The organism is Lysinibacillus sp. GbtcB16, from assembly GCF_019091145.1.
Classification (GTDB): domain Bacteria; phylum Bacillota; class Bacilli; order Bacillales_A; family Planococcaceae; genus Lysinibacillus; species Lysinibacillus fusiformis.
Map to the genome: position 1 here is coordinate 346,029 of NZ_JAGXJV010000001.1, position 115,343 is coordinate 461,371.

At 38.4% G+C, this 115,343-nt stretch carries 105 protein-coding genes, 1 pseudogene and 1 other annotated feature (2 of these 107 cut by a window edge); of the genes and pseudogenes, 95 read left to right on the top strand and 11 right to left on the bottom strand.

Annotated elements, in window-relative coordinates; genetic code table 11:
* The 25 genes from bshC to ileS form a co-directional block, all read left to right on the top strand.
* Nucleotides 1-621 carry the 3' end of a bacillithiol biosynthesis cysteine-adding enzyme BshC gene (gene bshC, locus KVT27_RS01715; RefSeq protein WP_036123770.1) on the top strand. 996 nt of this gene lie to the left of the window's left edge, so the window shows 621 of its 1,617 coding nt (coding positions 997-1,617); its start codon lies beyond the left edge, outside the window; it ends in the stop codon at nt 619-621.
* A gap of 254 nt (nt 622-875) precedes the next feature.
* On the top strand, nt 876-1,307 hold the full coding sequence (gene mraZ / locus KVT27_RS01720) for a division/cell wall cluster transcriptional repressor MraZ (protein WP_008173894.1): 432 nt from the start codon (nt 876-878) through the stop codon (nt 1,305-1,307).
* A gap of 62 nt (nt 1,308-1,369) precedes the next feature.
* A complete protein-coding gene (gene rsmH / locus KVT27_RS01725) occupies nt 1,370-2,320 on the top strand; it encodes a 16S rRNA (cytosine(1402)-N(4))-methyltransferase RsmH (RefSeq protein WP_036123772.1) in 951 nt (316 codons plus the stop codon).
* On the top strand, nt 2,321-2,692 hold the full coding sequence (gene ftsL2, locus KVT27_RS01730; protein ID WP_008173890.1) for a cell division protein FtsL: 372 nt from the start codon (nt 2,321-2,323) through the stop codon (nt 2,690-2,692).
* Entirely contained in the window at nt 2,689-4,917 is a 2,229-nt protein-coding gene (locus tag KVT27_RS01735) for a penicillin-binding protein (RefSeq protein ID WP_217580561.1), read from the top strand. Before ftsL2 ends, KVT27_RS01735 begins: the two co-directional genes overlap by 4 nt.
* Before the next feature lie 57 nt (nt 4,918-4,974).
* A complete protein-coding gene (locus KVT27_RS01740; RefSeq protein ID WP_036147364.1) occupies nt 4,975-6,891 on the top strand; it encodes a stage V sporulation protein D in 1,917 nt (638 codons plus the stop codon).
* Between the two features lie 125 nt (nt 6,892-7,016).
* On the top strand, nt 7,017-7,988 hold the full coding sequence (gene mraY, locus KVT27_RS01745) for a phospho-N-acetylmuramoyl-pentapeptide-transferase (protein ID WP_036123778.1): 972 nt from the start codon (nt 7,017-7,019) through the stop codon (nt 7,986-7,988).
* Nucleotides 7,988-9,337: a UDP-N-acetylmuramoyl-L-alanine--D-glutamate ligase gene (gene murD, locus KVT27_RS01750; protein WP_150908050.1), complete on the top strand. Its 1,350-nt coding sequence runs from the start codon at nt 7,988-7,990 to the stop codon at nt 9,335-9,337. Before mraY ends, murD begins: the two co-directional genes overlap by 1 nt.
* 40 nt (nt 9,338-9,377) lie before the next feature.
* Nucleotides 9,378-10,457 carry a putative lipid II flippase FtsW gene (ftsW, locus tag KVT27_RS01755; protein ID WP_008173880.1) on the top strand — a complete coding sequence of 360 codons (1,080 nt, stop codon included), beginning with the start codon at nt 9,378-9,380 and terminating at the stop codon, nt 10,455-10,457.
* 20 nt (nt 10,458-10,477) lie between these two features.
* On the top strand, nt 10,478-11,308 hold the full coding sequence (locus KVT27_RS01760) for a cell division protein FtsQ/DivIB (RefSeq protein ID WP_008173878.1): 831 nt from the start codon (nt 10,478-10,480) through the stop codon (nt 11,306-11,308).
* Nucleotides 11,289-12,014 carry a DUF881 domain-containing protein gene (locus KVT27_RS01765; protein WP_036123782.1) on the top strand — a complete coding sequence of 242 codons (726 nt, stop codon included), beginning with the start codon at nt 11,289-11,291 and terminating at the stop codon, nt 12,012-12,014. Before KVT27_RS01760 ends, KVT27_RS01765 begins: the two co-directional genes overlap by 20 nt.
* Nucleotides 12,015-12,112: 98 nt before the next feature.
* Nucleotides 12,113-12,832 (top strand): DUF881 domain-containing protein, encoded by a 720-nt coding sequence (locus KVT27_RS01770; RefSeq protein WP_254636033.1) that lies wholly within the window; start codon nt 12,113-12,115, stop codon nt 12,830-12,832.
* A gap of 3 nt (nt 12,833-12,835) precedes the next feature.
* A complete protein-coding gene (locus KVT27_RS01775) occupies nt 12,836-13,207 on the top strand; it encodes a small basic family protein (protein WP_008173872.1) in 372 nt (123 codons plus the stop codon).
* Nucleotides 13,208-13,302: 95 nt separating this feature from the next.
* Complete coding sequence (gene ftsA / locus KVT27_RS01780) at nt 13,303-14,586, top strand: cell division protein FtsA (protein WP_036123788.1); 1,284 nt, start codon at nt 13,303-13,305, stop codon at nt 14,584-14,586.
* Nucleotides 14,587-14,639: 53 nt separating this feature from the next.
* The gene (gene ftsZ, locus KVT27_RS01785; protein WP_025113849.1) at nt 14,640-15,797 is read left to right on the top strand and encodes a cell division protein FtsZ; all 1,158 of its coding nucleotides are present in this window, start codon (nt 14,640-14,642) and stop codon (nt 15,795-15,797) included.
* A 192-nt stretch (nt 15,798-15,989) separates the two neighbouring features.
* Complete coding sequence (locus KVT27_RS01790; RefSeq protein WP_036123791.1) at nt 15,990-16,823, top strand: sigma-E processing peptidase SpoIIGA; 834 nt, start codon at nt 15,990-15,992, stop codon at nt 16,821-16,823.
* Between the two features lie 13 nt (nt 16,824-16,836).
* Nucleotides 16,837-17,544: an RNA polymerase sporulation sigma factor SigE gene (gene sigE, locus KVT27_RS01795; RefSeq protein WP_025113851.1), complete on the top strand. Its 708-nt coding sequence runs from the start codon at nt 16,837-16,839 to the stop codon at nt 17,542-17,544.
* A 114-nt stretch (nt 17,545-17,658) separates the two neighbouring features.
* Nucleotides 17,659-18,432, top strand: coding sequence for an RNA polymerase sporulation sigma factor SigG (gene sigG / locus KVT27_RS01800; RefSeq protein ID WP_025113852.1), 774 nt, complete (start codon nt 17,659-17,661; stop codon nt 18,430-18,432).
* A gap of 141 nt (nt 18,433-18,573) precedes the next feature.
* A complete protein-coding gene (locus KVT27_RS01805) occupies nt 18,574-18,810 on the top strand; it encodes a PRC-barrel domain-containing protein (RefSeq protein ID WP_025113853.1) in 237 nt (78 codons plus the stop codon).
* Between the two features lie 89 nt (nt 18,811-18,899).
* On the top strand, nt 18,900-19,604 hold the full coding sequence (locus tag KVT27_RS01810) for a YggS family pyridoxal phosphate-dependent enzyme (RefSeq protein ID WP_036127677.1): 705 nt from the start codon (nt 18,900-18,902) through the stop codon (nt 19,602-19,604).
* On the top strand, nt 19,588-20,085 hold the full coding sequence (locus KVT27_RS01815; RefSeq protein ID WP_031418927.1) for a cell division protein SepF: 498 nt from the start codon (nt 19,588-19,590) through the stop codon (nt 20,083-20,085). The genes KVT27_RS01810 and KVT27_RS01815 overlap by 17 nt, the downstream gene beginning before the upstream one ends.
* Before the next feature lie 20 nt (nt 20,086-20,105).
* Complete coding sequence (locus tag KVT27_RS01820) at nt 20,106-20,387, top strand: YggT family protein (RefSeq protein ID WP_008173852.1); 282 nt, start codon at nt 20,106-20,108, stop codon at nt 20,385-20,387.
* A 201-nt stretch (nt 20,388-20,588) separates the two neighbouring features.
* Entirely contained in the window at nt 20,589-21,377 is a 789-nt protein-coding gene (locus tag KVT27_RS01825) for a YlmH family RNA-binding protein (RefSeq protein ID WP_217580563.1), read from the top strand.
* Nucleotides 21,378-21,472: 95 nt separating this feature from the next.
* On the top strand, nt 21,473-21,997 hold the full coding sequence (locus KVT27_RS01830) for a DivIVA domain-containing protein (RefSeq protein WP_036123797.1): 525 nt from the start codon (nt 21,473-21,475) through the stop codon (nt 21,995-21,997).
* Between the two features lie 100 nt (nt 21,998-22,097).
* Nucleotides 22,098-22,325: a binding site (T-box leader), on the top strand.
* A gap of 112 nt (nt 22,326-22,437) precedes the next feature.
* Nucleotides 22,438-25,206: an isoleucine--tRNA ligase gene (ileS, locus tag KVT27_RS01835; protein ID WP_254636034.1), complete on the top strand. Its 2,769-nt coding sequence runs from the start codon at nt 22,438-22,440 to the stop codon at nt 25,204-25,206.
* A gap of 111 nt (nt 25,207-25,317) precedes the next feature.
* Here ileS and KVT27_RS01840 read toward each other — a convergent pair whose 3' ends face one another.
* Complete coding sequence (locus KVT27_RS01840) at nt 25,318-26,523, bottom strand: AraC family transcriptional regulator (RefSeq protein ID WP_036147372.1); 1,206 nt, start codon at nt 26,521-26,523, stop codon at nt 25,318-25,320.
* Nucleotides 26,524-26,726: 203 nt separating this feature from the next.
* Here KVT27_RS01840 and KVT27_RS01845 point away from each other — a divergent pair, with 203 nt between their 5' ends.
* From KVT27_RS01845 to pyrE, 14 genes are all read left to right on the top strand, one after another.
* A complete protein-coding gene (locus KVT27_RS01845) occupies nt 26,727-27,062 on the top strand; it encodes a hypothetical protein (protein WP_036123805.1) in 336 nt (111 codons plus the stop codon).
* A gap of 23 nt (nt 27,063-27,085) precedes the next feature.
* Complete coding sequence (locus tag KVT27_RS01850) at nt 27,086-28,654, top strand: sodium/solute symporter (protein ID WP_036123808.1); 1,569 nt, start codon at nt 27,086-27,088, stop codon at nt 28,652-28,654.
* A 163-nt stretch (nt 28,655-28,817) separates the two neighbouring features.
* Nucleotides 28,818-29,297 carry a signal peptidase II gene (gene lspA, locus KVT27_RS01855; protein WP_309140215.1) on the top strand — a complete coding sequence of 160 codons (480 nt, stop codon included), beginning with the start codon at nt 28,818-28,820 and terminating at the stop codon, nt 29,295-29,297.
* Nucleotides 29,294-30,205 (top strand): RluA family pseudouridine synthase, encoded by a 912-nt coding sequence (locus KVT27_RS01860; protein WP_008173836.1) that lies wholly within the window; start codon nt 29,294-29,296, stop codon nt 30,203-30,205. The genes lspA and KVT27_RS01860 overlap by 4 nt, the downstream gene beginning before the upstream one ends.
* Nucleotides 30,206-30,444: 239 nt before the next feature.
* On the top strand, nt 30,445-30,993 hold the full coding sequence (gene pyrR, locus KVT27_RS01865) for a bifunctional pyr operon transcriptional regulator/uracil phosphoribosyltransferase PyrR (RefSeq protein ID WP_025113865.1): 549 nt from the start codon (nt 30,445-30,447) through the stop codon (nt 30,991-30,993).
* 14 nt (nt 30,994-31,007) lie between these two features.
* Complete coding sequence (locus KVT27_RS01870; protein ID WP_031418932.1) at nt 31,008-32,318, top strand: uracil-xanthine permease family protein; 1,311 nt, start codon at nt 31,008-31,010, stop codon at nt 32,316-32,318.
* A 192-nt stretch (nt 32,319-32,510) separates the two neighbouring features.
* Complete coding sequence (locus KVT27_RS01875; RefSeq protein WP_036123812.1) at nt 32,511-33,389, top strand: aspartate carbamoyltransferase catalytic subunit; 879 nt, start codon at nt 32,511-32,513, stop codon at nt 33,387-33,389.
* Between the two features lies 1 nt (nt 33,390).
* Nucleotides 33,391-34,668: a dihydroorotase gene (locus KVT27_RS01880; RefSeq protein WP_217580567.1), complete on the top strand. Its 1,278-nt coding sequence runs from the start codon at nt 33,391-33,393 to the stop codon at nt 34,666-34,668.
* Nucleotides 34,668-35,768, top strand: a complete 1,101-nt coding sequence (locus KVT27_RS01885; RefSeq protein ID WP_217580569.1) for a carbamoyl phosphate synthase small subunit — start codon at nt 34,668-34,670, stop codon at nt 35,766-35,768. The genes KVT27_RS01880 and KVT27_RS01885 overlap by 1 nt, the downstream gene beginning before the upstream one ends.
* The gene (gene carB, locus KVT27_RS01890; protein WP_036123818.1) at nt 35,761-38,958 is read left to right on the top strand and encodes a carbamoyl-phosphate synthase large subunit; all 3,198 of its coding nucleotides are present in this window, start codon (nt 35,761-35,763) and stop codon (nt 38,956-38,958) included. The genes KVT27_RS01885 and carB overlap by 8 nt, the downstream gene beginning before the upstream one ends.
* Nucleotide 38,959: 1 nt before the next feature.
* Nucleotides 38,960-39,733 carry a dihydroorotate dehydrogenase electron transfer subunit gene (locus KVT27_RS01895; protein ID WP_036123821.1) on the top strand — a complete coding sequence of 258 codons (774 nt, stop codon included), beginning with the start codon at nt 38,960-38,962 and terminating at the stop codon, nt 39,731-39,733.
* Nucleotides 39,730-40,641 (top strand): dihydroorotate dehydrogenase, encoded by a 912-nt coding sequence (locus KVT27_RS01900; protein WP_217580571.1) that lies wholly within the window; start codon nt 39,730-39,732, stop codon nt 40,639-40,641. Before KVT27_RS01895 ends, KVT27_RS01900 begins: the two co-directional genes overlap by 4 nt.
* Nucleotides 40,641-41,345 carry an orotidine-5'-phosphate decarboxylase gene (pyrF, locus tag KVT27_RS01905; protein WP_036123826.1) on the top strand — a complete coding sequence of 235 codons (705 nt, stop codon included), beginning with the start codon at nt 40,641-40,643 and terminating at the stop codon, nt 41,343-41,345. The genes KVT27_RS01900 and pyrF overlap by 1 nt, the downstream gene beginning before the upstream one ends.
* A gap of 3 nt (nt 41,346-41,348) precedes the next feature.
* Complete coding sequence (gene pyrE, locus KVT27_RS01910) at nt 41,349-41,978, top strand: orotate phosphoribosyltransferase (protein ID WP_150908042.1); 630 nt, start codon at nt 41,349-41,351, stop codon at nt 41,976-41,978.
* 73 nt (nt 41,979-42,051) lie between these two features.
* Here the strand turns inward: pyrE and KVT27_RS01915 are convergent.
* Nucleotides 42,052-42,839, bottom strand: a pseudogene (locus KVT27_RS01915) (MBL fold metallo-hydrolase).
* Nucleotides 42,840-43,583: 744 nt separating this feature from the next.
* Here KVT27_RS01915 and KVT27_RS01920 point away from each other — a divergent pair.
* From KVT27_RS01920 to KVT27_RS01940, 5 genes are read left to right on the top strand one after another with little or no spacing between them, the layout of a single operon-like run.
* Nucleotides 43,584-44,597, top strand: a complete 1,014-nt coding sequence (locus tag KVT27_RS01920) for an ABC transporter ATP-binding protein (RefSeq protein ID WP_217580573.1) — start codon at nt 43,584-43,586, stop codon at nt 44,595-44,597.
* Nucleotides 44,594-45,529 carry an ATP-binding cassette domain-containing protein gene (locus KVT27_RS01925; protein ID WP_036123838.1) on the top strand — a complete coding sequence of 312 codons (936 nt, stop codon included), beginning with the start codon at nt 44,594-44,596 and terminating at the stop codon, nt 45,527-45,529. The genes KVT27_RS01920 and KVT27_RS01925 overlap by 4 nt, the downstream gene beginning before the upstream one ends.
* A 1-nt stretch (nt 45,530) precedes the next feature.
* Nucleotides 45,531-46,493 carry an oligopeptide ABC transporter permease gene (gene opp4B / locus KVT27_RS01930; protein WP_008173810.1) on the top strand — a complete coding sequence of 321 codons (963 nt, stop codon included), beginning with the start codon at nt 45,531-45,533 and terminating at the stop codon, nt 46,491-46,493.
* A gap of 35 nt (nt 46,494-46,528) precedes the next feature.
* On the top strand, nt 46,529-47,428 hold the full coding sequence (locus tag KVT27_RS01935) for an ABC transporter permease (RefSeq protein WP_036123841.1): 900 nt from the start codon (nt 46,529-46,531) through the stop codon (nt 47,426-47,428).
* 16 nt (nt 47,429-47,444) lie between these two features.
* Nucleotides 47,445-49,268: an oligopeptide ABC transporter substrate-binding protein gene (locus KVT27_RS01940; RefSeq protein WP_036147385.1), complete on the top strand. Its 1,824-nt coding sequence runs from the start codon at nt 47,445-47,447 to the stop codon at nt 49,266-49,268.
* 162 nt (nt 49,269-49,430) lie between these two features.
* Here KVT27_RS01940 and KVT27_RS01945 read toward each other — a convergent pair whose 3' ends face one another.
* From KVT27_RS01945 to KVT27_RS01975, 7 genes are all read right to left on the bottom strand, one after another.
* A complete protein-coding gene (locus KVT27_RS01945) occupies nt 49,431-50,357 on the bottom strand; it encodes an ABC transporter ATP-binding protein (RefSeq protein ID WP_036123846.1) in 927 nt (308 codons plus the stop codon).
* Nucleotides 50,350-51,405 (bottom strand): ABC transporter ATP-binding protein, encoded by a 1,056-nt coding sequence (locus KVT27_RS01950; RefSeq protein ID WP_036123858.1) that lies wholly within the window; start codon nt 51,403-51,405, stop codon nt 50,350-50,352. Before KVT27_RS01950 ends, KVT27_RS01945 begins: the two co-directional genes overlap by 8 nt.
* 14 nt (nt 51,406-51,419) lie before the next feature.
* The gene (locus KVT27_RS01955; RefSeq protein ID WP_036123860.1) at nt 51,420-52,340 is read right to left on the bottom strand and encodes an ABC transporter permease; all 921 of its coding nucleotides are present in this window, start codon (nt 52,338-52,340) and stop codon (nt 51,420-51,422) included.
* Nucleotides 52,340-53,269 carry an ABC transporter permease gene (locus KVT27_RS01960; RefSeq protein WP_031418948.1) on the bottom strand — a complete coding sequence of 310 codons (930 nt, stop codon included), beginning with the start codon at nt 53,267-53,269 and terminating at the stop codon, nt 52,340-52,342. Before KVT27_RS01960 ends, KVT27_RS01955 begins: the two co-directional genes overlap by 1 nt.
* A 132-nt stretch (nt 53,270-53,401) precedes the next feature.
* Entirely contained in the window at nt 53,402-55,063 is a 1,662-nt protein-coding gene (locus KVT27_RS01965) for a peptide ABC transporter substrate-binding protein (protein ID WP_036123861.1), read from the bottom strand.
* Between the two features lie 912 nt (nt 55,064-55,975).
* Nucleotides 55,976-57,661, bottom strand: a complete 1,686-nt coding sequence (locus KVT27_RS01970; RefSeq protein WP_036123864.1) for a methyl-accepting chemotaxis protein — start codon at nt 57,659-57,661, stop codon at nt 55,976-55,978.
* A 252-nt stretch (nt 57,662-57,913) separates the two neighbouring features.
* Nucleotides 57,914-59,608: an Rqc2 family fibronectin-binding protein gene (locus KVT27_RS01975; protein ID WP_036123867.1), complete on the bottom strand. Its 1,695-nt coding sequence runs from the start codon at nt 59,606-59,608 to the stop codon at nt 57,914-57,916.
* Nucleotides 59,609-59,867: 259 nt separating this feature from the next.
* Between KVT27_RS01975 and KVT27_RS01980 the strand changes: the two genes are divergently transcribed.
* The 15 genes from KVT27_RS01980 to spoVM all read left to right on the top strand — a co-directional run bounded on the left by KVT27_RS01980 (nt 59,868) and on the right by spoVM (nt 74,264).
* The gene (locus KVT27_RS01980) at nt 59,868-60,743 is read left to right on the top strand and encodes a YicC/YloC family endoribonuclease (RefSeq protein WP_036123871.1); all 876 of its coding nucleotides are present in this window, start codon (nt 59,868-59,870) and stop codon (nt 60,741-60,743) included.
* Between the two features lie 43 nt (nt 60,744-60,786).
* Nucleotides 60,787-61,404: a guanylate kinase gene (gene gmk, locus KVT27_RS01985; RefSeq protein ID WP_036123874.1), complete on the top strand. Its 618-nt coding sequence runs from the start codon at nt 60,787-60,789 to the stop codon at nt 61,402-61,404.
* A gap of 3 nt (nt 61,405-61,407) precedes the next feature.
* Nucleotides 61,408-61,635, top strand: a complete 228-nt coding sequence (gene rpoZ, locus KVT27_RS01990) for a DNA-directed RNA polymerase subunit omega (RefSeq protein ID WP_008173785.1) — start codon at nt 61,408-61,410, stop codon at nt 61,633-61,635.
* Between the two features lie 99 nt (nt 61,636-61,734).
* On the top strand, nt 61,735-62,745 hold the full coding sequence (gene coaBC, locus KVT27_RS01995) for a bifunctional phosphopantothenoylcysteine decarboxylase/phosphopantothenate--cysteine ligase CoaBC (protein WP_217580577.1): 1,011 nt from the start codon (nt 61,735-61,737) through the stop codon (nt 62,743-62,745).
* Complete coding sequence (priA, locus tag KVT27_RS02000) at nt 62,742-65,153, top strand: primosomal protein N' (protein ID WP_036123881.1); 2,412 nt, start codon at nt 62,742-62,744, stop codon at nt 65,151-65,153. Before coaBC ends, priA begins: the two co-directional genes overlap by 4 nt.
* 89 nt (nt 65,154-65,242) lie before the next feature.
* Nucleotides 65,243-65,737: a peptide deformylase gene (def, locus tag KVT27_RS02005; protein WP_025113892.1), complete on the top strand. Its 495-nt coding sequence runs from the start codon at nt 65,243-65,245 to the stop codon at nt 65,735-65,737.
* Between the two features lies 1 nt (nt 65,738).
* Nucleotides 65,739-66,680, top strand: a complete 942-nt coding sequence (gene fmt / locus KVT27_RS02010; RefSeq protein ID WP_036147394.1) for a methionyl-tRNA formyltransferase — start codon at nt 65,739-65,741, stop codon at nt 66,678-66,680.
* Nucleotides 66,677-68,038, top strand: coding sequence for a 16S rRNA (cytosine(967)-C(5))-methyltransferase RsmB (gene rsmB / locus KVT27_RS02015; protein WP_150908039.1), 1,362 nt, complete (start codon nt 66,677-66,679; stop codon nt 68,036-68,038). Before fmt ends, rsmB begins: the two co-directional genes overlap by 4 nt.
* Nucleotides 68,038-69,180 (top strand): dual-specificity RNA methyltransferase RlmN, encoded by a 1,143-nt coding sequence (gene rlmN, locus KVT27_RS02020; RefSeq protein ID WP_042737477.1) that lies wholly within the window; start codon nt 68,038-68,040, stop codon nt 69,178-69,180. The genes rsmB and rlmN overlap by 1 nt, the downstream gene beginning before the upstream one ends.
* 6 nt (nt 69,181-69,186) lie before the next feature.
* Entirely contained in the window at nt 69,187-69,936 is a 750-nt protein-coding gene (locus tag KVT27_RS02025) for a Stp1/IreP family PP2C-type Ser/Thr phosphatase (RefSeq protein WP_036123889.1), read from the top strand.
* Nucleotides 69,937-69,938: 2 nt separating this feature from the next.
* Nucleotides 69,939-71,927, top strand: coding sequence for a Stk1 family PASTA domain-containing Ser/Thr kinase (gene pknB, locus KVT27_RS02030; protein ID WP_150908038.1), 1,989 nt, complete (start codon nt 69,939-69,941; stop codon nt 71,925-71,927).
* An 11-nt stretch (nt 71,928-71,938) separates the two neighbouring features.
* The gene (gene rsgA, locus KVT27_RS02035) at nt 71,939-72,823 is read left to right on the top strand and encodes a ribosome small subunit-dependent GTPase A (RefSeq protein ID WP_036123895.1); all 885 of its coding nucleotides are present in this window, start codon (nt 71,939-71,941) and stop codon (nt 72,821-72,823) included.
* A 2-nt stretch (nt 72,824-72,825) separates the two neighbouring features.
* On the top strand, nt 72,826-73,494 hold the full coding sequence (rpe, locus tag KVT27_RS02040; RefSeq protein ID WP_036123898.1) for a ribulose-phosphate 3-epimerase: 669 nt from the start codon (nt 72,826-72,828) through the stop codon (nt 73,492-73,494).
* A complete protein-coding gene (locus tag KVT27_RS02045) occupies nt 73,491-74,144 on the top strand; it encodes a thiamine diphosphokinase (RefSeq protein WP_217580579.1) in 654 nt (217 codons plus the stop codon). The genes rpe and KVT27_RS02045 overlap by 4 nt, the downstream gene beginning before the upstream one ends.
* 18 nt (nt 74,145-74,162) lie before the next feature.
* Nucleotides 74,163-74,264: a stage V sporulation protein SpoVM gene (gene spoVM, locus KVT27_RS02050; RefSeq protein ID WP_099805045.1), complete on the top strand. Its 102-nt coding sequence runs from the start codon at nt 74,163-74,165 to the stop codon at nt 74,262-74,264.
* Nucleotides 74,265-74,383: 119 nt separating this feature from the next.
* Here spoVM and rpmB read toward each other — a convergent pair whose 3' ends face one another.
* Both rpmB and KVT27_RS02060 read right to left on the bottom strand, forming a co-directional pair.
* A complete protein-coding gene (gene rpmB / locus KVT27_RS02055) occupies nt 74,384-74,572 on the bottom strand; it encodes a 50S ribosomal protein L28 (RefSeq protein ID WP_004227417.1) in 189 nt (62 codons plus the stop codon).
* Between the two features lie 187 nt (nt 74,573-74,759).
* A complete protein-coding gene (locus KVT27_RS02060; RefSeq protein WP_036123904.1) occupies nt 74,760-75,503 on the bottom strand; it encodes an IclR family transcriptional regulator in 744 nt (247 codons plus the stop codon).
* A gap of 282 nt (nt 75,504-75,785) precedes the next feature.
* On the opposite strand from KVT27_RS02060, the gene KVT27_RS02065 reads away from it, so the two are divergent.
* The 36 genes from KVT27_RS02065 to xerC form a co-directional block, all read left to right on the top strand.
* Nucleotides 75,786-76,658: a dimethylarginine dimethylaminohydrolase family protein gene (locus KVT27_RS02065; protein ID WP_036123906.1), complete on the top strand. Its 873-nt coding sequence runs from the start codon at nt 75,786-75,788 to the stop codon at nt 76,656-76,658.
* Nucleotides 76,659-76,674: 16 nt separating this feature from the next.
* Nucleotides 76,675-77,436 (top strand): dimethylarginine dimethylaminohydrolase family protein, encoded by a 762-nt coding sequence (locus KVT27_RS02070; protein ID WP_036147407.1) that lies wholly within the window; start codon nt 76,675-76,677, stop codon nt 77,434-77,436.
* Between the two features lie 111 nt (nt 77,437-77,547).
* The gene (locus KVT27_RS02075; RefSeq protein ID WP_036147410.1) at nt 77,548-78,975 is read left to right on the top strand and encodes an amino acid permease; all 1,428 of its coding nucleotides are present in this window, start codon (nt 77,548-77,550) and stop codon (nt 78,973-78,975) included.
* Nucleotides 78,976-79,011: 36 nt separating this feature from the next.
* Complete coding sequence (locus KVT27_RS02080) at nt 79,012-80,616, top strand: M20/M25/M40 family metallo-hydrolase (RefSeq protein ID WP_217580581.1); 1,605 nt, start codon at nt 79,012-79,014, stop codon at nt 80,614-80,616.
* 351 nt (nt 80,617-80,967) lie between these two features.
* The gene (locus KVT27_RS02085) at nt 80,968-81,327 is read left to right on the top strand and encodes an Asp23/Gls24 family envelope stress response protein (RefSeq protein ID WP_008173742.1); all 360 of its coding nucleotides are present in this window, start codon (nt 80,968-80,970) and stop codon (nt 81,325-81,327) included.
* Nucleotides 81,328-81,345: 18 nt separating this feature from the next.
* On the top strand, nt 81,346-82,995 hold the full coding sequence (locus KVT27_RS02090) for a DAK2 domain-containing protein (protein ID WP_217580583.1): 1,650 nt from the start codon (nt 81,346-81,348) through the stop codon (nt 82,993-82,995).
* A 352-nt stretch (nt 82,996-83,347) separates the two neighbouring features.
* Nucleotides 83,348-84,010 (top strand): L-serine ammonia-lyase, iron-sulfur-dependent subunit beta, encoded by a 663-nt coding sequence (sdaAB, locus tag KVT27_RS02095; protein WP_036123920.1) that lies wholly within the window; start codon nt 83,348-83,350, stop codon nt 84,008-84,010.
* A gap of 14 nt (nt 84,011-84,024) precedes the next feature.
* Complete coding sequence (gene sdaAA, locus KVT27_RS02100; protein WP_217580585.1) at nt 84,025-84,933, top strand: L-serine ammonia-lyase, iron-sulfur-dependent, subunit alpha; 909 nt, start codon at nt 84,025-84,027, stop codon at nt 84,931-84,933.
* Nucleotides 84,934-85,068: 135 nt separating this feature from the next.
* Nucleotides 85,069-86,217, top strand: a complete 1,149-nt coding sequence (locus tag KVT27_RS02105) for a M20 metallopeptidase family protein (RefSeq protein ID WP_217580587.1) — start codon at nt 85,069-85,071, stop codon at nt 86,215-86,217.
* Nucleotides 86,218-86,384: 167 nt separating this feature from the next.
* The gene (gene recG, locus KVT27_RS02110) at nt 86,385-88,430 is read left to right on the top strand and encodes an ATP-dependent DNA helicase RecG (RefSeq protein WP_036123926.1); all 2,046 of its coding nucleotides are present in this window, start codon (nt 86,385-86,387) and stop codon (nt 88,428-88,430) included.
* Between the two features lie 130 nt (nt 88,431-88,560).
* Nucleotides 88,561-89,133: a transcription factor FapR gene (fapR, locus tag KVT27_RS02115; protein ID WP_025113910.1), complete on the top strand. Its 573-nt coding sequence runs from the start codon at nt 88,561-88,563 to the stop codon at nt 89,131-89,133.
* Nucleotides 89,134-89,135: 2 nt separating this feature from the next.
* Nucleotides 89,136-90,128 carry a phosphate acyltransferase PlsX gene (plsX, locus tag KVT27_RS02120; protein WP_036123928.1) on the top strand — a complete coding sequence of 331 codons (993 nt, stop codon included), beginning with the start codon at nt 89,136-89,138 and terminating at the stop codon, nt 90,126-90,128.
* 18 nt (nt 90,129-90,146) lie between these two features.
* Nucleotides 90,147-91,100, top strand: a complete 954-nt coding sequence (fabD, locus tag KVT27_RS02125) for an ACP S-malonyltransferase (RefSeq protein WP_217580589.1) — start codon at nt 90,147-90,149, stop codon at nt 91,098-91,100.
* Nucleotides 91,093-91,839 carry a 3-oxoacyl-[acyl-carrier-protein] reductase gene (gene fabG / locus KVT27_RS02130; protein ID WP_036123934.1) on the top strand — a complete coding sequence of 249 codons (747 nt, stop codon included), beginning with the start codon at nt 91,093-91,095 and terminating at the stop codon, nt 91,837-91,839. The genes fabD and fabG overlap by 8 nt, the downstream gene beginning before the upstream one ends.
* A gap of 58 nt (nt 91,840-91,897) precedes the next feature.
* Complete coding sequence (gene acpP / locus KVT27_RS02135; RefSeq protein ID WP_008181678.1) at nt 91,898-92,134, top strand: acyl carrier protein; 237 nt, start codon at nt 91,898-91,900, stop codon at nt 92,132-92,134.
* Between the two features lie 396 nt (nt 92,135-92,530).
* Nucleotides 92,531-93,295 (top strand): ribonuclease III, encoded by a 765-nt coding sequence (gene rnc, locus KVT27_RS02140; protein ID WP_012293239.1) that lies wholly within the window; start codon nt 92,531-92,533, stop codon nt 93,293-93,295.
* Between the two features lie 3 nt (nt 93,296-93,298).
* Nucleotides 93,299-96,874: a chromosome segregation protein SMC gene (gene smc, locus KVT27_RS02145; protein ID WP_036123937.1), complete on the top strand. Its 3,576-nt coding sequence runs from the start codon at nt 93,299-93,301 to the stop codon at nt 96,872-96,874.
* A 2-nt stretch (nt 96,875-96,876) separates the two neighbouring features.
* Nucleotides 96,877-98,151: a signal recognition particle-docking protein FtsY gene (gene ftsY, locus KVT27_RS02150; RefSeq protein ID WP_036123942.1), complete on the top strand. Its 1,275-nt coding sequence runs from the start codon at nt 96,877-96,879 to the stop codon at nt 98,149-98,151.
* 340 nt (nt 98,152-98,491) lie between these two features.
* The gene (locus KVT27_RS02155) at nt 98,492-98,827 is read left to right on the top strand and encodes a putative DNA-binding protein (RefSeq protein WP_012293242.1); all 336 of its coding nucleotides are present in this window, start codon (nt 98,492-98,494) and stop codon (nt 98,825-98,827) included.
* 12 nt (nt 98,828-98,839) lie between these two features.
* Entirely contained in the window at nt 98,840-100,198 is a 1,359-nt protein-coding gene (gene ffh / locus KVT27_RS02160) for a signal recognition particle protein (RefSeq protein WP_036123945.1), read from the top strand.
* Nucleotides 100,199-100,292: 94 nt separating this feature from the next.
* On the top strand, nt 100,293-100,565 hold the full coding sequence (gene rpsP / locus KVT27_RS02165; protein WP_004269411.1) for a 30S ribosomal protein S16: 273 nt from the start codon (nt 100,293-100,295) through the stop codon (nt 100,563-100,565).
* Nucleotides 100,566-100,580: 15 nt separating this feature from the next.
* Nucleotides 100,581-100,814, top strand: a complete 234-nt coding sequence (locus KVT27_RS02170) for a KH domain-containing protein (RefSeq protein ID WP_004269410.1) — start codon at nt 100,581-100,583, stop codon at nt 100,812-100,814.
* Between the two features lie 356 nt (nt 100,815-101,170).
* A complete protein-coding gene (rimM, locus tag KVT27_RS02175; protein WP_036123948.1) occupies nt 101,171-101,686 on the top strand; it encodes a ribosome maturation factor RimM in 516 nt (171 codons plus the stop codon).
* On the top strand, nt 101,686-102,423 hold the full coding sequence (gene trmD, locus KVT27_RS02180) for a tRNA (guanosine(37)-N1)-methyltransferase TrmD (RefSeq protein ID WP_036127685.1): 738 nt from the start codon (nt 101,686-101,688) through the stop codon (nt 102,421-102,423). Before rimM ends, trmD begins: the two co-directional genes overlap by 1 nt.
* A 116-nt stretch (nt 102,424-102,539) precedes the next feature.
* The gene (gene rplS, locus KVT27_RS02185; protein ID WP_008181294.1) at nt 102,540-102,884 is read left to right on the top strand and encodes a 50S ribosomal protein L19; all 345 of its coding nucleotides are present in this window, start codon (nt 102,540-102,542) and stop codon (nt 102,882-102,884) included.
* Nucleotides 102,885-102,989: 105 nt separating this feature from the next.
* A complete protein-coding gene (gene lepB, locus KVT27_RS02190; RefSeq protein WP_036123951.1) occupies nt 102,990-103,553 on the top strand; it encodes a signal peptidase I in 564 nt (187 codons plus the stop codon).
* 57 nt (nt 103,554-103,610) lie between these two features.
* Nucleotides 103,611-104,483, top strand: coding sequence for a ribosome biogenesis GTPase YlqF (gene ylqF / locus KVT27_RS02195; RefSeq protein ID WP_036123953.1), 873 nt, complete (start codon nt 103,611-103,613; stop codon nt 104,481-104,483).
* 154 nt (nt 104,484-104,637) lie between these two features.
* The gene (locus KVT27_RS02200; protein WP_150908032.1) at nt 104,638-105,399 is read left to right on the top strand and encodes a ribonuclease HII; all 762 of its coding nucleotides are present in this window, start codon (nt 104,638-104,640) and stop codon (nt 105,397-105,399) included.
* On the top strand, nt 105,392-107,338 hold the full coding sequence (locus KVT27_RS02205; protein WP_254636035.1) for a hypothetical protein: 1,947 nt from the start codon (nt 105,392-105,394) through the stop codon (nt 107,336-107,338). The genes KVT27_RS02200 and KVT27_RS02205 overlap by 8 nt, the downstream gene beginning before the upstream one ends.
* Nucleotides 107,335-107,637: an EscU/YscU/HrcU family type III secretion system export apparatus switch protein gene (locus KVT27_RS02210; protein WP_012293250.1), complete on the top strand. Its 303-nt coding sequence runs from the start codon at nt 107,335-107,337 to the stop codon at nt 107,635-107,637. Before KVT27_RS02205 ends, KVT27_RS02210 begins: the two co-directional genes overlap by 4 nt.
* 162 nt (nt 107,638-107,799) lie before the next feature.
* The gene (gene sucC, locus KVT27_RS02215; RefSeq protein ID WP_036123960.1) at nt 107,800-108,960 is read left to right on the top strand and encodes an ADP-forming succinate--CoA ligase subunit beta; all 1,161 of its coding nucleotides are present in this window, start codon (nt 107,800-107,802) and stop codon (nt 108,958-108,960) included.
* 17 nt (nt 108,961-108,977) lie between these two features.
* Nucleotides 108,978-109,880: a succinate--CoA ligase subunit alpha gene (gene sucD / locus KVT27_RS02220; protein ID WP_008181281.1), complete on the top strand. Its 903-nt coding sequence runs from the start codon at nt 108,978-108,980 to the stop codon at nt 109,878-109,880.
* Nucleotides 109,881-110,049: 169 nt separating this feature from the next.
* Nucleotides 110,050-110,946, top strand: a complete 897-nt coding sequence (gene dprA / locus KVT27_RS02225) for a DNA-processing protein DprA (protein ID WP_036123964.1) — start codon at nt 110,050-110,052, stop codon at nt 110,944-110,946.
* A 91-nt stretch (nt 110,947-111,037) separates the two neighbouring features.
* The gene (topA, locus tag KVT27_RS02230) at nt 111,038-113,116 is read left to right on the top strand and encodes a type I DNA topoisomerase (RefSeq protein ID WP_036123967.1); all 2,079 of its coding nucleotides are present in this window, start codon (nt 111,038-111,040) and stop codon (nt 113,114-113,116) included.
* A gap of 18 nt (nt 113,117-113,134) precedes the next feature.
* On the top strand, nt 113,135-114,448 hold the full coding sequence (gene trmFO / locus KVT27_RS02235) for an FADH(2)-oxidizing methylenetetrahydrofolate--tRNA-(uracil(54)-C(5))-methyltransferase TrmFO (protein ID WP_036123970.1): 1,314 nt from the start codon (nt 113,135-113,137) through the stop codon (nt 114,446-114,448).
* A gap of 285 nt (nt 114,449-114,733) precedes the next feature.
* Nucleotides 114,734-115,343 carry the 5' portion of a tyrosine recombinase XerC gene (xerC, locus tag KVT27_RS02240; RefSeq protein WP_008181273.1) on the top strand. 290 nt of this gene lie beyond the right edge of the window, so the window shows 610 of its 900 coding nt (coding positions 1-610); it begins with the start codon at nt 114,734-114,736; its stop codon lies beyond the right edge, outside the window.

The window sequence follows — 115,343 nt, forward strand, 5'->3', positions numbered from 1 at the left end:
CGTCCATTAATGCAGGAGATGACGTTCCCTGTACTGGCATTCGTCGGTGGCCCTGGTGAATTAGCTTATTGGGCAACATTAAAAAGTGCATTTTCTGTACTAGACCTACAAATGCCTATTTTTGCCCCTCGCCTTCATATGACGATTGTGACACGTCATGTAGAGCAATTATTGTGTGAACATCAATTGACTGTTACGGATGTTTGGAATGGCAAAGCTTTAGAAATGAAAGAGCGTTTTATTGATGATGTGCAGGATAGTGAGGCTAAACGTCAAATTCAGGCTATGGAGCAGTTGTTAGCAGAAAAGTACAGTGAGCTTGCATCGTATTTAGAGGAACAGCATTTAACTTTAGATAAAATCCTTGTGAAAAATCAAGAAAATCATGCAAAACAATTTGACTACCTTCAGCAAAAAATCGAGCAAACTGTACTTGACAAGCATGAAACTACTATCCGCAAATTTACGACGCTACAAAATGAGTTGTATCCAAACGAAGGTTTCCAGGAAAGAACTTATAATCCATATCAATATTTTAATGAGTTTGGACCTATGTTGATTGCTGAAATGTTAAAGCAAAACTATAGTATTGGCAAACACCACTATTTACTTTATTTATAAACCTATCTGACAGGTTCTTTATACCTAAGTGTTTTTTTGATACAATAGGGATTTGATGAATTTTGTCTATAAAAATAGTATTTAGAGAGCTATCCTCCTAAGGGTAGCTCTTTCTTTATGTCATTTAGCATATATCAAAAATTCCCATCAAGGTCTAATTGCACATTAAGAGATAAAATGTCAAGTTTTTTTTAAAAAAAGTGGAGGAAAGTGGGGGGATGTGGTACATTATTTAATAAAGTGGGGTGAGTAGTATGTTCATGGGAGAATATCAACACTCCGTTGATGCGAAAGGGCGATTAATCGTGCCGGCAAAATTTCGTGAAGCTTTAGGCGAAGCGTTTGTTGTCACAAGAGGTCTCGATAACTGTCTATTTGGCTATCCTATGAATGAATGGCGAAAACTCGAAGAAAAGTTAAAAGATTTACCGATGACCAAAAAGGATACACGTGCATTTGCAAGGTTTTTCTTTTCTGGCGCAACAGAGGTAGAAATAGACAAGCAGGGGCGAATTAATATTCCAGCTACTCTTATGCAACATGCACATCTTGTAAAGGAATGTGTAGTGTTGGGGGTTTCAAATCGAATTGAGATTTGGGCTAAAGATGCATGGGAAGCTTACTTCAGCGAGTCTGAACAATCTTTTAATGAAATTGCAGAAAATATGATTGGCTTTGATTTTTAACTTTTGATAAGCATGTCCATTCAAAGATGACATGAGGTTAAGGCCTGAAAGGAGCGAGTGGTATGTTCGATCATACAACCGTGTTATTAAAAGAAACTGTTGATGGGTTGAACATCGATCCTGATGGTGTATATGTGGACTGTACGTTAGGTGGTGCAGGCCATAGTGAATATTTAGTGCAACAATTATCTGATAAAGGCCGTTTAATTTGTTTCGATCAAGATATGACGGCTATCGAAAATGCGAAAATTCGATTAGCGCCTTATATTGAGCGCGTCACGTTTATTCATTCGAATTTCCGGTATTTAAAAGAAGAATTATTAGCTCATGGTTTTGAACAAGTGGATGGTATTTTATATGACTTAGGCGTATCTTCACCTCAGTTAGATACACCTGAGCGAGGCTTTAGCTATCACCATGATGCACCACTTGATATGCGCATGGATCAAACGGCAACACTTACAGCTTTTGAAGTTGTCAATCAATGGGCATATGAAGATTTAGTACGTATTTTTTTCCGTTATGGAGAAGAAAAGTTTTCAAAGCAAGTTGCTCGTAAAATTGAAGAGGCGCGTAAGTCAGCACCAATTGAAACAACTGGACAACTTGTAGAGCTTATTAAAGAGGGTATTCCAGCAGCGGCACGCCGAAAAGGTGGGCATCCAGCAAAGCGCATTTTCCAAGCAATAAGAATTGCTGTCAATGACGAGTTAGGCGCGGCAGAGGATTCATTAGTCGATGCGATTGATATGATAAACGTAGGTGGACGCATTAGTGTCATTACGTTCCATTCATTGGAGGACCGCCTATGCAAGACAATCTTTAAGGAAGCGTCATCATTACCGGAATTACCACCAAATTTACCAGTAATTCCAGATGACATGAAGCCAACTTTAAAGCTTATTTCACGAAAGCCAATTCTTCCTTCAGATGAAGAATTAGAAGTGAATAATCGGGCTCGTTCAGCAAAGCTTAGAGTGGTGGAGAAAATTAACGACAAAGGGCGTGAGTAAATGGCAGCCGTACGTGTAAGGCAACAGCACCAACATCAACAAGTGCAACAACCGATAACACCACCCAGTCCACAACCCACTATCATACGTCGTAAAAAAACGAACCAGAAGTTTGAGAAGACAATGCTAATTGTTTTAGTTAGCATTATTGCTGTATTAGGAGTCCTAGTATTAAATAAACAAGCAGCTATTCAAACGACAAGCATGGACATTCAAAAGATCGAATCAGAAGCAGATGAGATTGCAAAACAGAATGTTGACTTAACGGTTCGTGTAAGTGAACTTTCTACATACGATAACATATGGAAAAAAGCGAAAGAACTCGGTTTAACTCAAAATGAGAAAAATGTAAAGGTAGTGCCGGGAGAATGAAAAAAAAGAGATTTCGATTCCAATGGGGAGCCTTTCTATTAATGATTTTTTATGGAGGGCTCTTTTTTCTATTATTCACAAGAATGGTGAACATTCAGGCGACAGGGCAAGTAGAAGGACAGGAGCTTGCAGCAAGAGCAGCTGCTAAGTATGGTAAGGAAAGTGTTATCACAGCAAACCGAGGAAAGATTTATGACCAAAACGGTCAAGTGATTGCAGAAGATACGTTAAGCTATCGTCTAGTTGTTGTCGTAAGTGAAGCAGCTACAACAGATCCAAAGAAACCTAGGCATGTTGTAGATGCTGAAAAAACGGCTCAAGTTTTAGCAAAGTATATTCCGGCAATGCAAGGAAAAGAAGATGAAGTTCTTAAAAAGCTAAATAATCGCTATAGAAGCGATGGTAAACCATTATATCAAGTGGAGTTTGGGAGTTCTGGACGCGGTATTAGTCACGAGGTTATGAGTAAAATAAAGGAAGAAAAATTACCAGGGGTTCTATTTGTTAGTGATTTAAAACGTTATTATCCAAATGGTGTCTTTGCCTCCCATTTAATTGGCTATGCACTGAAAAAGGATAATGCGGACGGAACTGTTACTACAAAAGGCGAAATGGGCCTAGAGTATACGTATGATAAAGAACTGACAGGTGTTAACGGTAAAATTAAATACGAAACAGATGCTTTCAGTTATTTATTACCGAACAGCGAGAAAATGGTGACACCTGCTAAAGATGGGGACGACATTTATTTAACGCTCGATAAAACCATCCAAAGCTTTTTAGAGGAAGCAATGACAAAGGTTGAACAGGAATATAATCCTGAGTCCATGACGGCAGTTGTAGCAGATCCAAAGACTGGGAAAATATTAGCGATGTCTCAGCGTCCTACATTTAACCCAGAAACACGTGATAGTCAAAATATGAAATGGCTGAACGAGGTAATTGAAGAAACGATTGAGCCTGGTTCAACGATGAAAACATTTACACTTGCTTCGGCTATTGATACAAATACTTGGCCACCAAATGCTAAATTTCAGTCGGGTTCTTATACTATACTTGACCGTACTATTCGAGATCATAATCAAGTTGGTTGGGGGCGTATTACCTATTTAGAAGGATTTCAACGATCTTCGAATACAGCAATGGCAAACTTATTAAAAATAATTGGTGAAGATGTCTTTATTGAGTATTTAGATCGCTTTGGTTTCGGCCACAAAACCGGAATTGATTTACCGAATGAAGCGGCAGGTACAATATTATCTAAATACCCGATCCAACGAGTGACAACAACATATGGACAAGGGTCAACCGTAACACCAATCCAAATGATTCAAGCCATGACTGCTATTGCGAATGATGGTAAGATGATGCAGCCTTATGTGATTGATCGTATTGTTGATTCATCAACAGGGAAGGTTATTCAAAACCATGAACCTGTTGAAAAAGGACAACCAATTAAAGCGGATACAGCGAAACAAGTACGAGAAATCCTTGCCTCTACACTGACATCAGAATTTGGTACTGCTAAGGATTTTATTTTGGAGGATTATGAGGTTGCAGGGAAGACAGGGACAGCACAAATTCCGAGAGCAGATGGTACGTATGCTTGGGGTGCTAACCAATTCCTCTATTCATTTTTAGGAATGGCTCCTGTCGATGATCCTCAGCTCATCATGTATGTCTCAGTGAAAAAACCTAAGTTAAATAATGAGCTTGGATCAGTCCCAGTATCTAAAGTGTTTAATCCTGTTATGTTAAATAGCTTAAAGCACCTTAATATTAATCCAGGTGATGTACAGTATGTGGACAAGGTAGATATTAAGGATTATACAGGTAAAAATGCTGAGGCGATTGAGGTAGAGCTAGGGAATGATGGCTTAAAGCCTGTTATTGTTGGAAGCGGGGGCAAAATCATAGATCAATATCCGAAAGATACAAAACAATTAGTTAAAGGTAGTTATGTATTTTTGAAGACGGATGGAGATATCATATTGCCAGACTTTACAAATTGGTCATTGAGAAATTTACTTGTTTTCAAATCTATGACAGGGGTAGAGATGGAGATTTTCGGTGAAGGCTTTGTAGCGAGTCAAAGTGTGTCTCCAGGGACTACTATAACGGATAATTCACCGATTGTTGTTAAGCTCAAAACACCTGCTGAAAGCTTTGTACAAGATGTCGAGGCAGCTTCTGAGGGTGAAATTGAACAAGTAGAAGATGAATAATACTGAATAGAAGTCCACTTTATTTCATACGTTGTAAAAAACAAGGTGTGATGTCGAATGAAGTGGATTTCTATCCATTCTAAAAAGCGTTTACGTATTTTATATGTGTTGTTTATGTGTGCGGCAGTGGCGATAGTGATTAGGCTTTTCTTTTTGCAAGTGTTGGATCAGAAGGAACTGACAACGAAGGCAGAAGAGAACTGGGACCGAGAAATACCATTTGCTAATGAACGAGGGCATATTACTGATCGAGATGGTGAGAGTATTGTAACCAATAAGCTAGCACCAACATTATATTTTATGCCTTCCCAGAGTAAAGATATTGAAGGGGCGGCTGAAAAAATTGCGCAAGTTCTAGAAGTGGATAAAGAGAAACTTTTAGAGAAGATGAAGAAAAAAGCCTATTTAGTAAAGCTAGCGCCTGAGGGGAAAAATATTCCCTATGAAAAAGCGGTGGAATTACAAGGCTTACAAATTGAAGGACTATATAGTGGTGTCGACTACTCAAGAGACTATCCATATGGGACACTTTTATCTCGATTTTTAGGCTTTACAGGGTATGATGCACAAGGCTTAGCTGGTATCGAATATGAATATGATAAGTTTTTGCAGGCTAATTCATCTGCAATTCGCCTATTTACCGATGCAAAGGGCAATAATTTACCGAATGTCGCGAGTGCTTGGAAGGCTGGCGAAGATGGGGCAACTATTGAGCTAACGATCGATGTCGATGTCCAACAGGTCGTTGAACGTGAATTGTCACAGGCTATGGACCGCTATGAAGCGGACCAAGCATTGGCTATTGCTATGAATCCAAATAATGGAGAAATCTTAGCGTTAGCCTCCTATCCAACCTTTAATCCAGCTGAGTATCAATTAGTCGAGCCTGCGATTTATAATCGAAATTTACCTGTGTGGATGACATATGAGCCAGGTTCTACTTTTAAAATTATTACTCTTAGCGCTGCATTGGAAGAAAACTTAGTGGATTTAGAGCATGATACATTTTATGATCCAGGGTATACGATGGTCGCTGGAGCAAGACTTCGTTGTTGGAAGCGTGAAGGGCATGGACATGAAACTTTTTTAGAAGTTGTGGAGAATTCCTGTAACCCAGGCTTTATTGAATTAGGGCAGCGGTTAGGTAATGAGCGACTATTGCAATATATTAAAGATTTTGGCTTTGGTCAAAAGACTGGTTCCAATATTGCTGGTGAAGCTTCAGGAATATTATTTTCTAAGGAAGCCTTCGGACCTGTTGAACAGGCAACAACCTCATTTGGGCAAGGGGTAGCGGTAACTCCAATTCAGCAAGTTCAAGCGGTAGCAGCAGCAATAAATGGAGGCAAGCTTTATACGCCTTATGTTGTGAAAAAAGTATTTAATCCTAATACAGGGGAAGTCATACAGGAAACTAAACCAGTTGTCAAAAATCAGGTGATTCGTGAGGAGACTTCTGCAAAGGTTCGAGGCGCATTGGAGTCTGTTGTAGCGAATGGTTCAGGTCGACAAGCCTTCCGGGATGGTTTACGAATTGGCGGTAAAACAGGAACAGCACAAAAGGTTGAAAACGGCCGTTACAAAAGTGGTGAATATATCGTTTCATTTATTGGCTTTGCGCCAGCTGACAATCCGCAAATTGTCGTCTATGTAGCAGTCGACAACCCTAAAAAGACGACGCAGTTTGGTGGCGTTGTAGCAGCTCCTATTGTTGGGCAAATTATTGAGGATGTTGCACCGTTTATAGGTATTGAAAAATCGAAGGAACAGCTCGAGAAGGATTATCGTTATGGGGATCCAATTACTGTGAAGGTACCGAATTTTATCGGGCAAACAAAGGATGATATTGCCAAGCAGTTTTATCCATTCCGTATAGAATGGCATGGAGAAGGGACTAAAATTGGTAACCAGTTACCTGAAGTGGATAGTGTTATCAAACAAGATGGTACCATTCATTTATATTTGGAGAACTGAAATAACTTTACCTTTAAAAAATGGGAAAGAACCACTATTATTATGAAGGGTAGTAATAAATAAATGAAAGTTTATGCTTTTTTCCTAACGAAGAAAGTGAAACAAGATTTAAAGGAGATTTTTCAATGAAACTCGCAACAACACTTACCATTTTAGCTCTTGCTTTTATAGTAACAGTTATCCTGGCACCAATTAGTATTCCACTTCTTCGACGCCTAAAGTTTGGGCAAAGTATTCGTGAAGAGGGACCAAAATCACATATGAAAAAAGCTGGTACACCAACAATGGGCGGTATAATTTTCTTAATTTCTATCGTCCTAACAACTGTTGGTGTAGGAAGCTTTTTAGATTTATTAACGACACAGACCGTAGTACTTTTACTAGTATTAGCAGGATTTGGCTTAATAGGTTTACTGGATGATGGTTTGAAGGTTGTATTTAAAAGGAATTTAGGGTTAACCTCTCTTCAAAAATTAATTGGTCAAATAGTTATCGCCATCCTTGCATATTTTCTACTGCATGTTGGATCGTTTGATACAACACTTGCTATTCCATTTACAAATTGGACAGTTGATCTTGGTGTCTTCTATGTTGCCTTTTTAATTTTTTGGTTAGTAGGCTTCTCCAATGCGGTGAATTTAACAGATGGTTTAGATGGACTAGTGGCAGGAACTGCATCGATTGCTTTTGCGGCATTTGGCGTTATTGCACTTTTCCAAAGCCAAGCTGATATTGCTTTATTTGCCTTTGCTGTTACAGGAGCATTATTAGGGTTTTTATTATTTAATGCGAATCCAGCAAAAGTATTTATGGGTGATACGGGTTCATTAGCATTAGGTGGGGCGTTAGCTATGGTATCGGTATTAGTAAAAGAAGAGTTTTTACTTTTACTAGTTGGTTTGGTATTTGTCATCGAAACATTATCCGTTATTTTACAGGTAGGAAGCTTTAAACTGCGTAAAAAGCGTATTTTTAAGATGAGTCCAATCCATCACCATTTTGAATTATCAGGTTGGTCAGAGTGGAAAGTAGTGCTTGTCTTCTGGTCAACTGCCCTAGCAGTAGCATTGATTGCAGTCTTATCGGAGGCGTTTTAATGAAAAACTATACAGATTTACAACATAAAAAAGTACTTGTGTTAGGCCTAGCAAAAAGTGGTGTGGCCGCTGCAGAAATTTTACATGAGCTTGGCGCCTTTGTCACAGTCAATGATTCCAAACCATTTGATGAAAGCCCGGATGCTCAGGGCCTATTACAAAAGGGGATTACCGTGATTTGTGGCCGTCATCCTGAGGATTTACTGGATGAAGGTTTTGAATTAGTCGTTAAAAACCCAGGTATTCCTTATAGTAATCGCATTGTAGAGGATGCTCTACATCGCGATATTCCTGTGTGGACGGAGATTGAACTTGCTTATTTAATCAGTGATGCACCATTTATAGGTATTACCGGTTCGAATGGTAAAACAACGACGACTACTTTAATATTCGATATGTTGAACAACGGAAGTAAAAATCCTTTAATTGCAGGGAATATCGGTACAGTTGCTTGTGGGGTCGCTAAAGAAGCTAATGAAGATGACATTATTGTAACGGAGCTGTCATCGTTCCAATTGATGGGGACTAAAACATTTAAGCCTAAAATCTCTATTTTAACAAACCTTTATGATGCCCATCTTGACTATCATGGAACATTTGATAATTATGCGGAAGCGAAGTTTGCTGTGACGCGTAATCAAGATGAAAGTGATTACTTTATTTATAATGCTGATCAACCAATTGTAGTTGGATATGCAGCGCAATCGAATGCGCAAAAAATTCCATTCAGTTCAAATGGACGTACTGTCAATGGAATCAGCGCAGATGATACAACGATATATTGGCAAGGGGAACCTTATATGGACCGGGCGAATATCGCGCTGCCTGGTAAGCATAATTTAGAGAACATCCTAGCAGCAGTGGCAGCCTGTATTTTAGTTGGCTGTGACAAAGAGAAAATGGAAGAGGTTTTAGCAACATTTGGTGGTGTGAGACACCGTACTCAATTCGTACGCGAATGGAATGGTCGGAAGATTTATAATGACTCCAAAGCAACAAACTGTTTAGCAACAAAAAGTGCTTTAGACGCATTCCAAGCGCCGGTTATTTTGCTAGCAGGTGGTTTAGATCGAGGACACTCTTTTGAGGAGCTTCGATCAAGTATGAATCATGTGAAAGGTGTTGTCGCATTCGGAGAAACTGGACTACGTTTTGTTGAATTTGCAAAATCATGTGGTGTCCAACAAACAGTTATCGCTCAAAATGTGGAAGACGCTGTACACTATGCAGCACCGATGTCAGCGGAGGGAGATATTATTTTATTATCTCCAGCATGTGCAAGCTGGGATCAATATGACAGCTTTGAAATACGCGGAGATGTTTTTATTGATGCTGTAATGAAGCTGTAATGAGCCTGTAACTATTTTAGAATATACTTGACTTGGAAGGATGGCATTACTGAGAGGGAAAGAAAGTTACTTATTGCTCGTCACAACTTTGATGCTATCAGTAATCGGCATTATTTTCGTCTATTCTGCGGGGACTTATTGGAGTGCCATTCATTATAGTGGAAAAATGCCGTTTTATATGAAGCAAAGCGTATACTTTGTGGTAGCTATAATTGTATTTTTAATCACGATTCGATTAAATATTTTGAGAGAGCAGTCCTTTTGGAAAATGGCCTATATATTTTCGTTAATTTTACTTGTCCTAGTGTTAATACCTGGTATTGGGCTAGTGCGAAATGGTTCGCAAAGCTGGATAGGGGTTGGTCCATTGACAATCCAGCCAGCGGAGCTAACGAAAATAACTGTCATTGTTTACCTGAGTCATATTTTAGCGCAGCATAAAACAGGGACGCCCGTTGTTAATTGGCGCCATGCTTTAATCCTATTAATCCCTGTTGCATTGATTATGTTGCAGCCTGACTTCGGTTCAGTATTTATTCTTGTTGTTGCTGTATTTTTATTGTTTTTTGTCGCTGGGTACCCGTTAAAACTATATGCCATGATTATGTTGGTTGGTATAGCGGGACTAGTAGGATTAATTGCAACTGCACCATATCGACTAAAGCGAATAGAAGCATTCCTCGATCCATGGGCTGATCCCTTAGTAAGTGGGTTCCAAGCTGTGCAATCACTAATGGCGATTGGTCCTGCCGGAATTTTTGGTCATGGTTTTGGACAAAGTCGGCAAAAGTTTCTATATTTGCCTGAGCCACAAAATGACTTTATTTACGCTATTATTTTGGAAGAAGTCGGCTTGATTGGTGGTCTCTTTATTTTAGCACTATTCGTACTGACAATTTATGCGGGCTATAGATTTGCTGTACAGGCTAAAAACCGAACATCCTATTATGCGATTATAGGGCTAGTCACAATGCTGATGGTGCAAGCGTTTCTTAATATAGCTGTAGTAATAGGTTTAGTACCTGTAACCGGTGTTACATTGCCTTTTATTAGCTATGGAGGAACATCTTTAGTCACAATGTGGTTAATAATAGGTATTATTTATCAATTAGCGAAATAAATATAAAGGAGGAGTACTTTTTGGAGAAAGTAATTGATATAGAAGATCGTATACCTACGCTAAAAAAGCGACGAAAAAAGCGTACAAATCGTAAATTTATCGTGCTAATATTACTTTTCTTTATTGTGTTAGCGGTACTCCTTTATTTTCAATCTCCTTACAGTAACATCAATAAAATAACAGTCAATGGTGCGAAGCTGGTAGATAATGAACATTATGTGGAGACAAGTACCCTTGCGCTAGGTAAATCAATGTGGGGGTTTAAAATAGAAGACGTGGAGAATCTTCTGTTAAAGGATAAATGGGTAAAAGAAGCACATGTTAAACGTAACTGGCTTCGAGGCGTAACGATAGATGTGAAAGAATGGAAAAAAGTTGCGTATTTGGCTGGGGACGGAACCTATTATCCGTTGCTTGAAAATGGTGAACGTTTTGAGCAAAAGGGCAATGATACTCCAATTGATGCACCTGTTTTTATTGGTATTACTGGTGAAAAAACAATTAAAAAACTAGTTGCACAGTTAGCACAATTAAAACCAGAAGTATTAGCTTTAATTTCTCAGGTTAACACGAATAGTAATGATACAAATCCGAACGCGGTAAAGCTTTATATGAATGATGGCTATGAGGTACGAGCTATTATTCAGACGCTTGCGGATAAGTTAAATTATTACCCCTCTATTGTTGCACAAATTGCAAATTTAGAAAAAGGTGTGATTGATTTAGAGGTCGGTTCCTATTATCGTCCTTTTAACGAGGAGTACAACAAAATAAGCATCGACATGGAAGCTAATGAAGATGGGGAAATGGTTGACCAGGAAGTGACAGAAGATGAACAACAAGAAGAATAGCAAAGGGAGTTTTTTTTCTAGAAAACAATTTGAATTATTGATTGTTTGTGTGACAACAGGGTTTATCATCGGCTATTCATATAATCAGGCAAAAGATAACCGCGAAGCAGGTACAATTAGTTCAGAGCTTTTTGAGCAAGAAGATTCTTATCGTGAGGAATTGATCACTCAGCAAGAACGCAATAAAGAGCTAACGGAAGAGTTAAATAGCCTACAGGAACAAATTCGGAAGTATGAGAAATCATTTGCTTCTGATGAGAAGGACTATAAGAAGCTTGTTGAACAAGCGGAGGATTTACGGCTCTTACTTGGTGAGTTGAAGAGTGATGGAAAAGGAATACGGATTACTCTCCAAGATGGTGATTATGATCCAAAATCTTTGAATCCGAATGATTATATCGTTCATGAAAGCCATGTTTTTAAATTGTTGAATGAATTGAAAATTTCAGGTGCCCAAGCCATCGCTATTAATGGGCAACGTGTCTTGGCCAATTCCTATATCCGATGTAATGGTCCCGTCATAACTATTGATGGCACACAGCATCCCGCTCCTTTTGTCATAGAAGCTGTAGGAGATTCTGATACTTTAATGGCTTCTTTAAATTTAAATGGCGGTGTCGTTGATCAATTATTAAATGACAATATTGTGGTGTCTTTAGAAGAACATCAAAAACTTACAATGCCAAGAGTAAAAGTAGAAAGTTAAGGACAAGTCCTAGTTCATGTTTAAAGTCTAATTTCAGCCTCCATAGAAGTTTTACATTGACTTCTGAGGGGCATACGATACGTCTAGGAGGGGCTATTTTGCGAAGAAATATGTACACCCGAATAACGATCGTGCTATTTATTATCGGTTTGATGATAGCGGTACAATACAATACCATACAAAAACCAGCAGAGCGAGATACACGAGATATTTGGGCAATAAGAGAGGAATTAGCACAAGAAAAGCAAAGGCATTCCGCATTACTGGCAGAAATTCGCTCACTTCATGAAGTAGTGGATCGCTATGAGCAATCTGAAAAGGTAAATCAGCAAGCAGCTTTACATGAAACATTGAATCGTTTAAAGCAACAGGCTGGACTAACAGAAGTGATAGGGCCTGGTGTCATACTTCGGATTGAACCAGCACCTGAATTAATGGAGATGGGCTATGACATTAAAGAAATATCGCCCGATTTATTAACTCAATTATTAAATACGCTGTTTAAAAACGATGCAACAAGTGTTTCAATAGATGGCAATCGTGTTGTTCAAACAACAGCCATTCGGGACATTAATGGGAAGACAACGGTGAATAGTGTACCATTGTCGTCACCTAAATTTGATATATATGTTGGGACAAGCGATTATAAAGCAGCTCAAAAAATGTATAATTCGCTTCAAGCCTCGACGTTTATAGATTCATTTTATTTAGATAATTATAATTTAGTAATTGAAGAGCCAATAGATCAATTACAAATTCCAGCATTTGATCAGCCATTGACAAATGATTACTTAACAGAGGTAAAAAAAGGAGATTAATTTATGTGGCTACCATTTTTAGGTTTGATATTTGGACTTGCCCTTGGCTTGTTAACAAATATACAAATCCCCTCTATGTATGAAAATTATCTGTCAATAGCAGTTTTAGCAGCTTTAGATACATTATTTGGTGGTATCCGTGCTCAATTACAGCAAGTGTACGACGATAAAGTTTTTGTATCAGGATTCTTTTTTAATATAGTTCTCGCAGCAGGGTTAGCGTTTATAGGTGTGAATTTAGGAATAGATTTGTATTTAGCGGCCATTTTCGCTTTCGGAGTACGTTTATTCCAAAATATTGCAATAATTAGGCGTATATTACTAACTCGCTTGGATGAGAAACGTCACAAGAAAGAAAAAACTTCCATAGATTAAGAGAAAAATTGACCAAAATACTCGATTTGCTTAGACATTATGCCAAATTTACAATAGAATGAAAATAAGAGCATTTTTCAAGGAGGTGCAGCGAATTGAATCAGCAAGATTTATACATTTCACTTGATATTGGTTCCTCCTCTATCAAGGTATTAATAGGTGAAATGAGTGACGGACAATTACATGTAATTGGCGTCGGAAATGTAAAATCGAATGGGGTTCGAAAAGGAGCAATTGTTGACATTGATGCAACAGTTCAATCTATTCGAAAAGCAATAGAACAAGCCGAACGAATGACAGGTTATCAAATTCACGAAGTCGTTCTAGGCGTTCCTGCTAACCAAACGATGTTACAGCTAGTTAAAGGTGTTGTCGCTGTAAATAGTGAAAACAGAGAAATTACAGATGATGATTTAGACAGAGTGGTAGAATCTGCACAAGTCATGTCAATACCTCCTGAACGTGAATTAGTTAACATCATTCCAAGACAGTTTATTGTGGACAATCTTGATGAAATTAAAGATCCTCGTGGTATGATTGGCATCCGTTTAGAAATGGATGCAACAATGATAACGACATCCAAAACGCTTTTACACAATGTTCTTCGCTGTGTTGAGCGTGCAGGTTTAAGTATACGAGAAATATATTTGCAACCATTAGCATCAGGCTACTTTGCATTAACTGAAGATGAGAAAAACCAAGGAACTGCCTTTGTAGACATAGGAGGCGGCTCTACTACAATCGCGGTATTTGAAGAGGGATTGTTAACGCATACAGGCGTCCTACCAGTTGGTGGTGATCATATAACGAAAGATATTTCCATCGTTTTAAAGACACCAACAGAACAGGCTGAAAATATCAAACACCAATTTGGACATGCCTTTTATGATGATGCATCTGACGATGAAATCTTTGAAGTACCGATTGTAGGAACAGATTCTACTGATCAATATAGCCAACGCTATATCTCAGAAATTATTGGCGCTCGCCTAGAAGAATTACTAGAATTAGTGATTGACGAGTTAGCACGTCTAGGTGTTAGAGATTTACCTGGTGGCGTTGTTTTAACTGGTGGTGTTGCTAAACTTGAAGGTATTGCCCAGTTAGCACGTCAAATTCTACAAACGCGTGTAAGAATTTATACACCCGATTATATTGGCGTTAGAGAGCCTTCATTTGCAACGGCGGTTGGACTAATTCGTTACGCCTATTTAGAAGATGATTTTTACGGTAAAAGTACGAATACGCAACCTATTGAATATGCAGCTGTAGGAGCTCAAGCAGCTATGCCTAAAAAGCAAGAGTATTCTGCACCTTCAGAACCAAAAGAAAGCGTAATCGGGAGAGCAAAAAAATTATTTGATAAGTTTTTTGATTAACTAGAATGCGTAATGATTGATACAGAGTCGAGTTACCGTGGGAGGAAAAAGAGATGTTAGAATTTGATACAAATGTAGATGAACTTGCAGTAATAAAGGTCATAGGTGTTGGTGGCGGCGGTAACAACGCTGTCAATCGAATGATAGAACATGGTGTACAAGGTGTTGACTTTATCGCAGTTAACACAGATTCACAAGCATTGAATTTATCAAAGGCGGAGGTTAGGCTTCAAATTGGTGCTAAACTGACGCGTGGATTAGGTGCAGGTGCTAATCCAGAAGTAGGAAAAAAAGCGGCTGAAGAAAGTCGTGAGCAATTAGAAGAAGTTCTACGTGGCGCAGACATGGTATTCGTCACTGCCGGTATGGGTGGAGGAACTGGTACTGGTGCAGCGCCAGTAATTGCACAAATTGCTCGTGAGTTAGGAGCACTAACAGTAGGTGTTGTGACACGTCCATTTACGTTTGAAGGACGTAAACGTCAAACACAGGCTATCGGCGGAATTGGTGGTATGAAAGAAGCCGTGGATACGCTAATTGTTATCCCGAACGACAAGCTATTACAAATTGTCGATAAATCAACACCAATGTTAGAAGCTTTCAGAGAAGCGGATAACGTACTTCGTCAAGGTGTCCAAGGTATTTCTGATTTAATCGCAACGCCTGGTCTTATTAACTTAGACTTTGCAGACGTGAAAACAATTATGTCAAACAAAGGCTCAGCATTAATGGGTATCGGTATTGCTACTGGTGAAAACCGTGCTTCAGAAGCAGCAAAGAAAGCCATTTCGAGTCCTTTACTAGAATCATCTATCGATGGTGCTAAAGGTGTTCTTATGAATATTACAGGTGGCTCTAATCTTAGCTTATTTGAAGTACAAGAAGCAGCAGATATTGTAGCTTCTGCATCTGATGAAGAAGTAAATATGATTTTCGGTTCTGTCATTAATGAAAACCTAAAAGATGAAATCATTGTGACAGTTATCGCAACAGGCTTCTCGGAAGAAGCTTTACAACAACAACGTCATACAGTTAAACCGTCACTTAATATGAATAGACAATCTGCTCCACAACAACAAGCACCAATTCGTGAACAACGACAAGAAATGCATGTTCAACAAGAGCAGCCACGTCAAAATCAGCAACATTATGCACAGGATGACATGCTTGAGGTCCCAGCATTTTTACGTAATCGCAAAAATCGTGGTTAATTGAAATAAAACAACTTCTAAAAAGCTCGTATTTTACATATGTAAAATACGAGCTTTTTATATTTGTTGTCGAGATGTTCATTTGTGTAAGGAAACCATGTATTTTGTCAAAACATTTTAAGGAAATGATGCGATTGTTTGACAATATTTGTGGGTGTAACGTGCTAACTTTGTAAGTAGGAGGCGGCTGTTATGTATGGAGAATGGCTGGTGCTCATTAATACGCTTTTCAATCTAGCGATACTCACGTTTACGGCAAGAGTAACAGGGGTTTTGGTCAAGAATTCAAGATTATTAATGAGTTCGTTTTGTAGTAGTTTAGTAGCTGTAATTGGCGGTCAAATGCTGTGGACAACGGTTCTTAGTTTTATATTACTCATAGGTATAGCTTTTCGCTTTAAGATTCGGAGCTTCCAAAAGCAAGGACCGATCGTTTTAACAGCAACGATCGTTATCGGCGGATTGTTAACAGCACTACAACCTTTTTTTAAAAATCTTTCTGCCACCCATTTTATAATGATTTGTTTTGTACTCGCAGTTTTAAATCTCGTTGCATTCTATAAGCAATGGGGGTTTGTGAAGCTAGAGCGTTTAAGTGGACAATTTGTATTTGAAACAACTTTAAAAATCTTTGGTTCTCTAATACCACTTTCAGCTTTTGTGGATACAGGCAACCAAGCAATTGAGCCACTTTCAGGTAAGCCCGTTCATTTCGTCTCATATACAGCTTTAAGTCCACATTTACCTGCGGATTTCCGCAAATCATTAGTAGAATGGCAAGAAACAGATCCGTACAATGTATCTATGTTTTCAGAAGATTATCAGCGTTATATACGATTTATTCATATCAATACTGTACAGCAACAAACTGTTGTATTAGGTTTTCGCTTTGATGAATGGCTTATAAAGGGGGAGCCTTCACAGGTGAAATCGAATGAATATATCGTTTTAACAAAAAAAGCTAAAAATTTTCCACATAGCACAGCAGCAATTTTACATTTTTCAGCGCTTTCAAATAACTCATAGAGGGGGAGAACTATTGCTTCTTAGGCTACTTGCTAGCTTGAAAAAATTTTGGAGTAAGTTTCGTAGTCGTGAAACGTACTATATAGGGGGAAATGATTCATTGCCAGTGCCACTAAGTCGAGAAGAAGAAGTTACAGTCATTGCATCCTTTATGAAAGGTGATTTACGTGCTAGAGACACACTAATTGAACGTAATTTACGTCTTGTTGTTTATATTGCTAGACGTTTCGACAATACGGGGACGCCAATTGAAGATTTAATCAGCATTGGTTCTATCGGGTTAATAAAGGCGATTGAAACGTTCAATACAGATAAAAATATTAAGCTTGCAACTTACGCATCACGATGCATTGAAAATGAAATTTTAATGCACTTACGAAAAACTAGTCGTATGAAGGGTGAAGTGTCATTAGATGAACCATTAAACTCTGATGCAGATGGAAATGAATTATTACTATCAGATATTTTAGGTACAGAAGAGCACATTATTCTTGATAATGTGGAGAAAAAAATTGAACGTCAGCATATGTTCCATGCCATTAATTTATTAGGTGCACGTGAACGATATATTATGGAATGCCGTTTTGGTCTCAATGGGAAAGTGGAAATGACGCAAAAAGAAGTGGCAGATCATTTAGGGATATCACAATCCTATATTTCCCGCTTAGAAAAGAAAATTATTCAAGATTTACGTGAAAATTTAAATCAACCAATTTCTTAGAAAGGGAAAATTAACCTACCTAAAATTGGTCATAGCTTTTGTGCATATTCTTGTTTCTCTCGGACAAACTGATGTCACGGTTTAGTCAGAGAATAACATCCGGAGGAATCGAATATGCGAACAAAAGTAGATCTTTGCGGCTTAGATACATCGACTTTGCCAATTTTAAAGCACGAGGAAATGAAGGAACTCTTCATTCGTTTACAAGCTGGTGAAACTGAAATCAGAGAAGAGCTTGTCATGTGCAATTTAAGGTTAGTGCTAAGTATTGTTGGTAGATTTGCCTATAGAGGTGAACAGGCAGATGATTTATTTCAAGTAGGCTGTATTGGCCTCATGAAAGCCATAGATCATTTTGATTTAAAGCATAATGTAAGATTTTCAACATATGCTGTCCCAATGATCATTGGTGAAATTCGTCGCCATCTGCGTGATCATCATGCATTACGCGTATCTCGTTCTTTAAGAGATATTGCGTATAAGGCAATGCAAGCAAAAGAACAGTGGATAACCGAAAATTTGCGCGAACCAACGATTGAAGAAATTGCTGACATGATCGAGATGAAAAAAGAAGATGTTTTATTTGCTTTAGATGCCATTCAAGACCCTATGTCATTACAAGAGCCTATATATTCAGATGGAGGGGACGCTGTCTATATGATGGACCAATTACGTGATGATGATGTATCAGAAGATCAATGGGTTGCCTATGTGTCGGTAAAGGAAAGCTTGCAAAAACTAGATGAACGTCAGCAAATGATCGTGGCAAAACGTTTTTATTATGGTGAAACACAAACTGAGATTGCTAAGGAATTAGGGATTTCACAAGCACAAATTTCACGTCTTGAAAAAAATGCAATTGAAACAATGCAAAAAGATTACAAATAAAAAAATGCGCATCGAATTATTCGGTGCGCATTTTATCTTCATTCAATGAACGATTGATACATAAATATAAAGAGACAGCAAAGTTTGATGATAGAGAAAAATAATTTAGATGAAAGAGTAATGGATAGAGGAGGTTTTTCATTGCGGTTCTCATTATTACAACAAAAAGAAGTAATTGAAGCAGGAAATGGACGATTTATAGGATTTGTGGTAGATGCTGAGGTATCAAAAGAAACGGGCTATGTAACAGCATTTTTAATTGCCGAGCCCCGAAAATATCTTGGTTTTTTTAAAGGAGAAGAATCTGTAAGAAAAGTGTATATGAAGGATGTGCTTGTCGTTGGCAAGGATGTCATTTTGGTAAAGGCACTTTCCTAAAAGGCTGACATAGGTCAGGCTATTCATTGATAAATCAAGCATTGCTTGTTACAATAAGAGAAACTAATGTTGTAAAGTTGGGAAAAACAGTGACAAAAATTTTAGCAAATTTAAACAAACTAAATGATTTAATAGCAGCAGCAGAAACAAGAGTCAATCGTGAAGCCAATAATGTTCAAATAATAGCTGTGACGAAAGAGGTTTCTGTAGAAAGAACCCAAGAAGCAATCGCAGCTGGATTGACTCATTTAGGAGAAAACCGACCTGAAGGTTTAAATCGTAAACTATCTGCGATTCAAGCTCATGTCAATTGGCATTATATCGGGTCCCTACAAACACGTAAAGTAAAACAAGTGATTAACAGCATTGATTATTTACATTCATTAGATCGTTTGAGTTTAGCAGAAGAAATTGAAAAAAGAGCAGTAAAACCTGTAAAATGTTTTATACAAGTAAATGTTTCAGGGGAAGAATCAAAACATGGTTTAAGCATGGAAGAAGTTTTACCTTTTGTAGAATCATTGAAAAGTTTTACAAAAGTCGAAGTTGTCGGTTTGATGACAATGGCACCAAACACAGAAGACGAAGCACTTATTCGTACTGTATTTAAGCAATTAAAACAATGTCAACAGCAAATAGCCGAGCAAGGATTCGCACACGCACCTTGTACCGAGTTATCAATGGGCATGTCTAATGACTTTGAAATTGCGGTAGAGGAAGGGGCTACTTTTGTTCGAGTCGGAACGGCTCTTGTTGGAAATGAAAGAGGGGAACAGGATGAGCATGAAAAATAAAATTAAAAACTTCTTTTACCTTGAAGAAGAACTAGAAGAAGAAATCACGCAAGCTCCTATTCAGCAGCAACAACCCGTACAACAACAGCAACCGATTCATTCAGTAAAGCCTAAAAAAACAATTAAAGAACGTAAGGCATCGATCCATGAAATTGTGCCACAAAGTACAGCTACTCCTAATAATATTGTCAGCCTACAAGCTGCGATGAGTTCCAAAGGTGCAAAAGTTGTCTTAATAGAGCCTAGAGTCTATGCAGAAGCACAAGATATCGCGGAACATTTAAAAAATAAACGTGCAGCTATCGTCAATTTACAACGTATTGAGCGAGAGCAAGGTAAACGCATTATTGATTTTTTAAGTGGCACAGTTTATGCTCTTGCAGGGGATATACAACGTATCGGAAAAGATATTTTCCTTTGCACTCCAGACAATGTAGAAGTGACTGGTGAAATTACAAACTTTATTTTAGACGATAATTAATAGCGAGGATTGTAGTTTATATGACTTTTTTTATAATACTTGGTTATGTATCATTAGCATTTAGGATTTATTCATTTATGCTAATTGCATATATCTTAATGTCTTGGGTGCCTGCCGCTCAAAATTCAGCCATTGGACGAATGCTTGAAAAAGTGTGTGAGCCTTATTTGGGGATATTCCGAAAGTTTATCCCACCGCTTGGTATGATTGATATTTCACCAATTGTGGCAATCTTTATGCTGAATTTTATTGAAAGAGGACTTGTGATAGTCATTCAGAAATTATTTCTTATGTTCGTATAAATATAAAATCCTCACGTTTTAGTGGGGGTTTTTTATTTATATAGAAAATAGAAGAAAAGCAGACGTCGCGAATTTTATAGTGACTATTCGAGTGAACTCGAAAAAAATTTAATGCCATGATGTCAAAGTACCAATGATTGGGAATACTATGTTTATCCAATCATTGAAGTAAATAGGAACGATGAAAGAGGAGACAACGAGATGGAGCACTTGATTCAGCATTTTCGGAAAGATGAGCAACCTTTTATTGAACAGGTAATAAGCTGGCAGCGGGAGGTAGAGGATCGCTATGCACCTAAGCTGACTGATTTTCTTGATCCAAGACAGCGCTTTATAGTGACATCTATTATTGGACAGGATGACTCAATGAATACATTATGTGCGGGACTATTTAATGAGGCGGAGAGACAACGTATGCTCATTTATCCAGCCTACTATGAGCCTACTGATAAAGACTTTCAACTGACAGCTTTTACACTTCAGTATCCCGTTAAATTTGTACAATTACGCCATCCAGATGTTTTAGGAGCCTTGTTATCGTTAGGGTTAAATCGAAATAAATTCGGTGATATTCGCGTGAGTGAGCATCAAATCCAATTTGTCGTTGCACGAGAAGTGGCAGAATATGTCCGTTTACATTTAACGGGCATTGGTAAAGTAAAGGTACATGTCGAATCCCTTAAAGAACAGGAGCCTCTTCTTATTAATGAAGATGAATGGCTGGAGGAAGCTCACACGGTTACCTCCATGCGATTAGATGTTATTATGGCAACCGTTTTAAAAGTGTCTCGTCAAAAAGCACAGGCTTTAATTACTGGTAAAAAAGTGCGTGTAAATTGGACAGAGCGTGATGCCGTTGCTTTTGAATTACAAGAAGGCGATATTTTATCGATAAGAGGGAGCGGTCGTATAAAAATAATTATGACAGAAGGCCGTACAAAAAAAGATAAAATCCGTCTACAAGTCGGTCGATTGGCCCAAAAAAGCTAAAAGAAAAGTAAATTTCATTAATTTATACTGCTAAGTTGTCGGAAGAATTGTATAATAGGAAATACGAATGTAAACGAAAAGGAGAGAAGGATAGTATGCCATTATCACCTATTGATATACATAATAAGGAGTTTACAAAAGCTTTCAGAGGATATGCTGAAGATGAAGTAAATGAATTTTTAGATCAAATCATTAAAGACTATGAAATTTTGCTGCGCGAAAAAAAAGAGGTTGATAAGCAACTAGAAATGGCCTTAGAACAAGCGAGGCATTTTAGCACTTTAGAAGAAACTTTACAAAAATCTATTGTGGTTGCACAAGAAGCTGCAGATGAAGTACGTAGAAATTCTCAAAAAGAGGCAAAGCTTATTGTCAAAGAAGCAGAGAAAAATGCTGATCGAATCGTTAATGATGCTTTAACGAAAGCACGTAAGGTTACAATTGAAATTGATGAGCTTAAAAAACAATCTAAGGTGTTCCGTAATCGTTTCAAAATGCTTGTTGAAGCCCAGCTTGATTTATTAAATGCAGACGATTGGGATCATTTGCTTCAGTATGATATCGATTTAACAGAAATTCAAGCTTCTGTAGATGAAGCGCAAGAAGCAGAAGATATGTAACTCGCCTTTTCGTGGAGAGGATCAAATTTAAATGAAACTTGACGCGATTGTTTGAATTTCATATACTTTGTAATAGCAATTATTTTGTACAGACATATGCATAGAAGCAGAGACGAAGACAGTATTTGTTAGGCGTGGTGAAGCGATTTGGGGATAGTGGAAGCCCAAACAAGCAACTAACAATGAACATCACTTCTGAGCTAAATAACTGAAAAAAGTAAGTTATTTCGTGATGCACGACGTTAATGTGCTTGAAAGAGGTAGTGCAATCTATTGGATTGTGCTACAAGTAGGGTGGTACCGCGAGTAGAAGCTTCTCGTCCCTTAGTGGATGAGGGCTTTTTTTATTTGTCCGCGAATTGTTTCAGAAAAGTTAGCCCATAACTGTCGTATGAGAAGAGTGTCGATATGCTTGATGTTAAATAAAGGAGGATTTTTTTATGGTGGAATACAAAGATACTTTATTAATGCCAAAAACGGATTTCCCAATGCGTGGAAATTTACCAGCAAATGAACCAAAAATGCAAGATAAATGGAATGAGATGGATATTAACAAATTACAGATGGAGCGTACAGAAGGTCGTCCTGAATATGTACTTCATGATGGCCCTCCGTATGCAAATGGTGATATTCATATTGGACATGCATTGAATAAAGTATTAAAGGATATGATTACACGTCATCGTTCAATGACTGGTTACCATGTTAATTATATTCCTGGCTGGGATACGCATGGTCTTCCTATCGAACAAGCATTGACAAATAAAGGTGTCAAACGTAAAGAAATGTCAGTAGCAGCTTTCCGTCAACTTTGTGAAGAATATGCATATGAGCAAATTGACAATCAACGAAATCAATTCCGTCGTTTAGGGATCCGTGGTAATTGGGAAAATCCGTATATTACATTGAAACCTGAGTTTGAAGCTCGTCAAATTGAAGTATTCGGAAAGATGGCGGAAAAAGGATATATTTATAAAGGTTTAAAACCAGTATATTGGTCACCGTCTTCTGAATCTGCTCTTGCTGAAGCAGAAATTGAATATAAAGATATTAAATCGCCTTCCATTTATGTAAGCTTTGCTATTAAAGATGCAAAAGGTGTTGTACCAGCAGATGCTAAATTTGTTATTTGGACAACAACTCCTTGGACATTACCAGCAAACTTAGGGATTTCTTTAAATCCTGAGTTCGTTTATGTTGTCGTTGCAGTAGCAAATAAAAAATTCATCATTGCAAAAGATTTATTAGAAACTGTGGCAACTGCTCTAGAATGGGAAGCATATGAAGTTGTTCAAGAAGTGAAGGGTGAAGCATTAGATCGTATTGTCGCTCAACATCCTTTCTATGATCGTGATTCACTTGTAATGGTAGGGGAACATGTTACTGCTGACGCAGGTACTGGCTGTGTTCACACAGCTCCAGGACACGGGGAAGACGATTATCATATTAGTAAGCAATATGGCTTAGACATTCTTAGCCCACTTGATAACAGTGGCTGCTATACGGATGAAGCACCTGGGTTTGAGGGAGTCTTTTATAATGATGCCAATAAACTAGTGACAGAAAAGCTAAAAGAAGTAGATGCATTAGAAAGTCTTGGTTTCATTTCACACTCATACCCACATGATTGGCGTACAAAAAAACCAGTTATTTATCGTGCCACACCGCAATGGTTTGCGTCTGTTGAAGCGTTCCGTGGTGAGCTATTAGAGGCTGTTAAAGCAACTGCATTTACACCAGCTTGGGGAGAAACACGTCTTTACAATATGATTCGTGACCGTGGAGATTGGGTAATTTCTCGTCAGCGTGCTTGGGGTGTACCAATTCCAATTTTCTACGCTGAAAATGGTGAACCAATTATTACACCTGAAACAATTAGTCATATCTCAGCACTATTCCGTGAACATGGCTCAAATATTTGGTTCCAAAAAATAGCAAAAGAGTTGTTACCAGAAGGCTTTACACATCCGGGTAGCCCGAACGGTGAATTTACAAAAGAAAATGATATTATGGACGTATGGTTCGACTCAGGTTCTTCACACCAAGGTGTACTTGTAGAACGTGGCATGAAATACCCTGCTGATCTATATTTAGAAGGCTCTGACCAACACCGTGGATGGTTTAACTCTTCTCTTATTACATCAGTAGCTATAAACGGCTTTGCACCATATAAAGGACTTTTAACGCATGGTTTCGTTCTTGATGGTGAAGGTCGTAAAATGAGTAAATCATTAGGGAATGTCATCATTCCACAAAAGGTAATGGATCAATATGGAGCAGATATTCTTCGTCTATGGGTTGCTTCTGTAGACTATACTGCTGACGTGCGAATTTCTATGGATATGTTGAAGCAAGTATCAGAAGTATATCGTAAAATTCGTAACACTTTCCGTTTCCTACACGGCAATATTGCTGATTTCGATCCAACAAAAGATCGTGTAGCCTACGCAGAGCTTCGTGAAATGGATCAATATGTGTATATGCGTTTACAGGATGTCCTAAAAACTGTACGTGCTGCATATGATCGTTATGATTTCGCTGCTGTTTATCATGTTGTGAATAATTTTGTAGCAGTAGAGTTATCTTCATTCTATTTAGATATTGCAAAAGATGTAGTTTACATCGAAGGTTCAGACAACAAAGATCGACGAGCAATGCAAACAGTTATTTACGATACATTAATGACTTTAGTTAAAATTATGACACCGATCATCCCTCATACTACAGATGAAATGTGGTCATACTTACATGCTCAAGGTATCGTAGAGGAAGCTTCTGTTCAATTAACGGACTTCCCAGTGGAAGATGTACAAGCTAATTTTGAAAATCTTCGTGCAAAATGGGAAAAAATCATTGATGTACGTGATGATATTTTAAAAGCATTGGAAGAAGCTCGTAATGCTAAAACGATTGGTAAGTCTCTTGAAGCAAAAGTAACAGTATATGCAAAAGAAGATATTGTAGCATTATTGAACGATGCAAACATTGATTTTGCACAACTATCTATCGTTTCTGCTTTTGAGGTAGCTACAATTGAAGAAGCACCAGCAGATGCTTTGGTACTTGAACATGTATCCATTGTTGTTGAAAAGGCTACAGGTGAGAAGTGTGAACGTTGCTGGTCTATTTCGGAAACAGTTGGTGCAAATGAGGCACATCCGACAGTTTGTGCTCGCTGTGCAGAAGTAGTAGAAAAATATTACGCGTAATTGGAATCAGTGAATAATAAGAATCTGCATTCTATGTAGCTTATAAGCAAGTCTCCTTTAGGGGGCTTGCTTTTTTCATGTGGTTTTTGCAGATTCTCGAAAAACTACATCCTATTTAAACAAAATTTCTTTCGTATTGCGGTAGTCTGTTGGCGATATTCCAACATATTTTTTAAAGGTTAGACTGTAATAATTCGGTGTATTGAACCCACAGGTAGAGGAAATTTTATCAACTGTATAATCAAACTTTCGTAAAAAGGGTAAAGTTTTGATAATACGTGTAAAGGCAACATAGTCAACAAAATTGCGACCCGTTTCTTTTTTAAATAGCCTGCTAAAATGTGTTGGACTAAAGCTTATATATTTCGCAACTTCACTTATAGAAAGCTGTTCGTCAAAATGCTCTTCTATAAATTGAATGGCCTTTTGAAGCTGTTGGTGCTTGGTTAAATCTTCGTAATACCGTATATGAATGTTATCAATAGGCGGTTTTCTTCGAGCTTTTCTTGCCTGAGTATAGGACTCCTTTACTTGCATAGCATCCTGAAATACGCCCCCAACCCCCATAAAAAGGTGGATACAATGGTCCTTTTTTAGTGTCTCGATGACCTCTAATAAAGATGCTTTGCCCTCTGACCAATGCTTGAATGAGTTATAGTCTTTAGGAATTCGCAAAAGAAGAAGTAAATAGCGTTCAAAATGTAAAAAGGATAACGGGGCTTTATCTGCAAATTTCTGCTGAATAACAGTTGTGATAATGCTACATGCATCTTGTGGATGAGCTCTCTCTTCATTTACATCAATATAGCCTTGTATTAAGAACACCGTATTAGGAATACAGTTAGTCGATAAAAAGGATGCAGATTGTATGATTTCCTGTTCATTATCAATCTCACCGCGTATAAGACGTTTTAAAAAAGCTTCTCGGAAAGGAGAAGTTTGATGTTGGGAAATTTGTTGTGTCAGGTCGAGCATGGTAAGTGTGCTACCCTTTTTCTCCTGATAGGAAGTGTGTAACTTTTTTACAATTCGTAAAAATTTTGATTTTTGTAAAGGTTTGATGAGAAGTGCAGGTAAAACTAATTCAATTGCTATACCAGTCGAGTAGGTGAGGTGTTCTGTAACAATTGGGACAATTATACTATTAGGATAATTTCTTTTTAATCGCTTAATCTTCACCCAATCAAATAACCGATTGACTTCATAGACAATAAGGGTGTCATCTTCTGGTTTTGGCTCTTTACACTCCATTAAAGCGTTTGGTAAAACTTCGTCTAACCAATCTTTCATTTGTTGCTTATCCAATGAGCTTTCCATAAACCATACCACCTTTAAAATGCTACCAACCCCCAAGAATAAAAATGATAGAAATATTTTAACTTAAAATAGCATTTTTTTGTACTAATACAGCAATATTTTATATCTATATTGAAGTTGAAATAGAATAAAATAATTGTAGTGAATAATAATTTGAAATTTCAGATAATTATTTACTGATACAAATAAAGGGGGAGTTGGCTATGGCAGAAGTAGGGAGTCATGATTATGAATATGTGGAGGCAGGCACCATTGATGTAAAGGATCTTCCACCTCTAGATGCGGAGACCAATAAAATTATGAAAGATGAATTTACAACGGGTTTAGGCTTATCGGTATTTTATTTTATATTAATTTTTAGTATCCCTGTTATGAATTGGTTTGCACCAGCATTTGCCTTTAAGAAAATGTGGGGTGGCATGACGGTAACCTGGTTTGTGACAACTGTTGTCATGATGGCGATGGCATTTATTATCGCTTATGTGCACACTGCCATGTACGAAAAACGCCTGAAAAAATATGATTTAGCCAATAAGTAGTTGAAACAAGGGGGATGAGTTGAATGATAGAAGCTCTTTTAGAACCAAAGATGTTAATGACCATTGCATTAATGGGAACGATTGTATACATTACGTATTTAACAAAAAGAAATGCAACAGCATCGGATTTCTTTGTAGGAGGCAGAAGCTTTGGCTGGTTTACAAATGGTTCTGCAATCGGTGGGGATTATTTAAGTGCAGCCACATTCCTCGGTATTGCGGGTTTAACATTTCAACTAGGATATGACGGGGCTTATTATGCTTTTTGTTTCTCAATTGGTTTAACCTTATTAGCTATATTTGTAGCAGGCCCTTTGAGACGATTTGGTGCATTTACGGTAGCAGATTTTTTGGGCTATCGTTTTCATAGTAAACGAGCACGACTAGTAGCGGTTGCGGTAGTATTAGCAATTTCAGGCTTTTATGCAGCTCCGCAACTATTAGGTGCTGCTCAAATTTTAAGTATGTTTTTCGGCACATCCTATGAATTTGGTATTATCTTTACATGTGTTGTTATGATTTTTTATGTAGGTATAGGTGGAATGAAAGGAACAACTATTAATCAAGCATTGGAGCTGTGGATTCGTCTTGGCGCATTTATTGTGATGTTAGTAGCAGCGGTATACAGTGGCTTACATTACGATAAAATTCTTGCAGCTATTAATTCCTTTAGCGGTCCTATTACAGGCACATCCCCCTATGCTTTAGATGGCAATGACGTTAATTTTGATGGTGCCGCATGGACAGGGACAGGCTTTTATTTCCCAACATTTTGGCAAACGATTAGCATGACGATTGGTTTAGCTTTAGGAACGATTGGACTTCCTCATATTTTATTGCGTTTTTATACGAATCCAAGTGCTAAAGCAGCTCGAAAATCCGCGCTGATGGCTATTGGGATTGCTAGTACATTCTTTTTATTAGCGGTTTATTTGGGTGTTGTTGGTCGTTCAATTTTTATCTCGGGAACAGCGAGTGAAGAGGTTATGCGCGATCTTGTACTGGGCGGAAACAACATGGTGATACCGACTACAGCGCTAGCTCTAGGTGGTAAATGGTTGCTTGGCTTAGTTATAGCGGGGGCATTTGCAGCTATATTCTCCAATCTTTCAGGGCTCTTTATTACAAGCTCTGGGGCACTCGCTCATGATTTATATGCTAACATTATGAAGAAGGACATTACGCAAAAACAGCGTGTCATTGCTGGAAAAGTAGCTATCGTCCTATTGGGTATTTTGTATGGAGCACTTGGGCTTCTTGTTAAGGATGCATCTATCGGTCATTTAGTGGCGCTCGCCTTTACAGTCGCAGCAAGTACATTTACGCCAATATTCATTTTAGGTATTTGGTGGAGAGGCATGACAGAAAAAGGAGCCATTGCAGGATTACTTATTGGACTTGGTGTGTCCATGTGGATGATTTTTTTACCAGGAACTTTACCGAGTTTCTTACAGTTTAAAATTCCAGGGATTGTGACGGTTCCTGTCGGTTTCTTATCAGTGATTATTGTGTCACTATTAGATCGAAAGGTACCTGCTGATGTCAATGATTTTATGAAGCGGGTCCATTCAAAAGAATCTGAAACAGTATAAAACAAGAAGTTTGGCTATTTCTATTGCTCAAAAAGTGATAGAGATAGCTTTTTTGTATTTTCAAGAGATTTGGAATCCGCCATATTTTGATGTGATATTAGTTATTGTGAATGGTGCTGATATGGTAGAATAGGTTAGATGTTGAGCGAACGGAGGAATGTTTGTGTATAAATATTATGGATTGGCTGCCTTTGTCGTATTATTGGACCAATGGACAAAGTGGTTGATTGTGAAAAATATGGAGTATGGTGAACGTATTGCTTTATTAGACCCATGGTTTGGCATTTTATCTCATCGTAACAGAGGTGCAGCATGGGGGATGCTAGAAGGGCAGATGTGGTTGTTTAGTATCGTGACAGTTGCCGTTATCTGTGCTATTGTCTATTTTTATCATAAAGAAGCAAAAGGGAAGCCAATTTTTCAAGTGGGTTTAATGCTATTACTTGGTGGAGCAATAGGGAACTTTATCGATCGTATATTTAGAGGAGAAGTGGTCGATTTTGTAGATGTTTTAATTCCGGTTATTAAGTATGATTTCCCAATTTTTAATGTGGCAGATGCTGCATTGACGATTGCTGTTGTTATACTAATGATTGGCTTAATTATGGAAGATAAAAAAGAGAAGAAACAGGTGAAACAATGACGCAAGTAACATATACAATCGAAGAACAACAGCAAGGAGAGCGCATTGATAAAGCACTTTCAAGCTTGCAATCTGAATGGTCGCGCACGCAGATTGGGAACTGGGTTAGTGACGGAAATATCAAAGTAAATGGTGATGCTGTGAAACCAAAATATAAGGTAAAAGCGGGGGACGTTATTGCTATCGATGTACCAGAAGCTGAACCGCTTGATGTAATCGCAGAAAATCTAGCACTTGATATTGTTTATGAGGATGCTGATGTTCTTGTTGTGAACAAACCAAAGGGTATGGTCGTTCATCCAGCACCAGGGCATTTGACAGGCACGCTAGTAAATGGGTTAATGTATCAATGTAAAGATTTATCGGGTATCAATGGGATTATGCGTCCAGGTATAGTCCATCGTATTGATAAAGATACATCCGGCTTATTAATGGTTGCAAAAAATGATGTAGCTCACGAATCATTAGTGGATCAGCTAGTCAATAAAACGGTTACTCGTAAATATATTGCTCTTGTACATGGGCATATTGCACATGATAAAGGGACTATTGATGCGCCAATCGGTCGTGATCAGAAGGACCGTCAGAAGCAGGCTATTGTTGATAATGGTAAACATGCAGTTACTCATTTCCATGTGGTAGAGCGCTTTGGTGATTATACGCTTGTAGAGTGCCGTCTAGAAACAGGACGAACACATCAAATTCGTGTGCATATGAATTATATCGGCTTCCCGCTTGTTGGAGATCCAAAGTATGGACCGAAAAAGACAATTGATTTTGGTGGACAAGTTCTTCATGCAGCAACGCTAGGCTTCAATCATCCTTCTTCAGGTGAATACTTAGAGTTTGAAACACCACTTCCTGCTGATTATGAGCAATTATTAAATGAATTACGAAATAAGCATTGACGTATACGCAAAGAAAGTCTATACTAACGACAGTGAATGAACAACATAACTAAATATTCACCTTTAATAGCAGTCCAGAGAGGCTGAGAAGGGTCATGTGATAGTGTTGCAAAAAATTTGTGCTGCAAATTTTTCAACATGCTTTTTAAACACGTATACAACCCTCTCAGGCTATTCGCCTCGAGAGGTTTTTTTATGGACATATGGCCACATTAGATTGTAGAGAGGAGGAAACGAACTTGGCTCAAAATGAATTGTTAGATGGCCCTTCAATGGCACGAGCATTAACACGTATTGCCCATGAAATTATTGAACGTAACAAAGGAATTGATGAATGTATTTTAGTTGGCATTAAAACACGAGGTGCTTTTCTAGCCAAACGCTTGGCACAACGAATTGAAAAGATCGAAGGTAAACCGATTCGTACTGGCGAGCTTGATATTACACTTTATCGCGATGATTTAACAATGAAGCATGAAAATGAACAAGCACATGTCGAGCAAGTTGACATTGAGCATGAAGTGAAAAATCAAAAAATTATTTTAGTCGATGATGTTCTTTATACAGGGCGAACAGTTCGCGCAGCATTAGACGCTGTCATGGATTTAGGAAGACCTGGACAAATTCAACTAGCTGTTTTAGTTGATAGGGGTCATCGAGAGTTACCAATCAGAGCAGATTACGTTGGGAAAAATGTTCCGACTTCTGGCTCTGAGCGCATCATTGTCAATTTACAAGATGTGGATGGAGAAGATTGCGTTATTATTTATAAAGAAGACGAACAATAAAGTGAGGAAACAAAATGTCAAACGCAGTATTAGATATTAAGGATAAACCAACCCCACTTCAGCTAGTGACATTAAGTTTCCAGCATATGTTTGCAATGTTTGGTTCAACAATCTTAGTGCCACAGTTAGTAGGTCTTAGCCCTGCAATTGCCCTTTTAACAAGTGGGATTGCAACAATATTCTTCCTATTAATTACAAAATTTCAGGTACCTGCTTACTTAGGCTCCTCCTTTGCCTTTATTGCTCCCATATTATTGGCGGCAGGCGGTTTGAACGAGGATGGCTCCAGTGTAAACCCAGGAAATGCCATGATTGGCGCAATGGCTGTCGGAATCACGTATGGAATCGTATCTTTAATCATTTGGAAAAGTGGTTATAAGTGGATAATGAAAATTTTACCACCGATTGTAGTTGGACCAGTAATTATGGTTATTGGACTAGGCCTATCGGGTACGGCCGTGAATATGGCGATGAACGTCAATGGGGAGTATAGCTTTTTACACTTCTCAGCAGCTTTAGTCACAGTGTTTACAGCGATTATCTTCACGATTTTCTTTAAAGGAATCTTAAGTACAATGCCAATTTTGATGGGCTTAATCGTAGGCTATATTTACTCCATGATTGTCGATATTGTAGATTATACACCGATTGCCAACGCAAAATTCTTTGCTATGCCAGACTTCTTGCTACCCGGTGTGCATTATGAATTTGAAATCACAACAAAAATCCTACTTGTCATGGTACCAATCGTGATTGTAACGATTTCTGAACATATTGGTCATCAGCTTGTATTAGGGAAAGTAGTTAACCGTGATTACATTAAGGAACCTGGTTTACACCGCTCCCTATTAGGTGATGGACTTGGCACATTCGTAAGTGCACTAATCGGTGGTCCACCTAAAACAACTTACGGTGAAAATATTGGAGTTCTAGCAATTACTCGTGTCTATAGTGTGTACGTTATCGCGGGTGCTGCAATAGTAGCCATTTTACTATCATTCTTCGGGAAAGCAATGGCAGTGATTGCAACTATTCCAACCGCAGTATTAGGAGGGGTGTCCATCTTGCTCTTCGGTATTATCGCAGCTAGTGGTTTACGAATGCTAGTAGATAATCATATTGATTTCGGGAATAGTCGTAATCTAGTCATTGCCTCAGTGATTTTAGTCATCGGGATTGGCGGAGCGAAGTTCGTCATTTCAGAATCATTAAGTATTGAAGGAATGGCACTAGCCGCTATCATCGGTGTCCTATTGAATGCCATATTACCAGGTAAGAAAGAAGCCGAAAAACCTGTACCATACAATCAAAATAAAAATTCATAGTAGTACCTTTTAATGAATTGTCCAGAGAGGCAAAAAAAGGGAAGTTGTGGATAGACTAAAGTAAGGATGTTTCCCTGCTGTAGTTTGTCACGCCTCCTTATGCCTCGTTGATGACATCAACGGGGCTTTTACTTTATGAAAAGAACGTCATACATAGACGTTCATGACACACAACCTTATGGGGGTCACATGATGAAGAACTTATTATCGATGGAACATTTAACAACAGAAGAGATTAACCACATCCTAGATCTTGCGCAAGCGTTTGAAAATGGTGAAACATCATCGTTATCTCGGACTTACAACGTTGCCAACTTATTTTTCGAACCAAGTACACGGACAAAATCAAGCTTCGAAATGGCTGAGCATAAAATTGGCTGTCATATCATTCCTTTCGACGCTGGATTTTCGAGTGTGACTAAAGGGGAGACATTGTACGATACGGTCAAAACTTTAGAAATGATTGGTTTAGATGCAGTCATTATTCGAGCATCAGAAGATGAATATTATAATGAGCTACTAAATGGTATTAATGTAGCTATCATCAATGCAGGAGACGGCGCAGGGCAGCATCCATCCCAATCATTATTGGATCTATATACGATAAAAAAAGAGTTTGGTTATTTTGAAGGGCTGAATATTACGATTGTTGGGGATATCTCACATAGTCGAGTAGCAAAATCAAATGCCCATGCATTGCAACGTTTAGGGGCAAATGTTCACTTCCTTTGTCCAGAAGAATGGTCAGGAGGGTTTGAAGCTCATCATTCTTGGGATGATTTAATCGAAATTAGCGATGTCATTATGCTATTACGTGTGCAACATGAACGTCATAAAGTAAATAAAAGCTTTTCGAAAGAAGGCTACCATCAAGAATACGGCTTAACAATTGAACGAGAAAAGCAAATGAAAGAATCAGCCATAATTATGCATCCAGCACCAGTGAATCGTGATGTAGAAATTGCTACTGAGCTTGTAGAGTGTGGACGTTCTCGAATTTTCGAGCAGGTACGAAATGGAGTCTACACACGGATGGCCATTGTGGAAACCATTTTAAGGGGGAGAGAATAACATGACAAAAGTACTTCAAAATGTGCAAATGTTAAATGAACAAGGTGAGCTGCAAACAGTCAATATCGCCATGGCTGAAGGAAAAATTACAGCAATTGGCCAAGATATAACGGTCGTAGGTGCAGAGGTCATTGAGGGTAAAGGCTTTATTGTAGCACCAGGTTTTGTCGATGTGCATACACATTTACGAGAGCCAGGCTTTGAACATAAAGAAACAATCGCAACAGGGTCTGCCTCAGCAGCAAAAGGTGGTTTTACGACAATTTGCGCCATGCCAAATACAAAGCCCGTCCCAGATTCAGTGGAAAACATGCAGCTTATTAACGGGCTGATCAAAGAAAGTGCTGTTATTCGTGTACTCCCATACGGTTCGCTAACAAAGGATATTTCTGGGGAAGTTCGAACAAATGTGGAGGAGTTAAAGGCGCATGGAGCTGTAGCGTTCTCAGATGATGGCGTAGGAATTCAGCTTGCTTCAACTATGTATGAGCAAATGAAGGATGCTGCCCAGCACGATATGGTAGTTGTAGCGCATTGCGAGGACAATTCATTAATTTATGATGGGGTTATGCATGAAGGAAAGCGTAATAAGGAGCTTGATCTTCCAGGGATTCCTTCCATTTGCGAATCCGTTCAAATTGCACGAGATGTACTGCTTGCTGAGGCTGCAGGTGCACGCTACCATGTTTGTCACGTATCAACAAAAGAATCTGTTCGTGCGGTAAGAGATGCAAAGGCAGCCGGAATTCGTGTAACTGCTGAGGTTTGTCCGCATCATTTATTACTAGAAGAAATGGATATTCCATCCGATGATGCGAACTGGAAAATGAATCCACCATTGCGTGGGGCTGATGACAAAGATTCGTTACATGCCGCACTACTTGATGGGACTATCGATTGTATCGCGACAGATCATGCGCCACATACAGTGGAAGAAAAATGCTGTGGTATGGTGGGGGCACCGTTTGGCATTGTAGGTTTTGAAACAGCCTTCCCACTACTCTATACACAATTTGTTGAAACAGGGAAATGGACTTTAAAACAATTAATAGACTGGATGTCCGTGAAAGCAGCTGAAATTTTTGATCTACCATATGGCACATTAGCAGTTGGTGCTTCAGCGGATATGATTTTAATAGATATTCAAAAAGAACAAACAATTGATGCGGAAGGCTTTGTATCAAAAGGACGTAATACACCATTTAACGGTTGGGTTGCAAAAGGTTGGCCAGTACTAACCATTTTTGAAGGAAATATCGTATATCAGGAGGCAGAGTAATGAAAAAACGTTTACTAGTTTTAGAGGATGGCACAGTATTTACAGGTACAGCATTTGGGAGTGATCGTGCTTCACAGGGTGAGGTTGTATTTACGACAGGTATGACAGGGTATCAAGAAACAATTTCAGACCCTTCATTCTACGGTCAAATCGTTACATTGACGTATCCAATGGTAGGAAACTACGGCATTAACCGAGATGATTTTGAATCCATTACGCCCGCTATACGTGGATTTGTCGTACGCGAACTAGCTAAAACGCCTTCTAACTTCCGTTGCGATTTAACATTAGATGACTATTTAACATCGAAAGATATCCCCGGTATTGAGGGAATTGATACGCGTAAATTAACACGTATTATTCGTAGTAAAGGATCAGTAAAGGCGATTTTGACAGCAGCCAATGAAGAAGTAAATATGAGTGAGGTTATCGCACAACTGCAAGCGACACCAGCTATAACACATCATGTACGTGAAGTATCGCCAAAAGCGGCCTATCCATCACCTGGACGAGGTAAACGAGTGGTCTTAATTGACTACGGTATGAAACACGGCATTCTTCGTGAATTAAATAAACGTGATTGTGATGTACTAGTCGTTCCTTATAATACGTCAGCTGAAGAAATTTTAGCTTGGCATCCAGATGGCATCATGCTATCAAACGGGCCAGGAAATCCAGAAGATGTTCAAGAAGGTATCGAAACAGTACGTAACTTAATCGGAAAAGTGCCAATGTTCGGTATTTGCTTAGGTCATCAAATCTTTTCGTTAGCGAGTGGAGCGAAAGCCTTTAAACTACCATTTGGACACCGTGGTGGCAATCATCCAGTAAAAGATTTACGCACAGGTCGTACAGATTTAACATCTCAAAATCACGGTTACGCTATCGATATCGAATCATTACAAGATACTGATTTAGAATTAACGCATATCGCCTTAAATGACGGTACATGTGAGGGTGTACGTCATAAAAAATATCCGATTTTCACAGTACAATACCACCCAGAAGCATCACCGGGACCAGAAGATTCAAACCACTTATTTGATGAATTTATCGAAATGATGGAAGTAGAAGCAGGGAAGGGGAAACAACATGCCTAAACGTACAGATATTGAAACAATTTTAGTAATCGGCTCAGGCCCTATCGTCATCGGACAAGCAGCAGAATTTGACTATGCAGGAACACAAGCTTGTTTGTCATTAAAAGAAGAGGGCTACCGTGTTATCTTAATCAACTCAAACCCTGCCACAATTATGACTGATACAGAAATTGCGGATAAAGTTTATATCGAACCGATTTCTCTTGATTTTGTCTCTCGCATTTTACGTAAAGAACGCCCAGATGCTATTTTGCCAACCCTTGGTGGTCAAACTGGTCTTAATATGGCGATTGAATTAGATCAATCGGGCATCTTAGATGAGCTTGGTATAGAAATTCTTGGAACAAAACTAGATGCTATTCATAAAGCAGAGGACCGAGATTTATTCCGTAACTTAATGTACGAATTGGGTGCTCCAGTACCTGAGTCTGATATTATCCATTCCTTAGACGAAGCGAAAAAGTTTGTAGTCAAAATTGGTTATCCTGTTATTGTTCGTCCAGCCTTCACGCTAGGTGGTACAGGCGGCGGTATTTGCTACAATGATCAGGATTTAGAGGAAATCGTAACATCGGGCCTTAAATATTCACCCGTAACACAATGCTTACTAGAAAAATCAATTGCAGGCTATAAAGAGATCGAATATGAAGTAATGCGAGATGCAGTAGATAATGCCATTGTGGTATGTAATATGGAAAATGTTGACCCAGTAGGAATTCACACAGGTGATTCGATTGTAGTAGCACCGACTCAAACACTATCAGATCGTGAAAATCAAATGCTACGTAATATTTCATTAGATATTATCCGAGCGTTAAAAATCGAAGGAGGCTGTAACGTACAGCTAGCACTGGATCCATATAGCTTCAACTACTATGTAATTGAAGTAAATCCACGTGTATCACGTTCTTCTGCTTTAGCCTCTAAAGCAACAGGCTATCCAATTGCCAAGCTAGCAGCAAAAATTGCAGTTGGATTAACATTAGATGAAATTAAAAATCCTGTAACAGGATCAACATATGCTTGCTTTGAGCCTGCTCTAGACTATATTGTCGCTAAAATCCCACGCTGGCCATTCGATAAATTCGAATCAGCTAAACGTAACCTTGGCACGCAAATGAAGGCTACTGGTGAAGTGATGGCGCTAGGCCGTACATTCGAGGAAGCGATGTTAAAAGCGGTTCGTTCACTTGAAACAGGTCAAGTTCACTTAGAGCTAAAGCATGCTGAAGACAACTCTGATTCTTGGATCGAAAAACGTATCCGTAAGGCTGGGGATGAGCGTTTATTCTTCATCGGGGAAGCATTACGCCGTGGTGTGACAATTGAACAAATCCATGAATGGTCAGCCATTGACTTATTCTTCTTAAATAAATTTAAAAACATTGTAGATATGGAACAAACGCTAGTTGACCATAAAGATGATCAAGAAGTGCTACGTACTGCAAAACGCTTAGGCTTTGCCGATAAGAAAATTGCTGAGCTTTGGAACACGACAGAAGAAGCAATCTACGCATATCGTAAAGAACATGGAATAATTCCTGTCTATAAAATGGTTGATACATGTGCAGCAGAGTTTGAATCTGAAACACCTTACTTCTACGGCACATACGAGGAAGAAAACGAATCGATTAAGTCAGAAAAACCGTCTGTAGTAGTACTAGGTTCAGGACCGATCCGCATCGGGCAAGGGGTAGAATTCGACTATGCTACTGTCCATTCAGTATGGGCCATTCAAGAGGCTGGCTATGAAGCGATCATTATCAACTCAAATCCAGAAACAGTGTCTACGGACTTCTCAATTTCTGATAAATTATACTTTGAGCCATTAACAATCGAGGATGTTATGCATATTATCGACTTAGAACAGCCAATCGGAGTTGTTGTTCAATTCGGTGGTCAAACAGCGATTAATCTTGCTGATAAGTTAGCTGCAAATGGTGTGAAAATCTTAGGAACTTCTCTAGAGGATATCGACCGTGCAGAAAACCGCGATAAATTCGAACAAGCTTTACGAGACTTAGATATTCCACAGCCACAGGGTGAAACAGCGGTTTCTACAGTGGAAGCACTTGCCATTGGTGAGCGTCTAGGCTTCCCAGTACTTGTTCGTCCTTCCTATGTGCTAGGTGGACGTGCGATGGAGATTGTTTACAATCAAGAAGAGTTAAAGCACTACATGGAGAACGCAGTGGAAGCATCTCCAGATCACCCAGTTTTAGTGGACCGTTATCTAACAGGTCAGGAAATTGAAGTAGATGCTATCTGTGATGGAGAAAATGTATTAATCCCAGGTATTATGGAACATATTGAGCGCGCAGGGGTACACTCTGGTGACTCTATATCAGTTTATCCCCCACAGAAATTAACACAGCATCAAAAGGATACATTAGTAGACTATACAACACGTCTTGCACAAGGTCTTGGAATCGTTGGTTTAATGAACATTCAATATGTAATTTCCCAAGGTGAAGTATTTGTCATCGAGGTGAATCCACGTTCATCACGTACAGTACCATTCTTAAGTAAAATTACAAATATCCCAATGGCTAATATTGCAACGAAAGCTATTTTAGGGAAATCAATTGTCGAGCAGGGCTATCCAACAGGGTTAGCGCCTGAACAAAAAGGTGTATTTGTGAAAGTTCCGGTGTTCTCATTTGCCAAATTACGCCGTGTAGATATAACATTAGGCCCTGAAATGAAATCTACTGGGGAAGTAATGGGCAAAGATGCAACTTTAGAAAAAGCACTTTATAAAGGTTTAGTTGCAGCAGGAATGGAAATTCGCACAGAAGGAACAGTGTTGTTTACAGTATCTGATAAGGATAAAGAAGAAGCAATCGCATTAGCGAAACGTTTCTCAACAGTAGGCTATCGCATTGTAGCGACTGAAGGAACAGCAAAAGCATTTGAAGAAGCTGGAGTGCGCACAGATGTCGTTGGCAAGATTGGTGCGAAGGGACAAACTCTGATTGATTTGATCCAAAATGGTGAAGCTCAGCTTGTTGTTAATACATTAACAAAAGGTAAGCAACCAGCTCGAGATGGTTTCCGAATCCGTCGTGAGTCAGTAGAAAATGGCGTACCTTGTCTCACATCATTAGATACAGCAGAAGCAATGGTACGTGTCATCGAATCTATGACATTTACAGCAGAGGAAATGCCAAAAGCGGAGGTAGTACATTAATATGATACGTCAAGAGAAAATGACGGTCGTCTCTCAAAAGCAAATTGCGACAAACATTTTCGAACTGACACTTCATGGTCAACTGGTTCAGGATATGACTCCTGGCCAGTTTGTCCATGTAAAGGTGTCGGATTCATTGGAGCCGCTTTTACGTCGACCGATTAGTATTGCAAATATAGATAAAGACAACAATGAATTTACAATGATCTACCGTGCTGAGGGTCGTGGTACAAAAGTGTTAGCGACAAATCGTGAAGGTCAACAGGTCAATGTCCTTGGGCCAATTGGCAATGGTTTCCCAGTAGACGCAGTAAAAGAGGGAGGAACAGCCCTGCTAGTTGGTGGAGGAATCGGAGTGCCTCCACTACACGAGCTTTCCAAGCAATTAAACGCACGTGGTGTTAAAACAATACATGTGCTCGGCTTTCAAACGGAAGATGTATGCTTCTACGAGGAAGAATTCAGTGCCCTTGGAGAAACGCACTATGTAACGGTTGACGGCTCTAAAGGGACAAAAGGCTTTGTGACAAATGTGTTAGAGTCCCGAGCACCTGAATTCGATGTCTTTTATTCTTGTGGTCCTCTACCAATGTTAAAAGCGCTTGAAGGCTTCTATCCAGAAAAAGAAGGATTTTTATCATTTGAAGAGCGTATGGGCTGCGGTATTGGTGCTTGTTTTGCATGTGTCTGCAAAACAACCGATCAAGTAGCAAAAGATTATGTCAAAGTATGCTCTGATGGTCCAGTTTTCCCGAAAGGTACGGTGGCATTATGAGTCGTTTAAACATTCAATTACCAGGTTTAGATTTGAAAAACCCTATTATGCCAGCTTCCGGCTGCTTTGGCTTTGGACGTGAATATGCACAGCTTTACGATCTATCTAAGCTAGGGGCAATCATGATTAAAGCAACAACAGTTGAAACTCGTGCAGGTAATCCAACGCCGCGTGTAGCTGAAACAGCAGCAGGGATGTTAAATGCAATTGGCCTACAAAATCCAGGCATTGAAAAAGTGATGAATGAGGAATTAAAATTTTTAGAGGGCTATGATGTGCCAATCATCGCCAATGTGGCCGGGACGGAGACTGCGGATTATGTAGAAGTAGCAAGACGTATTTCGGCAGCATCTAATGTCCAAGCTTTAGAGCTGAATATTTCTTGTCCAAATGTTAAGTGTGGTGGCATTCAATTTGGGACAGACCCTGCCACAGCGCGAGAGCTTGTTAAAGCGGTTAAAGCTGTATCCACTGTTCCTGTCTATGTGAAGCTATCACCGAATGTAACGAATATCGTAGACATTGCTTTAGCTGTGGAAGCGGGTGGCGCAGATGGTATAACAATGATTAACACATTAATAGGTATGCGTTTAGATGAGCGGACAGGGAAACCAGTCATCGCGAATGGCACAGGTGGTCTATCGGGTCCTGCTGTAAAGCCCGTAGCTATCCGAATGGTTTATGAAGTATACAAGGCTGTTAATATTCCTATAATTGGCATGGGAGGTGTGACAGAAGCACTGGATGTCATTGATTTTATGTCCGCAGGTGCTTCGGCTGTAGCAGTAGGTACAGCAAATTTTGTAGACCACTTCGTTTGCCCAAATATTATTGATGAATTACCAGCAAAACTTGATGCCCTTGGAGTAGAACATATAACAGATATTATTGGAAGGAGCCATCGTTAATGAATACTAAACCTATACTAGCATTAGATTTTCCAGGAGAAAAAGAAGTATTCGATTTCTTAAAGCACTTCCATGAGCCTCTTTTCGTGAAAATTGGTATGGAATTATATATGCAAGAAGGACCTGATATTGTTCGCAAAGTAAAAGAATTAGGTCATGATATTTTTCTTGATTTAAAACTGCATGATATCCCGAATACAGTAGGCTCTGCTATGAAGGGCTTAGCAAAACTAGGAGTAAATCTAGTGAATGTCCATGCGGCAGGTGGTCGTCCAATGATGGAGGCTGCCCTAGAAGGTCTAGAAGCCGGAACATCTGCTGGCAAGGAATGTCCAGCATTAATTGCCGTAACACAATTAACTTCCACAACAGAGGAGCAAATGCAGGCAGAGCAAAGAATTGCTTTATCCTTACAGGAATCTGTTCTACATTATGCACGTCTCACAAAACAAGCTGGCTTACAAGGTGTCGTTTGTTCAGTACACGAGGCGAAGGCAATAGCTGAAGTGTGTGGTGATGATTTTCTTCGAGTAACACCTGGGATTCGTTTAGCAGGTGGCGCAGCACACGATCAAAAACGTATTGCTACACCGGATGGGGCAAAGCGTGATGGTTCTTCACTCATCGTTGTTGGACGTGCTGTAACAGGTGCACAGGATCCAGTAGCGGCATATAAAATCGTAAGTGAATTATGGGAGGCATAAATAATGACATTACAAAATGAAATTGCACACGCTATGCTAAAGGTGGGTGCTGTAGAATTAAATCCAATTGAATTATTTACATGGGCATCTGGTATTAAATCACCTATATACTGTGATACACGTTTAACAATCTCGGACCCTATTATTCGTAAACAACTTGCAAACGGCTTAGCAGCTGTAATTAAAGAAAATTTTGGTGCGACGGAAATAGTAGCAGGTACAGCAACAGCAGGTATCCCACATGCAGCGTGGGTAAGTGATATTTTAGAATTACCAATGGTTTATGTACGCTCTAAAGCGAAAGAACATGGCCGTGGCAATCAAATTGAAGGAAAATACGCAGCAGGTCAAAAAGTAGTTGTAGTAGAGGATATCGTCTCAACAGGTGGTTCTTCGATCACGGCAGTTGAAGCATTACGTGCAGCAGGTTGTGAAGTACTAGGAGTTGTTTGTGTCTACACATATAATCTCCCAAGAGCTGAACAAGCATTTGATGAAGCAGGCATCCAATATGTCTCATTAACTAATTTCGATTATCTGATTGAAGCAGCAAATGAATCAGGTGCGATTAAAGAAGATGATATTCCATTCTTAAAAGAGTGGCATGCAAAATTAAAGGCTGGAGAGCTATAATGAAAAGCTGTTCTACAGGTTATTTGACCTGTAGAACAGCTTTTTTCTTCCTATTTAAATAGGGAGAGGGTATTTAAAATTGAATACTAAAACCATTAAAACGATGTATACCTGTCCCAAAGTGTACTAGATTATTTTCTCGAAGTGTAATAACTGCCTTTTTTACCTCTAATAAGATAGAAGGGTCAAGACCTAATGTATGATGTGAACCAAAAATTTTAGTAAGAGAAGATAAGTTAGCTATCTTCTCTAAAGATTGGACTAAATCCTCAGGGCTAGTTGTTGGAAAGAATGCATAAATAGGAGCATGATCATATAGTAAGTCCCCTGTAAACAAATAACCATATTTATGATCCAAAAGCGCAATATGGCCAGGAGAGTGCCCTGGCGTGTGGAGAATAGATAATTTTCGGTTCCCTATATTTATAACATCGCCATCTTCTAATACACCTGAAGGCTGTCCCTGAAAAGGTTTGTAGTGAGATGGATTAAATGTTTTGGGTGTGGGTAACGTAATATTACGTCCAACATCCGTTCTAATCTGTTCGATAGATAATTTAGGGATACCATGGATCAGCCAATCAACTTCCTCTTTATGAACATAAATATCATCAAACGCCCCATGACTACCAATATGATCCCAATGGACATGTGTTGTAATCACAGTAATAGGCAGAGAGGTTAATTGTTTACTAATCCTTTGAATATTATCGATCCCAAGACCTGTATCAATGAGAACAGCACGTTTTTCCCCAAGCAATAAAAAAGAATGCACTTTTCCCAATGACCATATTCACTTATAGCATACGTTTCATTATTGATTTCTTCTACTGTAAACCATGCATCATTAATTTTTGCCATCACAGACAACCTTTCCTTATGCTGAATTAAAAAATAATATAATAAAACTTTGTCATTGGAAATTTTAACATAAAAACATGTAATTTCCTTTAAAAATATTCTAAATAGTATTTTTATATTGAATATTATATAAAAATTTGTCAATTCGGAATAATTAAGAAGTATGGTATATAGCCAAAAATAAAAAGCTTTAAATTGTTTTCTCAAAGTAATTTGAAATATTAGCACTTCAACGCCCAAAATTATTCATTGAAAGTAAAAATGTGTGAAATATAACTTTACCCTAAAAGTTAACTTTTAATTTTTTGCTTTAAATTACTTGTTTCTTTGAGATTAAAAGCATTTTCTTTGTAAATATAAATATATGACATGAATTATTTTATTATATTTGAATAATTTTTAATTGTGAAAATTATAACTTTGTAAAGTAAAAGTAAAATATTTCTTACAACCAAAATATATAAAAATTATTTTTAAAAGGGAGATGTCTGGTGGAAATTTATAAGCTGGATTGAAAAAATTTGAAAAAGGGACTTGCGTTTATACATGTTTTCTAGCTAAAATAATAGCACAGTTTAATTTTCAGATAATTCTATTAGTGGATAACGAGTTAAAGGCGAAAAATTTATTAAAATCACATTTGCCAAAATAAAAACGAGAGGAGAAGAGAGAAAAACTAAATATAATTCTGATATAAAGTATCGTTTGTATTTTCAGAATATTGAATTATAGAGGAGAGATTGTTTGAATACAGCAAAAGACTTACTAACAATAACAAATTTGACTACAAGTTTTCGCATAAAAGATACATACCACGCTGCTGTAGATGATGTCTCGCTTTCACTTCAAAAAAATGAGGTATTAGCAATAGTCGGAGAATCCGGTTGTGGTAAAAGTACGTTAGCGACTACTATTGTAGGCTTGCACAATGAAGTAAATACAAAGGTTACTGGTGATATTTTTTATAATAATCAAAATCTAGCTAAATTGAATGACCAACAATTTAATAACTTACGTGGTAATGATATAGGATTTATTTTTCAGGACCCACTTTCAGCACTTAACCCTTTAATGAGAATTAGCGAACAAATTGAAGAGGGGTTAATCTATCATACAAAGCTTTCAAAACAACAGCGAAGTGAAAGAGTATTAGAATTACTAAATCAGGTTGGGATTGCAAACCCAGAACGTGTAGCTAGACAATTTCCTCATCAATTATCCGGGGGAATGCGTCAACGTGTCATGATTGCAATCGCCTTATCATGTAAGCCTGCTATTTTAATTGCTGATGAACCAACAACAGCTTTAGATGTTACAATACAGGCCCAAATTCTGGACCTGTTAAAAGCATTACAGACTGAGACTGAGACAGGCATTATTCTCATTACGCATGATTTAGGTGTTGTAGCAGAGATGGCTGACCGAGTTGTAGTTATGTACGCTGGTGAAGTCGTAGAAGAGGCGCCCGTTAAGGAGTTATTCAATAATCCAAGGCACCCTTACACTCGTTCACTATTAAATTCAATTCCACAAACACATAGCGAAAATGAAAGACTCGAGGTTATTCAAGGAATGGTACCATCCTTAATTAATTTACCTCGAGAAGGTTGTCGTTTTTCAGGACGTATTCCGTGGATTGATACATCTTCACACGAAGCAAAACCACAATTACATGAAATTGCACCAGGACATTTTGTGAGATGTACCTGCTGGAAACACTTTCATTTCGAAGGTGAAGAAGGGAGCGGGACTGTATGAGCTTTATGCAAATTAAAGATTTAAGTGTTCACTATCCAATACGTGGTGGATTTTTTAATACCGTTGTTGATCGAGTATATGCAGTGGATGGCGTAACAATGGAGTTCGAAAAGGGCAAGACATATGGGTTAGTCGGAGAATCAGGATCAGGTAAATCAACAACAGGAAAAGCGATCATTGGCTTAGAAAAAATCACCTCAGGTCAAATTTATTATGAGGGTGAAAATGTGACAAATCAGCAGAGAAAAAGGGATTCTGCTTATAACAGAGACATACAAATGATTTTCCAAGACTCTCATTCCAGTATGAATCCTAGAAAACGGGTTCTCGATATTCTTGCCGAGCCTATTCGTAATTTTATGAAGCTTAGTGACCAGGAGGAACGCAAACGCATTAGAGAGTTGCTTGCTATTGTTGGGATGTCAGAAGATGTTTTACTAAAGTATCCCCATGAATTTTCAGGTGGTCAAAAGCAACGTCTGGGCATTGCGCGAGCGGTTGCTTGTAACCCTAAAATGATTATTGCGGATGAACCTGTTTCAGCGCTTGATTTATCTGTACAGGCACAAGTGTTGAATTTTATGAAAGATATTCAAAATGAGTATGGACTTACGTACTTATTCATTTCCCATGATTTAGGCGTTGTTAAACATATGTGTGATCACATTTCTATTATGTATAAAGGACGCTTTGTGGAAACTGGTACAAGACATGATATTTATAAAAATCCGCAGCATATATACACGAACCGACTTTTATCAGCCATTCCAAATATCGAACCAGAGACTAGGAATGAACGTAAATTAGTTCGACAACAAGTAGAAGGAAACTATCAACAAGAGCAACATAAATACTATGATGAGCATGGAAAAGTCTATCCACTGAAATCCATTTCAGACACACATATGGTTGCAATGTCAGGAGGAATGTGAAATGTGGAAAACAATAGCTAGAAGAGTAATTTTAATGATTCCTCAAATGTTTGTGCTAAGCTTAATTATTTTTATTTTAGCAAAACAAATGCCTGGTGATCCTTTTACAGGGTTAATTACACCAGAAACAGACCCTGCACGTATAGAAGAACTTAGAATTCAAGCGGGTTATTATGATCCATGGTATGTACAATATTATCATTGGGTGATCAATGCCTTTCAGGGTGATTTTGGACAAAGCTATACATATAAACTTGCAGTGTCCTCATTGATTGGCGAGCGTGCATTAAACACATTTTGGCTTGCCCTACTTAGTACCATCCTTGTTTATTTAATAGCTATCCCTTTAGGAATGATAGCTGGACGTAAGCAGGATACTTTGTATGATAAGTCGATTACTCTGTATAGCTTTATAAGCTATGCAATACCAACCTTTGTATTGGGCTTAATTTTCTTATATATTTTTGGCTATCGTTTAATGTGGTTTCCGACGAGTGGAACAGTCGATGTAGGTGTAGAGCCTGGAACGCTCGAGTATTATTGGAATCGCTTGTATCACTTAATACTACCTGCAATGACGTATGCCATTTTAGCGACAACGACGATTATTCAATACTTACGTTCAGAAATTATTGATGCCAAAACACAGGATTATGTTAAGACAGCTCGTAGTAAAGGCGTACCGATGAAAAAAATCTATAGAAGACATATTTTCCGTAACTCTTTATTACCAATTGCGGCCTTCCTTGGCTTTACAATTACAGGTTTATTAGGCGGCTCGATTTTCATAGAGACAATTTTTGGCTTCCCGGGCATGGGTCAATTATTCATCCATTCCGTAACAAGTCGTGATTACAGTGTTATTACAGCTCTTGTTATGCTTTATGGCTTCTTAGCGTTATTAGGTAGTCTATTGTCAGATATCATTATGAGCATTGTTGATCCACGTATCCGCATAGACTAACAGTTACATTGAACGCATAAGGAGAGGTGAATAAAATGGAGCAAAAAAATGATGTAGTGAAAGTTGAAAGTATGCCACCAACAGGAATTCAAGTCGTGATACGTGAATTCAGAAAAGATAAATTAGCGTTATTGTCATTTATTGGAATAACTTTGCTTATAATTGTAATATTGATTATGTCCGCCTTTATGAATCAGGATGAAATATTACGGATTAAATTATTAGAGCGTTTTACAGAGCCTGGTGTTAATGGATATATTCTTGGGGCTGATGAGGCTGGTCGCGATATGTATGGACAGCTAATTATCGGTGCGAAAAATTCTATATTAATTGCAGTTGCTATTACCCTTATTGCAAATGCCTTAGGGATCGCACTAGGTATTATAATGGGCTATTATGGCGGCTTCATCGATAATTTATTTATGCGTATCATTGATTTCCTTATGACATTACCGACATTAATGATTATTATTGTGTTAGTTACAATTCTTCCGAAATATGGTGTTTTTGAGTTGATTTTGATTTTAAGTGCCTTTCAATGGATAGGGACTGCGCGTCTCGTCAGAAGTAAAGCTTTATCTGAAGGACGTAGAGATTATGTTAGTGCCTCCAAAACAATGGGGACTAGTGATTTTGCCATTATGTTTAAAGGGATACTACCAAATTTAAGTTCGTTGCTAATAGTAGAATTAACGTTAAACTTTGCAGGAAATGTGGGCATTGAAACGGGTCTATCATTCTTAGGCTTTGGTTTACCGCCATCTACACCTAGCTTAGGGACGCTAGTAAGCTATGCAACAAACCCAATAGTATTATCTTCAAAATGGTGGATTTGGTTGCCCGCATCATTATTAATTTTAGTATTGATGCTTGGTATAAATTATGTCGGTCAAGCGTTAAGACGTGCAGCTGACGCAAAACAACGATTAGGATAAAGGGGAGGATTTACACATGAAGAAGAATTGGTTATTTTTGTCCATTCTATTTGCATTCATGCTAGTTTTAGCAGCCTGCAGTGGTGGAGGCAATGGGTCTGAAAAAGGCACGGAAACTGATAACACAGAAAAATCAGGTGAAACAGAAAAAGCAGGCGAATCAGAAGAAACGAAAGATTCATTATTACCAATGGAGGTAACAAATGAAGGAGACGCAATCCAAGGTGGTACTTTACGCGTAGGACTTGTAACAAGCTCTCCATTCCAAGGTATTTTTAACTGGGAACTATACGAGGATGCTTATGATTCAGAAATTCTAGCATTCGCTTCAAATGTACTTTTTGAACAAGACGGGAACTTCCTTGTTACAGACAAAGGTATTGCAAAATTAGACGTTGATGCTGAGGCAAAAACAGCAACAGTTACAATTCAAGGTGATTATAAATGGTCAGATGGTACACCATTAACTGCTGATGATTTAATTTTCCCATACGAGCTAATTGGTCATCCAGATTATACAGGTGTTCGCTATGATGATGATTTTAAAAATATTGTTGGTGCAGAAGAGTATCATAATGGTCAAGCAGATACAATTTCAGGTATTACAAAAGTTGATGACAAGAGTATTAAAATCCAACTTAAAAAAGTATCACCAGCTATTTACTCTATTGGTGATGGTTTATGGGCGTATGCAGAGCCTAAACATCAATTAGAATCGATCCCAGTGAAAGATTTACTTGCTTCAGATGCAGTACGTAAAAATCCTGTAACACTTGGGGCATTTAAAATTGATAAAGTCGTTAATGGTGAGTCAGTACAGTTTGTTGCTAATGAAAACTATTATAAAGGTAAACCGAAAGTTGATAAAGTTGTACTTGAGGTTGTTCCACCAACTTCAATTGGTGAAGCACTAAGAACAGGGAAATATGATCTTGCAACATCATATCCAACTAATCAGTACGATAGTATTAAGGATCTACAAAACTTAGCAATATTAGGTCGACCAGAATTATCATATTCTTATATCGGCTTTAAATTAGGAAAATATGATACAACAAATAAAGTAAACGTATTTGATGAAAAGTCAAAAATGAATAGTATTGAATTACGTCAAGCTGTTGCGTTTGCAATGGATGTTGAAGGTGTTGCAGAAAAATTCTATCAAGGCTTACGTGAGCGCGGAAATTCTTTAATCCCACCAGTATTTACATCATTCTACGATTCAACATTAGAAGGCTATCATTATGATCCTGAAAAAGCAAAAGAATTATTAGATAAAGCTGGCTTTAAAGATGTTGACGGTGATGGCATTCGTGAAGATAAAGATGGGAAGAAATTCTCTATTCGCTTAGCTTCAATGGCTGGTTCAGAAACAGATGAAGCGATTGTTGAATACTTCCGTCAAAACTGGAAAGAAGTAGGCTTAGACGTACAATTAACTACTGGTCGTCTTATCGAGTTCAACGCTTTCTATGATAAAGTTCAAGCAGATGATCCAGAAATCGATATGTATCAAGCTGCATGGGGAACTGGAACAAATCCATCTCCAAAAGGTTTATATGGTGAAGGTGCTGAGTTTAACTTTAGCCGCTATGTATCTCCTGAATTAACAAAATTATTAGACGCTATTGACTCAGAAGAGGCTATGGATCAAGATACACGTACAAAAGCATTTAGAGCTTGGCAAGAATATATGAGCGAAAAAGCAATGGTAGTACCGACTTTCTTCCGTACAGAAGTTATACCTGTTAATAAACGCGTGAAAAACTATAATGTGGAATATGGAAATTCTACAGAACTGCAAGATATTGAATTAACAGCAGATGCTCCAATAAAATAATTGGTATCGAAGAAGCAGTCTTTCTTGATAGAAGAAAGGCTGTTTTTTTCAAAAAAAGAAGTGTATCTGGCTTAAAATAAGCTAAAAGGGGAAAAGACATTAATATCCCAATTAAAAATCCATCCATTGGAAAGCTCCAATGGATGGATATACAGTTAGTTTTTATCGATTATTAACCCAAGCTTTAACTAAATCAGCAGTGCCATATACATAATGTTGGTCGCCTACTTCATGATACGATGCAGTTTCGTCAACTTCAGTATGCTTGTATGGAATACGTTGACGACGTTTCTCTGACATTGGATCAGGAAGTGGGATTGCTGATAATAAAGATTTTGTATACGGGTGGACAGGGTGATTGTAAATATCATCTGCTTTACCGATTTCCATGATTTTACCGCGGTACATTACAGCAATACGGTCACTGATGTATTTTACCATCGAAAGGTCATGGGCAATGAAAAGATATGTTAAGCCACGTTCTTTTTGAAGTTGTTTTAATAAGTTAACAACCTGAGCCTGGATCGATACGTCAAGCGCAGAGATTGGCTCATCGGCAATGATAAACTTAGGATCTAAGCTTAGCGCACGGGCAATCCCAATACGTTGGCGTTGACCACCAGAGAATTCATGTGCGTAACGATTCGCGTGCTCTTTGTTTAAACCAACAGCTTCAAGTAACTCTTGAATTTTCCCACGACGTACATTTTTATCCTTGTAAAGACCATGGATATCAAAGGCTTCACCAATGATTTCACCGGCTGTCATACGAGGATTTAAAGAAGCGTATGGATCTTGGAAAATCATTTGCATTTGGCGGTTAAAATTCTTTAACTCATTTTTAGATTTTTTTCCATGAACATTTTCACCATCGAAAACAATCTCACCACCTGTAATATCATATAAACGAATGATTGAACGACCCGTTGTTGACTTTCCACAACCTGATTCGCCTACAAGACCAAGTGTTTCACCTTCATAAACATCGAAGCTAATACCATCTACAGCTTTGATTGGATTACTTGGTGACCCAAAATGCTGCTTTAAGTTTTTAATTTCAAGAATTTTTTTAGCACCAGTTTTAGTCATTTTCTTGTGCCTCCTTTGCTAAATACCCTTCAATACGTTTAGCAACTGCTTCAGGAAGAGGAATCTTTGGTGCATCTGGATGCAATAACCACGTTTTTGCAAAATGCGTTTCACTCACTTGGAACATTGGTGGTTCTTGTTCGTAATCAATGGCCATTGCGAACTCGTTACGTGCTGCAAAAGCATCCCCTTTAGGTGGGTTCGTAAGATCTGGTGGTGAACCAGGAATCGTGCGCAATAACTCATCCGTATCATTATCTAGATCAGGCATAGAACCTAGTAGACCCCATGTGTATGGGTGCTTAGGATTATAGAAAATATCATTAACAGTACCATACTCCACGATTTGTCCAGCGTACATTACGGCTACACGATCTGCAATGTTCGCCACAACACCTAAATCGTGTGTAATGAAAATGATAGATGTTTTCGAGTTCTTTTGAATTTCCTTCATTAGCTCTAAAATTTGTGCTTGAATGGTAACATCTAGAGCTGTTGTTGGCTCATCCGCAATCAGTAGCTTAGGATCAGCTGCAAGCGCGATCGCAATAACAACACGTTGACGCATACCACCTGAAAATTCATGTGGATATTGATTATAACGTTTCTCAGGGAAGGGGATACCCACCTGTGTTAAAAGCTCAATCGCACGTTTTTTTGCATCTGCTTTAGAAACTTTTCTATGTTGCAAAATTACTTCAGTTATTTGACGTCCGACCTTCATCGTTGGATTCAAACTTGTCATTGGATCTTGGAAAATCATTGCAATTTCATTTCCGCGTACTTTAGACATTTCTTTATCAGTTAACGGAACTAAATCACGGCCATTAAATAAAATTTGTCCTGACTCATAAATACCAGGTGGCTGTGGAATTAATTTCATTAATGCATTACTCGTAACACTTTTACCCGAACCTGATTCACCAACTATAGCTAGTGTTTCACCTTCCTTTAAATCAAAGTTAACACCACGTACAGCATGAACAAGCCCTGCATAAGTTTTAAAGTTAATTTTTAAATCTTTTACTTCAAGAATTGTTTTACTCATTTTCGGCCACCTCCTTATTTACGTAGTTTTGGATCTAGAGCATCACGTAAGCCATCACCAACAGCGTTAAACGCAAAGATTGTTAGTGAGATAAATACTGCTGGGAAAATCAAGCGCCATGGTGCATTAGCTATAGCCTTATTACCGTCAGAAGCCATTGTACCCCATGAAGCAGTTGGAGCAGGAACCCCAAGACCAAGGTAACTTAGGAATGACTCAGTGAAGATAGCTGATGGAATTGTTAAAGTCATCGTTACTAAAATGGCACCAAGAGCATTCGGAACTAAGTGTTTAATAATTAAATGTCCTGTACTTGCACCTAATGTACGAGCAGCAAGAACGTATTCTTGATTTTTAATAGATAATACTTCACCACGAACGATACGTGCCATATTAATCCATCCAGTGATAGACAAGGCAATAATCATTGGGAATAGACCTGGTTGCATAACAACTAACAGTACGATTACTACTAAAAGGTAAGGTACAGCAGTTAAAACGTCAGCAATACGCATCATAATATTATCAACACGACCGCCTGATAAACCTGAAATACTTCCCCAAATTACACCGATAATTAAATCTATAATCGCTGCTGCAATTCCGATAAATAGGGAAATACGAGCTCCTTCCCAAATACGAACGAAAATGTCACGACCAAGGTCATCCGTCCCAAACCAAAATTGTGCAGATGGTGGTGCATTGTATACACCAAGCTGATCACTTGCTTTATATTGAGATAAAATTGGTGCGAATATAGCCATTAAAATAACAATAATCAAAATAATTATCCCAATAATGGCCATTTTATTATGAGAGAAACGGAGAAATACTTCTTTCCAAAAGGAGACTGATTTATCAGCTAATTTTTCCGTTGCTTCATGATTACCACCAACAATTTTAAACTTATCTTTTTCAATTTGTTGCTGTGTCATTATTTTTTCGCTCCTTTCAGCTTGATACGCGGATCAATTACGCTATATAGAATATCAACGATTAATACCGCAAATAAAAGGATGATGGAATAGAACACTGTCGTACCCATAATAACCGTATAGTCACGGTTTGTAATACTTTGAACGAAGTGTTTACCAAGTCCAGGAATAGCGAAAATTTGCTCTACGATGAAACTACCTGTAACAACCCCAGCAGTTAAAGGACCAATGTACGTTACAACCGGTAGTAGGGCATTTCGTAATGTATGGCGGAATACGATTGTCCATTTGCCAATCCCTTTCGCACGAGCCATTTTTACATATTCACTATTGTTTTGTTCAAGCATACTTGAACGAGTTAGCTTTGCAATAAAGCCCATGTGAGAGAGTGCGATTGCAAAGGCTGGTAATATACTATAAACAAAGCCTTTCCATCCACTAATTGGGAACCAACCTAGCTTAAAGGCTAAGAAATACTGCATTAAACCTGCTAAGATAAATGAAGGTACTGATATACCGAGCACCGCAAAGGACGTTGCCAAATAATCCGGGAACTTATTATGATATAGCGCGGAAACTACGCCAATTAAAACACCGAATCCAATTGCTAATAGCATAGCTTCAATCCCTAATGTTAACGAAACAGGGAAACTTTCAGAAATCATATCATTTGTAGAACGCGCTTTATATTTCATTGACTCACCGAAATTGAAAGTGGCCGTATCGATTAAATAATCTTTATATTGTATATACCAAGGGTTATTTAATCCATACGTTTCGTTTAACTTCTCCTCGATTTGAGGTGGGAAATTACGTTCACTCGCAAAAGGACTACCAGGAGCGAGACGCATTAAGAAAAACGTAACAGTTACGATGACGAAAAGCGCGAGAAGTATATACATCAGCCTTTTCAAAATATATTTAATCACATAAAACTCCTCCTTCTATTTGTCAATTGTCTGACAAATATATGCCTTCGTATTTTAAAAAGAGCTGACTCGCGCCGTAGGGGCTACGAGGCAGCTCTTCGCTGTAGAGCTAAATAAGCGAAATGTTGTTGATTATTTCTCTACTTTAACCTCTTTAAGAGAGATGTTACCAAGGATGTCTGCCTTCATGTCTTTCACATAATCTTGTACTACAGAAAGGTTCGTGTAGTAGTAAATTGGAACAACTGGGAACTCAGAAACAGCAATTGATTCAGCTTGTTTTAAAAGCTCAAGACGTTTAGCTGGGTCTGCTTCTGTATTAGATTGATCTAATAATTTTTTGTATTCTGCATTTTCCCAACCTGTATCATTGTTACCGTTTGCAGCAGTGTCATACATTTCTAAGAAAGTATAAGCATCATTGTAGTCACCAACCCAGCCCATACGGCCAACTTGGTAGTCTAATTGGTTAAGCTTTTCTAAATAAACTTGCCATTCAGAGTTATCAAGACCTACAGTGATACCAAGGTTTTTAGTCCAGTTCTCTTGAACGAATTGTGCGATAGCAGCGTGTGCTTCACTTGTGTTGTAAGAAAGGTTAATTTTTACATCTGCTGGGTTTGTAATACCAAGTTCTTTCATACCAGCTTCAAGTGCAGCTTTTGCACCTTCGATATCGTTATCTTTGTAGTAACCACGATCTTCTTCAAAGCCGTGAACCGCAGTAGGAACCATACCTAATGCAGGTTTTTGTTCACCTTTAGTCACATTATCAATTAATCCTTGTCGATCAACTGCTAATGCTAACGCTTTACGGATGTTAGCGTTTCCAGTGATTTTATCTTTTGTATTTAGCTTGTACCAATATACAGAAGCTTGGTCATTGATATTTAAAGATTTGTCAGCTTTAAATCCATCGATAGCATCAAGTGCTACAGATTGGAAAGGTGCTCCAAGGTAATCAATTTCGCCACCTTTGAACATTGTTACTGCTGTTGCTTCAGATTCAACCATACCGATATTAACAGTATCTAAAGCCACTTTATCAGCATCCCAGTATTCCGGGTTTTTCTTTAATACGATTGTATCGTTGTGTCTCCACTCACCTAATGTGAATGGACCGTTTGTTACAAAGTTTTCACCAGCATCTGTGTACCACTCATCATTACCTTCAACTACTTTTTGGTTTAATGGTGCGTATGTTTTGAATGCTGTTAATTCTAAGAAGTAAGGTGTTGGGTTTTCTAAAGTTACTACTAATGTTTTGTCATCTTCAGCTTTAACGCCTACGTCATCAGCAGAACCTTCACCATTGTTGTATGCTGCAGCACCTTTAATAGAGTAAAGGATTGAAGCATATTCAGAAAGATTGTCTGGGTTTAATGCCCATTTCCAAGCATATTCGAAGTCACCAGCAACTACTGGATCTCCGTTTGACCATTTCGCATCACGTAATTTGAACGTGTATGTTTTTAGATCTTCGCTAACTTCCCAGCTTTCAGCCGCAGCTGCAACTGGACGAGCGTCTGCATCAAGCGTTGTTAATCCTTCAAAAGTATTTGTAAGAATAACTCCAGAAGTTGTATCTGTTGCTAATGCAGGATGAAGTGATGGTGGTTCAGAAGCTACTACTACATTTAATTCGCCGCCTGAAGAAGCTGTTTCTGATGAACCAGAATCTTTTCCATCGTCTTTTGATTTTTCAGACGAATCTCCACCGAAGCCACATGCAGCAAGTACTAAAGAAAATACTGCAAGAACTGTTAGTAATAAAAACTTTTTGTTTTTATTCATGTGAATCCCCCTTATACAATTTTTAAGCCTTTTGTGAAGCTCCTATTTAATATACCAAAAAAATCATTGTGCACAAAATAAAAAAGATTCAAATTTATATAGTATTATCTGACAGTTAAGAGAATAATAAATTTTTCCGATTTACCACGCTAATGAAATAGAGTGCTTGTGTAATAAAAATTTGATATTTACCTATTCTGAATATCAAAAATAGAATAAAAATAAAAAAATGATTTACTATATAGAAAATTCCTATTTTTTCGATAATAATATCAATATTTGAAAAATGATACAAAAGTCATAGATGTAATACTTTGAGGATATTGTATAGATTTGTAGAAAATCTAAGCAAAACTAAGTGAATTACATTCATTTGCAGGTAATTTCTTGTAATTTATGATCTCGAAATATGAATATTTCTATCTATTAATGATATATAAGAAACTTATTTTGTAATTTTCTAGGATTATCCAATTGTGGAGTGTGAAAAGAAATAATAGAGTTAATCTATGAAAAAATGTACCCATACTAAGAAAAAAATGGATTTAACGAAAGATTGATTATGTTAAATATATTCTATTGAAATAATTTCCTTGGAATGAGGTTAGCTATGTATATATGCAATCAGGTTAAGTTTTATTCATTAAAATTGAAGTATATAAATACCTTGAATTCAGTACGCCCTTTGCTAATTTAATCCATTTTATTTGTAGTGTTTTTTTGAGGATGTCAATTGTCTTACTGGCAAGGATTGATTATGCAAATAATTACTAAAAATCTGATTTTTTAACGTTCAAGTCCTTTACCAAACCTCCTGTTTGAGGTGTTGTGCATTATGATTCGGGAAATTTACATAATAAAATGAATAAAAAAATAGTGCATTCCGGTATATAGAATGCACCATTTGCTTCATTAAAGCTTAAATTGATTAATTTGATGCTGTAAATCTAAGGACTTTTCACTTAGATGTGCGGCAACCTGATTGATTTGTTGCATCGTGATTGTTTGTTCTTTGCTAGCGGCGGCCACTATTTGTGTGCTATCTGAGCTAGTTGAAGCGCCGTGAGCAATTTCTGCGACAGAAGCTGCTACTTGTTCTGCGCTAGCTGAAATTTCTTCAGAAGTTGCTGATATATCTTCTATTTGATCTGTCATTGCATTGATGGCTTTCACGATTGCTTCAAATGCTTGTCCTGCATGTCCAATGATTTTGACGCCGTCTGTAACCGAATGGAGGCCATCTAAAACAGCTTTCTCTACATTTTGCGTATCTTCTTGAATCTCCTGCGTTAAGGCAACAATTTGATTAGCCGATTGTTTAGATTCCTCAGCTAACTTCCGAACCTCATCCGCGACAACTGCGAATCCTTTTCCATGCTCTCCAGCACGGGCTGCTTCAATGGCAGCGTTTAGTGCTAATAAATTTGTTTGATCGGTGATGGCTGTAATAACTGTAGTGATTTGGCTAATCTCTTCTGATTGTTTACTTAATTTTTGAACAAGATTATTAATGATTTGTGTTGAATCATGGATTACATTCATTTGTTGTTGAGCATTCTCTACGGTACTGTTCCCGTTTGTAGCTAATTCGTTCGTTGTTACAGCACTGTGATGAAGTTGTTGCGTTGCTTCTGCTATACGTTGAACACCTACGGCTGTTTCATCCATTGCATGAGCACTTTCATTGGCAGCAACTGTGGCTGCTTTAGCAACATTGGCTGTTTCATTAATACGCACCGTTATTTCATCAGCGGAGGAAGTAATTTCCTCGGTAGAAGCAGAAAGTTCTTCTACTGATGCTGTTAAATGCTCAGCATTGTCTTGAATATGGGTTAATAAGTTCTTTAGATTGCCTTTCATTGAATTAAAGGACGTTGAAAGTTGACCAATTTCATCTTTAGAATGGTGAGTGACATCTTGATGGAACAGTTCTCCGTTTGCAATTTGGTTTGCCGAATGGACTACCGATTTTAAAGGGCGAGAAATAGTTCGCTGTATATAAACCATCAGAATAATGCCAAGGACAACACCAATAATAATGGCAATAATTGAAATGATTTGAGAGTTGAACACAGCTTGTTTAGATTCTTGTGTAACCGTTTCGAGTTGACCCTTTTGATAATTCGCAATTTTATTGGATATATCTTGGATGCCTTTATTAGCTTGCTGCACTTCACCATTAACCTTTTGCAAAGCTCCTTCTAGGTCGCCTGCTTCAAAAAGTGCTAGTGCCTCAGTAGCTGATTTATTAAAAGCATCATTAAATGTATTTAATTCGTTAGCATATGTATCCATTTCAGAGGAATTTGATTTTTCGTTGATTTCAGCTACTAGCTTATCGAGTAAATTTGCATGTTCTGTAAAACTTTCTTTATTCGCAGGATTGTCTTCGATAATAATGGCGCGGATAAATAGACCTTGCATGGCCATTTCAAATTGAATATCATCTGCTAATTCCACAAGGGCTACGTGAACTTCTAATGCATTTTCAATCTTCTTTTCTATGTTTGAAAATAGCATGAACATAATCATTAATGAAATGATTAACGTGAGAATAATGGTAAAGAAACCGAAACTTAATTTTTTGCCTACAGACATATTGATACGCCCTTTCCGAAATGCTATTCAATCTTTTATATTTTGATTTTGCTTTGCTAAAGGGTAGAAGTCAATAACTGTTGTAAGAAACAGTTCAGATGATTCATATGTTTTTTTATTGTTATTATAATAAGGAAGATTGTCTGTAAGAATCAATCAAAATGTGGCTGTTTTCATTGATTTATAGTACGGATTACGTGCTATAAATTGAAAAAAAGAAAAAACCGAGAAAATTTATCTCGGTCTCTATCTTTACGACTGCTTTTTTAATTGTAATATGAGTGCCTCATCTGGATCGATATACAAGGTTTTTTGTTCGAAGTAAATCACAAAACCGGGTTTAGCCCCATTTGGTTTCTTGACCTGACGAATGTCTGTGTAATCGACTGGAACAGAAGAAGACTCTCTTGCCTTTGAAAAATAAGCAGCTAATGTGGCTGCTTCCCGTAGAGTTGTTTCATCGGGTTCACTAGAATGAATGACAACATGAGAGCCTGGAATATCCTTCGTGTGTAACCATATATCTGTGCGTTTTGCGATTTTAAATGTCAGCATATCATTCTGCTTGTTGTTCTTGCCGACAGAGATGGCTATACCTGTGGAAGAAATATAGCGCTCGGGTTCAGGTTTCACAGGCTTTTTCTTTTTCTTAGAATGACGTAGCTTTAAGTAGCCCTGTTCGGCTAGTTCTTCACGAATTTCTTCAATATCTCCTGGTGCTGCTTGCTGCACTTGTTGTGCCAGCATTTCAAAGTAAGTAATTTCTTCTTTTGTTTTTTCAAGTTGTTGTTGCACCATGATTAATGCATTTTTGGCCTTAGTATATTTTGTATAATAGCCTTGAGCATTTTCTATAGGTGTTTTACGCTCACTGACGGGGATCGTAATCTCTTCGCTATTTTCACTGTAGTAATTAATGACCGTTACTTCCTTGACACCCTTTTCAAAGGAGTAAATATTAGCCATTAACAATTCACCATATAACTGAAATTGATCGAGCTTTGAGGCACGCTCATAGTCCTTTGTTAGCTTTTTCGTTTTTAAAGCCAGTTTATCAATTTCATTTTGTAGCCATCTTTCTAAATCACCCGCTTGCTGCTTGACACGGTCCCGCTCCGCACGTGCAAAGAATACTCGATCAAGAAGCTCGTGAACATTCGGATATGTTGTCATATCTCCATGTAAGTGAGTTAATTCAATTGGTGAGAAGTAGGTTTTATGATTAGCCAATACATACATAGGGCTCGTTCCACCATTTGCGAAGCTGGCTATAAATTCTTTAAAACATTGTACTCGATTGGATGCTGATGTCATGCGGTACAATAATTCCTCAGCATGAAGAGGTGAAAAGCCAGTAAATTGTGTCACAATATCTTTGGCATTTTTAGTTTCCACAAAAAATGTTGCCAGCTCTTCCTCTGTAACTAATAGAGGATTCCATTTATTTTGTGTTGGTGGAGCCAAGTAAGGCTGGCCAGGTAATACGGTACGAAAACTGTTTACAGATGGAGGCAAGTGCTTTAAACTATCAACAATTTTATCTTGCTCTTTATCAATTAAAAGTAGATTACTATGTCTACCCATAATTTCAGCATGTAATTGTCTAACAATAGGGTCGCCAATTTCATTTTTACTTTCGATTTCTACTATTATAATACGGTCAAATCCAAGCTGTTTAACGGAGGAAATAAAACCACCCTCTAAATGCTTGCGCAGCAGCATACAAAACATAGGAGGCTCTGCAGGATTTTCAATCGATTGTTCCGTAAGATGCACTCGTGCATAAGAAGAATGAATAGAAAAAAGCAATTTATGATTTTTCCCGTTTGCACGAACATGTAAAATAACCTCTTGAGCGTTAGGTTGATGTATTTTAGTAATTCGACCTGTCACAAGCTGTTGTAGGTCGGCTGTTATTGAATAAGTAAATAAGCCGTCAAATGCCATATGAATTCCTCTTTCCAATGATAGCAAGCATCTTGGTACTTTCGTATTTTTTCTTGTTGCACTTGCATTCGCTATTTCCAAGCTTCAGCAGAGCACTAATTGTATGTTTATCATAGCATTTTTTAGGCGAATATTAAAATATAGCTTCAATTGTGGTAGAATTAGCTCTTATTCGATCCAATTTTTTTTGGAGATTCGTCATATTCGATAAAGCTTATGTTATAATATTCCCAGTATGCAAAGAAAGGTGTGACGAACCTTGGTGCGTAGTATGACTGGTTTTGGCAGAGGTGTCACAACAACTAGAGACTTTCAATTAACCGTAGAAATGCGCTCGGTCAACCATCGCTTTTTAGAAATTAACGCTAAATTTCCGAAAGAATGGCTTGAAGCTGAAATTTTTGCAAAGAAATTTATTTCTCAAGCTTTGTCACGCGGCAAAATTGATGTGATGGTATATGTGAAGGACTTAGAAAATGTAGAGCAAGCTATCGAGATTAATTGGTCATTAATTGAAGCGTATCGTAAGGCAAAAGAGCAATTAGCAAGTAAAGTACCACTAGAGGAAAAATGGACGATGCAGGAGCTTTTATCGTTAGAGCAAGCACTCGTACAGCAAAAACCACAATTAACACCTGAGGATTTGCTTAGTGCTGTTGAACAAGCGATTTCACAGGCGTTAAAACAGCTCGTACTTATGCGTGAGCGTGAGGGGCAAGAATTGCAGGAAGTTGTTGTACAATATAAGGAACAGTTAAAAGAACAAGTGAACCAAATACGTTCATGTTCATCTCTTGCTGTTGAAAAATATCGTACACGATTAGTAGAACGGATTGCAGAGGTTGCAGATGGAACTTTGTTAGATGACCGTTTACTAGCAGAAGTAGCGATTTTTGCAGAACGCGTTGACATTTCTGAGGAATTAGACAGATTGGATAGTCATTTTAATCAATTGGAAGAAACGTTACATGAAACGATTTCAGTTGGACGGAAATTAGACTTTTTAATGCAGGAAATTCATCGTGAAATCAATACGATTGGCTCGAAAAATCAATCTACAGAAGCAGCGGTTGCTGTTGTTCAGGCGAAAACAATTTTAGAAAAGATGCGTGAGCAAGTTCAAAATATCGAATAACTTGCACGTGTCTGTTATAAATTAAGGGAGATATAGAGAATAAATGATAAAAGAACGTGGATTATTAATTGTTCTGTCTGGCCCATCTGGTGTAGGTAAAGGGACAGTGCGAAAAGAATTATTTTCTCAGCCGAATACGAATTATGAGTATTCCATCTCGATGACGACACGAAATCCTCGCGAAGGTGAAATCGATGGTATAGACTATTTTTTCAAGAAACGTGAAGACTTTGAAACGTTAATTGAACAGGGTGGCTTATTAGAGCATGCTGAATTTGTAGGAAACTACTACGGTACACCATTAGCCTATGTGAATGAAACACTGGATGCAGGTCGCGATGTGTTTTTAGAAATCGAAGTGCAGGGTGCAGCGCAGATTCGTAAAAAAGCCCCAGATGCCTTATTTATTTTCTTAGCCCCTCCAAGTTTAACTGAATTAAAAGATCGTTTAGTTGGACGTGGGACGGAAACAGAGGACATCATAGCAAAACGTATTGCTACAGCAAGTGAAGAGCTTGAAATGATGAGCTTATACGATTATGTTGTAGAGAATGATGAAGTGACAAATGCCTGTGATCGTATTAATGCGATTATTAAAGCAGAGCATTGCCGTAGAGAACGTGTTGAAAAAAGATATTTGTCAATGTTGAGAGGAGAATAAACAATGTTATACCCATCAGTAGATGCTTTAAAAAAAGAAATCGATTCAAAATATTCACTAGTGAGCCTTGCTTCAAAACGTGCTCGTCAAATGCAGGAAGAGCAAAACACAGAACGTTTACACAAGTACGTATCTCATAAATACGTAGGGAAAGCACTTGAAGAAGTAGCGGCAGGTGTACTTACGAAAGTATCACAGGATGAGTCAACTGTGTACGAAGACGAAATCTAACTTCAAGTTAGTCAGCAGTTGATTTGATTATACAGAATGCCGAGAGCTCCCAGGGAATCCTCCTTTGGGAGCTTATCATTTGAAGGGAAGACACCTAGCATGAATAAAAATATTTTACTATGTGTTTCAGGCGGGATTGCCGTATATAAAGCTGTTGCTCTAGTTAGCAAGCTATCACAAGCAGGGGCGAACGTAAAAGTGATAATGACTGCCTCTGCTAGACAGTTTGTGAATCCATTAAGCTTTCAAGTGATGTCTAAAAATGATGTTTATTTTGACACATTTGATGAAAAAGATTCAAATGTGATTGCCCATATTGATTTAGCGGATTGGGCTGATTTGATTTTAGTTGCACCAGCAACTGCCAATATGATTGGGAAATTGGCCAATGGAATTGCGGATGATATGGTATCAACAACCTTACTTGCTACTACTGCGCCTGTATGGATAGCTCCAGCTATGAATGTACATATGTATGACCATCCAGCAGTAAAGCGTAACTTAGATCGGTTAGCAGCAGATGGCTACCAATTTATCGAACCTTCAGAAGGGTTTTTAGCATGTGGCTATGTTGGGAAGGGGCGCTTAGAGGAACCTGAAAAAATAACAGCTATTGTACAGGATTTTTTTTCCACGATAGCGACACTAAAACCTCTCACAAATAAAACGGTAGTAGTGACAGTTGGTGCCCTGCATGTACCGTTTGATGAAAAGCATATGATTAAACCACAAGCAAATGGTGTCATTGGACAGGCTTTGGCTAATGAGGCGAGGATCTTAGGAGCGCATGTGATTCAAATAGAAGATAGTAGTTTGAATGATTTGATGCAACAGCTGGAAAACTATAAAAATCAGGACCCAGAGGTTCTCTTCATACATGCAGCTAATGTACCGACAATAGAGAAAACACCACTTATTTCAGTAGAGGGTATCAAGGCTGTCACATTTGGACAAGAAGTGCTTGGCGAACCTCTGCTAAGCATTCAATCGGAGCATTGGATTGACTTCAGTGAGGAAGCTCAAATAAATGGGCAGATCATTGCTACAACTAATCCACAGCATTTTGCCCGAACGTTATGGGCTCAAATACTAAAGGGTGAGGAGCAATGAGCTTTTTAATAGCGGAAGTCATTGTAGATGTCTCGACCTACCATGTGGATCGTCCCTTCGATTATCAAGTACCACCTGAATGGGTAAATGTAATAGAAATGGGCTGTCGTGTAAAAGTGCCATTTGGTCCTAGGAATGTTTTAGGCTTTGTCGTGGGCATAAAAACTGAAACAGAAGTGCCACTCAATAAATTAAAATCAATTGCTCAAATTTTAGATATGGAGCCAGTACTAACTGGTGAAATGCTACAAATGGCAAAGTGGTTGAAGAATCAAACGATTTGCTATGAAATAGATGCTTTACAAGTAATGTTACCTTCAGCATTACGTGCAAAATATGAAAAAATTGTAAAGCTACATGAAGATCACAATATCCCGAGTGAAGTACAAGTGATTTTTGGTAAACGACAAAAAGCTAATTTTAAAGAATTTGAACGTGCAGGTTTACTGCCTTTATTAAAACAATTAGTTGCACAAAAAATGGTGACTATTGATAATATTGTGAAACAACAGGGTCATGTAAAAGAAATACGAATGGTGAAAATTATTGAAGAGCCAAGCATTATTGAAAAAGCGATAGAGCAATCAGCTAGAGCTGTGAAGCAACGTCTATTACTAGAATGGATGAGGCAGCATTTAGGAGAAGTTTTGTCACCTCAGCAAATTTGTGAGGAAGCAGGAGTCTCTTCATCAGTTTTAGAAAGCGTTATTGACAAAGGTGCGGCGCAATTTATTCAAGAAGAAGTATACCGTGACCCGTTTACAAATGAAGTTTCACGTACGCAAGCCTTACAATTAACGGATGAGCAACAAATTGCTTTACAAGCCATTACCGTGGCTATGGAGAAGCAACAAGCGCAAACATTTTTATTGCATGGTGTAACAGGGAGTGGCAAGACAGAGGTCTATTTGCAGGCGATACAAAAAGTGTTGAACGAAGGCAAAGAAGCTATTATGCTTGTACCTGAAATCTCTTTAACACCTCAAATGACGGAGCGATTCCGTAGTCGTTTTGGAGAGATGGTTGCAGTTATGCATAGCGGATTGTCGGTTGGCGAGAAGTATGATGAATGGCGTAAAATCCAACAAGGAAAAGTGAGAGTAGTTGTTGGTGCTCGTTCAGCAATATTTGCCCCCTTTACAAATATTGGCCTTATTATTTTGGATGAAGAACATGAGTCAACGTATAAGCAAGAAGACTCACCACGTTACCATGCAAGAGATGTAGCTATCTGGCGTAGTGAATATTATAACTGCCCTGTTATTTTGGGTAGTGCTACACCTGGGTTAGAATCTTTTGCAAGAGCAAAAAAAGGTGTTTATACCTTACTTTCATTAAAGCTGAGAGCCTTACATCAGTCATTACCAACCGTTTTTATTTCAGATATGCGTGAGGAGCTTCGACAAGGAAATCGTTCCATGTTTTCGCAATCACTTATAGAAGCAATCCGTGTTAGATTAGAGAAAAAAGAGCAAATGGTGTTGTTTTTAAATCGACGAGGCTACTCGTCTTTTGTGCTCTGTCGGGATTGTGGGACCGTTGTACAATGTCCCAACTGTGATATTTCATTAACCTATCATCGTACAACTGAAAAATTGAAATGTCATTACTGTGGTTATGAGGAACATGTTCCTCAAATATGTCCACAATGTCAAAGTGATCATATTCGTTATTTTGGTACTGGTACACAAAAGGTCGAGGAAGAAATATATAAGCTGTTCCCAGAAGCAAGGGTATTACGTATGGATGTAGATACCACAAAGCATAAAGGTGCACATGAAGAAATATTAGCTGCTTTTGGTGAAGAGCATGCAGATATTTTATTGGGCACGCAGATGATTGCAAAAGGGCTTGATTTTCCAAATATTACACTTGTAGGTGTACTGAGCGCCGACACTTCCTTACATTTACCAGATTATCGTGCAGCAGAACGTACATTTCAGCTTTTAACACAGGTAAGTGGGAGGGCAGGAAGGCATGATAAACCCGGAGAGGTAATTATTCAAACCTATACACCCGAGCATTATGCTATTGAATTAGCTAAAACGCAGGATTATGAGCCATTTTATGAGCGAGAGATGTTTTTACGCCGTCGTTCCAGTTATCCTCCATATTATTATGTGGCGCTTGTTCAGATTTCTCATGAGGATGTTATGATGGCTGCTGAATATGCAGGACGTATGGCGGATTGGCTCCGTGGAAATTTATCGGATCAAGTAGCTATTATTGGCCCAACGACGGCAAGTATTGCTCGACTCCAAAATAGATATCGTTATCAATGTTTGATAAAATATAAAATTGAACCAAATCTTATTCCAGTATTACAGCGTCTGCTCGCTATGTATCGAGCAGATTGGATCAAACAAGGAATATTAATGACGGTAGATTTAGATCCGTCTACTATATAAGAGTATATAAACACAGTTTTACGAGCATAAGACCATAAAATAAATAAAATGGTATGGCTCAAGCTAAAAGCGGAAATGAGGAAATAAAAATGGCAATAAAAAAAGTAATCGAACACCCAGCACAAGTACTTTCAACACCATGTGCTGAAGTAACAGAAATAAACGATGAACTCATTACATTACTGGATGATTTATATGACACAATGGTGGAATATGATGGTGTTGGCATTGCAGCACCACAAATTGATATAGGTTTACGAGTAGCGATTGTAGAACTAGGTGAAGAACGCGATATTTTAGAAATGGTTAATCCAACTGTTATTGAAACGGATGGGGCGGAAATAGATATTGAAGGTTGCTTGAGTTTCCCAGGATTATATGGTGAGGTAGAACGCCCTAGCTATGTAAAAATTGAAGCATGTGACCGTGAAGGACGTGTTTATGAATTAGAAGCAGGGGGCTTTGATGCTAGAGCAATTTTACATGAAATTGATCATTTAGATGGCGTGCTATTTGATTCAAAAATTAAACGTGTTATAACTGCAGAAGAACTTGAAGAAATGTATGCAGACGAGGAGGAATAAAATGACTTCGATTATTTTTATGGGGACACCTGACTTCTCTGCACCCATTTTGCGTATGCTACATGAAGAAGGGTACGATATTAAAGCAGTAGTGACACAACCTGATCGACCAGTAGGACGTAAACGTGTATTGACACCACCACCTGTCAAGGCAGCAGCATTAGAGCTAGGATTACCTATTATCCAACCAGAAAAGCTACGTGGATCAGAGGAGCTACAACAGATTCTTGCGTTACAACCAGATATAGTCATTACCGCTGCATTTGGACAAATATTACCGAAAGAACTATTGGATGCTCCTGCACTCGGCTGTATTAATGTCCATGCTTCGTTATTACCAAAATATCGTGGAGGCGCCCCTATTCACCAAGCTATTATGGATGGTGAAAAGGAAACTGGCGTCACAATTATGTATATGGCAGAAAAACTTGATGCAGGTGATATTATTTCTCAAAGAGCTATTCCAATTGAACAAGATGATCATACAGGTGGATTTTTTGATAAGCTAAGTATAGTTGGTCGTGATTTATTAAAGGACACACTTCCATCTATTATTAATGGAACAAATAGCCGTACAGTGCAAGATGAAACGCAAGTTACTTTTGCGAGCAATATTTCGAGAGAGCAGGAACGTATTGATTGGACAAAGGATGCGACAACTCTTTACAATCAAGTACGCGGACTTCATCCGTGGCCTGTAGCATATACCACTTTTGAGGATGGTAATTTTAAAGTATGGTGGGCAACTATTGGCAATAGCAAGCATGATAAGATTCCCGGTACTGTTGTAGCGATTGCAAAAGATCATTTTGAAGTAGCGGCTGGCAATGGGACAACCTTAGCATTATTTGATGTACAACCTGCAGGTAAAAAGCGCATGACAGCTGAGGAATATTTACGTGGTACAGGTTCTAAATTACAGATTGGGGACCAATTCAAATGAGTAAAAAAAGTGTAGTAATTTGGGATGGAAATGTGCGAGATGCCGCATTGTCTATTCTGTTAGCAGTTGATAAAAATCAAGCCTATAGCAATTTACTTCTCAATGAAACCATTAAACGACATAAAATAGAGGCGAAGGACCGTGCTTTATTAACAGAATTAACATATGGCACATTACAACATAAAATGACTCTTGATTATTATTTAGAGCCTTTTATCCGTGGTTCTATAGATCATTGGGTTCGTTGGTTATTGCGTATATCTTTGTATCAAATGCAGTATTTAACGCGTATCCCAGCGCATGCAGCCGTTAATGAGGCAGTAGAAATTGCGAAGCGCAGAGGGCATCGTGGTATTGCTTCGACGGTCAATGGTATTTTAAGATCTGTCTTGCGTCAAGGTGTACCTGCTATAACTGATATCGAAAATCCAATAGAGCGTCTTGCTATTGAAACAAGTCATCCGATTTGGCTAGTACAACGTTTTGTTGATAATTATGGTCTAGAAGTCGCTACAGGCATGTTACATGAAAATAATGTACCTCCTATGCAAACTGTTCGTGTCAATACAACAAAGGTAACTGTTGAGCAAGCGATAGCGGAACTCGAAGCGGAAGGTTTAACAGCGAAGCAAAGCGACGTCATCCCAGAATGTCTACATTTAACAAATGGTCAACCCGCTCGCACCCATGCATTTAAAGAGGGGCATATTACTATTCAAGACGAGAGTTCAATGATACCAGCCAATGTTCTAAATCCATCTCCTGGTATGCGTGTCTTGGATATGTGTGCAGCACCAGGTGGTAAAACAACTCATTTAGCAGAAATCATGAAAAATGAAGGCTCTATTTTAGCAACAGATCTTCATCCACATAAATTAGATTTAATCGACCATAATACAGAACGTCTAGGGCTAGATATTATTGAAACAGCCCCAATTGACGGTCGCAAAGCACCTGAATTTTTACAAGCAGAGTCTTATGATGCCGTTTTAGTGGATGCACCATGTAGTGGACTAGGAGTTATGAGACGTAAGCCGGATATTAAATATACGAAGCGAGAAGAAGATTTAGAAAATCTTCAAACAATCCAACTAGCATTATTAGATGCAGCGACAAAAGTATTGAAGATAGAAGGTAAGCTTGTGTACAGTACTTGTACAGTCGATATACAAGAAAATGAAGGCACAGTAAAAGCCTTTTTAGCAACGCATCCAGAAATGGAAGCAATACAACTAGAATCTTTACCAACAAAATTAGCGGAAAAGCAAGCCAATGGCATGCTTCAAGTCTTTCCACAAGACTTTGGTAGTGACGGTTTCTTCGTTGCCGCCTTTCGTAAAAAAGGAGAATCCAACTAATGCTGGATCAAAAGGAATTTAATGAACGTATTAACGATTTAGTTGAAGAGGCAGAAGAAAAGCCAGTTCGACGTGTGAAAAAGGAAAAACCAAATTTAAAGGAATCGATTTATTCTTTCCAACCACATCAATTAGAAGATTGGTTAAAGGAAAACGGAGAAAAGCCTTTCCGTGCAGCACAGATTTTTGATTGGTTATATAATAAACGTGTGAAGACGTTTGAAGAAATGTCAAACCTTTCAAAGGGATTACGGGACAAGTTAGCTGCAAATTTTGCATTATCTACCTTGTCAACAATTATAAAGCAGGAGTCTAAAGACGGTACCATTAAGTTTTTATTCCAATTGCAAGATGGTTACTCTATAGAAACAGTATTAATGCGCCATGAATATGGAAACTCTGTTTGTGTGACAACACAGGTGGGCTGCCGCATTGGATGTACATTTTGTGCCTCAACTTTAGGTGGCTTGAAACGACATTTATTAGCTGGGGAAATTGTAGAGCAAGTGGTAAAAGTACAGCAAACGTTAGATGAAGTAAGTGAGCGAGTATCACATATTGTTATTATGGGTATTGGAGAACCTTTCGATAATTATGATGCAATGATGAACTTCTTAAAAGTGATTAATCATGAAAAAGGATTAAATATTGGAGCGCGTCACATTACTGTATCCACATCAGGAATCGTTCCAAAAATTTATCAATTTGCTGATGAACAACTACAAATTAACTTTGCGGTATCTTTACATGCACCAAATCAAGAGGCTCGACAAAAGCTGATGCCAATTGCGCGTGCCTATAAATTAGAAGAGTTAATGGAAGCCGTTCGTTACTATACTAAAAAGACGGGCAGACGTGTAAGTTTTGAATATGGATTAATGTCTGGTGAAAATGATTCAGTAGAGATTGCAGAAGAGCTTTCTGCTTTAATTAAAGGAATTAAATGTCACGTTAACTTAATTCCTGTTAACTACGTACCAGAACGTGATTATGTTCGTACGTCTCGTAGCCAAATTTTTGCGTTTGAAAAAACATTAAAGAAAAATGGGATAAACGTAACGATCCGCCGAGAGCAAGGTTCTGATATTGCGGCTGCGTGTGGTCAATTACGTGCGCAAGAGAGATCTGAAGAAACGAGGTGACCAGTGTTGGAATACACAGTCGAAAGTGATATTGGTTTAAAACGATCAATTAATGAAGACCGTGCTGCATTATTTAAACGTCCTGATGGGCTTGCGCTAGCACTTGTGGCGGACGGCATGGGTGGTCATAATGCTGGAGATGTGGCAAGTGATATGGCAATAAAACAGATGGAGACCTTTTTTTTACAGGCAGACGCACATCATTTTGTATCAACGACATCAAAGAAAGAATGGTTATTACAAACAGTAAAGCAATTGAATAAAAATATTTATGACTATTCTTTATCACACGAAGACTGTAAAGGAATGGGCACGACGTTTATTGCAGTGTTAATAGAAGAACATCATTGTTTCATTGCACATGTTGGAGATAGTCGTGTGTATTATTTCTTTGAAGATGGTGCACAACAAATCACAAGAGATCATTCTTATGTGAATGTACTGGTTGAAAATGGAGAAATTAGTGAAGAGGAAGCATTGACGCATCCAAAGAAAAATTTCATCTTAAAAGCTGTTGGTACAGAAGAAGCAATAGAACCAGATTTTTATGAAGTAGAGTTGGCACCAAAATCGTATTTACTCATTTGTTCAGATGGATTAAGCAATAAACTAACTGTCTATGAAATGGCTTCGATCATTACGTATCCTGATCCTATATTGGAAAAAGGACGTAAACTTGTAGAATTAGCAAATGCCAGCGGGGGAGAAGATAATATCTCCCTCGTGCTACTAACTAAAAAGGATGAGGAGGTGTAAGAATGCTGGTAGGTAAAAGAATTAGTGACCGTTATAAGATTTTAGAACTCATTGGTGGCGGAGGTATGTCCAATGTTTATTTAGCTCATGATATGATATTAAATCGTGATGTAGCCATAAAAATATTACGCTATGATTTTTCCAATGAGGATGAGTTACATCGACGTTTTCAACGTGAGGCACTGTCTGCCACAAGTCTTACACATCCTAATATTGTTAGTGTTTATGATGTAGGTGACGATGGGGATCTACACTATATTGTGATGGAATTTGTTCAAGGAAAAACGTTAAAGCAGTACATACAAGAATTTGCACCAATTTCTCCATCTAGAAGTGTGCATATTATGAAGCAATTAACGTCTGCTATTGCTAATGCCCATGAAAATCATATTATTCACCGTGATATTAAACCACAAAATATTTTGATGGATGCAGAGGGAAATGTCAAAGTAACTGATTTTGGCATTGCCATGACGTTAAGCGCTACTTCCTTTACTCAAACGAATTCTGTGCTAGGGACAGTGCATTACTTATCACCAGAGCAGGCTCGGGGTGGGACGGCTACAAGTCAATCGGACATTTATGCACTGGGTATTGTATTGTATGAATTATTAACAGGTGAATTACCTTTTTCAGGGGAGTCAGCTGTTTCTATTGCCCTTAAGCATTTACAAGCGGAAACACCTTCAGTTCGCGCTTTTGATGGAACTATTCCGCAAAGCTTGGAAAATGTGGTGCTCAAGGCTACAGCAAAAGATGCATCTCATCGCTATAATACAGTGGAAGAAATGTATGATGATTTGGAAACCGTCTTATCATCTTCCCGAATAAATGAACCAAAGTTTGTTATTCCAGTGGATAATGATGCGACAAAGGCCATTCCAATTATTAAAGAGGAAGCTCTAAAGAAAGATGAAGATTTAACTAAAACAAGGGTTATTGAACCCATTGTGGAATATAAATCTCCAGCTCAGGCACCACCTAAAAAACCTGTAAAAAAACCTACTCCTGTTAAAGCAAAGAAGAAAAAATGGCCTAAGATTGTGGCGGGATTATTAATAGCGGTAATTATCATCTTCTTATTCTTCATATTTGCAGCAGATTTATTTAGCCCGAAAAAAGTGGCAGTCCCAGATGTAATAAATTTGACTGTAGAGGAAGCTACAAAAAAATTAGAAGCCGAGGGATTTGTTGTTGGTGAGGAGCATCAGGAGCGAAATCATGAGGACATTGAAAAGGGTCATGTTATAGAAACCGATCCAGAGAAAAACTCGATGCGTGCAAAAGGTTCAGAGATTGACCTAATTGTTAGTTTAGGTGTGGAGACGACGACCGTTGATAATTATGTCGGTCAAAATTATAGTCAAGTAGAGGCTTTAATAAAAGGAAAGTATAAAGAAGTAAGGAAAGAGGAAGTTCCTTCTCGTGAACCTGAAGGTAGAATTATTGAGCAAAGTATCCCGGCAGATACGGAAGTGGTAGCGAAAGAGGAAACGATTACCTTTAAAGTAAGTCAAGGTGTTCGTATGGTCAGAGTAGAAAATGTTGTGAATTATTCGAAAGCGGATATGGATAACTATGTGAATAGAGTAGGTCTCAGCTGGCGAGTATCTCGTGAAGACTATCATGAATCGATCCCTGCTGGTAGTGTAATTTCGCAATTGACAAAAGCAGGTACTATGGTGGAGGAAGGTTCTGCTATATCGGTTATAATTAGTAAGGGACCAGCTAAAAAGCCTGAGAAATTTCTGCTTAAGCCCGTAGTCATTGAGTATAAACCTAAAGAAGAGGGTGTACCTCAAAAAGTTCGCATTGAAATTCAAGATAAAAATCATACTTTTTCAGAACCAGTTACGGAGCTAGAAATTTTAAATGATACGCCTTACAATATACAGCTTGTTATTGAAGAAGGCAAAGATGCGAGTTATAGAATTATCCGTGACTCAGAAATCATCTTAGAAGAAAAAGTTAATTATAACGATATCAATTAAGGAGGAATTGGATGGCGCAAGGCCAAATAAGAAAAGCTTTAAGCGGTTATTATTATGTTTATGATGGTCATCAGCTTATTCAATGCCGAGGACGTGGGGTCTTTCGCAATCGTGGAGAATCCCCGCTTGTCGGTGATATGGTAGAATATTCATTGGAAACAGAAGGATCGGATGGCACTATTCAAAAGATTTTAGAACGTCAAAATGAATTAGTTAGGCCGCCAATTGCCAATATCGATCAGGGTATCTTGGTTTTTTCTGTCAAAGAGCCTAATTTCAATACGATATTACTCGATCGCTTTTTAGTTGTTTTAGAATCATTCCATGTACACCCTATTATTTGTCTAACAAAAATGGATTTACTAGAAAATGACGAACATGAGGAATTACAGCGTTATATCGCTGATTACGAAAATATAGGCTATACCGTTCTTCAAACTTATAAAGATGAAGAAGAATTAGTGGAAAGATTACAGCCTATTTTAAAGGGAAAAACAACTGTTCTAGCAGGCCAATCGGGTGTTGGAAAATCCACATTACTAAATACATTAATTCCTGAATTGAATTTAAAAACAGGTATTATCTCACAGAGCCTAGGACGTGGAAAACATACGACGCGTCACGTTGAGTTAATTGAGGTCTGTGATGGTTTATTGGCAGATACGCCTGGTTTCAGTTCTTTTGATTTTGACGAAATTGAGAAAGAAGAATTAGGCGCATGTTTTCCTGAAATGATTAGAGTGGCTGATCATTGTAAGTTCAGAGGCTGTTTACATATGAAAGAGCCCAAATGTGCAGTCAAGGCGTCCGTAGAGACAGGCGAAATTCGTGACTACCGCTACAAGCATTATGAACAATTTATGCAAGAAATTATGGATCGAAAGCCGAGGTATTAATGATGATACAAATAGCACCATCAATTTTAGCAGCGAATTTTGCAAAATTAGGAGAAGAAGTAAAAGAAGTAGAGCAAGCAGGTGCAAAACTAATTCATATAGATGTGATGGATGGTCATTTTGTGCCGAATATTTCATTTGGCTCAATCGTATTGGATGCTATCCGTCCATTAACAGATTTACCATTAGATGTGCATTTAATGATTGAAAATCCAGATCAGTATATTGAACAGTTTGCTCAAGCTGGAGCAGACTATATTACCGTACATGTTGAAGCTTGTCGTCACCTACATCGTACAATTCAATTAATCCGTTCGTATGGTATAAAGGCGGGGGTCGTTTTAAATCCACATACACCGATAGAATCTATCCAGCATGTTCTTGAAGATATCGATATGGTATTATTAATGACTGTCAATCCAGGGTTCGGCGGACAAAAATTCATTCATTCGGTTGTGCCTAAAATCGAGGCTTTATCTACATTGATTAAAGAGCGTGGGTTGGACATCGCCATTGAAATTGACGGTGGCATTACAGCTGAAACGATTGTTCCATGTGCACAGGCAGGGGCGACAATTTTTGTGGCAGGATCAGCCATCTATAGTAAAGAGGATCGAACAGCTGCGCTTCAAGAAATCTTAGCGGCTGGTGAGGCAGCGATTAACGGATGACGACAGTCGTTGTTTGTGCAGGTGGTCCAAAACAAGAGCTGTGTTCATTCACACCGTTTCAACAACAACAGGACGTAGTGTTTATTGGCGCAGATCGTGGTGCTTTATATTTAATTGAGCAGGGGATTACGCCACATGCAATTGTTGGAGATTTTGATTCTTTGTCAGAAGAAGAATATCAGCGGGTGTTGGCGTGGACAAATGATCAACAACGTTTTCAAGAAGAGAAGAATGAAACAGATACGGATTTAGCCTTGCTTAAAGCATTTACGTATGCACCAGAAGAAATTATTTTGACAGGTGTTACAGGAGGGCGTCTAGATCATTATGAGGCAGCTGTTCGTTCTATATATCGTTTACAAAAAGAGCATCCACACATTGTATTGAAGATTATTAATCATACAAATATGTTACAATTTTTATTGCCAGGTACACATGCTATTTATGCAGATAAACGATACCGTTACTTATCCTTCTTTGCTCATGAAGAGCCGATAAAAGATGTGACATTAAGGCAAGTGAAATATGAAACGACGAAAGAAGAAATTTCTTTAGGCACATCCCGATTTACAAGTAATGAAATAATAGGAACTTCAGGGTCTATATCTTTCTCAAGAGGCATATGTTTAATGATAAGAAGCATAGATTAGCATAAGGGGGAGAGAGTCCTGAAAGTATATACGTTCCAATTGCCGAAATTCGTTAGTAGTATTACGCGCACGTGTATTAACCTATTTAAAAAAGATAAGAAAGTAAAAAAATCCGACTAATAGTAGTCGGATTTTTTCATTCTTTGCTATATGTAGATTTTTACTGCAGTAATCATTCTATAACCAAAGAAAAAAATCGATTTACGCTCAAAGCGAAATCGATTTTTTAGAAGCGTCGATTAAACGCGCTCGATTTTACCTGATTTTAATGCACGAGCAGAAACCCATACACGTTTTGGTTTACCGTCAACTAAGATACGAACTTTTTGAAGGTTAGCACCCCAAGTACGTTTGTTAGCGTTCATAGCGTGGGAACGGTTGTTACCAGTACGAGCTTTACGTCCAGTGATTACACATTGTTTTGGCATGTTGTATTCCCTCCTTACTGTTGATGCTGAAAGATTATTATATTTCAGTTCGGTATTTCACATACCATAATAATTTAACATACGATGGCGTTCAGTGCAATAGTTTTCACGTAACCTTTCAAGAAAAAAACCTTTACAGGCAAAATTGATGAACAAAAATAGATTTTCTTTGAAGGAAGCAGTTCTTCTAATCTTTTCCTCGATAACCAAGTTTCAGTGAGATGTGTTTTCCGGTATTTACCAAACGTTCAATGAGTGTTTGAATGTGCTCTTGAGAAACATTAAAGCTGACAAAACCGATGCTTACTGCTCCTAATACTTCACCAAAACCATCTAAAACGGAAACGGCAATGGAGGAAGTACCAGCCGTTCGTTCTCCGTGACTAATCGCATAACCTTGTTGTCGAATTTGACGAAGTTGCTCCTCCAGTTCAGGCATTTCATCTTGCATGACTAGTTGTTCTAATATTTCTTTTGATTGTGCGTCAGACATAGAGGCGAGAATGGCTTTATTGGCTGCTCCAATATGTAGCGGTATACGAATACCCAGCTGGTCATAAATACGAATTGGATTGGCAGCGCTATCTATTCTTTCAATAATAATTGTGTCTAAGCCTGCTGGCTTACTTAAATAGACACTTTCCTCAACATCTCTTGCTAATCGCTCTAGCTCTGGTCGGATTTTGCTAATATAATCCATCGTATCATAGACTTGCAAACCGAGTTCCATCCAAATGGTCCCGAGTCGATAATGTTTAGTTTGTTCATCTTGCTCAATCATTCCTTGATTAATCATCGCTTTTAAAATTCTATGTAAAGTACTTAGAGGTAAATCACATTTTGTTGAAAGCTCCGAAATGGACAAGCTACTGTCATTTGCTTCAGAAGCTAAAACCTTCGCAATAGTCATAGCCCGCTCTAATAATTGCATTTGTCCTACCTCCTTTTCTCCTATTTTATTTTTATTCTCTATCTACGTCTAGTTCCAATCTTACTGAGACATGAGTTCATTAAATACAAAAAGTAAGAGAATATCCTTTTTAAAAAATTTAGACATAATTCAACAGGGCTTACTGAGAGTAGTTTGAAAAGAATATGAAAAATAAAAGTTTTCTAAATATATTGACAGTATAACATAAAACGCATATATTTTTCATATAAACTTTCCTCTAAACGGAAACGTTTTCCACTACACGGAAAAGGAGTGAAGGGAATGCATTATTGCTCGTCGATGTATACACCTTTAAAACACGTAATAGTAAAACATCCAAAAGATGCCTTTCGAAGTCAGAAGCATCTTAGTGATGAATGGAAAACTTTTAACTACCTATCTGAGCCCAACTTTGAAGAAGCATTAAAGGAATATGCAGAATTTGTTGAGATTCTTAAGAAGTACGTGGACACAATTGATTATCTACCACTTTCAGATGAGGTAGGGTTGGACTCGCTTTATGCCCATGATCCAGTCAAATTTACGCCGAACGGTGCCATATTATTAAAGTCTGGAAAAAAATTAAGACAGCCAGAAGCTTCCATCTACAAAGAATTTTTAAAGGACAAGGGTATTTCCATAATCGGAGAACTCACTGGAGATGCAGTGGCAGATGGTGGAGACATTGTTTGGTTAGATGATCGAACACTTGCTGTTGGGAGAGGTTATCGAACAAATGATGAGGCCATTCGTCAGCTAAAAGAAATGACAGCTGAAATGGTAGATGAATTTATAGTGGTACAGCTACCACATGATTTAGGTGAAGCTGAATGCTTACACCTTATGTCTTTCATTAGTATGGTTGATAAAGATTTAGCAGTTGTACATTCCCGTTTAATGCCTGTATTTTTCCGCCAACTACTGGTGGAAAGAGGTATTCAGTTAGTGGAAGTACCAAAGGATGAATACGATACACTTGGCTGTAATGTGTTAGCGCTTGCACCTAGAGTTTGTGTTATTCCTGAAGGAAACACGGTCACAAAACAGCAACTAATTGAAGCTGGTGCAAGGGTATTTGAATATAAAGGTCAACAAATTTCGGTATTAGGAACAGGCGGACCTACATGTCTGACTTGTCCGGTAATAAGAGCATAAAAGGAGAGAAAAGAATATGTTTAAAAATGTTATTGTTAAAAATCCAGGAAATAGTTTTGTAAACGGTTTAACAACTAGTGATTTAGGAAAACCGATTTTAGAGAAATTATACGAGCAGCATGACAAGTATGTAGAAGCTTTAAAAAAGTGTGGGGTTGAAGTAACACAATTACCAGCGAATGAGGCATTTCCTGACTCAACATTTGTGGAGGATACAGCAGTTTTAACACCAGAATTTGCTATCATCTCAAATCCAGGAGCTGCTGCCCGTAACCGTGAAATTGAAGATATCGAACCTGCTGTAAAGCAATTTTACGATAAAATTTATTATATAAAAGGATCTGGAACGCTTGATGGAGGGGACGTATTACAGGCTGAAAAGAAATTTTATGTAGGAATTTCAGATCGTACAAATGAAGAAGGGGCACAACAATTTAAGGAAATCGTTGAACAAGAGGGGTATGAGGCGACGATTATCCCATTAAAAGAATTCTTCCATTTAAAAACAGGTATTGCTTATGTAGGAGATAATCGTATGGTGCTAGCTGGTGAGTTCGTAGATCATCCGGCATTTGAATCCTATGATAAAATTATTATTCCAAAGGAAGATGAATATTCTGCTAACTGTATTCAAGTCAATGATTATATTATTATTCCAGCAGGATACCCGGACACAAATCGTAAATTACTCGATCTAGGTTATCAAACGATTGAACTTGAAATGTCTGAATTTAGAAAACATGATGGTGGCTTAAGCTGCTTATCATTACGTTTTTAAGTAAAACTACTTGAACCCAATCAATTTAAAAATGATAAATTGGTTGGGTGCTTTTGTTATTTATATATCAGAATATTCAATAAATTCACATTATATGGGAGGGATGGATAAATGTTGGATAAAGGGGATCAAGTTCACCATCAACAATTAAACCGTTCAATGAAAAGTCGTCACTTATTAATGCTTTCTCTTGGAGGGGTTATCGGAACAGGGTTATTTTTAAATGTAGGCTATACCATTAATCAAGCAGGTCCAGGTGGAGCACTGATTGGTTATTTATTTGGTGGGTTAATTTTATTTATGGTAATGAACTGTCTAGGGGAATTAGCTGTTTACATGCCTGTTACTGGTTCCTTTCAAACATATGCTACTCGTTTCATTAGCCCTTCAGCGGGATTTTCATTAGGCTGGATGTACTTTGTCGGTTCAGCAGCGACAGCGGGAGTGGAGTTTACAGCTGCCGGAATTTTAATGCAGCATTGGTTTCCAGATATACCTATTTGGATATGGTGTGCTGTATTTATGGTTCTTTTATTTGTCTTAAATGCCTTAACTACAAAGGGGTTTGCTGAAGCAGAATTTTGGTTTGCGAGTATTAAAGTAGTCGCAGTTATTGCCTTTATCATAATCGGTGGGGCGGCTATTTTTGGATTGATTCCGTTAGCAGATCGTCCAACACCTCATCTCACAAATTTAGCACCATCTGGCTTATTCCCAGCAGGTATTACCATTATTTTTGTCACGATGATGAATGTTATTTTCTCATATCAAGGGTCAGAGCTTGTGGGAATTGCAGCTGGTGAAACCGAAAATCCCGAAAAAAATATTCCAAGAGCTATCCGGACAATACTTTTTAGAATTATTGTTTTTTATATTGCTTCTATTATTGTATTATCAGCCATTTTCCCATCATCAGAGCTTGGCCTAATGGAAAGTCCATTTGTCACGTTGATGAATTTGGCGGGTGTTCCCTATGCAGCTGGTATCATGAATTTTGTTATTTTAACAGCGATTCTATCCGTTGGTAATTCATGTTTATATGCGTCAACTCGTTTATTGTTCTCGATGTCTCATGAGGGAATGGCACCAAAATTATTTGGTCGCCTTACTAAAAATAAAGTGCCACTAAATGCACTGATCTTTACAATGGTTTTCTCACTCTTATCATTACTAACAAGTGTGATGGAAGCAGATGCGGTATTTGTTTTATTAATGTCGATTGCAGGAATATCTGTCACGATTTCATGGATGGGGATTTGCGCTTCACAATTAATGTTCCGCTATCGTTATATTAAGTCGGGTGGAAATTTAGCTGATTTAAAATTTAAGACTCCTTTATTTCCATTAATACCGATATTTTGTATTTTCTTTTGTTTAGTTATTCTGATCTTTTTAGCATTTGATCCAACGCAAAGAATCGGCCTATTGTATGGCATTGGCTTCTTTATGGCTTGTATGATTTTTTATCGATTGAAATTAAAGAAAGCACCTATGGCTACTACAGATACCGAAAATGAAGAGTCATTAGATATTCGTTAAGAACCTTAAACGAATGAGATTTAAAGGAGAATTTTTATGGATAATTATATGTGGAATACACCAGAAAAACTGCGAGCACTACTTTGCGAAATTGTCAGCTGGGACAGTAGAACATTGACTGAGGGTGAAAATGAATTTGCCTATAAATTGAAAAATAAATTGATGGCGCTTCCATATTTCAATAAGCATCCTGAGTTGATTGAATTGCATGAGGCTGGTTTAGGAAGAAACGCTGTAACGGCACTATATAAACATCCCGCTGCAACCGACACGGTAGTGCTAATTAGTCACTTTGATACAGTGCATACGGAAGAATATGGAGAGTTAGAGCCTCTAGCTGTTTTCCCAGAGGAATTGACTAAAAAGCTGATGGAGCCTAAGTACAAAAAGGATTTACCAGAAACTGCTAGATTGGATTTGGAATCAGGCAATTATTTGTTTGGTCGTGGCACAATGGATATGAAAATGGGGTTGGCATTACACATGCAGCTAATTGAAAAGGCAAGCTTCGAGCAATGGCCAATCAACCTGATTTTAACGACGGTTCCCGATGAAGAAGTAAATTCAGCAGGAATGAGAGCTGCTGTAGTGGAGCTTGTAAGAATACGAGAACAGTATGATTTAACGTATCAATTATTTTTAAATAGTGAACCGTCTTTTTCACAAGGACCATCTGATACGAATGAATATATTTACTCAGGCACCATTGGTAAGATAATGCCCGCCGCACTGTTTTATGGGAAGGAAACACATGTCGGTGAGCCTTTAAAGGGAATGACAGCAAATTTCATTGCATCTTATATGACGCAGCATATGGAGTGGAATCCTCTTTTCCGCGAAACAGATTTAGGAGAGAGTACACCACTACCAGTCTCTTTACAGCTAAAAGATTTGAAAATGGAATATTCTACACAAACGCCATATCGTGCTGCGGCTCTGTACAATGTATTTTTATTAAAACGTACAGCAGCAGAAGTGATGGATATATTTGAACAGGTCGCATGTGAAGCAATGACGGCCTGTAACGAACAGTATATGCAAATTTGCAAACGAGAAAAAGTACAAGGTGTTGGGACAATCAAAGTATTGCGATATGAGGCTCTCTTAGAACATGCCATCCGGAAACTGGGAGCTGCCGAAGTCGATTCTATCAAATCTCAAGTGCTTCAGCATAGTACGTGGGATGATCGTGAAAAGTCAATACGCATCGTTGATCAGCTTATGATACGTTGTCAGGAATTAGCACCAGCTACTGTCCTGTTATATGCTCCACCTTATTACCCTGCTATTAATTCATCCACTCATCCACTTATTATAAAATCGATTGAGTTAATGAAGAAAACGGCGCAAACTTTCGATGTTGAGGTGGAACAAATCCATTATTTTAATGGAATTTGTGATTTAAGCTATGTGAACTATACAGATGAATCAGATGAATGGTTAGCCTTCGAACGCAATACACCTGTATGGGGGGATACGTATAGTATTCCATTTAAAGAAATGACCGCTTTACAAGGGCCGGTCTTAAATGTAGGACCATTTGGTAAGGATGCGCACCAAAAAACAGAAAGATTACATGTGGATAGTGCCTTTAAAGAAATGCCAGTTATGATCGATACCCTTATAAAAAATTTAATTTAATGCAATATAAAGTTGATGCTTTCATAGTATCAACTTTTTTATATCTAGAATGGACTGTGATGTTTAAGATAAATATAAAGAGGCCATATTGGCATGTGTCCTAATAAGATTTTGAGGTAAGGGCATATATAAATAGGCTATAAGCTTGCTGACCGAGCGTTATACGTCATAAAACAATTAGGAGGAAATAAATTTTATTGTAAGAACGCCATTTTTGATGAATTCGTAAATACGTCGATTTAAAGTCACAAAACGTTGCTACATAGCCTTTCTTTACCCCCTTAGGTTGCTTAAATTACAACGAAAGTGTTACAATATAGTTTAGTCAAAAAGAGCCAAGGGGGCATTTCTATGTCAATTGAATTAAACAGTGAATTCGGCCAAATTGATATTTCAACAGATGTACTTGCACAAATTGCTGGTGGTGCTGCTGTAGAATGCTACGGGATTGTTGGCATGGCATCAAAACATCAAATTCGTGATGGTCTAACTGATATTTTACGTAAAGAAAACTTCGCAAAAGGTGTTGTGATTCGACAACAAGACGACGATTTACATATTGATATGTACATTATTGTTAGTTACGGGACAAAAATTTCGGAAGTTGCTTACCAAGTACAGTCGAAAGTGAAATATACAGTAGATAAAACATTGGGTATGAGCGTAAAATCTGTCAATATCTTTGTACAGGGCGTTCGTGTAGCGAATTAAGAGGAGGAACTAAATCGAATGCAGTCTTTAGACGGTATAAAGTTTGCAGAAATGGTAAAAATGGGTGCGCATCACCTATTCCAAAATGCAAATTATGTAGATTCATTAAATGTTTTCCCGGTACCGGATGGTGACACAGGGACAAATATGAACTTATCGATGACATCTGGTGCAAAGGAAACTGAGCTTTATGCTTCAGAGCATATTGGTAAAACGGCACAGGCCTTATCAAAAGGTTTATTAATGGGTGCGCGTGGAAATTCAGGTGTAATCCTATCACAATTATTCCGTGGATTTGGAAAATTCATTGAAAAAGAAGCAACAATTGATGCGAAAGGTTTTGCAGGTGCCTTCCAAGCTGGGGTAGATACAGCATATAAAGCAGTCATGAAACCTGTTGAAGGAACTATTTTAACGGTTGCTCGAGAAGCGGCGAAAAAAGGCGTAGAAGTGGCAGAAACTGAAACCGATATCATTGCGATAATGGAAGCTTTTACTGTAGAGGCAAAGGCATCGCTAGATCGAACACCGGATTTATTACCTGTTTTAAAAGAGGTAGGGGTTGTCGATAGTGGTGGCCAAGGATTATTGTTTGTATATGAAGGGTTTTTAGCTTCTTTAAAAGGCGAGCCTCTTCCTGAGAAAAATGATGCGACATTAGATGATTTAATCAATGCGGAGCATCATAGAGCTCAAGACTTTATGAAAACTGAAGATATTGAATTTGGCTATTGTACAGAAATAATGGTACGTTTAGAAGATGGGAAAGAGCCATTTAATGAGGAGCAATTCCGTCAAGAATTAAGTCCTTTAGGTGATTCTTTACTTGTTATTTCAGATGAAGAAATTGCCAAGGTTCATATCCATTCTGAGCAACCAGGCTCTGTTTTATCAATTGGACAAAAATATGGTAGTCTTATGAAAATAAAAGTCGATAATATGCGTGAACAACATTCAGCTATCGTCGGTGAAGAACATAAGGCACCTACGACAACGAAAAAATTGGAAAAACATCCCTATGCTATTGTAACAATTGCGATGGGTGAGGGTGTTGCAGGATTATTGCGTTCGATCGGTGCATCTTATGTCATTGAAGGTGGTCAAACGATGAACCCTTCAACAGAAGATATCGTTAAAGCAGTACAAGAAATTGGTGCAGAAAAAGTTTTAATTCTACCTAATAATAAAAATATAGTGATGGCTGCAGAGCAAGCTGTTGAGCTTTTAGAAATTGAAGCAGCAGTTGTCCCAACGAAGACAATTCCGCAAGGTATGGCTGCAATTTTAGCGTTTAATCCTGAAGCGGCTGTAGACATAAATAAAAAGACAATGACGGATGCATTTGCCAATGTAAAGACGGGTCAAGTAACTTATGCTGTGCGTGATACATCTATTGATGGTGTTGAAATCCATAAAGATGATTTTATGGCGTTAGCAGAAGGGAAAATTGTCCTTTCTACACCAGCTTTAAAAGATGCAGCTGAAAAAGTAGTCGTTGATTTAGTTGATGAGGATGCTGAAATTGTAACAGTCATTTATGGAGAGGATACAACTGAACAAGATGCTACAGAGTTAGTAGCATTCATTGAGAAGAACTATCCAGACGTAGAAGTAGAATTATTTAATGGAAAACAAGGGTTATACCCATATATTATTTCGGTAGAATAATTACATGCTACTTTGCTATTCCGTAAAGAAAGCAGTGCACAAAATGTGTACTGCTTTTGTTTATGCTACAAAGAGAGTATTATCTATATTTAGTCGTAAACATACGTACTATTCATAGTTAAATGTACGTATGTAGAGGATATAAAAAATGGAAATATTGGAATATCAACGATTTTCATTAAGTGTGCACACGTTATGGACAATGTATAACATATCTCGATTGGCTACAAATTATAGTAGTGGTAATTTTCTGAAAGCTGACAAATTAAATACTTTACTTTTGTGGTAACTATCAAGCATGATATAAGTAAATATAAATATTATTATAGGAATAGAATAGAGGGGTGTTTGTATGAAATTTACTTCGGTTTTTGATATTATTGGGCCAGTCATGATTGGGCCTTCCTCCTCTCATACGGCAGGGGCAGCTCGTATCGGACGAGTTGCAAGGGATTTATTTGGTAGACAACCTAAGTGGGCGAAAATTCATTTATATGGTTCGTTCGCAGAAACGTATAGAGGGCATGGGACAGATGTTGCAATCGTTGGAGGCTTATTGAACTACGATACATTTGATGAACGTATTAAAACGGCATTTGAAGAGGCAGAAAATGCAGGGTTGGAATATGAATTTATTCCAGAAACAGCTAATACGGAGCATCCAAATACGGCACGTCTAGTTATTGGAGACGATGAAGGTGAAATGTCTGTCGTCGGTATTTCTATTGGTGGCGGTAAAATAGAAGTAAGTGAAGTAAATGGCTTTAAATTACGTTTAACAGGTGGTATGCCAGCAATCCTTGTGGTACATGATGACCGTGCTGGCTGCATAGCGAACGTAGCCAATTGCTTAGCGATGCACGAAGTTAATATTGGACATATGGAAGTATCACGTATAGAACGAGGTTTAACGGCTTTAATGGTTATTGAAGTCGATCAAAATATAGAAGACAAAGTACTACAGCAGATTTCATTAATCCCATATATTACAAAAGTATCAAAGATTAATAACTAAGGGGGTGTCCCAAGATGGACGTTTTATTTCATAATGTTCGCGAGCTTGTGGAACGAGCAGAACAGGAAGATAAATTAATATCAGAAATTATGATTGAACAGGAAATGTTGATAACTGGCAGAACACGAGAAGAAATCATTCAACAAATGGATCGAAACCTAACGGTGATGGAAGAAGCGGTAGAACGCGGCTTACAAGGTGTACAATCTGTTACAGGTTTAACAGGTGGGGACGCCGTATTACTTCAAAATTACATTGCACAAGGAAAATCATTATCAGGTGATTTATTATTAGATGCAGTAAGTAAAGCGGTTGCAACCAATGAAGTCAATGCAGCAATGGGAACAATTTGTGCAACGCCAACAGCAGGTTCAGCTGGGGTTGTACCAGGAACTCTTTTTGCGGTAAAAAATAAACTAAATCCAACGCGTGAGCAAATGATTCGTTATTTATTTACATCAGGTGCATTTGGCTTTGTTGTGGCTAATAATGCTTCCATCTCAGGTGCTGAAGGTGGCTGCCAAGCAGAGGTTGGTTCAGCAGCAGGTATGGCTGCGGCAGCTATCGTTGAGATGGCTGGCGGAACACCGCAACAATGTTCAGAAGCATTTGCGATTACGTTAAAAAATATGCTTGGCCTTGTTTGTGATCCAGTAGCAGGCTTAGTGGAAGTACCATGTGTGAAACGGAATGCTATGGGCGCTGCTAACTCTCTTGTAGCAGCAGATATGGCGCTTGCAGGTGTGACAAGCCGAATTCCATGTGATGAAGTAATTGGAGCGATGTATCGCATTGGACAATCTATGAGTCCAAACCTGAAAGAGACGGCACGCGGTGGTTTAGCCGCAACGCCAACAGGTAAATCAATTAGCAAGGCCATTCTCGAAAATGGTGGATTACAAAGTATTAAAGCTATCCAATAAAACATGAAAAACATGCTATCTTATCAGGTAGCATGTTTTTACGTTGGTTCAATTAAGAGTGTTTTTAGTATAATGAATGGGTACGAGATACAAATCATTAGATGGGTTTTAGGGGCATATTAAAGGAGTTTTTTTATGGATATCACTAATTTGAAATGTTTGACAGAACAAGCAATAGAAGATCGTCGTTATCTTCATCAATATCCAGAGCTGTCAGGCCAGGAATATGAAACATGTCAATTTATTCGCAAAAGATTAGAGCAACTTCAAATAAAAATTTTGGATTTTAATCCTCCAAGTGTAGTAGCTATGGTTGAAGGGACGAAAGGTAGGAAAACAATCGCCTTACGAGCGGATATAGATGCTCTACCAATAGTAGAAGAAGGTGACAAGCCCTATATCTCTCAACGACCAGGTATAGCACATATGTGTGGTCATGATGGCCATACAGCTATCCTATTAGCAGTTGCTGAGTGGATTTCGATGAATAAGGAAAAGATAGAACCGAATGTCATACTCATATTCCAATCAGCCGAGGAAATTACACCAAGCGGGGCAGATTTTTTAATTCAGAATGGTGTTCTAGAAGGTGTTGATGCAATTTTTGGTATTCATTTATGGCAAGGCTTAGAAAAAGGGAAAATAGGCTTAACATATGGTCCTATGATGGCTTCTGTCGATGATTTTGAAATAGAAATTCAAGGATATGGTGGGCATGGCTCCATGCCGCATGAAACTGTGGATCCTATTTATATTGCGAGCCATGTTATGCAATCTTTTCAAAGTATTATCAGTCGAAATTTAAATCCCATTGAGGCAGGCGTTATTACTGTAGGTAGTATTCAAGCTGGTACGACTTATAACATCATTCCAGACTCTGCAAAATTAATTGGGACGATTCGTGCATTGACACCTGAAACAGTCCATACCATCCAAGCAAAGATGGTGAAATTAACAGAAGGAATTTGTGGTGCCTTCGGTGCACAAGGGAAAATCGACTTTATTTTAGGGACGCCTCCCCTTATTAATGATTCTAAGGAATCTCACTTTGTGGGATCTATTGTTCGAGAAAACTTTGGGGAGAATGTATTTAAACTTGTTGATCCTGTAATGGGTGGAGAGGATTTTGCTTACTATCTAAAACATAAACCTGGCGCGTTTATCTTTGTAGGCATGGGGGGAGAAAAAAGCAAATATCCACATCATCACCCGAGGTTTGATTTAGATGAAGATGTATTCCCGGACGCGATTAAGCTTTTTATTGAAATTATTATGAATTATTAAGCGTGATGAACAGTCCATATGCATAACCCTATCAGTTAGTGGTAGGGTTTTTGCTAATGATTGTTTATTTACGGCAACGAATGGATTTTATGATACATTGGATAGAGAGAGCTAGGAAGGCTACATAGAAAAAATGTTAAGAATCAATGAAGGGAGTTGAGAGATAAGTGACTGATTTAAATAATCCTGTTACCGAATTAAAAGGTATTGGGAAAGAAACAGCAACGCATCTTGAAACACTAGGCATTGACACGATTGCTGATTTATTATGGACGTTTCCACATCGTCATGAAGATTTTCGTTTGAAGGATTTAGCACAAACACCGCACAATGAGCGTGTTACAGTCGAATGTAAAGTAGAACGTGAGCCGACCGTCTTATTTTTAGGCCGCAATAAATCACGTTTACAGGTAACCGTTTTGGCTGGCCGCCACTTAGTGAAAGTGGTGTTTTTTAATCAAGGCTACTTAAAACAAAAACTTATACCCGGCTCTATTATTACTGTGACGGGGAAATGGGATCGTGGGAGACAGGTCATCAATGGCACAACGGTGACATTTGGCCCTAAAACCGATCAAGTAGACTTTGAACCTGTCTATAGCCTGAAAGGTTTGATTCAACAAAAAAGATTTCGGAAATATATGCGACAAGTATTGGACGATTATGGCGCTAATTTGCCGGATGCTATTCCACAATATTTGCAGGATTCCTATAAGCTTGTGCCTATACAGGAAGGCTTGGAGGGTATTCATTTTCCGCTAGATGCACAACATGCTAAACAAGCGAGAAGACGTTTTGCTTATGAAGAGCTATTAAATTTTCAATTACGTATGCAGGCGTTACGTAAGGTACGGAAGGAAAATGAACAAGGAACTGTCATTCAATATGATGTGCATTTGCTACGTGAATTTATCGCAGCGTTACCGTATGAATTAACCAATGCTCAAAAACGTGTTGTCAATGAAATTTGTAAAGATTTGAAGGAGCCACATCGAATGAATCGCTTATTACAAGGTGATGTAGGTTCGGGGAAAACAGTGGTGGCAGCTATAGGTCTATACGCTGCAGTATCAGCAGGTTTTCAAGGGGCTTTAATGGCACCAACAGAAATTTTAGCAGAGCAACACTTGGAGAACTTGCTAGAATGGTTCCAACCATTTGGCGTTCGTGTAGCTTTATTATCTGGTTCAACCAAAACGAAGGAGCGCCGTGTTATACTAGCAGACTTGGCGAATGGAGAGCTCGATATTGTGATCGGTACACATGCCTTAATCCAGCCTGATGTTATTTTTAAAAATCTAGGTTTTGTTATTACCGATGAGCAACATCGTTTTGGTGTTGAACAACGTCGCATCTTGAGAGATAAAGGGGAAAACCCGGATGTGCTCTTTATGACAGCCACTCCAATTCCGAGAACACTTGCCATTACAGCGTTTGGGGAAATGGATGTGTCGATGATTGATGAAATGCCGGCAGGACGTAAGCAGATTGAAACCCATTGGATGAAAAAAGAACAATTCGGTTCGGTTATATCAAAACTAGAAGGAGAGCTAGCCGCTGGAAGGCAGGCCTATGCCATTTGCCCTCTTATTGAGGAATCAGATAAACTGGATGTTCAAAATGCAGTTGAAATCTATGAGCAGCTAGCAACATATTTTACTGGACGCTATCAAGTTGGTCTAATGCACGGACGTTTATCCGCAGATGAGAAGGATGCTGTTATGCGTGCTTTTAGTGATGGGTCCATACAGGTTTTAGTTTCTACGACAGTCGTTGAGGTAGGGGTGAATGTACCGAATGCTACATTTATGATTGTCTATGACGCTGAACGCTTTGGTTTAGCACAATTGCACCAGCTACGAGGACGTGTAGGACGAGGTGAACATCAATCCTATTGTATTTTACTGGCTGATCCTAAGTCTGACGAGGGGAAAGAGCGGATGCAGTCTATGACAGAAACAAATGATGGTTTCCGCTTAGCTGAGAAAGACTTAGAGTTGCGAGGACCAGGGGATTTCTTTGGACGTAAGCAAAGTGGTCTACCAGATTTCAAAGTAGCTGATTTAGTACATGATTACCGGATTCTTGAGACCGCTCGAAAGGATGCTACGACGATGCTTGAAACCGATGACTTTTGGTATGGTGATGACTATCGATACTTGCGCGAAATGTTAGAAGATTCTGGCGTTTTGCAAGGGGAGCGCTTTGATTAATAAGTGTACGAAGATTCATGCGGAGAATGCAGGACTTGATTTCAAAACAAGTCTTGCATTCTTTTTTTAACCTCTATATACTGATATTAGTACCAAGTGCTAATAACAACTCAAAAGGTGGCGAATGATGTTGAGACGAACAAAAAAAGAACGACAGCGACTACTATCTGAAACGATAGCTGAAAATCCATTCGTCACAGATGAACAGCTAGCAACACAGTTTCAGGTAAGTGTTCAAACAATTCGTTTAGACCGTATGGAATTATCCATACCAGAATTACGAGAGCGTATTAAAGACGTCGCTTCAAAAAACTATGAAAATGAAGTGAAATCTCTACCGATTGATGAAATCATCGGGGAAATTGTTGATATTGAATTAGATAATCGAGCACTTTCGATTTTTGATGTGAAAGAAGAACATGTTTTCCAGCGCAACGGCATCGCACGTGGACATCATTTGTTCGCGCAAGCAAACTCCTTAGCGGTAGCCGTTATTAACGATGAACTAGCATTGACAGTCCATTCTACTATTACGTTTGTGAAACCTGTTCGTGCTGGAAATCGTGTTATTACAAAAGCGATTGTTGTCGGACGAGATGATAAAAATCATCGGACAAAAGTCGAGGTAACATCTACTGTTAATGGTGAAACCGTTTTTGTTGGTGAATTTGATATGTACCGTACGAAAGGTAAAGGTGAGTAATAATGAAATTAGCGCTTGATGGAATGGGTGGAGACAATGCTCCAAAATCAGTAATTGAAGGTGCACTTTTAGCATTAGAGCAAATTCCAAATTTAGAAATTCAATTATATGGACAGCAAGAGAAGCTTGAGCCATTTTTAAAACAACATGATCGATTAACGATCGTACATTGTGAGGAAGTCGTTGAAGGAACGGACGATCCAGCACGTGCAGTTCGTAGAAAAAAGGATTCTTCCATGGCGCGCATGATGGACGCAGTGGATGAGGGTAGAGCAGATGCTTGTCTGTCAGCAGGAAATACTGGCGCTTTAATGGCAGGTGGTTTGTTTAAAGTAGGTCGTATTGAGGGAATTGCCCGACCAGCTCTAGCTACAACATTACCAACACTTGATGGGAAGGGCTTTTTAATGCTTGATTTAGGTGCAAATGCAGATGCCCGACCAGAACATTTAGTGCAATATGCTATTATGGGCGATATTTATGCGAAGAAAGTTGGCGGCTTACAAAAACCTAGAATCGGTCTATTAAATATCGGTACAGAAGATAAAAAAGGAAATGAATTAACAAAAGCAGCCTTTGATTTATTAAAGGAAGCGGATTTGAATTTTATTGGTAATGTAGAGGCACGTGATTTACTTGAAGGAGTAGCTGATGTTGTTGTTACGGATGGCTTTACAGGAAATATGGTGCTGAAGTCAATTGAAGGTACGGCAGGTGCTTTATTTTCCATGTTAAAAGAGGCGTTTATGTCTTCAACAAAAACGAAGATCTCAGCTGTTCTTATGAAAAATAATTTACGTGACTTAAAACATAAAATGGACTATACAGAATATGGTGGTGCAGGCTTGTTTGGCTTACAAGCACCCGTTATAAAGGCGCATGGATCATCTAATGCGAAAGCGATTTTTAGTGCTATCCGCCAAGCAAACACAATGGTAGAACATACTGTTATTTCGACAATTACAGAGACAGTACGCCACATAGAAATTGATTAGACAAAGGGGACTATTCAAATGACGAAAATTGCATTTATTTTTCCAGGACAAGGTTCGCAAGTAGTAGGAATGGGGCAAGAGTTTGTTGAAAATACTGCGGAAAGTAGAGCCTTCTATAATCGTGCAGATCAAGCTCTTGAATTGGAGCTATCTAAGCTTATGTTAGAAGGTCCAGTAGAGGAATTAACATTAACATATCATGCTCAGCCAGCACTACTTACTACTGGGGTAATGGTAGCAGAGAAGCTACGTGCAGCAGGAATTCAACCTCATTATGCAGCAGGTCATTCTCTTGGAGAATACGGCGCATTGGTCATAGCGGGTGTCATGTCCTTTGAAGATGCAGTGAAGACTGTGCATAAACGTGGGCTATATATGAATGAAGCTGTACCTGCTGGACAAGGTGCTATGGCAGCCATTTTAGGTATGGAATTAGAAGCGTTAAATGAAGTAACTGAGCAAGTGTCAGCTGCAGGGGAACCTGTGCAGGTAGCCAATGTTAATTGTCCGGGGCAAATTGTTATTTCAGGTACAAAAGAGGGTGTAGAGAAGGCATCAAGTGCGGCAAAAGAAGCTGGGGCTAAGCGTGCTATACCATTAGTTGTAAGTGGTCCATTCCATTCTGAGCTAATGCGACCTTCTTCAGAAAAGTTGGAAGCGGCGTTGGCGAATGTTACTTTAGCTGCTCCGCAAATTCCTGTTGTAGGGAACGTTATGGCGAAGGAGTTAATGGATGTTCCAGCCATTCAACAAGAGCTTGTTGAACAGGTTTATAGTGCTGTACAATGGGAGGCCTCTATGCGCGAAATGATTGCACAAGGTGTGGATGTCTTTATTGAATGTGGCCCAGGTAAAGTATTAAGTGGTCTCTTGAAAAAAATCGATCGCTCTGTTACTGCCTATTGTGTCTATGATGAGGCATCGCTAGAAGCGGTTTTAGAAGCGTCAAAGGAGTGGTCAATCAATGCGTAAACTTGAAGGAAAAGTAGTTGTTGTAACAGGAGCTTCACGAGGAATTGGTCGTGCTATAGCATTAAAACTTGCTGACGAGGGTGCAAAAGTTGTCGTGAACTATAGCGGCTCGCAAGCAAAAGCTGAAGAAGTGGTTGCTATAATTCAAGAGGGCGGTGGCGAGGCAATTGCTGTACAAGCTAGCGTTTCTCAAACAGAAGAAGTGACAGCCTTAATGGATACTGCTGTGAAAACATTTGGCTCCCTTGATATTTTAGTGAATAATGCTGGTATTACAAGAGATAATTTACTTATGCGCATGAAGGAAGATGAATGGGATGATGTATTAGATACAAATCTTAAGGGTGTTTTCCTATGTACCAAAGCGGTAACGCGCCAAATGATGAAGCAACGTGCTGGTCGTATTATCAATATTTCATCGATTGTTGGCGTAGCCGGAAATGCGGGCCAAGCAAACTATGTTGCAGCTAAAGCAGGTGTTATTGGGTTAACAAAAACAACTGCGAAGGAATTAGCGTCACGTAATATTTTAGTCAACGCTATTGCACCTGGCTTTATTGAAACTGAAATGACTGATCAGTTACCAGAAGATATTAAACAAGGGATGTTAACACAAATCCCACTTGCGAAACTAGGGCAGCCGGAAGATATTGCTAAGGCAGTCGTTTTCCTTGCATCTGAAGACGCTAACTATATGACAGGACAAACACTTCATATAGACGGTGGTATGGTCATGTAATTTGAATTAGGCATAGGCGCTAATTTTTTGTATAATCATTTGAGGGGAGGTGAATCATTTGTCTACAGTATTAGAACGCGTAACAAAAGTAATCGTGGACCGTTTAGGTGTTGAAGAAAGCGAAGTAACACTTGAAGCTTCTTTCCGTGATGATTTAGGTGCTGACTCATTAGACGTAGTTGAGCTTGTAATGGAGCTTGAAGACGAATTCGATATGGAAATTTCTGATGAAGATGCTGAAAAAATCTCAACAGTAGGTTCTGCAATTTCATACATCGAAAGTAAAATAAACTAATTTCGTTTATACTTTATTTAGCAGAAATTTATCACCCTTATAGGTGTAATGGTTATCGTAATTATACAAATGGTATGGATGATTGGTTGAATAAAGGAGAAATAGTTTACTGCTTTTCTTTACAGTGAAGCAGATCTAATAGACAAGATGTATTCAAAGGGGGCGAAATAGATCGGTTTACGATCTATGGACGTCCCTTTTTTGTGTCAATTATACAGTGGATTTATCTCTCGAAGATCGATTCGGACGCAAATGTGCCAAGGCTTCATTGAATTTGGAAATGAATTTTCTAAAAATTTCCCAAAATATTGTGTTTATGCCGAAATACTTTTGCATAAACGCTTTGAAAAAGGTACACTAAAACGGTAGAAACTATTAGGAAGGCAGATTTGTTCAATGGCTATGAAAAGAAAAGGAACTATGCAGAAATCTGGCGTACTTCCTGAAAAAGTACGCAATCAATTCGAGCTTTTACAGCATGAATTAAATATCACATTTATTAATAAAAATTTATTGTATCAAGCATTCACGCATTCATCTTATGTGAATGAGCATCGCCGTAAGTTATTTACGGATAATGAGCGTCTTGAATTTTTAGGAGACGCAGTACTTGAACTGTCTGTTTCTAAATATCTTTTTGAGAAATACCCGAATATGAGCGAGGGTGAGTTAACAAAGTTACGAGCATCCATTGTTTGTGAACCATCTCTAGTTATTTTTGCGAATGAACTAGGCTTTGGTCGCTTTGTTTTACTTGGAAAAGGTGAAGAATTAACAGGTGGACGGGAACGCCCAGCACTACTTGCAGATGTGTTTGAGTCATTTGTAGGTGCCCTATATTTAGATCAGGATTTACAAACGGTCGTGTCATTTTTAGAACGTATCGTGTTCCCAAAAGTAGAAGTCGGTGCTTTTTCGCATGTGATGGATTTTAAAAGCCAATTGCAAGAAATGGTACAGCAAACGAATAATGGACTTCTTCATTATGAAATCATTGATGAAAAAGGTCCTGCACATAATCGTACCTTTGTATCAAGTGTCTTACTGAACGGACAAGAGCTTGGTATAGGTCGAGGAAAATCGAAAAAAGAAGCCGAGCAGCAAGCTGCACAATGTGCGATGCGAATGATGCGAGAAGAAGCTGCGAAAGAGGAGGCTTAAAAGATGTTCCTAAAACGACTAGAAGTGATTGGCTTTAAATCATTTGCGGAGCGCATTGGTATTGATTTTGTACCCGGTGTTACAGCAGTTGTGGGACCAAATGGCAGTGGAAAAAGTAATGTCACAGATGCAATACGGTGGGTACTTGGTGAGCAATCGGCAAAGTCGTTACGTGGATCAAAGATGGAAGATGTAATTTTTGCAGGGAGTGACTCTCGGAAGCCACTTAACTTTGCAGAGGTAACACTAATACTAGATAATACCGACGAGCAACTTGCTTTTTCCTATACAGAAGTAAGCGTAACAAGACGCGTATACCGTTCAGGTGATAGTGAATATTTATTAAATAACCAGCAGTGTCGCCTGAAGGATATTACGGACTTGTTTATGGATTCAGGGCTTGGAAAAGAGGCATTTTCTATCATTTCACAAGGTCGTGTCGATGAAATTTTAAATAGCCGACCTGATGACCGTCGTTCGATTTTTGAAGAGGCAGCTGGCGTATTAAAGTATAAAATAAGAAAGAAAAAAGCAGAGCATAAACTTGTTGAGACAGATGAGAATTTGTATCGTGTATTAGATATTCTCCATGAATTAGACAGTCGACTTGGACCGCTAGAAATGCAAGCATCTAGTGCAAGAGACTATGTACAAATGTCTACTGAGCTAAAAGATTTTGATATTGCCATACTTGTGCATGATTTTAAAAATTGTGCACAGTCTTTGCGTGCGCTTAAAGAAGAGTACACAAACCTATCTGAGATAGAGCAAAAGCAAGCTCAAGATATTGCTACTTTCGATAAACAGACAACAAATATTCGGAAGTTATTAAAAGAACTTGATGAATATTTGGATGTTTCTCAAGCGGACCTAGTCAATGCCACAATGGAGGTAGAACGTTGGGATGGACGAAAGGCGCTAATGGCTGAAAAGCGTCAAAATGCCTCCAATCAATTACAGCAGCTGAATACGTCATTACAAGAGGCCAAAGCAGAAGTAGAGGCACTGTTTATGCAGGAGCAGGAGAAAAAAGACGTATTCTCTGAAAAACAACAAGCTGTGTCGGTGCTAAAACAAAGCATTAAACAGTTAGAGCAATCTTTAAATCGCTCCGTAACAGAAATCGAACAAGAAATTGAGGAGCAAAAAAACCGATATATCGATTCGTTGAATGAAGAAGCAACTATCAAAAATGAGTTGAAAAATATCGATCAGCAGTTGGCTCAACAAAAGGCTATGGCAACACGAATGTCCGACCAAACTGATGAAATTGGGCAAGAGCTTATGCAAATTATTGCTGAAAAAGAACAGCTAGTAGCTGCACATACTTCAACAACAAATGACCTACAAGAAAAGCTAGAACAATATGAAGCTTTACAAATACAGTTAAAAAATGTTAATTCTACCTTTACTGAAAAGCAAGATATGCTATATAAGGCTTATCAGCATCAGCAGCAACTAAAAGCTAGAAAAGATACGTTAGCGGAGCTTGAAGCTGACTTTTCAGGGTTTTTCCAAGGAGTTAAAGAAGTGCTGCTTGCACGAGATAAAGATGAATTACAAGGTATTGAGGGTGCTGTAGCTGAATTAATTCAGGTTGAGGGGAAATACTCACAAGCGATAGAAACGGCGTTAGGAGCCGCCTCTCAGCATATTGTTACAACTAATGAACGCCATGCCCAACAGGCTATTCATTGGCTAAAGCAAAAACGAGCTGGGCGTGCTACTTTTTTACCAAAAACCGTCATGAAATCACGTAAAATCAATTTAGCGACTATCCAATTAGCAACTGAGCACCCAGCATTCATTCGGATGGCGGATGCGTTAGTGACTTTTAATGAAGATAATCGAACGATTGTTGAAAATCTTCTAGGCAATGTCATTGTTGCAGCAAATCTTGAAGGGGCAAGTCAAATTGCGAGATTATGTGGGTTCCGTTATCGAGTAGTTACACTTGATGGAGATATTGTTAATGCAGGGGGCTCATTGACGGGTGGTGCCCTGAAACAGCAATCTTCACTCTTTACAAGAAAAGCGGAATTAGATGGTTTAATTCTTAAGCTAGAGTCATTGCAAGCCTCCATTTATGGTGCAGAACAGGCTGTTGCAACGGAAAAAGAAAAGCTAGCAACACTTCGAGATCAAGTAGAGCTATTGAAGCTTGAAGGGGAGCAATTACGAAAAGATGAGATGCAGCAGGCAGGACGTTTACGTGAGCTAGAGGCTGTTGAAAAAAGCTTATCGGCTAGAGTAACCTTTGCCTCGACTGAAACACAGGATGTTAAAACACGAGAAGAATCATTATTGGCTCAAAAGCAAGAAGCAGAGGAACGTTTAAGCGCGCTTGCAGGAGAATTAATCGAAATCAATGAAACCGTTGAGCAATTAAGTAGGGTTAAGCTACAAAGTGAGACAGAAAAAGATGTATTACGTGAGCAATTGGCAGAAAAACGCTCACAATTAGCTGTTATGCAAGAACAAATGTCACAAGTTCAAATTGCTACGGCTGACTTAGCCCTACAATTAAACAAAGCTCAACAAAAAGTTGAAAATATTTCTCAGGAAATATCATGGCTCCAATCTGATGAATCGACAAATTATTTAAGTGATGAAGAGGTCGATGAACAGGTGTTGACGTGGAAGACCAGAAGAGATGCGCTACAAGAGACGATTTCTCAGAAAAAAGAGGAAAAAGTAGGGCAACAGGATGAACTTTCGTCGTTAGAGGCTCAGCTGAAGGAATTACAACGTATCCATAAAGGGTATCTTGAAGCGATTCGTGCAAATGAGTTGAAAAGAAATCGTGTCGAATTCGAAATGGACAATTTCACAGCTCAGCTAGAGGAAAATTATCAGTTAACATTTGAAGAGGCAGAAGAAGAAGCACAGGCTATAGAAGATGAGGAATTTGTACGTCGACGTGTTAAATTGCTTAAAAAATCAATTGAAGAGCTAGGCCCTGTTAATTTAGGCGCAATTGAAGAATATGAAAGAGTACTTGAACGACACACTTTCTTAACTGAACAGCGTGAGGATTTACTTGCAGCGCAAGAAACATTGCATGAAGCCATTAAAGAAATGGATGAAGAAATGACAATGCGCTTTAGCGAAACATTCTATGCGATCCGCGAACAATTTAGACGAGTATTCCGTGAATTGTTTGGTGGAGGGCAAGCCGATTTAGTATTAATTGATCCGGAAAATTTACTAGAAACAGGTATTGACATTGTTGCTCAGCCTCCAGGGAAAAAATTACAAAACTTAAGTTTGCTTTCTGGTGGTGAACGTGCGCTAACGGCGATCGCTTTATTATTCTCCATCTTAAATATAAGACCTGTCCCATTCTGTATTCTCGATGAAGTGGAAGCTGCCTTAGATGAAGCAAATGTTGTGCGCTACAGCCAATATTTGAAGAAATTTAGTGGTGAAACACAATTCATTGTCATTACACATCGTAAAGGAACGATGGAGGGAGCAGATGTCCTGTATGGTATAACTATGCAGGAGTCAGGCGTATCGAAACTTGTATCAGTAAAATTAGAAGACGAACCCGTACTTGCGGAGCAAAGGAGCAAATAAGGATGAGCTTTTTTAAACGTATAAAAGATAAATTGATGGGGAATCCAGCGGACGAAGAAAAACTAGAAGTCACTGAACATGATTTAGATTCTCATCCACAGGCATTAGAAGAAGGCGGTGAACCTGCCACTACTGAGACTGTTGTTGAAGAATCTTCTGAGCAATTCTCACCAATTGAAGATACTACAGAATCCGAACAAACGTCGGACATCGAAGGTACACAGGATTTAGAGCCGCCTTCTCTAATAGAGGAAGAAGAACAGCTAGAAGTACAAATTATTGAGGAACAACCAACTGGGGAGAAAAAACCTTCAGCTTGGTCTATTACGCAAAAATTTAAAGAGGGCCTTGAAAAAACACGTAATTCCTTTACATCGAAGGTGAACGACCTTGTTGCGCGTTATCGTAAAGTGGATGAGGATTTCTTTGAGGAATTAGAGGATCTTTTATTACAAGCCGATGTTGGTTTTGAAACGGTCATGGAACTTATGGATAAATTACGTTTCGAGGTACAACGTAAAAACATAAAAGATACAAATGGAATCCAAACTTTAATTTCTGAAAAGCTTGTAGAAATTTATGAGCAAGGTGAAGAAGATTTAATTGAATTAAATATGCAGCCTAATGGTGAGCTGACAGTCATCCTATTTGTTGGGGTGAATGGTGTAGGGAAAACAACAACAATAGGTAAACTCGCTCGTCGTCTCAAGTCCCAAGGCAAAACAGTTGTTTTAGCTGCGGGTGATACATTCCGTGCAGGTGCTATCGATCAATTACAAGTGTGGGGAGATCGTGTAGGCTGTGAGGTTATTAAACAATCTGAGGGCTCTGATCCAGCGGCAGTTATGTATGATGCAATTCGTGCTGCGAAAAATAGAAAAGCAGATGTGTTAATTTGTGATACAGCTGGACGCTTACAAAATAAAGTGAATTTAATGAACGAGCTTGAAAAGGTACATCGTGTCATTTCCCGTGAAATCCCGAGTGCTCCACATGAAGTATTATTAGCGTTAGATGCAACAACAGGTCAAAATGCCCTTGTTCAAGCACAAACATTTAAAGAGGCAACAAATGTGACAGGTATCGTTTTAACAAAGCTGGACGGTACAGCTAAGGGCGGTATTGTGCTAGCAATCCGTAACAAATTACACATTCCTGTTAAATTTGTAGGTCTTGGGGAGAAAATGGACGATTTACAGCCATTTGATGCAGAGCGATACGTCTATGGATTATTTGCTGATGGTTTAGATAAAGAATTACAAAATAATGAAGAATAACAGTGAAATGCGCAGTGTCATTTTATCTTGATTTAGCATTCATCTCCTTCATGTATTGGAGGGGATGAATGTTTGTTTTGTTTTTTATGGATTTTTCATTTTAGGTTAGACTTGCCATGTTTACATTAAGAAATGTGATACCAATCCACTGAGTGAAATGGAGTAGAAACGCTCGACTGTGATCAGTTGAATTGACTTGTTGGAAAAAGTCATACTAGCTACAGGAAAGAAATGCCCAAAAGTAAGTAAATTAGACTTTTAGACAAGGAGATTACCTTGACACAGACGGGCGCTTTTCGTTATGATACAAATGACTAAATAGCGGGAGGAGAAACATTCGATGCTACTTGAAAAAACAACACGCATGAACTTTCTCTTCGACTTTTATCAAGCATTATTAACAGATAAGCAAAGAAGTTATATGGAACTATACTATTTGGATGATCACTCACTAGGTGAAATCGCTGAATCGTATGGTGTATCACGCCAAGCTGTCTACGATAATATTCGTCGAACAGAAGCAATGCTTGAGGAATATGAAGAAAAATTATGTTTACTTGAAAAATTTCAACAACGTACCCAAATGCTTTCACAGCTAACAATGGGGATAACAGAACAAAGTATGACAGCTGAAGAGCAGTTAGCGCTTATCGAACAGCTGAAAGAATGGGATTAGGAGGCGAAAGCAATGGCTTTTGAAGGATTAGCGGAACGACTCCAAGGAACGATCCAGAAAATTAAGGGCAAAGGGAAAGTATCGGAGCAAGACGTCAAAGAAATGATGCGTGAAGTCCGATTTGCTTTAATTGAGGCGGATGTTAACTTAAAAGTAGTCAAGGAATTTGTAAAAAAGGTTAGTGAACGCGCTGTTGGTGTTGATGTTATGCAAAGCTTAACACCAGGTCAACAAGTTATTAAAATTGTACAAGACGAATTAACAGAATTAATGGGTGGCGAGCAAAGCCCAATTAAATTTAATACGAAGCCTCCAACTGTTATTATGATGGTCGGCCTCCAAGGGGCAGGGAAAACGACAACTACAGGTAAATTGGCAAATGTACTACGGAAAAAATATAATCGTAAACCATTGTTAGTGGCAGCTGACGTTTATCGTCCAGCAGCTGTTCAACAATTAGAAACATTGGGTAAACAACTTTCATTACCAGTTTTTTCGTTAGGCACTGATATTTCCCCTGTAGAGATTGCACGTCAGGCAATTGAAAAGGCAAAAGAAGAGCATCATGATGTCGTAATTATCGATACGGCTGGTCGTTTGCATATCGATGAGGATTTGATGCAAGAATTAAAAGATATTCGCGCATTAAAAGAGCCAGATGAGGTCTTCCTTGTTGTCGATGCAATGACAGGTCAAGATGCTGTAAACGTAGCAGAAAGCTTTAATGAGGCTATTGGTATTACAGGGGTTGTGTTAACGAAACTTGATGGTGATACTCGTGGTGGTGCGGCTTTATCTATTCGTTCTGTAACGCAGAAACCAATTAAGTTTGTCGGTATGGGCGAGAAAATGGATGCGCTAGAACCTTTCCATCCTGAGCGTATGGCGTCTCGTATTTTAGGTATGGGAGACGTTCTATCGCTGATCGAAAAGGCCCAAGCCAATGTAGATGAAGCAAAAGCCAAAGAGTTAGAAGAAAAATTCAAGACTCAAACCTTTACATTTGATGATTTCGTAGAGCAATTACAGCAAGTTAAAAAAATGGGACCTCTAGATGAAATTTTAAAGATGCTCCCTGGTGCAAACAAAATCAAAGGCTTAGATAATGTCAAAGTTGACGATAAGCAAATGGGGCGTGTAGAGGCGATTATTTACTCGATGACGCCTGCTGAAAAGACGAATCCTGAATTGATTAATGGCAGCCGTAAAAAGCGTATTGCTAAAGGTTCAGGGACTTCTATTCAAGAGGTGAATCGTCTGATTAAGCAATTTGATGAAATGAAAAAAATGATGAAGCAAATGACTGGGATGGCTAGTGGTAAGGGCAAGAAAAAAATGAAATTACCAGGCTTTGATTCATTGTTTAAATAATAATTTTTAGGTGTTAAGAAAAAACACTTTACAAACAACCTAAACATTGATAATATACTATCTTGTGTGAAACTTATTCGGAGGTGCTATTAAAATGGCAGTTAAAATTCGCTTAAAACGTATGGGAGCTAAAAAATCTCCTTTCTATCGTATCGTAGTTGCAGACGCTCGTTCACCACGTGACGGTCGTCAAATCGAAACAGTTGGTACTTACAACCCACTAACTCAACCAGCTACTGTAAACATTGATGAAGAGAAAGCTCTTAAATGGTTAGCTGACGGTGCAAAACCATCAGATACAGTACGTAACCTGTTCTCAGAACAAGGTATCATGGAGAAATTCCATAACCAAAAATTCAGTAAATAATCGGGGGCGACGTCTTTGAAGCAGCTGATTGAAGCAATCGTTTTACCGTTAGTCGATTATCCAGAAGAAGTTCGTATTGAGACGGATGAAAATGCAAATCGAATTGTTTATAAACTTTTTGTTCATCCAGAGGATCGAGGGAAAGTCATAGGCAAGCAAGGGCGAGTAGCGAAAGCGATTCGTACAATTGTTTATTCAGCGGCAGGTAGTCACCATCAAAAGAAGACCTACGTCGATATATTGGATTAATAGAAAAGATTTTCGCGCTCTTGCAATGAGTACAATTGAGTCCTGATAGGTGTGTTTACATGTCGCTTAGGAGTTCGAAGTGGCCTTTAGCATGAAGCGTAATATCTGGACTAAGAAGGAGGGAGCTTGTAGGTTCCTTCCTTTTTTTCTTTATTTCGCCTAGAGTTGTTCTTTTTATTTTGGACAAACAGGGCATATAGCTTGAACAAAGATTACAGCTAGAGACAATTGATTATATTAATATGGACGAGACAATTGATTGTCTAGGCTGAACCTACATTCTTCCAAAGTGAATTTAAGTAAGAGAATGAATGCAATGGGAGAGAGTAGTACGTTTTTAATGAGGTGATAGTTGAATGGAATGGTTTAATGTAGGTCGTATTGTCAATACACACGGTATTCGAGGAGAGGTGCGTATATTATCGACAACAGACTTTGAAAAAGAACGTTTTGCGGTAGGGAATAAGCTTGCTGCCTTTAAAAAGGACGATAAAAAGCCAACTTGGGTAACGATTCAATCTGTACGTCGTCATAAAAACTTTATTTTATTAACATTTGAAGGTATGAATAACATCAATTTGGTCGAGCCGTTTAAAGAAGGTTTGTTAAAAGTGACAAAAGATCAAATGACTGACGATCTCCTTCAAGAAAATGAATTTTTTTTCCATGAGATTATAGGTTGTACAATTGTTTCTGAAGAAGGCGAAACAATTGGTGTTGTGAATGATATTCTACAAACAGGTGCTAATGATGTATGGGTGGTTAAAGGCTCAAAGAAAGAGCATTATATCCCTTATATAGAAGATATCGTGAAAGATATTGATGTGGTTGAGAAGAAAATTGTTATTCACGTAATGGAAGGTTTATTATGATGAATATCCATGTGCTGAGCCTTTTTCCCGATATGTTCTCAGGTGTTTTCGGGGCTTCTATTTTAAAGAAAGCTCAAGAAAAAGATGCGGTCAAGCTAGAGGTAACCGACATCCGTACATTTTCGGGCAATAAGCACAATCAAGTTGACGACTATCCATATGGTGGTGGAGCAGGCATGGTTTTAAAGCCTGAGCCGATGTTTAGCGCTGTAGAAGCAATTTGTGCAGGAAAACAACCACGCATCATTTTAATGTGCCCTCAGGGAGAAAGATTTACCCAAAAAAAAGCAGAAGAATTATCACAGGAGAAGGAATTAGTCTTTTTATGTGGTCACTATGAAGGCTATGATGAACGTATACGCCAGCACCTTGTAACAGATGAAATTTCTATTGGAGATTTCGTTTTAACAGGTGGAGAACTAGGGGCAATGACGGTTATCGATAGTGTTGTACGCCTATTACCAGGTGTATTAGGGCAAGAAGATTCACATATACAAGATTCCTTTTCAACTGGTCTCCTAGAGCATCCTCATTATACTCGACCAGCAGAATTTCGAGGAATGAAGGTGCCAGATGTTTTATTATCGGGCAATCACGCAAAAATTGAGCAATGGCGTGAGGAGCAATCGTTGAAAAGAACCTTTGAACGTCGTCCTGATTTACTCGATCAATATCCTTTAACTGACAAGCAAAAATTGTATTTAGAAAAACTTAAAAACAATCAACAAGATGCTTGATTGCCTAATATATTTATGATAACATTTAAAATGTACTTCTATGTGAAGTACTGAATTACGGTGTTCCGCTGTGGCATAGATTGCGTGCAAGAGCATCTGTCTAAGGAGAGAAAACAATGTCAAACATTATTACAGAAATTACAAAATCTCAACTTCGCACTGATCTACCTGCTTTCCGTCCTGGTGATACTGTTAAGGTACACGTGAAAGTAGTAGAGGGTACTCGTGAACGTATCCAGCTTTTCGAAGGTGTAGTAATTAAACGTCGTGGTGGCGGTATTAGCGAAACTTTCACAGTTCGTAAAATTTCTTACGGTGTAGGTGTTGAGCGTACATTCCCTGTACACACACCAAAAATCGCTAACTTAGAAGTTGTACGTCGTGGTAAAGTACGTCGTGCTAAACTTTACTACCTACGTAACCTACGTGGTAAAGCTGCTCGTATTAAAGAAATTCGATAATTATGACTTAAAAGTGAGGGGCTTGTACGCAAGCTCCTTTTCTTTTTGCTTGTCATCTTAATTCCCTATCAACTAAAATAGTGTTAGACAAGGGGGCATTTCTCAATGGAAAAACAGGTGAAAGAAAAGAATGAATTATGGGAATGGACAAAAGCGCTATTAATTGCATTTGCGATTGCTGCAATCATACGATATTTTTTATTTACACCAATTGCAGTTGATGGTGAGTCCATGATGCCAACCCTTGAAGATGGCGACCGCATGATAGTGAATAAAATTGGTTATAAAATAGGTGAACCAAAACGCTTTGATATTGTTGTGTTTCATGCGCCTGAACAAAAAAATTACATTAAACGTGTAATTGGATTGCCAGGGGATTCACTGGAATATAAAGACGATCAATTATATATCAACGGTGAGCCAATAGATGAGCCCTATTTAGATGCTTATAAAGCTGAAATCGCAGGGGGAACATTAACTGAAGACTTTACCTTAAAAGACATCGATGTTTCATTAGATGAGATTCCAAAGGGGTATGTTTTTGTCATGGGGGATAATCGTCGAAATAGTAAAGACAGTCGACATATTGGTCTTGTAGATCAAAAGGAAATCATCGGCAATACAAGTTTGATTTTCTGGCCGTTTAATGACATAAAAATTGTAAAGTAATGCAAGAAAGGGAGCGTTCATGAACTCCCTTTTTCTTTTAATTTAGGAGGCACAGCAGTGACAATTCAATGGTTTCCCGGGCATATGGCAAAGGCCCGACGTGAAGTAACAGAAAAATTAAAGCTTGTTGATATTATATTTGAGTTAATAGACGCCCGTTTACCTTTATCGTCTCGTAATCCAATGATCGACGAAGTCATCAATCAAAAACCTCGTCTTTTAATTTTGAATAAGGCAGATATGGCAGACGAGCAAGAAACACGCAAATGGGTAGATTATTTTGCACAGCGTGGTCATAAAGCAGTAGCCATTAACTCCCTTGAGGGTAAAGGCTTACAGCAAGTAACAAAGGCAGCGCAGGAAATATTAAAAGAAAAGTTTGATCGCATGAAAGCAAAAGGGATGAAGCCTCGAGCTATTCGTGCAATGATTGTTGGTATTCCAAATGTTGGGAAATCAACATTGATTAATCGCTTGGCGAAAAAAAATATTGCTAAAACGGGAAATACCCCAGGTGTAACAAAGGCACAGCAATGGATTAAGGTCGGGAAAGAACTTGAGCTATTAGATACGCCAGGGATATTATGGCCAAAATTTGAAGATCAAGAAGTGGGCTTTAAATTAGCTTTAACAGGAGCTATTAAAGACACCATCACAAACATGGAAGACTTAGCAGTATACGGCTTACGTTTCTTATCCGTTCATTATCCAAAGCGTATGGAGGAGCGTTATGGCTTTGAATTGGTCCATGAAGATTTGGTTGAAACTTTTGACCATATTGGGAAACTTCGTCGCGTGTTTGGTGCAGGTGGAGAAATTGATTATGATCAAGTAGCTCAACTAATCGTTCGAGATATTCGAGGCTTGCAATTAGGCAAATTAACATTTGATTTTGTGGATGAACAACTAGAAAAAGAATCAGAACAATAAAAAGTATTGGAAACTGTCACACCCTCTTTGTGACAGTTTTTCTTTTAGGAATGAATTTTCCTACCGATAATAATTATATAGAGGAAAAATATGAAGCTACATAATGACTGAAATGGATATAGGTTTAATAAGTAGAGGCAAGAAGGAGTAAGAAATGAGAAGTATTAAAGAAATTACAGTAGCATTAAAAGATGCGGAAGAATGGCAAGAGTGGATGTCAGGAATTGCAGAAGATGAACGAGTAGGTGTTCAAAAGGCTTGGTTTTCTTGGCAAAAGAAACAAGAAAAAAGGCGCCAATTACTTCAGGAACATCAAGCAAAAGTAGCATTTGATTTAAGCTATGGGGGAATAGATGCATTAATCGCAGGTGTCGATGAAGCGGGGCGTGGTCCTCTTGCGGGGCCAGTCGTTACAGCGGCTGTAATTTTGCCAACAAATAGTGAGGCTCTTGTTGGTTTGAATGATTCTAAGCAATTATCGAAGGATAAACGAAATGCCTTTGCTGCATTAATTAAAGAACATGCTATTAGTTATTTTATTCACTTCCAACCGGCTCAACAAATAGACGAGCTTAATATTTATGAGGCGACCAAACAATCTATGAAGGCAAGTGTGGAATCGTTATCAAGAAAACCCGATTATGTTTTAGTAGATGCCATGACATTATCTATGGCTATCCCTCAGGATTCCATCATTAAAGGAGATGCCAAAAGCTTAGCAATAGCAGCAGCCTCCATTCTAGCTAAAACAGCCCGAGATGATTATATGGAACAATTAGATAAAGATTTTCCTATGTATGGTTTTGCACAACATGCAGGCTACGGTACAAAGCAGCATTTAAAAGCACTAGAAGAATACGGACCAACGATTCACCATCGTAAATCGTTCGAGCCGATTAAATCCATGTTTGAATAATACGTTAGCACCAATTACCGAAGGAGTAATTGATGAAAGGAGTATATATATGACAGCCACATCATTTAATCCGATCCACATGCAACAAAACCCAATAACTGCAAATAATCAGCCACTGGCCTTAAAACAGGGACAAGTATTTCATGGAACGATTAAGAAATTATACCCTGATCAAATGGCGGAGATACAAGTAGGAAATCAAAAATTTATCGCTAAACTTGAAGTTCCATTAAAAGCTGGAGATGCCCATTTTTTTCAGGTAACAGGAACAGATCCACAAGCAGAATTGAAAGTGGTGTCAGGACCGATGACGCCAACTGCTTCACCAAGTCAACAAATTAATCAGCTATTAGAGTCTATGAATTTACCTAAGTCAGCAGAGATGCAGCAATTATTAGGACATTTTATGAAGGCAGAGCTACCAATTTCAAAGGAACAACTTATACAAGCTGAAATGTGGTTAAAGGCATTACCAGAGGGTATATCTAAAATAGATGCTTTGCAAACGATTCAAAAAATGATAGAGCTTAAAATGCCCATGACTAATGAAGTGTTTCAAGCGCTAATGAGTGGACAAAAGACTTCTGGTATGGCGACTATTATGGAAAACTTTGCACAGCTTCTAGCAAAAGATACAGTAATGCCTGAACAGCTTAAACAAAATCTAATGCAACAAGTACAAGCAATTGCAAAGCCATTTGAAGTAGAAACAGGTAGTGTGGTTCTTGCAAAAGTTCTAGAAAATTTAACAAATAATGCAGCTACAACTAGTGAAAAAATCCAAGCCTTGTCGATCTTAAAGGAGTCAGGGATAATTCCGAATCAGGCGACATTGCAAAATTGGTCAAGTATGAATGAGGGAAAAGCTTCTCAGCAAATGCAGCAAGCGGGTCAAGTCGTTCAAACTATCCTAACAGCGAAGCCTGAAAATGTCGCTCAATTGATCGAACAGCTTAAATCGTGGACAACAAATCAACAATTTTTAACAAATGATCAAAAGCAGCAGATTAATCAGCTAATTGATCGTTTTAATCAGTTACCTGTCACAAAGCAAACAGTAGATATTTTTGCTAAACAGATGCAAGATCAATTATTAAAAGCCTTTTCTCAAAATACGTCCAATCATTTATTTACACAGGACATAAAAGGACTGTCAGTAAAAGATCATTTATTGTCCTTATTGAAGCAAGAGGTTGCTTCTCCCTTACAAAATGAAGCTTTAATGCGTAATCTTGTAAAAAATAGCATTGCTTCTTCACAACCCTTCATTCAACAAATAGTGACACAAGCAGACGCTCTTGTACAAAATTCGATGGATAGTAAGGCAATGGAGCATGCGATGAAAACAGTATTAAAAAATTTAGGGATTAGCTACGAGGCGACACTAGGGAACAAATCAGCGGATTTACAAATGATTGCACATCAATTAAAACCGCAGCTTCATACATTATTGCAGGAAACTAATATGACACCGCAATTGAAGGAAGCGGCAGAAATGCTAATGACACGAATGAATGGGATGCAGCTATCATCAGGCGAAAATGGACACCAACATCAACTGATTATGCAAGTTCCGCTTGAATTTTTCGGTAAGAGAATGGATGCTACATTGCAATGGAATGGTCGCATGAAGGATGATGGTAAAATTGATGCCAACTATGCGAGGGTATTATTTTATTTACAAATGGCATCCATGCAAGAAACGGTCATTGATATGCAGGTTCAAAATCGAGTAGTTACAGTAACGGTCTTTAATGAAAATTCACAGATTCAATCCCTTGCAGAACCATTAAAGGCAGCATTAAAAAAAGGGTTGGCAGAAAAAAATTATCAACTATCAGGCGTTTTTATGAAACAATTTGACGAGGACCTGGCAGTCAAAAATGGTCCTGTAGTAGAACAGCAAGAGGAACAGAGTGGGGTGGATATCCGCGTATGAGCGAAGAAAAATTTACCCGTAAAGAGGCAATTGCGCTAACTTATAAACTCGGTCAATTCGATAGTCCCACTGTTGTAGCAAAGGGAAAAGGGAAAATTGCCGAGAACATTTTGGCAAGAGCAAATGAGCATAATGTGCCGATTTATGAGGATCCTAACCTTGTGCAGCTGCTTGGTCAATTAGATTTAAATGAGTCCATCCCTGAGGAATTATATCAGGCTGTGGCAGAGGTCTTTGCTTTTATATATCGTTTAGATCAAGAACATGCGCGAAAATATAGAAAAAATGAAGTATTCTGATTATTATTGCAAGCTGTTTTAGTACACAAAATAGAAGAATACGTCATAATAATAGAGAAAATTCGAACAAAAGACAAAGTGTAGACTTTATCAGAATGTTTCGTTAGAATAGACTATGTTAGTAAAACAATTCTATGCAAATGTTTGATGGGAGGATGTATTATGAATATCCATGAATATCAAGGGAAAGAGATCCTGAGAAAATATGGTGTAGCTGTACCAAACGGAAAAGTTGCTTTTTCCCCTGATGAAGCAGTGAAAGTAGCGAAAGAACTTGGCTCTAATGTAACTGTAGTCAAAGCGCAAATTCATGCAGGTGGACGCGGTAAAGCAGGTGGTGTAAAAATCGCTAAAAACCTTGACGAGGTACGTACGTACGCAAAAGAATTATTAGGGAAAATTTTAGTGACTCATCAAACAGGTCCTGAGGGAAAAGAAGTAAAACGCTTGTACATTGAAGAAGGTTCTGATATCCAAAAAGAATACTATTTAAGTTTAGTTTTAGACCGTGCAACTTCTCGCGTTACAATGATGGGATCTGAAGAAGGCGGTATGGATATTGAAGAAGTAGCGGAAACAAATCCGGAAAAAATCTTCAAAGAAGTAGTTGATCCAGTTGTTGGATTAACAAGTTTCCAAGCACGTCGTATGGCGTTTAATATGAATATTCCAGCAAACCTTGTAGGGAAAGCTGTTAAATTAATGTTAGGTTTATATCAAGCATTTATCGACAAAGATGCATCAATTGTTGAAATTAATCCACTTGTTGTAACTGGACAAGGCGAAGTAGTGGCACTGGATGCTAAGTTCAATTTTGATGCGAATGCATTATACCGACATAAAGATATTGTCGAATTACGCGATTTCGATGAAGAAGATCCAAAAGAAATTGAAGCGTCAAAATATGATTTAAGCTATATATCTTTAGAAGGTAACATTGGCTGTATGGTTAATGGTGCTGGTCTTGCTATGGCGACTATGGACACAATTAGCTACTACGGCGGTAGCCCGGCCAACTTCCTTGATGTAGGGGGCGGTGCAACAGCTGAAAAAGTAACAGAAGCTTTCAAAATTATCCTTTCTGATCCACACGTAAAAGGCATTTTTGTAAACATTTTTGGCGGAATTATGAAATGTAACATTATCGCTGAAGGCGTTGTGACAGCTGCTAAAGAAATTGGTTTAGCTGTGCCATTAGTTGTACGTTTAGAAGGTACAAATGTAGAACTTGGTAAAGAAATTTTAAATGCATCTGGTTTAAACATCGTTGCAGCGGATTCAATGGCTGACGGTGCACAAAAAATTGTGGGACTAGTAGGCTAAGGAAGGCAGGGAGAACAATGGCTGTATTTATTAACAAAGATACAAAGGTAATTGTACAAGGGATTACGGGCGAAACAGCTCTTTTCCATACGAAGCAAATGCTTGAGTATGGTACTAAAATCGTAGCAGGTGTAACACCAGGTAAAGGTGGACTTGAAATCGAAGGAGTTCCTGTTTTCAATACAGTGGCAGAAGCTGTAGCTGCAACAGGCGCGACAACTTCAGTTATCTACGTTCCTGCTCCATTTGCAGCAGATGCAATCTTAGAAGCTGTTGATGCAGAATTAGAATTAACAATCTGTATTACAGAACATATTCCTGTTCTTGATATGGTGAAGGTTAAACGTTACATGGAAGGCAAAAAGACTCGCCTAGTAGGTCCAAACTGTCCTGGTGTTATTACAGCTGATGAATGTAAAATCGGTATTATGCCTGGTTATATCCATACAAAAGGCCATGTAGGAGTTGTATCTCGTTCTGGTACATTAACTTATGAAGCAGTACATCAATTAACGCAAGCAGGTATCGGTCAAACAACAGCTGTTGGGATCGGTGGAGACCCTGTAAATGGTACTAACTTCATCGATGTTCTTGAAGCGTTTAATAATGACCCAGAAACGTATGCAGTAGTTATGATTGGTGAAATCGGTGGTACAGCTGAGGAAGAAGCAGCTGCATGGATTCAAGCGAATATGACGAAACCTGTCGTTGGCTTTATTGGTGGACAAACTGCACCTCCAGGCAAACGTATGGGGCACGCAGGTGCTATCATTTCTGGTGGTAAAGGAACAGCTGCAGAGAAAATTAAAGCTATGAATGCGGCAGGCATTGAAGTAGCAGAAACACCATCTGTTATTGGTGAAACACTGATTAAAGTAATTAAAGAAAAAGGGCTATACGAAAAGTGTAAAACCCATTAAAATGGAAGATGTAGCACATAGTGGCTACATCTTTTTCCTTATTTATACACTGTTTATCTTCCTTCATTAAACAATTTCCTATTTACTGTATGGAAAATTACATCACAAAGTTGTGTTCAAATCATCATGCGGTCATTTACTTTCTTCTATTATAAAGGAGGTTTGTAGAATGATCCTTGCAGTTGATACACAGAGATTACTAGCTTTGCATTATGTATATCCTTTACCTCTTCAAAAACTTCAACGATTATTGTCCCCAGTGAACGTTTTAAACACTTTTGAAGAAGCTCATTATGATGAAATCGCAAATGTTTTACAAATATCGGCACATAAAGCATTGCAGATTTCTCAAAGCTTTCGACAAATTATGACAATCCCATTTGAAGAGGCCTATGCACGGGCCAATATTTTCCCCATACCTTTTTATCATCCTTATTTCCCGGCGCAATTATTTGAAATATCCAGTCCTCCTACTGTATTGTATGTGAAAGGTCAGCATTCCCTGTTAACAAACAAGAAACAGATAGCTATTATAGGCTCCAGGAAGGCTACAGCGTATTCTAAAAGAGCATTAGACCTAATTGTCCCATCACTTGTTCAATGTGGGTATACGGTCGTAAGCGGGCTAGCTAGAGGTGCTGATACAATGGCACATAGGGCAACAATCGATATGGGGGGGCACACAATGGCAGTTCTTGGGCATGGATTTAATTATCTCTATCCAAGCGAAAACCAAATATTGGCGAATGAAATGGCTATTCAACAGTTATTAATAACTGAGTATCCTCCATATATGAAGCCCGAAAAATGGCATTTCCCGATGCGTAATCGAATCATTAGTGGTTTAGCTCAAGCTTTAGTTGTGACAGAAGCAGCGTTAAAAAGTGGTACGCTTATTACAACAGAACTTGCATTAGAGCAAGGGAAGGATGTATTTGTAGTACCGGGACCTATTGATGCGACACAGTCCAAGGGGACCAACCAATTACTTGTGGATGGAGCAATTCCAGTAATAAATGGTCATCAAATCGTTGAAACACTGGACCTGTTTTCTAACAAAAATTGAAAAAAAGTTGCATTATCTTAAAATCTGTTATACATTTTGCAACAGGTAACTTAAAAATTTAGTAAAAGACCTCGCTAAGGGGGAGACATAGATGGCGGATTATTTAGTGATTGTAGAATCACCAGCAAAAGCAAAAACAATTGAACGTTATTTAGGCAAAAAATATAAGGTGAAAGCATCAGTTGGACACGTACGAGATCTTCCACGTAGCCAAATGGGTGTGAGTGCGGAAAATAACTTTGAACCTAAATACATTACGATTCGTGGTAAAGGACCTGTTTTACAGGAATTAAAATCTGCGGCTAAAAAAGTGAAGAAAGTCTATCTAGCGGCCGATCCAGACCGCGAGGGAGAAGCAATTGCTTGGCACCTTGCGACTGCATTAAATATCGATATTAACTCGGATTGTCGAGTTGTATTTAACGAAATTACGAAAGATGCGATTATTGAGTCTTTTAAAAACCCGCGTCCTATTAACATGGATTTAGTAGATGCACAGCAAACAAGACGTATATTAGATAGACTTGTTGGCTATAACATTAGCCCAATTCTTTGGAAAAAGGTGAAGAAGGGTTTATCAGCAGGCCGTGTACAATCAGTAGCGCTACGCATGATTATTGATCGCGAAAATGAAATTAAAAACTTCCAACCAGAAGAATATTGGACGATTGAAGGTACTTTTGAAAAAGGAAAAAAATCGTTTGATGCACTTTACTATGGAAATGGCAAAGAAAAAATTAAGCTAACAAATGAGGAACAAGTAAAGGCCGTTTTAAAAGGTGTCAAAGGGACAAACTTTAATGTTGTTAATGTTTCTAAAAAAGAGCGTAAACGAAATGCTGCACCAGCCTTTACAACTTCTTCGTTACAACAAGAAGCAGCGCGAAAATTAAATTTCCGAGCAAAGAAAACGATGATGCTTGCACAGCAATTATATGAAGGTATTGATATTGGTAAAAAAGAGGGAACAGTCGGGTTAATCACTTATATGCGTACCGATTCCACACGTATTTCTGAAACAGCAAAAACAGAAGCGGTTTCTTTCATCGAGTCAAAGTATGGAAAAGAGTATATTGCAACAGAAATAAAGCAGACGAAAAAGGCTTCAAATGCGCAGGACGCCCATGAGGCAATTCGTCCAACAAGTACGATGAGATCACCAGAGGAATTAAAGGCAGTCCTTAGTCGTGATCAGTTGCGTTTATATCGCTTGATTTGGGAGCGCTTTATTGCAAGTCAAATGGCTCCGGCTATACTTGATACCGTGGCGGTAGATCTTCAAAATGGTGATGTTTTATTCCGTGCGAACGGCTCACAAGTTAAATTTGCAGGTTTTATGAAGCTTTATATCGAAGGTACCGACGATCAAACAGAGGAAACGACAAAGCTTTTACCTGAGATGGAAATTGGTGATCAAGTAAAATCGCTTGAAATTGAACCTAAGCAGCATTTTACACAACCACCACCACGCTATTCAGAGGCGCGACTTGTTAAGACGATGGAAGAATTAGGTATAGGTCGCCCATCCACATATGCACCGACCCTCGATACAATTCAGCGCCGTGGCTATGTTGTGTTAGATGCAAAACGCTTTATGCCAACAGAGCTAGGCGAAATCGTACACCAACTCGTACTAGAATTTTTCCCTGATATCATAAATATCGAATTCACTGCACAAATGGAACAAGATTTAGATGATATTGAAGAAGGTAGTCGTCAATGGAAGAATATTGTGGAAGAGTTTTATAAAGACTTTGAAGTCCATGTTAAACATGCAGATGAGGCAATGGAGAAAGTAGTAATAAAAGATGAGCCAGCTGGAGAAGATTGTGAGCTTTGTGGATCACCAATGGTCTATAAGCTAGGTAGATATGGTAAATTTATGGCTTGCTCGAATTTCCCAGATTGCAGAAATACAAAAGCTATTATGAAACCTATTGGTGTAAAATGTCCATCATGTGAAACGGGCGAAATTGTGGAGCGTAAAAGTAAAACGAAGCGTCTATTCTACGGTTGTAATCAATATCCGGAATGTGAATTTGTGTCTTGGGACAAACCAATTAGTAGACCATGTCCGAAATGTAGTGCATTATTAGTAGAGAAAAAGATTAAAAAAGGTGTCCAAATTCAATGTACAAAATGTGACTATGAAGAAGCACCAACACAATGATAGGAAGATGGTAAAATCATGACTGAACAAGTAGTAAATGTAATAGGAGCGGGCCTGGCAGGTAGTGAAGCAGCTTGGCAAATAGCAAAACGCGGTGTGAAAGTAAGACTGTATGAAATGCGTCCAGTAAAGCAAACGCCTGCACACCATACAGATAAATTTGCAGAGCTTGTTTGTTCTAACTCGCTACGTGCAAATGGCTTAACAAATGCTGTAGGTGTTATTAAGGAAGAAATGCGTATTTTTGATTCTGTCATTTTAAAGGCAGCAGACCAATGTTCTGTTCCAGCTGGAGGAGCATTAGCAGTAGACCGTCATGAGTTTGCAGGTTATGTGACAGAGGCAGTGAAAAATCATCCATTGGTGGAGGTTATTCACGGAGAAGTGACAGAAATTCCTGAAGGTATAACAGTTATTGCTACAGGTCCTTTAACTTCGAAAGCTTTGGCTGAAAAAATTCAAGGTTTAACAGGTCTGGATTATTTATACTTTTATGATGCTGCTGCACCAATTATTGAAAAAGATAGTATAGATATGGATAAGGTTTATTTAAAATCTCGTTATGATAAGGGAGAAGCAGCTTATTTAAACTGCCCAATGACGAAAGAGGAGTTTGATCGTTTCCGTCAAGCATTAATCGAAGCAGAAGTAGTGCCTTTAAAAGAATTCGAGAAAGAAATCTACTTTGAGGGCTGCATGCCAATCGAAGTTATGGCAGCTCGTGGAGAGAAAACAATGCTATTTGGCCCAATGAAGCCAGTCGGACTTGAAGATCCGAAAACAGGGAAACGTCCATATGCCGTAGTACAACTTCGCCAGGATGACGCTGCTGGTACTCTTTATAATATTGTTGGCTTCCAAACGCATCTAAAATGGGGTCCTCAAAAAGAAGTATTGCAGCTAATTCCAGGACTAGAGAACGTGGAAATTGTACGTTATGGTGTTATGCACCGAAATACCTTTATTAATTCACCAAAAGTGTTAGAAAAAACATACCAACTTCGTGAACAAAAGAATATTTTCTTTGCCGGTCAAATGACAGGTGTTGAAGGGTATGTTGAATCAGCTGGTAGTGGATTAATAGCTGGAATAAATGCAGCTCGTTTAGCATTGGGACAAGAGCCAATTATTTTCCCATTCGAAACGGCGTTAGGAAGTATGGCGCGTTATATAACAGAAGCGCAATCGAAAAACTTCCAGCCAATGAACGTTAACTTTGGTATTTTCCCTGAATTACCACCAGGTCGCCGTTCAAAACCAGAGCGCGCTGAAATGCATGCAACACGCGCAATAAGCACAATTCATAATTTTGTGAATTCACAAACAATTTGATTGCCAAAAGCCTCTAAAAGTTGTTATACTCTTAGAGGCTTTTTCTTTTTGTTGATAATATGCTTGTTTAGACATGTTTTATTATTTTGTATGGAGATTTTCTCGAAATATAACTAATTACACTTGCTATCTTACAAAGATAGGTATAGTGTCAATATGTATGTTTATTAATGATGGTTTACGATACAAACTTGTAAGAGATGACAAAGAATTATTTATCCGTTATATTACAAGTGTCAGTCATTTGAGAAAATTATTAATAAATTATTGGTGGTGAATCTTTCTATGTTAGTTTCGTCCCAAGATGCACTCGAACAGTTCATGCTTTACATCCAAGTTGAAAAGAACTTCTCTGTTCATACAGTGCGAGAATATGAATCAGACCTGCTGGATTTTTTGGCCTTCTTACAAGGGGAAGGAATTCATGATTTAGCGAGTGTTGAATATATACATGCACGTCTTTATGTAACAAAGTTGTACGACGAAAAAAGAGCAAGGGCTTCTATTTCTAGAAAAATATCCTCAATACGCTCCTTCTTCCGCTTTCTAAATAGACAGTATGGATTTGATGATGGGGCATTTCGTTCTCTTTATCATCCAAAAAAAGAATCTCGTTTACCAAATTTCTTCTATGAAGAAGAATTGATGCAGTTATTTGATGCGAATACCGGGGATGATTTGAAATCATTGAGAAATATGGCTATATTAGAGCTGTTATATGCGACAGGTATTCGTGTAAGTGAGCTGACTTCCATTCAAGTTAAGGATGTAGATTTTCATTATTCCATCATACGAGTTATGGGAAAAGGTCGGAAAGAACGAATTATCCCATTCGGTCAATTTGCGAGTTTAGCAATGCTGGACTACATAGAGCAGGCTCGTCCTAGATTGATGA

Bases quoted from the DNA above. Each gene is read 5' to 3' on its own strand.
- mraZ (WP_008173894.1), top strand. From the start codon at position 876: ATGTTCATGGGAGAATATCAACACTCCGTTGATGCGAAAGGGCGATTA.
- rsmH (WP_036123772.1), top strand. From the start codon at position 1,370: ATGTTCGATCATACAACCGTGTTATTAAAAGAAACTGTTGATGGGTTG.
- ftsL2 (WP_008173890.1), top strand. From the start codon at position 2,321: ATGGCAGCCGTACGTGTAAGGCAACAGCACCAACATCAACAAGTGCAA.
- KVT27_RS01735 (WP_217580561.1), top strand. From the start codon at position 2,689: ATGAAAAAAAAGAGATTTCGATTCCAATGGGGAGCCTTTCTATTAATG.
- KVT27_RS01740 (WP_036147364.1), top strand. From the start codon at position 4,975: ATGAAGTGGATTTCTATCCATTCTAAAAAGCGTTTACGTATTTTATAT.
- mraY (WP_036123778.1), top strand. From the start codon at position 7,017: ATGAAACTCGCAACAACACTTACCATTTTAGCTCTTGCTTTTATAGTA.
- murD (WP_150908050.1), top strand. From the start codon at position 7,988: ATGAAAAACTATACAGATTTACAACATAAAAAAGTACTTGTGTTAGGC.
- ftsW (WP_008173880.1), top strand. From the start codon at position 9,378: ATGGCATTACTGAGAGGGAAAGAAAGTTACTTATTGCTCGTCACAACT.
- KVT27_RS01765 (WP_036123782.1), top strand. From the start codon at position 11,289: ATGAACAACAAGAAGAATAGCAAAGGGAGTTTTTTTTCTAGAAAACAA.
- KVT27_RS01775 (WP_008173872.1), top strand. From the start codon at position 12,836: ATGTGGCTACCATTTTTAGGTTTGATATTTGGACTTGCCCTTGGCTTG.
- ftsZ (WP_025113849.1), top strand. From the start codon at position 14,640: ATGTTAGAATTTGATACAAATGTAGATGAACTTGCAGTAATAAAGGTC.
- KVT27_RS01790 (WP_036123791.1), top strand. From the start codon at position 15,990: ATGTATGGAGAATGGCTGGTGCTCATTAATACGCTTTTCAATCTAGCG.
- sigG (WP_025113852.1), top strand. From the start codon at position 17,659: ATGCGAACAAAAGTAGATCTTTGCGGCTTAGATACATCGACTTTGCCA.
- KVT27_RS01815 (WP_031418927.1), top strand. From the start codon at position 19,588: ATGAGCATGAAAAATAAAATTAAAAACTTCTTTTACCTTGAAGAAGAA.
- KVT27_RS01820 (WP_008173852.1), top strand. From the start codon at position 20,106: ATGACTTTTTTTATAATACTTGGTTATGTATCATTAGCATTTAGGATT.
- KVT27_RS01825 (WP_217580563.1), top strand. From the start codon at position 20,589: ATGGAGCACTTGATTCAGCATTTTCGGAAAGATGAGCAACCTTTTATT.
- KVT27_RS01830 (WP_036123797.1), top strand. From the start codon at position 21,473: ATGCCATTATCACCTATTGATATACATAATAAGGAGTTTACAAAAGCT.
- ileS (WP_254636034.1), top strand. From the start codon at position 22,438: ATGGTGGAATACAAAGATACTTTATTAATGCCAAAAACGGATTTCCCA.
- KVT27_RS01840 (WP_036147372.1), bottom strand. From the start codon at position 26,523: ATGGAAAGCTCATTGGATAAGCAACAAATGAAAGATTGGTTAGACGAA.
- KVT27_RS01845 (WP_036123805.1), top strand. From the start codon at position 26,727: ATGGCAGAAGTAGGGAGTCATGATTATGAATATGTGGAGGCAGGCACC.
- KVT27_RS01850 (WP_036123808.1), top strand. From the start codon at position 27,086: ATGATAGAAGCTCTTTTAGAACCAAAGATGTTAATGACCATTGCATTA.
- KVT27_RS01860 (WP_008173836.1), top strand. From the start codon at position 29,294: ATGACGCAAGTAACATATACAATCGAAGAACAACAGCAAGGAGAGCGC.
- KVT27_RS01870 (WP_031418932.1), top strand. From the start codon at position 31,008: ATGTCAAACGCAGTATTAGATATTAAGGATAAACCAACCCCACTTCAG.
- KVT27_RS01875 (WP_036123812.1), top strand. From the start codon at position 32,511: ATGAAGAACTTATTATCGATGGAACATTTAACAACAGAAGAGATTAAC.
- KVT27_RS01880 (WP_217580567.1), top strand. From the start codon at position 33,391: ATGACAAAAGTACTTCAAAATGTGCAAATGTTAAATGAACAAGGTGAG.
- KVT27_RS01885 (WP_217580569.1), top strand. From the start codon at position 34,668: ATGAAAAAACGTTTACTAGTTTTAGAGGATGGCACAGTATTTACAGGT.
- carB (WP_036123818.1), top strand. From the start codon at position 35,761: ATGCCTAAACGTACAGATATTGAAACAATTTTAGTAATCGGCTCAGGC.
- KVT27_RS01895 (WP_036123821.1), top strand. From the start codon at position 38,960: ATGATACGTCAAGAGAAAATGACGGTCGTCTCTCAAAAGCAAATTGCG.
- KVT27_RS01900 (WP_217580571.1), top strand. From the start codon at position 39,730: ATGAGTCGTTTAAACATTCAATTACCAGGTTTAGATTTGAAAAACCCT.
- pyrF (WP_036123826.1), top strand. From the start codon at position 40,641: ATGAATACTAAACCTATACTAGCATTAGATTTTCCAGGAGAAAAAGAA.
- pyrE (WP_150908042.1), top strand. From the start codon at position 41,349: ATGACATTACAAAATGAAATTGCACACGCTATGCTAAAGGTGGGTGCT.
- KVT27_RS01925 (WP_036123838.1), top strand. From the start codon at position 44,594: ATGAGCTTTATGCAAATTAAAGATTTAAGTGTTCACTATCCAATACGT.
- opp4B (WP_008173810.1), top strand. From the start codon at position 45,531: ATGTGGAAAACAATAGCTAGAAGAGTAATTTTAATGATTCCTCAAATG.
- KVT27_RS01935 (WP_036123841.1), top strand. From the start codon at position 46,529: ATGGAGCAAAAAAATGATGTAGTGAAAGTTGAAAGTATGCCACCAACA.
- KVT27_RS01940 (WP_036147385.1), top strand. From the start codon at position 47,445: ATGAAGAAGAATTGGTTATTTTTGTCCATTCTATTTGCATTCATGCTA.
- KVT27_RS01945 (WP_036123846.1), bottom strand. From the start codon at position 50,357: ATGACTAAAACTGGTGCTAAAAAAATTCTTGAAATTAAAAACTTAAAG.
- KVT27_RS01950 (WP_036123858.1), bottom strand. From the start codon at position 51,405: ATGAGTAAAACAATTCTTGAAGTAAAAGATTTAAAAATTAACTTTAAA.
- KVT27_RS01955 (WP_036123860.1), bottom strand. From the start codon at position 52,340: ATGACACAGCAACAAATTGAAAAAGATAAGTTTAAAATTGTTGGTGGT.
- KVT27_RS01965 (WP_036123861.1), bottom strand. From the start codon at position 55,063: ATGAATAAAAACAAAAAGTTTTTATTACTAACAGTTCTTGCAGTATTT.
- KVT27_RS01970 (WP_036123864.1), bottom strand. From the start codon at position 57,661: ATGTCTGTAGGCAAAAAATTAAGTTTCGGTTTCTTTACCATTATTCTC.
- KVT27_RS01975 (WP_036123867.1), bottom strand. From the start codon at position 59,608: ATGGCATTTGACGGCTTATTTACTTATTCAATAACAGCCGACCTACAA.
- gmk (WP_036123874.1), top strand. From the start codon at position 60,787: ATGATAAAAGAACGTGGATTATTAATTGTTCTGTCTGGCCCATCTGGT.
- rpoZ (WP_008173785.1), top strand. From the start codon at position 61,408: ATGTTATACCCATCAGTAGATGCTTTAAAAAAAGAAATCGATTCAAAA.
- coaBC (WP_217580577.1), top strand. From the start codon at position 61,735: ATGAATAAAAATATTTTACTATGTGTTTCAGGCGGGATTGCCGTATAT.
- priA (WP_036123881.1), top strand. From the start codon at position 62,742: ATGAGCTTTTTAATAGCGGAAGTCATTGTAGATGTCTCGACCTACCAT.
- def (WP_025113892.1), top strand. From the start codon at position 65,243: ATGGCAATAAAAAAAGTAATCGAACACCCAGCACAAGTACTTTCAACA.
- fmt (WP_036147394.1), top strand. From the start codon at position 65,739: ATGACTTCGATTATTTTTATGGGGACACCTGACTTCTCTGCACCCATT.
- rsmB (WP_150908039.1), top strand. From the start codon at position 66,677: ATGAGTAAAAAAAGTGTAGTAATTTGGGATGGAAATGTGCGAGATGCC.
- rlmN (WP_042737477.1), top strand. From the start codon at position 68,038: ATGCTGGATCAAAAGGAATTTAATGAACGTATTAACGATTTAGTTGAA.
- pknB (WP_150908038.1), top strand. From the start codon at position 69,939: ATGCTGGTAGGTAAAAGAATTAGTGACCGTTATAAGATTTTAGAACTC.
- rsgA (WP_036123895.1), top strand. From the start codon at position 71,939: ATGGCGCAAGGCCAAATAAGAAAAGCTTTAAGCGGTTATTATTATGTT.
- rpe (WP_036123898.1), top strand. From the start codon at position 72,826: ATGATACAAATAGCACCATCAATTTTAGCAGCGAATTTTGCAAAATTA.
- KVT27_RS02045 (WP_217580579.1), top strand. From the start codon at position 73,491: ATGACGACAGTCGTTGTTTGTGCAGGTGGTCCAAAACAAGAGCTGTGT.
- rpmB (WP_004227417.1), bottom strand. From the start codon at position 74,572: ATGCCAAAACAATGTGTAATCACTGGACGTAAAGCTCGTACTGGTAAC.
- KVT27_RS02060 (WP_036123904.1), bottom strand. From the start codon at position 75,503: ATGCAATTATTAGAGCGGGCTATGACTATTGCGAAGGTTTTAGCTTCT.
- KVT27_RS02065 (WP_036123906.1), top strand. From the start codon at position 75,786: ATGCATTATTGCTCGTCGATGTATACACCTTTAAAACACGTAATAGTA.
- KVT27_RS02070 (WP_036147407.1), top strand. From the start codon at position 76,675: ATGTTTAAAAATGTTATTGTTAAAAATCCAGGAAATAGTTTTGTAAAC.
- KVT27_RS02075 (WP_036147410.1), top strand. From the start codon at position 77,548: ATGTTGGATAAAGGGGATCAAGTTCACCATCAACAATTAAACCGTTCA.
- KVT27_RS02080 (WP_217580581.1), top strand. From the start codon at position 79,012: ATGGATAATTATATGTGGAATACACCAGAAAAACTGCGAGCACTACTT.
- KVT27_RS02085 (WP_008173742.1), top strand. From the start codon at position 80,968: ATGTCAATTGAATTAAACAGTGAATTCGGCCAAATTGATATTTCAACA.
- KVT27_RS02090 (WP_217580583.1), top strand. From the start codon at position 81,346: ATGCAGTCTTTAGACGGTATAAAGTTTGCAGAAATGGTAAAAATGGGT.
- sdaAB (WP_036123920.1), top strand. From the start codon at position 83,348: ATGAAATTTACTTCGGTTTTTGATATTATTGGGCCAGTCATGATTGGG.
- sdaAA (WP_217580585.1), top strand. From the start codon at position 84,025: ATGGACGTTTTATTTCATAATGTTCGCGAGCTTGTGGAACGAGCAGAA.
- KVT27_RS02105 (WP_217580587.1), top strand. From the start codon at position 85,069: ATGGATATCACTAATTTGAAATGTTTGACAGAACAAGCAATAGAAGAT.
- plsX (WP_036123928.1), top strand. From the start codon at position 89,136: ATGAAATTAGCGCTTGATGGAATGGGTGGAGACAATGCTCCAAAATCA.
- fabD (WP_217580589.1), top strand. From the start codon at position 90,147: ATGACGAAAATTGCATTTATTTTTCCAGGACAAGGTTCGCAAGTAGTA.
- fabG (WP_036123934.1), top strand. From the start codon at position 91,093: ATGCGTAAACTTGAAGGAAAAGTAGTTGTTGTAACAGGAGCTTCACGA.
- rnc (WP_012293239.1), top strand. From the start codon at position 92,531: ATGGCTATGAAAAGAAAAGGAACTATGCAGAAATCTGGCGTACTTCCT.
- smc (WP_036123937.1), top strand. From the start codon at position 93,299: ATGTTCCTAAAACGACTAGAAGTGATTGGCTTTAAATCATTTGCGGAG.
- ftsY (WP_036123942.1), top strand. From the start codon at position 96,877: ATGAGCTTTTTTAAACGTATAAAAGATAAATTGATGGGGAATCCAGCG.
- KVT27_RS02155 (WP_012293242.1), top strand. From the start codon at position 98,492: ATGCTACTTGAAAAAACAACACGCATGAACTTTCTCTTCGACTTTTAT.
- ffh (WP_036123945.1), top strand. From the start codon at position 98,840: ATGGCTTTTGAAGGATTAGCGGAACGACTCCAAGGAACGATCCAGAAA.
- rpsP (WP_004269411.1), top strand. From the start codon at position 100,293: ATGGCAGTTAAAATTCGCTTAAAACGTATGGGAGCTAAAAAATCTCCT.
- rimM (WP_036123948.1), top strand. From the start codon at position 101,171: ATGGAATGGTTTAATGTAGGTCGTATTGTCAATACACACGGTATTCGA.
- trmD (WP_036127685.1), top strand. From the start codon at position 101,686: ATGAATATCCATGTGCTGAGCCTTTTTCCCGATATGTTCTCAGGTGTT.
- rplS (WP_008181294.1), top strand. From the start codon at position 102,540: ATGTCAAACATTATTACAGAAATTACAAAATCTCAACTTCGCACTGAT.
- lepB (WP_036123951.1), top strand. From the start codon at position 102,990: ATGGAAAAACAGGTGAAAGAAAAGAATGAATTATGGGAATGGACAAAA.
- KVT27_RS02200 (WP_150908032.1), top strand. From the start codon at position 104,638: ATGAGAAGTATTAAAGAAATTACAGTAGCATTAAAAGATGCGGAAGAA.
- KVT27_RS02210 (WP_012293250.1), top strand. From the start codon at position 107,335: ATGAGCGAAGAAAAATTTACCCGTAAAGAGGCAATTGCGCTAACTTAT.
- sucC (WP_036123960.1), top strand. From the start codon at position 107,800: ATGAATATCCATGAATATCAAGGGAAAGAGATCCTGAGAAAATATGGT.
- sucD (WP_008181281.1), top strand. From the start codon at position 108,978: ATGGCTGTATTTATTAACAAAGATACAAAGGTAATTGTACAAGGGATT.
- dprA (WP_036123964.1), top strand. From the start codon at position 110,050: ATGATCCTTGCAGTTGATACACAGAGATTACTAGCTTTGCATTATGTA.
- topA (WP_036123967.1), top strand. From the start codon at position 111,038: ATGGCGGATTATTTAGTGATTGTAGAATCACCAGCAAAAGCAAAAACA.
- trmFO (WP_036123970.1), top strand. From the start codon at position 113,135: ATGACTGAACAAGTAGTAAATGTAATAGGAGCGGGCCTGGCAGGTAGT.